Consider the following 102919-nt stretch of genomic DNA (forward strand, 5'->3'; position numbering starts at 1 on the left):
CACGGTCTTGTAGCCCAGGTCGGTCAGGCCGGTCGACATGGCGCCTGTGACGCGGTCGAAGTTGTACCAGCGGCCCTCGACCCTCTGCTCGCCGTAGAGCATGGCGCCGTCACGGTAATAATATGTTCCGCTATCGGTCTTATTCCAGCCGTCGGCCGCCGAAACTTCCGCTAAGTCCTCGTCGGAAGGAGCGGTCGGCGAATCAACGTCGGCATCGGATTCGGTCCGATTACTATCAGACCCCTTGTCTTGACTGGAGGAATGATTGCCTTCTTCCGAATCGTCTGAAGAAAACGTATCTTTAGACTCCGACTGAACCTTATCAGAAGCACCGTCATCAGTGGTACTGTTGCCGTCTTCCAAATCTGATGAGGACGGGGAGGCAAGATTCGCAGATACATCAAGCTCAGGATAATGGCTTGAATCCCACGTTTCATCCGTAACCAAAGAAGAAACAACGAAGCCGCCCTCAGGCTGAGTGGCGTAGGGCGAAGGCTGTGCTTCAGCAGCGAAGGCTTTGCACGGAAACGCAAGGAGAGTGGATATCGCGAGAATACCCAGCCCAGCACGACAAATGGTCTTTCTTTTTGAAAGAGGGCAACTTCGCAATCTATATAAACGATCAGACAATTTAAATCCCTTCTATACGACTTAAGTCATTATATAAACGCATCGCCCACGCATAGTTTATTTCTAAACAGGTTGAAGCCATAAACAGCTCGCCAATTAAGATCTATTTAGTAAACAATTGCAGGATGTTACTAATGAGGTAATGTGAGCGTTCGTTAAAGAGGTCATTCACTAAAACATAGCCGTAAAACCTCTGCTGCGAAATCATTGTGAATTGGCATCCAATCGAGTTCGCACCGAAGCTTGCTCGCATCTATGGCGTAACGTCGATCATGCCCCGGACGATCCTTCACCCAGCCAATGTAATCCTCGCCCTTACCCATTGCTCTAAGAATAGTCTTGAGAACCTCGAGGTTGCTGCGTTCGCAATTAGCACCAATAAGATACGTTTCCCCAACCGTCCCTTTAGTCAAAATAGACCAAACGGCACGGGCGTGATCCTCAACATGAATCCAATCGCGCACATTAAGACCGTCGCCATACAACTTGGGGCGTTCACTATGTTTAATGCATGCAATGGAATGCGGGATGAACTTCTCGGGATGCTGGTGCGGACCGTAGTTATTACAGCAATTTGAAATCGTTGCACGTAGGCCATAAGTACGAATCCAGGCCCTCACGAGCATGTCAGAGGCCGCCTTGGAACTGGAATACGGACTACTCGGCCGATAGGGGGACTCCTCGGTGAACTTACGCGGGTCATCGAGCGCAAGGTCTCCGAACACTTCGTCAGTCGAAATGTGATGGAACCTCACATTGAGCGTACGTGCGGCTTCGAGAAGCCGATATGTACCATCAATGTTCGTTTTTACAAAAGGCTCAGGGTCGGCAATCGAATTGTCGTTGTGAGACTCGGCAGCGTAATGCACGATTGAGTCGTGTCCAGGAACAACTTGATTAAGGAGGTCTGAGTCACAGATGTCGCCAACAACAAGCTTCACTCTGTCCTCAGGAAACCCAGCGATGCTGTCAGGATTCGCGGCATAGGTAAGTTTATCCAGCACTGTTATATGAACATCCGGGATATTGCTCACCACGTAGCGGACAAATGCAGAGCCACAAAACCCACAGCCGCCGGTTACCAAGATATTTCGCGGCTCAAACATTATGTCCCTCCAGAAGTCCTAGCCAATAAGCCCCTCAATCAACCGCACCGTCTTGAGATACGAGTGCGGACGATCAAACTGCTCTTCTGCGATGGCTCGCGCTCGTTCCCCCATTTGCGCTCGGCGAGACGAATCTTCAATAAGGTCAATAAGGACCCTAGCCATACCTTCGGCATCTCCGGGTTTAACGTTTACACCAAACCCATCGGCCTCAACTTTTGCTCTAAACTCCTTGCTGCACGACGTATTGACCATAGGCTTTCCGGCGGCAAGATAGTCACCAATCTTGGTCACGATGCTCTGAGCGGCCTTCTCCACCAGCGAGTTGATCGTAATGTCACTCTTGGACAGCCAAGCAGCCATTTGGTCATACGGCAAATAGCCGTGGAAGGCTACAGAAGCACCGCAAGATTGCGCTGCGGCCTTAAGATTCTCACGTTCCGAGCCATCGCCCAAAATTTGAAGCTTAGCTTCGGGATGAGATTTCTGTACCAACGCCATGGCATTAACCAACGTCTCCAGGTCATAGCACGCGCTTAACGTACCGGCATAGGAAACCCAAATATCACCAGCAGGCTTATCAATCTGCGGAGCATTCACAGAAACGCCGGCATCAAACTCACATAGCTGGTTGCCGACATAAACGGTTTCACTCGGAATGCCAGCTCGTGCATCACGCAGACCACGCTCGCGATACTCATCCGAAGTACCAACAATGGCATGGGCCATCTGATATACGGCTTTGGCCTGTCGATAAAACGGCGCAAACAAGATATCGGAAAGAACGGGGACGTCGAACGCCACACGGAAGGCCTCAGGCCAAAGGTCATTAACATCGACCACAAACGGGATATTAAACTTTTGAGCAGCTTTACCAATTTCCCTGGCAACATCATTGGGTGGAATCTGGCAGTAAATCAAGTCGTAATCATGATGCCAATCGAAATACTCCGATACACGTTTGGCAACGACGTGATGTGCCCAGATACGCTGGGGACACATGTTCTTGGGGTAAAACGGTTCCTCAATAAATCGAATTGTATAGGCGTCAGTCCCGGCATTAAAGTGTTCAACGTCGCGTTGACGTTTTTCCCAATGCTGAAATCCCGAAGTAATAAAATCGACATCATAGCCATGTTCATGCAGCAACGTTGCAAGATATACATAGCGCGTTGCGCCCTTGACCTCATTGCCAAGCTTGGCATCTTGCGTATAGATGGCAATTCGCTTCTTGTCTGTCATATCAATAATCCACTCTCACAGCTTCGTTAGGCACTAGTCTTATCGCGGCGCTCCCCTTTTTCGGCAGCTCGACGATTGCCAAACAAACCGATACGCGAGAAAGCGAACCCAAAGCCATTAATGCGCAACGAATAGACGAACTCCGAGGCAAGATAGGCGACATATGCCACTTTATTGGCCGAAACAACTACACCGGTGAGCTGGGAGTATGTCTGCTTAAATGCACCGCTGATGTGCGACATGCCCGAAACGATTTCAGGATTCATGCGTTTAAACAATGCCGCACAGCGAGCCTTAAGTGCCGGATCCTCAAAGGCCCCCTGCTCAACAAGGCCACCAACATACCTAAAACCAATGGTATAGAAAGACTCAAGAATCCCCTTGTCGGAAATATTAAGTTCATCAACGATATCTGCCATATCATTCCAACGAACAATAGGGAGATCGCTTGCTTTTTTAGCCGAAGACGACGTAGGAAGATCTTCACGATAGCAATAAAACGAATCATCGGAATACACAATCGAGCGAGCCTGAGCAAGTGTTTGAATCAAGAAGGGATTGTCCACCCATCCGGCACCGGGCACCTCTTTAAAGCGAATTCCAAACTCATCCAAAAACGAACGCTTGTAAACTGCACTCCAAATGGAAGGGTGATGCTGGATCAGACGAGGATTATCCCGCAACGTAAACGGCTGCTTCTTTGTATTAATTCGCTTGTAATAGGCGCAGTGACATACGTTCTCCTGTGGAGTACCGGGCATACACACACGCCAATATGCCGACTTCACAACATCGGGCTCTCCGTATGCATGGGCAAGGTCCATCAGTCGTGCATACATACCAGGCTTAAGGTAATCATCGGGCTCGACAATGGCAATATATGCACCTCGAGACTCCTCAATACCACGATTGACCGTAGCACCATATCCCTGGTTCGGCTTATCAATAACGCGAATTCGGGAATCAATTTCCTCGTGGCGCCTCATGATTTCCAGTGAGTTATCAGTCGAGCCATCATTAAGGACAATAACCTCAAGCGATGCAAGGTCATCGGCCTCGATGCTCGTCAGGCACTGATCGAGATACTGTGCCGTATTAAAACACGGAACAATAACTGAGACCTCTATACGCTCATCAGAATGCAAATTGCTCGGCACTTAAACCCCTTTGGGAACGCAAATCAGAACTGTTTAATCCTAGCACAGCGGTATTAACCGCTAAAAAACTGCTCATACGCCCGCCCCTACAGCCGCTGGCATACTACGGACACATGCTGTCCATCAAAGCCAAACCCCCAGCGCATGCGGCCCACGGCAGGACGTGGCACGCGAATGTCGTCGAGACCGCTCCGCTCGATATCGAGCAATGCCTGTACTGACAGAAGCTCTAAGCCCAACGCATCGACATCGGGGTCGTACAGCATGCTGACCGAGATCAGCGGGCGGCTATCCAATATGCCAAGCGTATCCGCCGCATCAAAGGTATTGACGGTCGGAAACACCTGGAAACCCCCAAGCTCCGAACCGTGCGCTCGTTTTGTAACGGGGTCGGCATACCCAGGCAACCCAAAACAAAGACCCTGCAGTGCCAAACGAAAAGCCAGCAGCAAATCCGACTCGTCTCCATCGACGCCCAAGTCATTAATAATTGCGTCCAAAGCTCGCCTAACTGCACGCTCGTCTCCGCGGCAAAGACCCTCTTGGAAATCATCGATAGTCTCGGCACTCTCGGCAGCGCACTCGAACCATTCGATAATCACAAGACGCAGCGCATACCGGAGCTCGTTATTGGGAAGGCGCAGGGCGCGGGGCAGACTGCCGTCCGTCTGGTGATCGGTCGCATCTGTCGTCAGGAGTCCACTCAAATACAAATCGGTCCAAACACCTTCCGCTGTCCCGGCATCAGGCTTCACGGCGTCTATGCGCAGCGGCGCCTCAGCACAGCCATACGGATTAAGCAAATCAAACATTGCCGCAAGCCATCTTAAATCCCAGGCGCCCACAGTCTCGTTCAGACAATCGGCATAGCAACATACGTCAAAGCGCGTTGGCGGCAGGCAGCCCCGAGCCAAGAACTCAACCACACGCGTCGGGTTCGAACAATAGAACCCGCCAAACCGGTAGCCTTCGAACCATTCGCGCGCGCAAGCCAGTCTGTCGCTCTGACCAGTGTAATCTAGCAGCGCCCTGTTTTCGGCATCCGAAAAACCAAACCAGCAATCGCACCAGCTCGACAAGGGCGAAGCCAAACAATACGGGCAGTTGCGATGCGCAAGTGCCGCCCGTGCGGGGCCGGGTCGCTCCCCCATCAAGCAAACCAGCCGCAAAGAATCGGTAGAGGAGACAATGACGTCAAAGAGCAGGCGGTCAAGCAACTCGATAAAGCACGAGCCATAGGCGGCCTGCACCTGCATATGATTCGAAAACGCCGCGTCATACCCATCAACCAGCAGCACAACCTGTTCATTACATGCCATACGGAGGAGCTCGATTAACACGCCAAGAGCCGAATCGATTTCATCAGAACCGGCAACACCGCGCGCTACGCGCTCGATATGGCGCACGTCGCCGCGCGCTAAATCGGGAACATCCAACAGCGGCAACAGACGAGCGCACTCACGAGCGACGACATCGCGCATGGCGGCCTCGGCATCGGCGCCTCGATAGGAGGAAGCAGAAAAATCCAAAGCAATGACCGGATAGCGTGCATACTCATCACGATAGATGCCATCTTCTGCGTCCCATATTTGGCTACCGATGAACAGATTCACGCTCGACGAGCCGGGCACAGGACGCTCCAGATAACATTTGAGCATGGAGAGGTTCATACTCTTGCCAAAACCATGAGGCCGACAACAGAGCGCCACAGTCGATTCGCAATCTAAGATATCGGCAATAAACATGGTCTTATCAACTAAAACACAATGATCGGCGGCGTCGGCAAAATCGTGAATATCAATCGGCAGAACAGCATTTCCGACGGGATTGAGCAACTTCACGCCAAAGGTGTTATCAATATCATACATTGCCTGTTCAGACACCGTTTTATCTCCCCTTTTATAATAACGATGCCATTTTAGCGACCATCTTGATAACAATTTTATTGTTCAACAAATGATTCGGGTAACGGTAGAAATGACTCCATAAGGGGGGCATAACAAAACGATTCGCAACAAATAGGGGTCCGGTGCTATCGCATCGGGCCCCTATTTCAATCCCTAAGGCAAAAAACTCGCTGAGAGCCTACTTTTGGGCGTCTTTCTCCGCAGCGTCTTTGTTTTGCTGGTCAAGTTTATGCTTACCGCTCACAATAGACGTAGCGCCCAATGTGGCCAAGCTCGCGCTGGCAAGGCTCGCCATCAAAATCAAGTCACCCGTCTTGGGCATGCTGCCCTTAGAGGACTCAGTCGTCGTGGCTGAAGCAGTCACAACCTTGGTCTTACCCTGGTTCTGGTCGGCGGCATCATCAACCAGGCCCTTGGACCCATTGTCGTCCGTGTGCTTGCCATCCTTACCAAGGCGGGGATCCTTCGATTCCGCACCGTCTGATTCCGTGCCCTTGTCGGAATCAGACCCCTTAGAACCCTCGTCCTTCGAATCGCCCTTAGCATCCTCGGTCTTTTCCGTAGCGCCCTGGTCGGAGCCATCCTTCTTGGAAGACGAGCTGCTGTTGATGTCAACCATCAGCGAGGAGCCAAACATGGAGCCAAGTTGTTCGCTCGCAGAGGGTTTGCCATTCGTCGACGAGTCGCTCGAACCGGCAGTCGATCCACCGGCGGAAGAACCAGACCCTGCCGCAGCATCTGCGGAATTCGAAGGCGAGGCAGACCCCGCGCTGCCGCCCGATGCGACATCGCCATTTCCGTCGCTTGCTCCGGCATCGTATGAAGGAGCATCGACGGTATCCTCGTCAGCACCATTGGTATCGGCACTAGGCCCAGAGGGAGCAACGGGAGCGGCGGGCGCCTGGCTAGGCGCTGGAGTCACGGGCTTGGGCTCAGGCTCGGGTTCAGGCTCGACCGGCGGCGTCGCCGCGGCCTCGTCCTCGGTAATATAGACCAGGCAATCCTTAAGCTCGTTCTTGTAACGGTTCTTCCAGCCCTCGTGATATTGCGGCTGGCTCGAGTACTTACGGGCAACGTTATTGACCACGCTGCTGGAAAGCGCCGTCACAAATTCACGGTCGGTCATATCGTTTGTAAGATTTGCCCAGCGGAAAAAGTCCTGGCAGCCATAGGTGCCGCACATGTTGGTGATGCTCCACACCATACCCTTGACGCAATCGGCGCGGCCAGAGATATCAATACCAAGCGCGCTCTTGAGCCAGGCCTCGGTCACCGCGTAATAGGAGTTGTATGCATATGAATCTTGCAGCGCCGAGAACTCAGCCGGATCGGCGTTATAGGCGCCCTGGAAGGCCTCCTGTGCAATGCGGCCCAGATCCGTCAGCTGACCGTTCGAATGCATGGGGTTGCTTGCGTTGGAGATATCGCCTCCGCGGTCAATTGCAGACTTAAGCATGCCGTACTTGGCAGGATTGTAGTTATAGACCTGCTTCATAAACGGGACGAGCGACCAGCGTCGATCGAACTGGTAGTAACCGAGAGCGTTGTAACCATCGCCGTACGAAAAGCCCTGGTTATAGTTGCCGTGGCTCTCATACTTGGTAAAGTACTTCATCTCGCTGGTCACATTGACAAACGAGACGCCTTGGACCGACCTCAGCACGCCCGAGAAAGACTGCTGGGTATAAAGACCCTTATCGATATCGGTGGCATCCGAGGCAACGCCCGGCGTGGGCTCATCCGCAGCAGCGGGCGCGGGCGCGGCAACGGCGCCAAACGAAAGAGCCAGCGTCAATCCGGCAACAATCGCAGAATGCTTGGGCTGCATAAGATCCTCCTTGCATTGGTGTAGTTAAAGTGCAGTTTGCAAAGATAGATTTAAGTATCGCAGCAAGACCGATGTCGTACAACAACAACTCGACAAACGGTAACGCCCTCCGCGAAATCTTGAGGAATTGCGCTCGAGTTACAGCTTGATATCGAAGTTAATCTCGGGCACGGCCGCCAAGTCGGCCAACGTCACGCCGTCGACGTACTTTTCAATCACGTCGTCCAGGCCGCGCCAGAACTTCACAGTAGAGCACAGATCGCTGCGAGTGCAGTTGTTATCGATGCCATCGCATGCGACGGGCGCCGTGCTGCCCTCGACAGCACGCAATATATCGCCGGCTCGCACCTCGGCCGGGTCCACGGCCATCATATAGCCGCCGCCTTTACCGCGCACACTCTTGAGCAGGCCCGCCTTCATAAGCGGACGGACCAGCTGCTCCAAATACTTTTGCGAAATATGCTCACGGTCGGCAATCTCGCGCAGGGCGATTTTGCCCTCGGCGTCACCGAGCGCCGCGATATAAATCATCAAACGGAGGGCATAGCGGCCCTTAGAAGAAATGAGCATACCTACCCTCCCGTTGCGCTTAAGACCAAATCATCAGCAGAGTTTGCCCCCGATGCCAAGCGTGTGGGACAGACGATCCCGACTATTATGTCCCACATCTGAAAAGTCGAGTGGATTAGTCGGGTTTTCCCTTGACTAACGCCGAACCCATAGTAACTTTATTCCGAGAAGATTCCTAGGGTTTAGTACACCTATGAGTACACCATAAACAGAGAGGGACAGCATGAGCGCAAATCCGCTGCTTTCCATCGAAGGTCTGACCGCCTCCGTGGACGAGAAGACCATCCTCCACAACGTCAACCTCAACGTCGCCGCCGGCGAGACCCATGTGCTGATGGGGCCCAACGGCGCCGGCAAGTCCACCCTCGGCCACCTGGTCATGGGCGATCCCGTCTACACCGTGCAGAACGGGCGCATCGTCTTTGACGGCCAGGACATCACCGAGCTCACCACCGACAAGCGTTCGCGCGCCGGCCTGTTCCTGAGCTTCCAGGCTCCGGTCGAGATCCCGGGCGTGCCGCTGTCGAGCTTTTTGCGCGCCAGCATCGCCGGCCGCCCCGGCCTGGAGATGAAGGGCAAGGAATTCCGCCGTCGCGTCAAGGAGCTCGCGGCCGAGCTCAACATGGATACCGCTTACCTCAACCGCGAGCTGGGCGTAGGCTTCTCTGGCGGCGAGAAAAAGAAGGTCGAGATGCTCCAGCTTCTGCTGCTGCAGCCCAAACTCGCCATCCTGGACGAGACCGACTCCGGCCTGGACGTCGACGCCCTGTCCACCGTCAGCCACGGCATGGACGCCTACCGCAAGAGTTGCAACGGTTCCATGCTCATCATCACGCACAACACGCGCATCCTGGAGCACCTGGATGTCGACCGCGTCCACGTTATGGTCAAGGGCCACATCGTGCGCGAGGACGACGCCTCGCTGATCCCCTGGATCGACAAGAACGGCTTTGAGACCTTCGAGCGCGAGGCCGCCGAGCAGCGCGCCCAGGCCGAGGCCGTCGCTGCCGAGCAGCAGGCGTAAAGGGGCGACGCAATGACCAAGAACCGCACCGAGGTCGCGGACATCGACCGCAGCCTCTACGACTTTACCTATGGCGAGGAGGGATTCGAGCGCCTCGACGCCGGCATCACGCCCGACATCGTGCGCGAGATCAGCGCCAAAAAGGACGAGCCGCAGTGGATGCTCGACCTGCGCCTCAAGTCCCTCGAGATCTTCAATCGTTTTCCCGACCCGACGTGGGGCCCCTCCATCGAGGGTCTGGACATGGACAACATCGTCACCTACGTCAAGCCCAACACCGACCAAAAGCACGACTGGGAGTCGGTGCCCGACGACATCAAGAACACCTTTGAGCGCCTGGGCATCCCCGAGGCCGAGCGCAGCTACCTGGCGGGTGTCGGCGCGCAGTACGACTCCGAGCTCGTCTACCACAACATGCAGGACACCGCGTCCAAGATGGGCATCGTCTACTCCGGCATCGAGGAGGCCCTGCACGACCCGCGGTGGGAGCCGCTCATCCACGAGAAGTTTATGACGCTCATCCCGCCCACCGACCACAAGTTTGCGGCCCTGCACGGCGCAGTATGGTCGGGCGGCTCGTTTGTCTACGTGCCCAAGGGCACCAAGCTCGATTTTCCGCTGCAGAGCTACTTCCGCCTCAACGCCAAGGGCGCCGGCCAGTTTGAGCACACGCTCATCATTGTCGAGGACGACGCCGACCTGCACTTTATCGAGGGCTGCTCCGCACCCAAGTACAACGTGGCCAACCTCCACGCCGGCGCTGTGGAGCTCTTTGTGGGCAAGCGCGCGCACCTGCGCTATTCGACCATCGAGAACTGGTCCAAGAACATGTACAACCTCAACACCAAGCGTGCGCGCGTGGACGAGGACGGCGACATCGAGTGGATCAGCGGCTCCTTCGGCAGCCATGTGGGCTACCTCTACCCCATGAGCGTGCTCAACGGCCGCCGCGCCCGCTCGAGCTTTACCGGCATCACCTTTGCCGGCGCCGGCCAGAACCTCGATACCGGCTGCAAAGTCGTGCTCAACGCGCCCGATACCTCGGCAACCGTCGAGACCAAGGGCATCTCCAAGAGCGGTGGTATCCAGACTTTCCGCAGCTCCATCGTGGCCACGCCCAAGGCCGAGGGCTCCAAGGCAACCGTGAGCTGCCAGTCGCTCATGCTCGACGACCAAAGCCGCTCCGACACCATCCCCGCCATGGACATCCGCGCCAAGAACGTCGACATCGGCCACGAGGCAACTATCGGCCGCATCGGCGACGACAAGGTGTTCTACCTGATGAGCCGCGGCATCTCGGAGGAAGAGGCCCGCACCATGATCGTCAACGGCTTTGCCAACCCGGTCTCCAAGGAGCTGCCGCTGGAGTACGCCGTCGAGATGAACAACCTGATCAAGCTCGAGATGGAAGGAGCGATCGGATAATGAAACAGACCACCAACACGCCGAACGCATTTACGTCATCCGAGCTTCTGCAGTGCGACGTATCGGGAGCGACGAGCCCGACGACGCGTACTAAAGGTACGCGAGGAGGGTCGGAGCCCCGAGACGGCGTGCTGCAGGAGATCGGGGGCGTCAACGCGATGCCGGCCGCCACATGGGGCTGGCTCAAGATGAACCAGACCAAGCTCGAGCTTTCGGACGAACTTGCCTCCGCTCCCGCCGAGGCCGTTGAGGTCGAGGGCCTGGACGAGCAGATTCATGGCGCGGCCGACGCCTTCGACGCCGCCATGGACGCCATGGCCGAGCGCTTCCCCGAGCGACGCACCTCAGCCCCCGGCGACGCCGCCGACCGCGCCCGCATCACACCCGAGACCGAGCTCGACGTGCCCGCCACTTCCGTCTACCAGGCCGGCGCCATCAAGCTCGAGGAGGAACTCTCCCCCGCCGAGGCCTTCGAGACCGGCATGGGCGAGGCCGCCTACACCTATCTGGCCGACCATGCCACCAAGCGTATCGTCATCGACGTGCCCGCCTACGGCCGTGCCACGGTCACCGTGCGCGTGAGCGGCGTCGATGCCGCGGCTGCCATCGCCGCCATCGATGTCGTCGCCCGCCCGCAGGCAACGCTCGACCTGCAGATCGCCCTGGACTCCCCCGTTACCGGCGAGGGCGTCGTGGGCTCCGTGCTGCGTGTGTGTGCCCACGAGTACGCCACCGTCAACGTTGCCTGTACGCAGACGCTCGACGACAGCTGGATCGCGCTCGACGACACCGGCCTGTTCCTGGACGAGGGCGCGCGCGTCAACGTGCAGCACACCGTACTGGGTGCTGGCGCCAGCGCCACCGGCCTTGCCGGCGACCTGCTGGGCGACACCGCCAAGGTGACGATCGATACCGATTACCTGGGTGCTCGCAAACAAGTGCGCGACTTTAACTACGAGCTGCGCCACCGCGGTCGCAAGACCGAGTGCGAGATCGACGCCAACGGTGTACTGACCGGCACATCCAAGAAGGTCTACCGCGGCACCATCGATCTCGTGCACGGCTGCAAGGGTGCCGTCGGCACCGAGCGCGAGACGGTGCTCTTGGCCAACAAGGGCGTCGACAACAAGACCGTTCCCGTCATCCTCTGCGACGAGGACGACGTTTCCGGCAACCATGGCGCCACCATCGGCCACGTCCGCGACGAGCAGCTGTTCTACCTCGCCTGCCGCGGCCTTGACCAAAATGCCGCCGAGGACCTGTTCATCCGTGCCAAGCTGGAGGACGCCGCACTTTCCGCCGCCGACGAGCGCATCCGAGCCGCCGTCGTCCGCTTGGGCAACAACCTGATCGATAACTTTGAGGAGGAGCTCGCATGATCGACACCGAGCACGTTAAATGCGATACCTGTACTGCCCCCGAGCCCATGGAGTTCGACGCCAGCGATGAGGCCTCGCGCGGCTGGCCTACCATCGACATCGAGACCAATCCCTACAAGGCGCAGTTCCCACTGTTCCAACAACACCCCGAGATTGCCTTCCTCGATAGCGCCGCCACCGCGCAGCGCCCCGCCTGCGTGCTCGACGCCGAGCGCGATTTCTACCAGCGTATGAACGCCAACCCCCTGCGCGGCCTGTACTCGCTGTCCGTCGAGGCCACCGAGGCCATCGCGAAGGTGCGTCAGCAGATCGCCGATCTCATCGGCGCCTCCCAGGCCAACGAGATCGTCTTCACCCGCAACACGAGCGAGTCGCTCAACCTGGTCGCCAAGAGCTTTGCGCCCACGGTGCTCGAACCCGGTGACGAGGTCGTCATCACCATCATGGAGCACCACTCCAACCTGATTCCGTGGCAGCAGGTCTGCCGCGAGACCGGCGCCAAGCTCGTCTACCTCTACCCCACCAAGACCGGTCAGCTCACGACCGAGGAAGTGCTTGCCAAGGTTGGCCCCAAGACCAAGATTCTGGCCGTGGGTCAGATCTCTAACGTGCTGGGCGTCGAGAACCCGGTCAAGAATCTCGGCAAGCTCGTTCACAAGTACGGCGGCTATCTGGTCGTCGACGGCGCGCAGTCGCTGCCGCACATGCCGGTCGATGTGGCCGATCTGGGAGCCGACTTCTTTGCCTTTAGCGCGCACAAGGCCATGGGCCCCATGGGCATCGGTGTGCTGTGGGGCAAGATGGATCTGCTCAACGCCATGCCGCCCATGCTTACCGGTGGCGAGATGATCGATTCGGTCACCGAGCAGGACGCCGCCTGGGCGCCCGTCCCCGAGAAGTTCGAGGCCGGCACGCAGGACGCCGCCGGTATCTTCGCCACGGGCGCGGCGCTTGATTACCTGGTCAATACGGTGGGCTACGAAAACATCCAGGCACGAGAGCAGGCACTCGTCCACTACCTGATGGGCGAGCTCATGCAGCTCGACTTTGTCCAGATCATCGGCTCCATCTATTGGGACAACCACCACGGGGTCGTGAGCTTTAACGTCAAGGGCATCCACCCTCACGACGTCGCGAGCATCATGGACATGGACGGCGTCTGCATCCGTGCCGGCCACCACTGCGCGCAGCCGCTGCTCACCTGGCTGGGCGTCGAGAACCTTGCCTGCTGCCGCGCCAGCGTGGCCTTCTACAACGACAAGGCCGATATCGATAAGTTCATCGCCGGCCTGCATCACGTTTGGAGCACGTTCAATGGGTAATCTGTACACCTCCACCACGTTTATGGAGCACAACTCCCACCCCGACTATAAGTACAAGATGGATGCCCCCACGCACGAGCACGACGGCATCAACCCCAGCTGCGGCGATGAGCTCACCTTGCAGCTGCGTGTCGAGAACGATGTAATCGAGGAGGCCTCGTTTACCGGGCACGGCTGCGCCATCAGCCAGGCCAGCGCCGACATCATGGCCGACCTCATCACGGGCGAAACGGTCGAGGAGGCTCGTCGTCTGGCAGGGCTTTTCCTTGCCATGATCCGCGGCGAGGAGCTCTCCGAGGAAGACTTGGAAGACTTGGACGAGGCTGCTCAGCTCCAGGACATCTCACACATGCCCGCCCGCGTCAAATGCGCCGAGCTCGCCTGGCGCACCCTCGACGGCATGCTCGAGGGTCAGGCTAACCAGTAACGGATGCCCCGAATCCAAGGTTTTTGATTGCCGAGCCGCCCGATACGGGCGGCTCGGCTTTTTCATAACGAGCGCACGCGCAGCCACGCTTCCGGCGCCCAATCTGTCATTTATCGCACGGCCAACTGCAAGCACAAGCGTTTTTCACAGTACAAAAGGCTTGCCACAGGGCCACGGGGCACGCCGAGCAAAGCGCCAGGCACCGTCCTACTAGGCTCCGGCTCGCCTCCTGCCTGCCGCAGACGGGTCCCATAGGGTGCGGCGTGCATTTTTGCGAGTTTTCAGCACGCAAAGCTATGTGCATACAAATCACGAGCATAAATTAGCGCCTTCGGGCGCGTATATATTGCGTTTTAGGACAGGCATTACGGTCTACGGGGACGCAAACGCGTGCTTCGGGGCGTATTGGCAGACAAATAATTGTCTCGGGGCCCGCAAGTTGCAAGGTTATAGTAGTTCCGACAGCACTACGATGCTGAAAACTCCGCTTTTTGCACGGCGTGGACGGGGGTAGGCACGGGCAAAACCGGACTGAGCTATTGTTTTATGCAAGACGGCAATCATTCTATGCATATTTAGAAGTGTAGCTAACGTCCAAGCATTTAGAATGATGGTCCCAGTGGGCAGACAGCCCTATCCCAGGCTGTCATCAGTCCGCACCGCCGTTCGAGCACGGGCGCGCACAATACGAGAAGCGGTACTTTTGCTTATCCCCGTATACCGCTCAATCTGGCGCACCGTAAAACCAGCATCGTGCAAGCCAAGAATAACGATATTGCGCTGCGCCGGCGGCGCCGCTTTAACCCCCTGGAGCGCAACCCCGCATCCCTTCGCCAACTCGTCGGCAAAGGCGCGCCGCTCCAACTCCATCTCTACCAAATCGCGCATCGCCGGATCGCCGCCGTCGGGCGTCGAAAGCGAATAGGCAATAAAGGCCTTGGCAGAACCAAAAAGCTCAAGCACGCAAGAAGGATCGGAAAATCCCCTCGTAGCATCTGCCTCGTCGCCGTCGTAAACGCGCAGATGCTCCGCAAAGCTGCTCCAGGGATAACGCTCAATTAGGTTGATGCCCGCATCCTGCGGATCGGCGTGAACGGAGCGAACAGCCTCCATCACCTGCCGGTCGGTATCGAGCGAACAGCGCTCAAAACGTTCCCGGAACAGGCAGCCCGAACGCCCGGTACGCTTATTGAACCGACGAGCATACGTCAACAGCAGGCGTTGGATGGCTGCACTCATGTTGTCCTCATAATCCAGAAGTACCAGATCAACATGGTCGCCCATGAGGCACCACGCCACAATCGTTACCTGGGCATCGCGGCAGCAGTCGCGCATCAGCTCCAAAAACTCCCACCGGTCCTCGTCGCTCTCAAAGATCAGCTGACTGCCCATACCGCGGGCACAGACATGGTAAAAACCGGTGATCGTTTTCCAAACACGCTGCATGGCGCTCCCTTCGCCGGGACATGCTTACCATCCAATACATCACGATTGAAACGTGCCATCAAAACATTCACGCAAAATGGCACCCGTCGACGGTAAAAGGCGGCAAACCGACGGCGAATGGCATCATAACCACAGGCTAGACACCGCAACACGGGCAAGAACTAACCAATAACTTGACCAGAACTGACCCCCTATAACGTATCGCATAACCGCAACCAAGCTTGTTAAATCGTTTCAATTGAAAGTTCCGCGCTTCTCGTTACGAAAACTGCGCCGTTCGCCGAATATTCCGTGCATTTCGCGGTATTATAGGGGCTGCATGTCATGTCCCTTTCGAAGGGTCGCCCGGCAATCACCAGCCACGACCTCCAGACGGGACGCCAACACGATAGAGAGGAGAGGCATGCAGTACTCACAGGAAGTGGAGAACATGTGCCCCGTTGCCAAGGGTGCATACCACGGCCCCGCACCCATCCCCGAGGAGGGCAAGTGGGTCCAGGCTAAGGAGATTTCCGACATCTCCGGTCTTACGCACGGTGTGGGTTGGTGCGCACCTCAGCAGGGCGCCTGCAAGCTCACGCTGAACGTCAAGGACGGCATCATCGAGGAGGCCCTCGTTGAGACCATCGGCTGCTCGGGCATGACCCACTCTGCTGCCATGGCTTCCGAGATCCTTCCCGGCAAGACCATCCTCGAGGCCCTCAACACCGACCTCGTCTGCGACGCCATCAACGTTGCTATGCGCGAGATCTTCCTGCAGATCGTTTACGGCCGCAGCCAGACCGCGTTCTCCGAGGGCGGCCTGCCCGTGGGCGCCTCCCTCGACGACCTCGGCAAGGGTCTTCGCTCTCAGGTCGGCACCATGTTCGGCACCAAGGCCAAGGGCGCTCGTTACCTCGAGCTCGCTCAGGGCTACGTCACCCGCATGGCTCTCAACGACAAGAACGAGATCATCGCGTTCGAGTTCCTGAACCTCGGCAAGTTCACCGACGCCGTCAAGGCCGGCAAGACTCCCGAGGAGGCCATCGCTGGCGCCATGGGCCACTATGGTCAGTGGGAGAACGCTGCCAAGTACATCGACCCGCGCACCGACGAGGAGACTCACTCCGTCGCCAGCGTGTTCCCGGTTCACGAGTAGAAAGGGAGGGAAATAACTATGACTGTTACGTTCGAAGGTTACGAGCGCCGCGCTGACAAGATCAACAAGTGCCTCGCCGACAACGGCATCGCCTCCCTCGAGGAAGCTCTGCAGATCTGCACCGACAAGGGCTTCAACCCGCGTGAGATCGTCAACAACACCCAGTCCATCGCCTTCCAGAACGCCGAGTGGGCCTACACCCTCGGTTGCGCTCTCGCTGTCAAGCGTGGCGCCAAGAACGCTTCTGAGGCTGCCGCCATCATCGGCGAGGGCATCCAGGCCTTCACCGTTCCCGGCTCCGTCGCCGAGGACCGCAAGGTCGGTCTGGGCCACGGCAACCTGGGCGCCATGCTGCTCTCCGACGACACCGAGTGCTTCGCCTTCCTGGCCGGCCACGAGTCCTTCGCTGCCGCTGAGGGCGCTATCGGCCTGGCTCTGAACGCCAACAAGGCTCGTAAGAAGCCGCTGCGCGTTATCCTCAACGGTCTGGGCAAGGACGCCGCCCAGATCATCGCCCGCATCAACGGCTTCACCTACGTGAAGACCCAGTTCGACTACTACACGGGCGAGCTCAAGGTCGTCGAGACCATCCCCTACTCCGATGGTCCCCGTGCTGCCGTTAACTGCTACGGCTCCGACGACGTCCGTGAGGGCGTTGCCATCATGTGGCACGAGAACGTCGACATCTCGATCACCGGTAACTCCACCAACCCCACGCGCTTCCAGCACCCCGTCGCTGGCACCTACAAGAAGGAGCGCATCGAGGCTGGCAAGAAGTACTTCTCCGTCGCCTCTGGTGGCGGCACTGGCCGTACCCTGCACCCGGACAACATGGGCGCCGGCCCTGCCTCTTACGGCATGACCGACACCATGGGCCGTATGCACTCCGACGCCCAGTTCGCCGGTTCTTCCTCCGTGCCTGCGCACGTCGACATGATGGGTCTCATCGGCATGGGCAACAACCCCATGGTCGGTGCCACCGTCGCCTGCGCTGTCGCCGTCGAGGAGGCCCTCAAGGCCTAATCGCGCCCGCGCGATGCTCATATAGTTGAGCTTTGGAGCCGCTATCCACCCGGGTAGCGGCTCTTTTTGTTTGCACTGCCGCAGGGTTGCTGATGCCGATATATCAGTTGGGACGAAATACGAGATGTGATGAGATGGAGCGTCAGAGCGTCCATAACGTCCACCTGCCATATTCGCCCTTTACCGAATAGCGCGGCCTTTGCATCGCATTAGTCGATCACCCATGCGACAATGCGCCGGACGAGAAAGGAATCCGATGGAATCGACTGATGTACTGGTAATAGGATCTGGCATTGCGGGCCTTTGTGCCGCCATAGAAGCGGCGCGCGCGGGCGCGACCGTTGCCGTCGCAAGCGCCGGCAAGACCATGAGCGGATCGAGCTTTTTCCCGGGCACCTGGGGCCTAGGTCTCATCGGTCCCGTTAACGAAGACGACGAACAGGATCTCATCGACACCATCCAAGCCGTCGGCGGCGGCGTCGCCGACCCTACGCTCGTCCAGACGTTCGTCCACGGCATTCCCCAGGCCATCCAATGGCTCGAGCAGGATCTAGGTGTTGAGCTCCAACGCCCGCAAAGCGCCGAGAGCGCCCTGCAAAAGCAATTTATCCCCTGCTTTGACCATAAGGCACGCAATTGGCGCGGCCTCATCCGCAAGCCCCTTGAGGACGCGTGTACGGCCCAGATCAAGTCTCTCGGCATTCGCCTACTCCCCAGCCACGAGCTAATCGACCTTGTTGAGGACACGACCGGAAAGATTATCGGCACCGTACTCTACGATCGCGCAAACGAGCATCTCGTACCTATGGCAGCCAAGGCCACTATCATCGCTGCGGGCGGCACGGGTGGCCTGTTCGAGCGAAGTCTCACTTCCGCCGACGTGCTCAGCTCCTCGCAGGCCATCGCGCTGGCACACGGCGCAACGCTCACTAATATAGAGTTCATGCAGATGATGCCGGGCTTCGTCGAGCCCAAGCGCAACCTTGTCTTTAACGAGAAGACCTGGCGCTACGTACATGTAGACCAGCCGGTCGATATCGCCGACGACAAGCTGGACGATCTACTTGAGCAACGCTCCGGATATGGTCCCTTCACTTCGCGCTTGGCCTCCCGCGCCATCGATCTTGCCATCGATCAAGCGGGTGCCGAAGGTCTGGCGCTCCACTACGACTTCCCCCGCGAGGACGTCCCCGAGTTTGTGCAGACCTTTGCCACCTGGCTACAAGACGAGCACGGCATCGCGCCGACCGACGAGATGCGTGTGGCGATGTATGCCCACGCCGCCAATGGCGGCATCAAAATCGACAAGACCGCATACACGGGCGTTGAGGGCCTCTATGCCTGCGGCGAGGCGACAGGCGGCATGCACGGGGCCGATCGCATTGGTGGCCTGTCAAGCGCCAACGGCATCGTGTTTGGGCGCATCGCGGGCGCCTCGGCAGCCCAAGCAGCACAGAATGCACCTGAGGTGTTCCCAAAGGCGGATGTCGCCCTCCCCCAGTATGGCATTGCCACAACAGACGCCGAGCGCCTGACCCGCGGCCTTAAGCATACGATGAGTACCTATTGCATGATCAACCGCACCGAAGGGGGCCTATCCAAGGCACTACACGAGCTTGAGGGCTTGAAGACGGAGGCAACGACCTTGAGCACACAGAAAGCTCAGGACAGCGAAATCGCAGCCCTCGCCCGCCTGCAATCGCAGATTCAACTAGCACAGGAAATGGTCAAAGCCATGCGCAAACGGACCGAAAGCCTCGGATCGCACTATCGAGCGGACTAAACTGGACACTCATCTAAAGCAGAACACAACTAATCGATATCTATGGGCCCCGTGAGCTCGAGGTGGCACGGGGTCCATTCGTGTCCGCACGGCAGCGTATCCTTATTCTGAATACAGAGCAGGCAAAGCCCGCACAGACAATAGACCAGCGGGGAGGAGATATGGACAGTCGTGATATCGAGAAGTGGCGTGTCAAACTTGATAGCTCCGCCAATGTGGAAGACGGCGTTGAGTATTGGCTCGCACGCGATTTAATGGAACCCATGGGGTACACTCGATGGGAGAACTTCGCCGAAGTTGTTAAGAGGGCAAAAGTCTCGTGCGAAACAAACAAAACTCCAGTTGATTCCCATTTTCGTGATACCACGAAAATGGTAACAGCCGGTGTCGCCGCTCGCGCGGTTAAAGACTACAAACTTACTCGCTATGCATGCTATTTAATCGCACAGAACGGAGATTCAAACAAGCCAGAGATCGCGCTCGCCCAGGCATACTTTGCCGTGCAGACGCGCCGCCAAGAGCTCATAGAACAGCGCTTCGCAGAGATTCAGCGCTTGCAGGCGCGCCACTCGCTATCCGATTCAGAGAAACAGCTCTCGGGTATTGCGTTCAAACGCGGCGTGGACTCCAAAGGATTCGCGATCATCAAGTCGATGGGCGATGAAGCGTTATTCGGCGGCAGAAGCACGGCGGAAATGAAGCAGGAGCTCGGCGTACCCAAGAGCGCGGCATTAGCGGACAGATTAGCCGATGTCCTCATCAAAGCAAAGGACCTTACGAACTCGATGACGGCCTTCAACGCCGAGGAACACGACCTGTACGGTCTGGACCAGATCAAGCAAGAGCACGTCGAGAATAACACAAGCGTACGTGGTAGCCTCATCGACCGTGGAATTGTCCCCGAGAATCTACCGCCTGCCGAGGATACAAAGAAGCTCGAACGTCGCGTGAAAGCAGACGAGAAAAAACTCAAGGAGGGCACAGACGGATTCACCGACCCCCAGGGCAGGCTCGACTTGTAAAGCATCTGTGCCCTTTCGGGTTCGACCCCATGCGAGGTCAACAAAAAAGACGGCCAACTTTCGCTGACCGTCTTAACATGCTTTGGTGGGCCGTCAGGGGGTCAGCCTGCTGCGCAGGCGGCCGCTGAGGCGCTTCGCGCCTTGCGCGCTGCGCTGGTAAATGCTCACGCATTTCCTCAGCTCCGCGCCCTTTCGGGTTCGACCCCATGCGAGGTCAACAAAAAAGACGGCCAACTTTCGCTGACCGTCTTAACATGCTTTGGTGGGCCGTCAGGGGGTCGAACCCTGGACCTTGGGATTAAGAGTCCCCTGCTCTACCAACTGAGCTAACGACCCAAAGCTAAAGTCCGTAGTGGCGGACTTTAGAGGAGATATCGTGTGGTGGGCCGTCAGGGGGTCGAACCCTGGACCTTGGGATTAAGAGTCCCCTGCTCTACCAACTGAGCTAACGACCCGATATCAACACGAAGCAAGAACTGGGGTGGGTAAAGGGACTCGAACCCTCGACCTACGGGACCACAACCCGTCGCTCTAGCCAACTGAGCTACACCCACCGTGTCCTGTGCGCTTCGCGCTCGACTATTATTGCAAGGAACGCCACGCGACGCAAGCCCCAATTTTCAAGAATTTTGAAAAGAGTTTTTCGGATCCATTTCGAGCAAATCCCACCGGTTCCATAGGAGTAAACTTGCCCCACCCCGATGTTCGAAAGGACAGGCATGAAAGAACTCTCCAATCGCACGGCAACGTTTACCGATTCGGTCATCCGCCGCATGACGCGCATCTCCGATATGTACGGCGCCGTCAACCTCTCGCAGGGCTTCCCCGACTTTGATCCCCCAGTGCAGCTACTCAAGAGCCTGGGCGCCATCGCCACCGATCCCAAACCGCTCTACCACCAGTACTCCATCACCTGGGGCTCCCAGGCCATGCGCGAGGCGCTTGCCGCCAAACAAGAGCACTTTATGGGCATACCGATCGACCCCAACCAGAACATCGTGGTCACTTGCGGCTCCACCGAGGCCATGATGGCTGCCATGATGACGATCACCAATCCCGGCGACAAGGTCGTCATCTTCTCGCCGTTCTACGAGAACTACGGCGCCGACACGATCCTTTCGGGTGCCGAGCCCATCTACGTGCCGCTCAACCCGCCCACATTCGACTTTGATCGCGAGACACTCGAGGCGGCCTTCCGCGACAACGACCCCAAGGCCATCGTCCTGTGCAACCCTTCCAATCCCTGCGGCAAGGTCTTTACGCGCGATGAGCTCACCTTTATCGCCGATCTCTGCAAAAAGTACGACGCCTACTGCATCACCGACGAGGTATACGAGCACATCGTCTACGCGCCCCACGAGCACGTCTATATGGCCACACTGCCCGGCATGTTCGAGCGCACCATCAGCTGCAGTTCGCTGTCCAAGACGTACTCCATCACCGGCTGGCGTCTGGGTTACACCATCGCCCCGGCCCAGATTACCGAGCGCATCAAGAAGGTCCACGACTTCCTCACTGTGGGTGCCGCCGCTCCCCTGCAGGAAGCCGTCGTCACCGCCCTCAACTTCGACGACAGCTATTACCAGGAGGTCCTCGATCTCTACACGGCCAAGCGTGATCTGTTCTGTCAGGGGCTCGATAGCATTGGTCTTGAGCATAACGTGCCACAGGGCGCCTACTACGTCATGATGGACATCTCTGAGTTTGGCTATGACAGCGACCTCGACTTCTGCGAGGACCTCGCGTCTAAGGTGGGCGTGGGCGCCGTGCCCGGCTCGAGCTTCTTCCGTGAGCCCGTCAACCATCTGATTCGCCTCCACTTTGCCAAGCGAGACGAGACGATTAACGCGGCGCTGGAGAACCTCAAGTCGCTACGCGATAAAATCAAGCCGCGCGGGTAAGGACGGCCCGGCAACTAAAGCACCCAAAGAAGCCCCGCACCGCACGCGCGTTGTGGGGCTTCTTTTATAGCGCTTTCTTAATTTGTTTAAAGCGCTATACTTTAGTCATGGAGCAACTCGTCCCAGGGGGAGGAATACTATGGCAGAGCAGCAGCTTATTGGAGCGCTCGAGGCCGGCGGCACCAAGATGGTCTGTGCCACGGGCTATGTAGACGGTACGGTTCTGGAGCGTGAGCAGATCGCAACCACGACCCCGCAGGAGACCGTTGAGGCCGTCAACGCATGGTTTGCAAACAAGGGCATCGCCGCGCTGGGCATCGGCGCCTTTGGCCCCACCGCAGTCAACCCTGCCTCGCCCCAATACGGCAAGATCTTGGAGACGCCCAAGACGGCATGGCGCTACTTTGACCTGCTGGGCACCATCCAAAACGAGCTCAATATTCCCTGTGGCTACGACACCGACGTCAACGTCGCCTGCCTGGGCGAGGTCAGCTTTGGTTGCGCCCAGGGCCTCACCGACGTGGTGTATCTGACCATCGGCACCGGTGTGGGCGCCGGCGTGCTCTCGGGCGGCCAGCTCGTGCACGGCATGATGCATCCCGAGGCAGGGCACATCCTGGTCACACGCGATCCGCGCGACACCATCGGCGAGCACAGCGGCTGCCCTTTCCACGACAACTGCCTCGAGGGCCTCATCGCAGGCCCCGGCATTAAAAAGCGCTGGGATGGCAAAAGCGCCGGAGACATGGCCGATGACCCGGAGGCCATGGACCTGCTCGCAGGCTACCTGGCACAGGCGCTCATGACCTACACGCTGTGCTATGCGCCGCAAAAGATCATCATCGGCGGCGGCGTAGCCGACCACACCCCCATCGTGCCGCTCGCCCGCAAAAAGTGCGCCGAGATGCTCAACGGCTATATCGTCACGCCCGAGGTCAACGACATCGATACCTACATTGTCAACAACAGCCTCGAGGGTAAGCAGGGCATCATGGGCTGTCTGGCCCTTGGCGCACAGGCGCTCCAGTAAAAGGTGCACCAACGACACACGGTATTGCCGGGCCCGTTAACGCGCAGACAACGCTATCGCGTCCTGCAGGGCCCCCAAACGCACAAGGCCGTCTAGGACCAAGCAAAACGTCCTAGGCGGCCTTTCTGGTGCATACAAGCGATCGGAGGAGATATCGGAGCACGACGCCGGTAGCCGCTCCGCAGCAATCAATCATCACGTCGGTGATCATGCCGGCGCGCCCCGGCACAAATAACTGAATCGTCTCGTCGATTGAGGGGACCAGCAACAGAAAAACCACCATGGGAAGCAGTCTGTCAAAAGTGCGTCGACCCTCGATATCAAAGGCATGTGTCACCAAAACACCGAGCACCATATACTCGGTAAAGTGTGCGCACTTGCGGACGACAAAGTTGGTTACCCATTCATACGGCAGGCTCAAGCTATGCAAAAACCCGCGGACGTTCTCCATGATCGCCAAGCTCAGTGAGCCGGACCCCGTGCCGGGAACCAGTGAATTGCCCCAGATCAGCAACACCATGGCGCAGGCCGCAACCGCCCACTTACGATCGATCTTAATCATGCAGAACTAGGCCTCGGCACGAAGTGGCGTAAAACTGGCGGTACCGCCCTCGATAACGCTCAAATAAGCACGACCCGTACGTTTGGCGGTAGAGGACTGCAGGCGCTCGATCTCTTCCTCAAGGATCTGATTGACGCGCTCATGGCGACGGTTTTCCATAACACCGGCGGCGATAGCCTCGGCGCGCTCGATACCCTCGCGCGAGATACGCGCGGTATCCTCGGGAAACACGGAGCTGTGGCGGCCGACATAGACGGGAGCAACCGAGACAGGTGAGGCTGCAGGCGTGGGCATCGGCGCGGGGGCGGGCTCGGCGACCTCGGCCATGATCGCCATAGCGGCGGCCCACATGTCCTCGTGGCCCGAATAATCGGCCATGGGGATATCTTCCTCGAGGGAGGCATCGGGGAGACTGTCGGTATCCACACGATTCTGGGCATCGATAGAAGCAGTGATGGCGGCGGGCTCGTCCAAATCGGCGAGATCCACACCCTTGGCATCGGAAATGATGGGCATGCTGGCGAGCTTGGCGTTGTACGGCACCGCCTCCGCGGCCTGCATTTGGGCCGAAGCGCCCCAAAGCGAGCTTTCGGCAGCACGACGAGCGGCTATGGTCTCCTCGTCGACAACCAGGGGCTCATCGGCAAAGGGGTCGGCGACAGGAGCCGGCTGAGCTGCGCCCTGCTGACCGGTCGAAGCGGCCGCCGCGGCAGAGGCGTACGCAGCCGACGCAGCACCGTTATAGGCGGCATTGTTGGCAGCGTTGGCCACAAGCGCCACGAAAGCTGCAGTGCTGCCCGCAGGAGCGGCATGAGAGCCCGAAACGGCACGTGCGGCAGCAGCGATGTCGTCGCGGTTATAGGAGCCGGTCTTTTCACCGTTTGTGAGCTCGTCAATTGCGACCTGGTAGACATCGCGCGAGCGAGCGGGATCGCAGCTAACCGGCGAATCGTCGTCGAGCATGCTATCGATCATAGCCCAGGCATCGGCCTCGTCCATGGCATTGGCGGCACGGGCGATGGTCGGAACGCCATCATCGGCATGACGGCGCTGAAACGCGCCGGTCAGACCGGAAAGAAGCGAAGAGGATTGACCCTGCTCGTCCAAAGTGACAGGCGCAGCAGCCCGGGGAGCGGCCTCCTCCTGCTGAGCGGGAATCGAGGCGGTCTTGAACTCGTTGTAGGTCCGACTAAACTGAGCGGCGCCGCCCACGGCATCGGGCTCAAACAGGCGGCCATCGTGCTCCGCACGATACTCAGAGATACCCAGCGAGGCGGCATAGATACCCACGCCGGCCACTGCGCCCACGGCAAAGGGAACAGCACCCGCGATAACCGTCTCGTTGATTGACGAAAACGGCAGTGTAGCGGCATACACGACCACGGGTGCGGCAAGGCCGATCCCGCAGGAAAGTCCGGCAAGGACTGCTCGTTGTGTTGCATCAGAAGAAGCCATGAGCTCTCCCCATCTTCCAGCACCCAAATCGCGTCATTCAGTTGGCTGCGCGAGAGAAGATGAAGCGGGGCCTGAGCCCCAAAGCAACGGTATATGGTTCGTTTCATCTGCGTTTTCCGTCGCGAAGCTTAACTGCTATTATGCGAAACCCCCCTGGGGATTGCAAGCGACGAAGCGGAATTGAAACGGGAAAATCGCTGCTTGCCGGTCGTGAGGTCAATAATCGTTGGCGAGCGGCTATACGAAAAGGGCCAGGATCTAAACCCCGGCCCTTCTGGCATGTCTATGGTTGCTGTCGCGTGCAGCGGACGGACTAGAACGTCTGCTCGTAGTCGCTGTGCTTTTTTGCCGAACGCACCAAAAATTCCTGGTTGGTATTAGTGCCCTTAAGGCCCTTGATAAACGACGCTGCCGCGCGCTCGGTATTGTTCATGCCGGCGAGGATGCGGCGCAGGCCAAAGACAAACGGGCGCATCTGCTCGTCGACCAACAGGTCCTCGTTGCGCGTGCCCGAGGCAACGGGGTCGATGGCCGGGAAGATGCGGCGGTCGGCCAGATCGCGATCGAGCTTGAGCTCCATGTTGCCGGTGCCCTTGAACTCCTCAAAGATGACCTCGTCCATCTTGGAGCCGGTATCGATAAGGGCGGAAGCAAGGATGGTGAGTGAGCCGCCGTTTTCGATATTGCGGGCAGCACCCAGGAAGCGTTTAGGCGGATACAGGGCCGCCGAATCGACGCCGCCCGAAAGGATGCGGCCCGAGGCGGGCGCCGCCAGGTTGTACGCACGGGCAAGACGCGTGATGGAGTCGAGAACCACCACGACGTCGCCGCCCAACTCCACGATGCGCTTGGCGCGCTCGATGACGAGCTCGGCCACGCGGGTATGGTTGTCGGCGGGCATATCGAAGGTGGAGGCCACGACCTCGCCCTCAATGGAGCGCTGCATATCGGTGACCTCTTCGGGGCGCTCGTCGACGAGCAGGCAGATGAGGTGCACCTCGGGGTTGTTGATCGAGATAGACTGGCAGATCTTCTTGAGAATCGTGGTCTTACCGGCCTTGGGCGGTGACACGATCAGGCCACGCTGACCCTTGCCGATCGGCGACACGATATCGATGGCGCGACCGGTAATGGAATCCTTGCCATGCTCCATGCGCAGCGGCTCATTGGGGTAGACCGGCGTGAGATCGCCGAACTTGGGGCGGTTACGGGCCTGCTCAGGATCAAGACCGTTGACGGTCGTAATTTTGGCGAGACCGGCACGCTTGTCGCCGCTGCGCGAGGGACGAAGCGAACCCTCGATCACGTCGCCCGTGCGCAGACGCGCGGAGCGGATGAGGTAGGCGGGCACGAAGGCGTCGTCATTGGACTTCATGTAGCCGTGGGCATGGATGATGCCGGAGCTGTCCGGGCGAATCTGCAGGATGCCCTTAATATCGCGGAAGCCCTCGGCCTTCGCGGCGGTCGTGTAGATCTCCTCAACGAGCTCGGCCTTCTTCTTGCCGGTCGTCTCAATCTCGAACTCCTTGGCCTTCTCGCGCAGCTCGGCGACCTTCATGGCCGCGAGCTCCTCGCGCGAAAGCGTTGGCTCGGTCGGAGCTGCGTTGCGCTCCTTATTGCGCTGTTTGCGATCGCGCTGGCGGCTGCGGCGGTCGTTGCCACGATCGTCCTTGCGCTCGCTGCGCTCATCGTTACGCTTGTGCTGACGACGGTTGGGGCGGGAGCCCTCTTCGGCCTCAGCGCTCTCGACGGCAGGCGTCGTGGGCGCATCGGCGGTCGCCGGGGTCTCGCCGTCCGACTTAGCGTCGGACTCGGGCTGTTGCTCAGCATCCCCCTGCTGTTCGGCAGACTTGGTCTTGGAAGATTTCTTGCGCGTGCGCTTGGGCTTCTCGCCTGCCGACCGATCGGCGCCCACCGTCTCGGGAGTCGTGTCGACACTCACCTCGGTAGACTCAGCTACCGCAGATTCGGCGCCGGACTTCGCCTCTGCCTTAGCTGGGCGTTTGGCTGCGGTGTGACGGCTGCGCCCGGGACGAACGTCGGCAGACTCGGCAGCGGCAGAAACAGCGACCTCAGGAACATCAGCGCCCTCGGCCGAAACCACGGCAGCCGTTGTAGGCTCGACGAACGCCGGGGCATCTTGGACAGAAGCCGCGGCAGCGGCCGCCTTCTCCGCCTCGACAAATGCCTTGGGCTTGCGGCCGCGGCGATGCGGGCGCAAAGCAGGATCGACGACAAATGCACCGCCGGCCTCGGCAGGCACGACAGACTCAGCAGAGGAAGCGTCCTCCTCCGCCGCAGAGCGAACCGGGGTCTCGGCGGCATCGGACGAAACCTGCTCGGCAGCCTGCTGGACCTTGGCCGCCGTGCGACGGCGCGTGCGCGGAGCCGGCTTTTCTGCTACCTGCTCGGGAGCCGGAGCCGAAGGCGCCTCGGGGGCGGACGAAGCCGCGAGTTCGGTCAGAGCCGCAGCATCGCGCTCTGCGGCACGACGGCGAGCACGAACAACCTGGGCTTCGCTGATCTGCGCAAGCGCGCGGGCCTGCGCAACCTCATCTGAAAGCGGCGCCGAAACCTCGGCGGAAACCGGACGCTTGGCACGCGTCGTGCGCGTGGTGCGGCGTTTGGGCTTTGCAGCCTCATCGCCATCCGCAGCGGGCTTGGCCACACGACGCGTGCGCTTGGGCTTCACGGGCGCAGCCTCCTCCCCGGTAACAGGTGCGACGGGAACAGGGTTCTCACTCGAAGCCGAGGCAGCGTTCTGGTGTGTCTCGGGGACCGACGCCTGCGACGGTGCGGGTTTCGCGATTTGGTCCAACGCAACCGGTGCAGCGGGAGTGGTTTGTGCCGTGCTTATTTCATTTTCTTGCTGTTGATCAGACACAGTGTTTGCTCAACTTTCTTTTAAAGCCCTGTGATCACATGCTCCCTGCATAAACCTTCAGGGCGGCTAAACAGTCTAGCTCCGTTCAAAACAAAACGGGCATCATTGATCTGTATCGAGATGATTACGTCAAATACGCAGCGTTAGTGTAACACAACCGCCACCACCTGCAACTTAGTCATTGGACGTTCTTATACAACTGGTCAAAAGGGACACTCTCCCTCAAAAGCGCTTCCTCTGTCGCACCAGAGGAGTGAAGCCGTGGCATCCGGAATAGCCGCGCCACGAAACGCGCCTATCTACTACGTTTGACCCGCGACCCCTGACCATCCCCTCGATCTTCCTAAAATCGCAAGCCCGCTACCTGCGGTTTTAATATCGTACTTTTCGGCATGGTTCGGGGTATGCGACTAAACGTAGTAGATAAGCCCGATTCGTGGCGGACGGTTTCGCACCTCTCTCCCACCGGACAAAAATGATCCGTTTTCCTCCGTCCCCAAGGGGTCGTTTTCAAAACGATCGCGGATTACGGTGCAAGAACGGCGTAAGCCAACCATACCCTGCATTTTTAATATTCGGCAAGCCGTCTACCTGCGATTTTATTTTCGCTGCTGTTGCTATGGTCGCCAGGCAGCGATTCAGCCCCGTAAACCGGTATAGTTGCGTTTTTGTAGCATTTTCCAACACGCCAAAAAGCCCCGCCAAACGCAAAAAGCCCGACCTCCGCATGGGAGATCGGGCTTATAGGGCTCAGCAAAGCCAAACCTACACGGTCAAACGACCCGTAGATTACATCTGCTCGGGTGCAGAAACGCCAACCAGAGTGAGCACCAGGGCGAGCGTCACGCGGACGGCGTCGCAAGCGGCCAGACGGGCGCGCGAAAGCTCGGGGTCGACGGGACGGCCCTCGCTCGGAAGCACCTGGCAGGCAGCGTAGAAGCTGTGGAAGTCGCCGGCGAGCTCCTCGGCAAAGTGCGTCAGACGGAACGGGGCGCGGTCGCGAGCGCAGCTGACGATGAGGTCGGTGAGCTCGTTGAGCTTACGCGAAAGGGCAAGCTCGGTGGGGTCGGTCAGCAGCGAGTAATCGACGTTCTCGCCGATGGCCTTGGCGGCGACGGCCTTCATGCCCATCTCGTCAGCCTGCTCGGGCGTAACGTCAGCGGCACGGCGCAGAATGGAGCACACACGAGCGTGAGCGTACTGCACGTAGTAGACCGGGTTGGAGTTATCGCGCTTCTTAACGGCCTCGATGTCGAAGTCGACCATCTGGTTGGAGCTCTTGGAGATGAGCGTGTAACGGGCGGCGTCGGAACCGACCTCGTCGACGAGCTCCTGCAGGGTCACCATGGTGCCCTTGCGCTTGGACATACGGACGGGCTTGCCGTTGCGCAGCAGGTTGACGAGCTGGCCCAGCAGAACCTCGAACTTGCCGGGATAGCCAAGAGCGTCGCAGACACAGCGGACGCGGTCGATGTAGCCATGGTGGTCGGCGCCCCAGATGTCGATGACGTGGTCGACGCGCTGGAACTTATCCCAGTGATAGGCGACGTCGGAGGCGAAGTAGGTGTACTCGCCGTCGGACTTGATCAGAACGCGGTCCTTGTCGTCGCCCAGGTCGGTGGAGCGGAACCACAGAGCGCCGTCCTTGGTGTAGAGGTAGCCCATCTTGTCGAGCTTCTCGAAAGCGCGGTCGACAGCGGAGGTGCCGGCGGTCTCGCCCTCGGTGTCCTTCACGTACAGCGAGCGCTCGGAGAACCAACGATCGAAGTCGCAGTTGACGGCGTGGCAAAGGTCGCGCATGTTGTCGACCATCTTTACGTAGCCGCGCTCGCGGAAGCTCTCCATACGCTCCTGCGGATCGGCGTCGACCCACTTATCACCGTCGGTGCGCCAGAACTCGGCGGCCTCGTCGATGATGTAGTCGCCGCCGTAGGAGTCCTTGCCCAGAGTCTCGGCAAAGTTGTCCTGATACGGATGGGTCTCGGGATGCTCGTCGTTCTCGTCGGCAACAAAGGCATCGCGGTCGGCAATCAGCAGCTTGTGAGCCTCGTCGATATCCACGCCCTGCTTGGCGATGATGTCGGCAAGCTGCATATAGCGCGTGCTGATGGAGTTGCCGAAGGTGTTCATCTGAGAGCCGTGATCGTTGATATAGAACTCACGCTGGATATCGTAACCGGCATGGTCCATAACACGGCAGAGGGAGTCGCCCAGAGCGGCCCAACGGCCATGGCCAATATGCATGGGGCCGACGGGGTTGGCGGAGACAAACTCGACCTGGGTCTTCAGGCCGCCGCCGACGTTGGACTTAGCGAAGTCCATGCCCTTCTCGCGGGCCTCACCGAAGATAGCGTTCTTGACGGCGACGGAGAGGTAGAAGTTGATGAAGCCAGGGCCGGCGATCTCGACCTTCTCGATCGCGGGATCTTCGGGCATATGGGCAACGACGGCCTCGGCGATCTTGCGCGGGGCGCAGTGAGCCAGCTTGGCGGACTTCAGGGCCATGGTGGAGGTCCACTCGCCATGAGAAGTGTCAGCCGGTCGCTCGATAGCGCAATCGTCAAGTTCAAATGCGGAAAGGTCGCCGGCCTCCTGGGCCGCAGCAAGCGCAGCGCGTACCAGCTCTTCAATCTTCTCGGGCATAGATCCTCCTTGTGTTAAAGCCCCCGAGCTCTTGGTCACTCGTAGGGCAAAAGCCAGAGTTTGCAGCACTCTATCACAAGCGGTAACTACTGTCGCAGGGTAAAGTCAATCGATATTGCATATGCACAAAATTGACTACAGTTGTCGCAAGGCCATTCAAAGATGGCGGTCTGCCTGCTGATTGTGCACCCGCCGAAAATGCATAAACATGTGCATGAGCCAGACAGAGTATCGAATACTCTTACCTATCGGATTTGTGTGCTTTTCCTGCATAAAGTAAGGGTTTGCGCACGTCAGCGTGGTATTCTAGACATACGTTAATTCGTATAAGTTGGAGGTAGCATGTTCTCAATCGGTCAACACGTCATTCATCCGGGTCAGGGAGTCTGCACCGTCGTCGGTTTTAGGGAAGACACACCGCAGCCCATGCTGTTGCTCGAGACCAAGCAGGGACATGCGCAGACGATCCTCATGTACCCCGTGGCGCAGGCCGACCGTCTACATGCCGCCATCTCCCAGCAAGATGCCGAGCACCTACTGAGCCATTACGACGAGCTGGAGTGCGACACCTTTACCGAGCGCAACAGCTCGCTCGAGGAGACGCACTTTAAGCAGCAGCTCAAGCTGGGTGCGCCCGAGACGGTCCGCGTGGCAAAAACAATGATGCACCGTATTCGCCAGGCCGAGGAAGCAGATAAAAAGCCCAGCTCCTACTACATGCGCGTACTCAAGGAAGCCAAGCGCCGCTCCATCGAGGAGATTGCCGTGGCCTTGGGCGTCACCGAGGAAGACGCCGAAGCCCGCCTAGCCCAAGCCGCCCTCAACTAACCTGCCAAAAAGGGACAGGTTTATTTTGGCAGGTTTTATCTGGGGAAACGTCAGCAAACAATTGGTAAATGGTCGGGTGCTCCGTTTTGTTTGTAAGCCCCGGCCATTTTTCTATCGCCGCGAAAATGCGTGAAGCCCATTTGTGATGACATCACGCGAGGGCCGTCCAGATCGACGCAAGCAACGCCCGCATCCACAGCAAGCGCGCCCGTCTTGCTCAATTACCATTAAAAAGCATCAATTTGAAAACGCAATAACATTTCGGCAGGTAGCAGCTATAGTCGGTAAACTGAATCTCGACAACCGAAGCCTCCGAATGAGGTATCTTCAGCCCATCCAAGCTAAAGGAGGGGCCATGCCGAGAAAACCTCGTTCAAAGTCACCAACCGGTTATTTCCACGTCACGTTGCGTGGAAACGGAGGGCAATTGCTGTTTGACGATGCCGAGGACCGAATCGCCATGCTTCAGATCCTCGATGCAATCCTCCCCAAACACAATATCGAGCTTATCGCTTGGTGCCTTATGGGAAACCATATTCATTTGGCACGGCAATCGTGCAAAGTGTCGCAGGATGCGCTCCGACGGAACTCAAATCCGTCTCCAAGCCACTTCGCAATGAGGCGATTCTCGCGCTTCGAAAAGAAGGGCTAACCGTTAAGCAGGTTCAGCTGTTGACCGGACTCGGAACATGGATTATCAAGAACGCGTCCTAGCGTCGCGTTTACCGCGTTACGGATACGGCGAAGCGCAGCTGCCTGCCGCGAGGCGCCGCCATTCGCAAGCGCTACCATGTTAAACAGAAAACGCTTCCGCTGAATAACGTCCAACGGAAGCGTCTTCCCAGATAAAACCTACCAAAATAAACCTGTCCCTTTTTGGCAGGTTAGGCCTGGAAGGTGTCGCGGTCGGGCGCGAAGGACTGCATGGCCGCGATGGTGCGGTCGAAAAGCTCGGGGAGCTCCCAGCCCAGCATCTCGGCGCCCTGCGTAATCACGTCGCGCGAGCAGCCGGCGGCAAAGCGCTTGTCCTTGAACTTCTTCTTGAGCGACTTGGTCGTAAAGTCCATGACGCTCTTGCTCGGACGCATGATCACGGCAGCCCCAATCAGGCCGGTAAGTTCGTCGCAGGCAAACAGGATCTTTTCCATCTGCAGCTCGGGCTTGGGCAGCGAGGTGTTGAAGTCCGAGGTATGCGTCTGGATGGCGCGGATGAGCTCGGGCGATGCACCCTCGCCCTCCAGAATCTCGGCCGCATAGATGGTGTGGTTCACGGGGTCGTCCTCATGCTCCTCCCAATCCAAGTCGTGCAGCAGTCCGACGATGCCCCAAAACTCCTCGTTCTCGGGGTCGAACTCGCGCGCAAAGTAGCGCATGGTGCCCTCGACCGTCTCACCGTGGGTGATGTGGAACGGGTCCTTGTTGTGCTCGTTGAGCAATTCGAACGCACGGTCGCGGGTGATTCCGGCGGAAAGCGTCTGAGACATGGCAATACCTCCAGGTGAGTCGGTGCTAAGACACGGTGTCACTATCGTATATCGCCGCGGCTCAAGCCGAAAGGCAGAAAAGGCATACGGAGAAAAAAGCCGGGCGAACGCGTCGCCCGGCAAAACCGCAGATAAAACCTGCCAAAATAAACCTGTCCCTTTTTGGTAGGTTTAGGGGCGGACCTGGCCGGTGCCGCGGAGCTTGTATTTGTAGGTGGTGAGGGCCTCGGCGGCAAAGGGGCCGCGGGCGTGGAGCTTTTGGGTCGAAATGCCGATCTCGGCGCCCAGGCCAAACTCGCCGCCGTCGGTAAAGCGCGTGCTGGCGTTGGCATACACGGCCGAGGCATCGATCTCATCCAAAAAGCGCTCGCAAGCGTCCGCGTCCTCGGCGATGATGGCCTCGGAATGCATAGTGCCATAGCGGTTGATGTGCGCGATGGCCTCGTCCTCGTTCGCCACGACCTTCACGCTCATCTCGAGCGCCAGGTACTCGCGGCCCCAGTCCTCCTCGGTTGCGGCAACAAAGTCCTCGCCCTCGGCAAGACCGGCGGCGGCGCATGCGGCACACATGGCCTCGTCGCCGTGAATCAGCACGCCGTGGTCGTGCAGCACGGCCACGACCGCCGGCAAAAACGAATCTGCCACGGCGCGGTCCACAAGCAGCGACTCGGCGGCGTTGCACACGCCCACGCGCTGGGTCTTGGCATTAACGATAATGTTGAGCGCTTTATCAAAGTCTGCCGACTCATGCACGTAGATGTGGCAGTTTCCCGTGCCCGTCTCGATCACCGGCACAAGCGACTCGCGCACGCAGCGCTGGATCAGGCCCGCACCGCCACGCGGAATAAGCACGTCGACGATGCCGCGAAGCTTCATGAGCTCGCCGGTGGCCTCGCGATCGGTGGACTCGATCATCGAGATAGCCTCGCGCGGGAAACCCTTGGCCTCGAGCGCATCGGCCAGCAGTTCGGCAATCATGGCGCACGAGTGATAGGCCAGCGAACCGCCGCGCAGAATGCAGGCGTTGCCGGTGCGGATGCAGATGCCCGCGGCATCGGCCGTCACGTTGGGGCGCGCCTCATAGACCATGGCGACCAGGCCCAGCGGCACGCTCACGCGGGTGAGGTCCACACCACTTGCAAGTACACAGTGGTCGAGCACGCGGCCGACAGGATCGGGCAGCTCAGCGAGCTTCTCCAAGCCGGCGGCCATGCCCTCGACGCGCTCGGGCGTCAGCAGCAGACGGTCGAGGAGCCCCGCCGAGGTCCCCGCATCGCGCGCAGCGGACATATCGAGCTCGTTGGCGGCGACGATGGAATCGACGCCATCGCGCAGCGCCGCGGCCATGGCGCGCACGGCCTCCTGGCGCTGCTCGTCGCTCGCCGTGGCAAGCGAGGCCGACGCTGCCTTGGCGGCAACGGCAAGATCGTGGACATACGTGGCTATATCGACCGACATGGACGGCCCTTTCTCTTAGTAGTTTGCCAACCATGGTAGCCGATTTGTGCATGCCCTCGCGCATGGCGGTAGAATTGGTCAACCCGAAACACCGCAACGAACGGAAGTACCGCATGGCCCTCATCACTTCGTACCACGTCCCCGGCCTCTATGTCGAGGACCACAGCATCGACGTCCCCTTGGATTGGCGCGGCCTGGAGCCAATGCTTTTGGCCTTCGGCAGCACCATGCGCCGCGGCGCCATGCCGGCGCCCATCGCCGGCGCACCCGAGAGCATCAAGCTTTTCTACCGCGTGGTTTGCGCTCCCGACCGTATCAACGACGACCTGCCACTCCTCCTCTTTTTGCAGGGCGGCCCCGGCGGTGAGAGCCCGCGTCCGCTGTCGCCCACAAGCGACGGCTGGATCGAGGAGGCCGTCAAGCACTTCCGCGTCGTCCTGCCCGACCAGCGCGGTACCGGGCGCAGCAGCTGTGTAGACGGGCGCACGATTGCCGCACTGGGTGAGCGCGCCGAGGCGGCAGGCTCCGATGCGGCCCGCTCGCAGGCGGATTTTCTCAAGCGCCACCTCGCCAGCTCCATCGTGCGCGACTTTGAGTACCTGCGCCTGGTGGGCTTTGGCGGCAAGCCCTGGGTCACACTCGGCCAGAGCTACGGCGGCTTTTTGACGTTGAGCTATCTGTCGCTCTTCCCCGAGGGCGTGGCGGCGAGCTTTACCTGCGGCGGCATTCCGCACGTACCGGCGAGTGCCAGCGAGGTCTACGCGCACACCTTCCCGCGTATGGCGGCCAAGACTCAGCAGTATTACGACCGCTACCCCGCCGACGTCGAGCGCGTGGCGGCCCTGGCAGATGCCCTCGAGGAGCAAAAGCCCGCGCTGCCCGACGGCTCGCCGATGACGGTCGAGCGCCTGCAGCTCATGGGCAGCGACTTTGGCATGAAGCCGAGCTTTGAGCGCATGCACTGGATTATCGACCACGCGTTTGTTAATGGCGACGGTACGCTGAGCTGCGGCTCCTCGGTATCAGACAGCTTTTTGATGCGCGCCTTCGAGCGCACCAACACGCGCACGAATCCGCTGTACTGGACGCTGCAGGAGTTCATCTACGCCGATGGCGACACGATGCCCATTGGCTGGGCAGCCGCCGAGGAAAAGGCCCATCGTGCCGAGTTCGACACCCTCGCGCGCCCACTCATGTTTACCGGCGAGGCCATGTTCCCGTGGATGTTTGAGCAGATGCCCGAGCTCAAGCCCTTCAAGCCCGCCATGGACCTGCTGATGGAAGACACCAGCTGGGACAAGATTTACGACCCGCAGCGCCTGGCCTGCAACGAGGTGCCGCTCCAAGCCGCGGTGTATTTCGACGACATGTACGTGGATTCGGGCCTGCAGCTCGACACGCTCAGCCGCGTGGGCAACTCACACGCCTGGGTGACGAACGAGTTCGAGCACGACGGCCTGCACGGCAGCGTGGTGTTCAAGCACCTCTTCGACGAGGCCCTCAACCGCGGAGACCTGCGCCAGATCTTCTAGCAAAGGAGTGTCCCCACCTGCCGGCACATAAGAAACGCCTCCAAGTGCCGGCACGAGAAAGACAGCGCTGCGGGAAACGATCCGCAGCGCTGTCTTTCTTTATGCAAACACGATCAAGTTGTCTCGGTGGATCGCGGGCTTCTCGGCCAAGTCTGCCAGCAAGCGGTTGCCGGCAATCTGGTCCTGGCGGCGTCCGGCTGCAAGCTCCAGCACGTCCGAATCGGCCTCGGCGATACCGCGGGCGACAACCATGCCGCTCGGGTCGCACACGTCGAGCACATCGCCCTCGGCAAACGTGCCATCGACCTCGCGAATACCCACCGCAAGCAGGGAAGAACCGCGGCTGACCAGCGCCTTCGCGGCGCCGTCATCGACCGTCACCGAGCCATGCGCCTTGTCGCCCAGTGCAATCCACAGCTTGCGGGGCGCAATGTCCAGGCGCTCCGCCGGCGGATCGAACAGCGTACCCACGCTCTCGCCGCGGGCAAGGCGCACGAGCGCATCGGGCTCCTCGCCCGAGCAAATCACGCTCTGAATGCCCGCCGTCATCAGGATGCGGCTCGCGCGGATCTTGGTAATCATGCCGCCTGTGCCAACCGATGTGGAAGAATCGCCCGCCGAGGCGATAATCTTGGCATCGATCTTATGCACGACCGGGACGAACTCGGCCGTGGGGTCCTCGTGCGGATTGGCGGTATAGAGGCCATCGATGTCCGAGAGCGTCACGCACAGGTCGGCAGAAACCAGGCAGCCCACAAGCGCCGCCAGCGTGTCGTTGTCGCCAAACTTGATCTCGTCGACGGTAACGGTGTCGTTCTCGTTGACGACCGGCACCACGCCCAGTTCCACCAGACGCAGCAGCGCGTCGCGCGCGTGCAGATAGGACGTGCGACGGGCCGTGTCGTGACGCGTGAGCAGCACGAGCGAGGTGAGCAGGTCGCGCGCATGGAACTCCTCGTCGTAGGCCGACGAGATGATGCACTGACCGGCCGAGGCGCAGGCCTGCAGGCTCGGCAGGTCACCGACCGGTTTGCGGTCAAAGCCCAGCACGGGATAGCCACAGGCAATGGCGCCCGAACTCACCACGACCAGACGCCAGCCGAGTTTGCGCAGGGCAGCAGCCTGATCGGCAAGCCCGCCGATAAAGGCGCGGTTGACCTTGCCATCGGCGCCCACCACCGTGGACGAACCGATCTTTACCACCATTGTTTTATAAGAAGTCGTCATACGTCAAACCAATCAACTGTTGAGGGTTCGGGCGAGCTGACGGCCGAGGGAACGTAATTCCACCCTACACCCAACAAAATTAGCGAGCCCAGGGGAAGGCAGAAGCCGCGGCCATGTTCTTGCGCACGAGCTCGTCGCGCACCTGCGCCAGGCCCTGCTCCATGCCCACCACATAGGTCTGCGGGTACAGGAAGCGCTTGTAGACCGGATCCAGATGGTCCAGCGCCCAAGCGCAACGCTCGCGTGCGGCCTCGATGCTCTCGCGCGGGGCAACAGCACTGCCATCGCGCACGATCGGCGCCAGCAGCTCGCGATACTCAAGCTCGGACACGTCGGTCACCAGGGCGGCATCGTTCACGGCCACGAGGGTATTGCCGCGCGCGGCGCCCTCCCCCGCCAGATGGTCCTCGTCATAGATCATGTCGCAGACCGGGCCGCCAAAGCCGTCGTAATAGCGGCGCACGCGCTGCACGCCCGGAATCGTGCGCTTGTAGGGCTGCTCGGAGAGCTTGACCACCGGAGTCCACGGGTCCGCCTCGCTCGCACGGCGGGCGGAAAGCTTGTACACGCCGCCCAGCGCCGGTTGGTCGTAGCAGGTCGCGAGCTTAGTGCCCACGCCAAAGCTATCGATGGGCGCGCCCTGGTCGAGCAGCGACTGAATCGTGTATTCATCCAGATCGTTGGAAACCGAGATCCCCACATAGGGCAGGCCCTCGGCATCAAAACGGCCGCGGACATACTTGGACAGCTTGGCGAGGTCGCCGGAATCGATGCGAATGGCCGACAGACGCTCGCCCACCGCCTCCATCTCCTTGGCAACCGTAATGGCATGCTCGCAGCCCTCGCGCACGTCGTAAGTGTCAATGAGCAGCGTGCAGTTCTTAGGGCTCGACTTGGCAAAGGCACGGAAGGCCTCGAGCTCGGAATCGAAGCTCATCACCCAGCTGTGCGCATGCGTGCCAAAGACGGGAATACCGTAGCGGCGACCGGCGAGCACATTGGACGTAGAGGAACAGCCGGCAACGTAGCTCGCGCGCGCGACGGCCAGACCGCCATCGGGACCCTGGGCGCGGCGCAGGCCAAACTCGGCCACGGGACGGCCGTCCGCCGCCAGCACCACGCGCGCCGTCTTGGTGGCGACAAGCGTCTGGAAGCCGACAATGTTGAGCAGCGCCGTCTCGAGCAGCTGGCACTCCAGCGCGGGGCCGGTGACGCGCACCATGGGCTCGCGCGGAAAGACGAGCTCGCCCTCGGGGACGGCGTCGATGTTTACATGCGCACGAAAATCGCGCAGGTAGTCGAGGAATTCAGGCTTGAACATCGCGCCGCCGGCCGGGGCCTGGAGCGATGCGAGGTAGTCGATATCCTCGGGCGTAAAGCGCAGGTTCTCGACCAGCTCGGGCAGCTCGGCGGTGCCGCACATAACGGCGTAGGCGCTGCCAAACGGATGGTCACGGTAAAACGCGGTAAAACAGCCCTGCTCATTGGCCTTGCCGCTCTCCCACAGGCCCTGGGCCATAGTGAGCTCGTACAGATCGGTGAGCATTGCAATGTCGGTGGGATGCGAGATGTCGGTCAAAGCCATGGGGCGACCTTTCGGATGCGTGGTGCAGAACTTAAGAGTTGGACGAGAGCAGAGCATGCGGACATGACGCCCGATGCAAATCGGTTAGAGCAGGCCCATGCTGGTCATGATCGTGTAGCCCATAAAGACGACAAACGCGACCAAGGCGAGCGCGATGATGATCTTTTGAGCCGGGGCCATACCAGGGATCTCGCCCTCGGCCGTGGGCTCCTTGGAAGTGACCATGCGCTGGGCAAACGTCATCTCGTCACGGCTCGGCTTGGAATCGACGGGCTTGGGACGAGCGGCTTTTTTAGGCTGAGGCTTGGGTGCAGCAGGCGCAGGCTTCGCAGCAGCGGGCCTGGGCGCGGGCGCGGGCTTGCGCTCGGATGCGGCGCTCGCGGCAGCCTCCTCGGCCTTCGCATGCTCGGCACGCAGGGCGGCCAGCTCCTCTCGCTCGCGACGAGCCTCTTCCTGGGCCTCGCGGCGGGCCTTCTCGGCGCGGAGCTCTTCCAACTCGGCGCGCTCCTCATCGGACAATGGTTGGGAATCAAGCTCGGCCATAGTGCAGCCCTTTCTTTTTAAAAAAAGCCGCCGACACAATGTCAGCGGCTTATCAAATCCAAGGGTGGAGACGAAGGGAGTCGAACCCTCGGCCTCTGCCATGCGACGGCAGCGCTCTCCCAACTGAGCTACGTCCCCAGGACAAGTTGATATTTTACCTACGGCTCGCCAACTGTCAACGCCCAATACCCAGTCTTTTTGGGACGGGGCTTTTTTGACTACTTTTCGGATGGTAGCTCGACCCCCACCGGGAGCAGTCTTTTTGGGACGGGGCTATTTTAGCTACCCAGGCAGATAGCGAAAACGATTTGGACGATTAACGGCAGGGGCAGCTAAAATAGCCCCGTCCCAAAAAGACTGCTCAAAAGAGCTACTTTGCGCTGGTGAGGACGCCAGTGGTGTCGAACGCTGGGGTAAAGCTCTCGTCTACCGCGCCGCCCTCTTGCCAGAACATCGTCGTAAAGCCCAGGTCGTCGGCATGGTCGAGCACCCGCTCGTACTCCTCGCGCGTCACGGCTCGCGCCAAGTCGCCGCCCTGCTCGCGCATGAGCGCATTGGGCGTGTACTGGTTCATGACCGAGATCGGCACATCACCCACCGTCTGCCACACCAGGTCTAGCACGCGACACGAATCGTCCGCATGCCCCGGCAACACCAGGTGACGCACGATCATGCCGCGCTTCATGAGCCCGTCCTCGTCCACCAGCTCTCCCCCACGGCGCTCAATCTCGCGCGCCATTTGCGCCAAACCCGACACGGCCACACGCGGGTAGTCCTTAATGTGGGAGAGCGACTGCGCAAGCCCCGCATCGGCATATTTAAAGTCGGTTAGCCACACATCGACCAGATCGCCGAGCGCCGCCACGGCACTCGCGCGCTCATAACCGCTTGTGTTGTAGACGATTGGAACAACAAGCCCGCGCGCCCGTGCCGCGGCAATCGCAGCCGGCAGCAGGTGCGCGTAGTGCGTCGCCGTCACCAAGTTAATATTGTTGGCACCCTGGTCCTGCAGCTCCAGCATAATCTCGACCAAACGCTGGGGCATAATCTCAAGCCCAAAATTGCCCGTCGAGATCTCGTGGTTCTGGCAATAGACGCATTTGAGCGAGCAGCCGCTAAAGAAGATCGTGCCCGAACCGGACTCGCCCGAGATAGGCGGCTCCTCCCACATATGGAGCGCCGCACGGGCCACCTTGAGCGTGTCGTTAGCACCGCATACGCCGCGCGCACCCTCATCGCGCGCCGCACCGCAACGGCGCGGACACAAATGGCAGGCGGGCGAAAAAAGTTCGGTCAACGACGTCGGCATAAAAACATGCTCCAAAACAACGATTCAGCAGCTCAAACGCAAAAGGACCAACCGCGCAGACGGCTCGAGCCCAAGGCGCCGTAATCGTCCGACACGATTTTTGTAATGTCAAGACTGGAATCGATAAAGTACAGCTTTATGATGTAGGTATTCCGCCCCCCGCGGAGCAACTGGGTGAACCGTCGCGTTTATTTAGGGAGCCCACACAGTCGTACGTAGTACAGGTATCCTTCGTTGTTAAGGACGCTGGAACGGTCGATGAGGGCACCCACCTGTTTTAGGTGGGTTCATTTTCGTAACGTGGGGGGTGGTTTTCTTTTGCCGAAAATCGCCATTGCAAATCCTGCCAGGATCCTCAAAAGGCACCAGGCAGAACCCCACCATCACTCGAATATCTGGTAAGCGCGTGATTATCGATTGGCGCGATTCCCCGCACCCCCTTTGGTCGAGTATCATGGGTCAGCTATACCCTTTGCGGCATGGCATCCTTTGACCTTTTCCTTCGACGCTTGGCGGTTTTTGATACATGGCTTCATCCACAAGCTACATACCGTTCCTTTGCGTGGCAGCCGCGGCATATATCACGACCTTCCTCACGGTGCCCCTGGTTAAACGTCTGGCAATCAAGCTCGACGCCGTTGACTATCCTTCAAAACGCCGTATCAACACCAAGCCCATCCCGCGCTTGGGAGGTACGGCGGTCTTTTTGGGCCTGGTCGTCGCCTGCATCGTTCAGATTATGGGCACCTGGCATCTGGGCTGGCCGCCCGTCTTGGTCCCGCATCCGCGCCTGCATATTAGCTACCCCATGCTGGCGCTTTCTTTTACCGTCATTTTTGCGACCGGCGCGATCGACGACGTCTTCCAGCTTAGGCCCAAGCAAAAGCTCGCCGGCCAGGTCCTCGCCGCGCTCATCGCCTGCGTGGGTGGCCTAAAAATCGGCGTCATCCTCAACCCGCTTGCCCCCGGCGAGATTATGCTCGGCTGGCTCGCCTATCCCATCACCGTGGTCTACCTGGTGGCGTTCACCAACATTATCAACCTCATCGACGGCCTTGACGGCCTGGCCACAGGCATCTGCGGCATCGCATCGTTCACGATGTTCTCGATGGCCGTTCTCTCGGGCCGCATCGATGCCGCCGCGCTCTCCATCGCGTTGTTTGGCGCCTGCCTGGCCTTCTTGCGCTACAACTTCAACCCCGCGAGCATCTTTCTGGGCGACTCGGGGTCGCTGCTGCTGGGCTTTGCGCTGGGCTCCATTTCGCTGCTTAATGTGAGCCGCACCGCCGCGCTCACCTCGCTTATCATTCCGCTCATCGTTGCCGGTGTGCCCATCATCGACACGTTTAGCGCCATCGTGCGCCGCAAGCGCGCCCACATTAGCATTGGGCAGGCCGACAAAGGCCACATCCACCACCGCCTCATTCAAGAGGGCTATAACCAAAAGCAGGCTGTGCTGCTTATCTATGCCTGGTGTGTCCTGCTTTCGGCCGGTGCGGCCGCCATCAACCAGGTCGAAGTCCCCATGCGCGTGCTCATCTTTACCGTGCTTGGCATTGGCTCGGCAGCCTTCGCCAAGCACCTGCACCTGTTTGAGCCCGTGCTACGCCACCATTACAACAAGCGCACGCACGAAGACGAGCTGATAACCCCCGACGACCCCGCCTTTAAGCAGGAGGAGCAAGCGGCCGAGGAGCGTAAGGAAGAGCGCCACCACAGGCATTGAGGTTTGCTGCAGATGGTCGCTCTGTTTGCTGTCGGCCGCTCGTGACCGCGCCTCGACCGCCACGCATGCCTCGCCTTACCACCCCCTTGCTCGCTTTCGCCCGCCCCTCTCAATAAACGCGTTATCATCTTGACCCATGAACATACGTTAGGAGCAATCATGCCAAACGAGAACAGCTACGAAGTCGCGTTGCAAAAGAGCAACGCCATTCGCGAGGGCCTGGCCAAGACGCCCGAGAAGTTCACCATGCTTACCGGCGACCGCCCCACCGGCCGTCTGCACCTAGGCCACTACTTTGGCACCCTCAAGGGCCGCGTGGAGTTGCAGAATATGGGCGCCAAGACCAACGTGCTCATTGCCGACTACCAGGTCATCACCGACCGCGACACCACCGAGCACATCCAGGACAACGTGTATAACATGGTCATGGACTACCTTGCCTGCGGTATCGACCCCGACAAGACCATGATCTACGCGCACTCCGCCGTGCCCGCCGCCAACCAGCTCATGCTGCCGTTCCTGTCGCTGGTCTCCGAGGCCGAGCTGGCGCGCAACCCCACCGTCAAGGCCGAGATGGAGGCCTCGGGCCACGAGCTCACCGGCCTTCTGCTCACCTATCCGGTACACCAGGCCTGCGACATCCTGTTCTGCAAGGGTAACGTTGTGCCCGTCGGTCGCGACCAGTTGCCGCACATCGAGCTCACCCGTACCATCGCCCGCCGCTTTAACAACCGCTACGGCAAGGTGTTCCCCGAGGTCGACGCGCTGCTGTCCGAGACCCCACTGCTGCCCGGCCTGGACGGCCGCAAGATGAGCAAGAGCTACGGCAACGCCATCAATATCTCGATGACCGCCGAGGAGACGGCCAAGCGCATCAAGAAGAGCCAGACCGACTCCGAGCGCATGATTACGTTCGATCCCGAGAACCGCCCCGGCGTGTCCGGCCTGCTTTCGACCGCCGCCATCTGCACCGGCCGTTCCGAGGTCGAGATTGCCGAAGAGATTGGCATGGGCGGCTCCGGCCAACTCAAGAAGTACGTGACCGAGGCCGTCAACGGGTACTTCGCACCGATCCGCGAGCGTCGCCAGCGCTACGAGAACGACCTGGACTATGTGAAGGATGTTCTGCACGAGGGCAACCGTCGCGCCAACGAGATTGCCGAGCAGACCCTGGCCGAGGTTCAGGACGCCATGGGCATGGTGTACTAGTCGAGAGCAATAAACAACACTCAAACTAAACCGCCGCGATTGGCACAATCCTCGTTGCGGCGGTTTTGTTTTCTTCAGAGGTCGGTCGCCGAGATATTCAGCCGCTTGGCAGAACCCCTAAGTCGCAAGCACCTTGAGGCTATATCCTGTTAAGCAATGACACCCTATTGTTTAACATGCGGCAGCTTTTACGGCAGACCCGACCGACCGGAAGGAGTCCCATGAGCTCAGTTGCGTTTTGTACCTGCAACGACCGGAAATGCCCATTTAACCCTGTCAACCACGAGAAGGGCTGCACACCGTGTATCGCTAAGAATCTGCACGAGCACGAGATTCCAACGTGCCTGTTCAACGCGATTTCTCCCGATCGGCTTGAGGCCGATAAAGACGAGTGGTCGTGGCAAGCGTTCGCGCGGCATGTAGAAGCATATCTGGGAAGCGACAGCCCAAGAATCCCCGCAGGCGAAGAAGCGCCGCAGGGATTTACCAAGATCGGTTGCTGTAAGCGGGACTAACAATCAAAGTTAGTGCCCCCCCTAAAACCAAACGTCAGTACCTCATTATGGGATAACAGACCTGATGGGTTTGCCCCATGCTTACAGGAAAGCGCCCGCCGACCATGGCAGCCGGCGGGCCCGTTCCCGAAGTACACCGTTGAATCGCACAGAGGGGAGGAATGCGAATCAAACTCAACAGGGCAGGCTTTTTCATCGCCTATGGCCTGCTCCGTTGCTGCATACAATATAGTTCACCAATGTTTACTTTATAGTATCAAACCGCGCCGCCACACCTTCTGCATAAGTTAACAAAGGTAAACCTACCAATTAGGGACAGGTTTATTTTGGCAGGTTTTATCTGGGGAAACATCAATGGAGCCAGCGTTCCACCACAAAGAGGACAGGCACCTTTGTGGTGGTTTTGGCCACGGCAGAGCCGCTAGAGCCCTGCTGGCCAACGACAGGCGGCCAAGTCGACGTGCATGGGGTCGACAAACGTCACGCCCTCCCCCAGCAGAAGTTCGCGCTGAGCATCGGGGCCGCCAAACGCAAAGCCCTCGCAAATGCTGCCATCGGCAAACACCACACGATGGCAGGGAATCTCGCCGGGGCGCGGATTGCTGTGCAGCGCATAGCCCACGTACCGCGCACTTCTTGGACGGCCGGCGAGCAGCGCCACCTGGCCGTACGTGGCAACCATCCCCTCAGGGATCTGCTCGACTACCTCGTACACCCGCTCAAAAAAGCCCTCAGACGCCATCGATGCTCCTTTCCGCCCGCAACAGCATAAATCAAATGATCCCTCGGGGACGGCAGGGTTGCGGATCATTTGCGGCCTCCGTGCGGCCGATGGTCCGCAACCCCGTCATCGCCGAGGGATCACATGGCATGGCAGGTAGCGTTTGCCCAGATAAAACCTGCCAAAATAAACCTGTCCCTTTTTGGCAGGTCGGTTAGTTGGCAGGCTGGAAGAAGGCTACGGCTACGGCACCGGGGCCTACATGGGTGCCGATGGTGGCGCCGATGGTGTGAACGGGCAACTCGCCCTCGGTGTGGCCAGCCCACAGCGCGGCGCTGTCCTCGATATACTTCTTGAGCACCGCATCCGAAAGGCCCGTATAGCCGAGCGCCAGCGGCATGGAAAAGTCGACGCCGCCCGCCTGTTCGACCTTTTGGTTCAGCAGGTTGCGACCGTTCTTGGAACCGCGCGCCTTGCCCAGCTGCACGATCAGACCGTCCTCGGCAGCCACCACGGGCTTTACGTTGAGCAGCGTGCCAACGGCGCCGGCCGCAGCAGACAGGCGACCGCCGCGCACCAGGTACTCCAGCGTCTCGAGCAGGCCGATAACCACCACGCGGTCGCGCACGGCCTCGACCGCCGCCGCGATCTGGGCCGCGCTACGGCCCTCGTCCACCAAGCGCAGGGCATACTCGACCAGCACGCGCTCGCCCAGGGTGACGTTGTTGCTGTCTACCACGAACACATCGCCGCCCGGTGCCTCGGCAAGTGCGGTACGGGCACTCTGATTGGTGCCGGAAAGCTTAGCGCCCACGGTAATAATCACGGCCTCATCGCCGGCTTCACGAACCTCGGCGATAGCCTGCGAAAACGCGTACGGGTTGACCTGGCCGGTCTTGGGCAGCTCATCGCGCTCCACGAGCATCTCGTAAAAGCGCTGGTGATCGATGTCGACGCCATCCATGTACACATCGGTGCCAAAGGTAACGGACAGTGGCAAAACAGCCAGTGCCGGGTGCTCCGCCGGCGACATATCGCTTGCGGAATCGGTAATAATGCGGACGGACATAGCGAATCCTTTCTTGCGCAGGTCCCGCGCAGGGAATTTTGACAGCAATGCCCCGGCACGGTATACGCGCTCAAACGGGACGATGCAGTTGTTAGTGGGAAGCAAATGCCTAGGCGGCCCTACAGCTCGCGCAGGGTGTCGAGAATCGTACGCAGCGACGCGTACATCTGCTCGCGCTGCTCCACGCCCATGGCCTTGCCGGTGGCGTCGAGCACCTCGCGAATAATGCGATCGGCCTCGTTCATGCTCTCGCCGCCCAACGTGGTCAGGCGAACCGGGGCGCGATACTTAACGGCGGCATCGCCCGAATCGTCGACCTCGACGTAGCCGCCCTCTTCCAGATGCGCCAGCGTGCGCGAGACGGCAGCGCGGGTCACGCCTGCCATGCGGGCGAGATCGGCACCAGTCAGGCCGTCCTTGCTGCGCTCAAGATAGTACAGGCACATGATATCGGAACCCTTAAGGCCCAGCCTTGCGCCCTCAGATGCCTTAATGCGCTGGATCTCCTTGTAGAGCCCGCTGATCAGTCCGACAAAATCCTCAAAACGTGTCTCGTCGTTCTGCTGCATGGGAGACGACCGCCTTTCGCTTGCATGATGCTAACGGGTAAACATCTTAGCCGCATGCCCGAACCCCCGTACCTAAATATCGCAATTGTTAACCCATCAACATAAAAACCACCACAAAGGGGACAGCACCTTTGTGGTGGTTTGGGGCATCAATAGGTTCTAGGCGCCGCTACAGTTCCACGCGCAGGTTATCGCGGGTCACAAGCATCTTAACGACAACCGTCGCTCCCAGATAGCGCTCAAGCAGCTCGGCTAAGCGATCGATCGCGGCCTGACAGTCCCCCATTCGCTCGGGCTCTACACACTCAATCGCCAGAAACGCATCGGCAGAATCGTCGGACAGAGCCGTTCGAACGCCGTCGCGCCAGTTCCAGCAGCGGCACACGGCGCCCGCATCATCGATGTAGGCGAGCTCGCCGGGCAGCGTCGGATCATCTGCTTCCTCGCCAAGCGGCAAGAACGCATCGCCACCGTCGGTCACCTTCAAGCGAAGGTCTCCCTCAATCGCGTGCAAATCCTCGCCTCCCACGGGCAGCGCGTAGGTCAGCGACACCGTGTTGTAAATATCCACCGCCGGTGTGATATGACCGACCGGCTTGCCCTTGAGCACGCGCTTGAGCAAGTTCTCGATTGAGCAGCGGGCGCCCTTTTTAGTCTTGAACAGGCGATAGGCCTCGCGCCAAGCCTTGACCGGCGCGTTCTCGCTGATGGTATCGCTTGTCAGGTGGCGCTCCGCATCGATACTGGCGCGATCGAGCAGCGCCGCAATCGCGTCCACGTCCTCTTGAGGAATCGTAGCCGCGGGCTTCATGCCCTCCACGACCACAACACCGATCGCCGCCTGTGGAAATAGCTCCCAAAATGAATCCTCGGCAACAAAGCTCTTCATACGTGCTCCTTTCGCAATTCGCGCCAACGCGAGCGCCTAAACAAAAAGCGCCCCTACAACGGCCACCTTCAAAGTCCTACGGTGCCGTCACAAGAGCGCTTACGCTGTCCCCATCCGGAGAAGGGGACGATATGTCAGGCGCATTGTAACCCGAGTCATCCACACGAGCAAAACCACCACAAAGGCGCCTGCCTCTTTGTGGTGGATATGGACTCGAGGCGACGCTAGTGGCGGAGTCCCAGCAGGCCGCGGCCGCGATGACGGGCCTCGGCGGACACCTGAGCGTGCGGGCCGGCGGCCTTGACGGACTCGGGCAGGTGCGAGTACTTCTTCTCGAAGTTCTCCTCGAACATCACCGCCAGGTTGTGCGCAGCCTCGTCGTAGCGCGCTGTGCTCTGCCAGTACTGGCGCGGCACCAGGATGCCGTCGGGCACACCGTGGCACGTGGTGGGAATGTCGACATTAAAGATATCGTCGTGCAAGAACTCGCTGTCCTCGATGGTACCGTCGAGGGCGCGTGCGACCAGGGCGCGCGTGTAGGCAAGCTCGATACGATGGCCCACGCCATAACCGCCGCCAATCCAGCCGGTGTTGAGCAGATAGACGCGGGTGCGACCGTCGGCGATACGCTCGCCGAGCATCTTGGCATAGACCATAGGGTCGAGCGGCATAAACGGCTCTCCGAACAGCGAGGAGAACGTGGGCGTGGGCTCGGTGACGCCGACCTCGGTACCGGGGATCTTTGCGGTGAAGCCCGTCACAAAGTGATACATGGCGGCATCGGCCGTCAGGCGCGAGATAGGCGGCAGCACGCCAAAGGCATCGCAGGTCAAAAACAGCACGACGCTCGGGGTGGTGCCCATGCCCTTGGTCCACGCGTTGGGGATATGCTCGACGGGATAGGCAACGCGCGTGTTGTGCGTGATCGAGACGTCATCGTAGTTGGGCTTGCGGTTCTCGTCGAGCACCACGTTTTCGCAGATCGCGCCAAAGCGAACGGCGTTGAAGATCTCGGGCTCGTGAAACTCGTCCAAGCCCTCGCACTTGGCGTAGCAGCCGCCCTCGATGTTGAAGATGCCCATGTCGGACCAACCGTGCTCGTCGTCGCCGATCAGCAGGCGCGTGGGATTGGCCGAAAGCGTGGTCTTGCCGGTGCCGGACAGGCCAAAGAACACCGCGGTCTCGTGCGTGACGGGATCCATGCTGGCCGAGCAATGCATGGGCAGCACATCGTCCTCGACGGGCAGCAGGTAATTCATGACGCTGAAGATGGACTTTTTAATCTCACCGGAGTAGCCGGTGCCGGCAACCAGAATCACGCGCTCCTGGAAGTTGATGACCACGGCGGCGCTGGAGTTGAGGCCCTTGATGGCGGGGTCGCACTGGTACCCGGGTGCCGCGAGCACGCAAAAGTCCGGCTCGCCGGTGCGCGCAATTTCGCGAGCGAGCGGACGGGCGAGCATCTGCTTAATGAAGAGCGCCTGGCTCGCGCGCTCGCAGGCAACGAGCAGGCGACGCGTGTGGTTGCGGTCGGCACCCGCCATGCCGCGCGTGACGAACACGTCGCGCTCGTTGAGGTAGTCAACGATGCCGGCCTTGATGGCCTCGTAGCTCTCAATCGAAAGCGGGCGGTTGACGGCGCCCCAGGCGATCTTGTCGTGAACATCGGGGGTGTCAACGATAAAGCGGTCGTTGGGAGAACGGCCGGTGCGCTCCCCCGTCTCGATTACCAGCGCGCCGTTGGATGCCATGCGGCCCTCTTCACGGCGGATGGCGTGCTCGACGAGCTCCGCAGCAGGTAGATCGACCAGCAGACGCGGCTGATTCTCGGAGGGATCTTCGACCAGCGTAATACCAAAGTTGGACAGAACTTCTGCAGGGGTAACACCAGGCATGGGGCCTCCTTTAAAAGCGCGTCACGCGGGCGCGGCGCGCACTTTACTCACGTAAAGTTCGTTGTACCCGATATGCAAAAACGTTTTTGTGGCAAGGGGGGGCAAGCCCGCCCAACGGTCAAAAATCGCAGGCAAGCGGCCTAGTCATTGGGTAGTCATTGGGGACGTTCTTAAACGACGAGTCGTTGGGGACACTCTTGAACAGGCAACATTCAAGGAGTGTCCCCGGATGCCGGCACAAAAGGAGCGTCCCTAAGTGCCAACTATAGCGGCAAGCCTTGGCCGAGCATGGCGATGGCGCTCATAAGGATCAGCATGCCGGCGGCGTAGGGCAGGACGGCGCCCAGGAGCTCGGCATCCTTGCCGCGCACGTGCACGGCGGCCAGGCCGATGGCAAGCGTCTGCGGCGAGATCATCTTGCCGGCAGCGACGCCAAGCGCGTTCAGCGCGACCATCCAGTAGTCGCTCACGCCCAGCGCGGTGGCAGCCTGGCTCTGGATGGGACCAAACAGCATGCCAGAAGACGTGCCCGAACCGGTCACGAATGCACCGACCGCGCCGATCCACGGAGCCAGAATCGGGTACAGGCCACCGGCGACCGCAATGCAAAACGCGCTGATCGAAGAGATCATGCCCGCATAGCCCATAACCTTGGCACAGCCCAGAACCGAAAGCATGGTAATGACCGTCGGCATCATCTGCTTGACGGTCGCGGCCAGTACCTCGCCCATCATGCGCGGCGAAGCACCCTGAATGGCGCCGCCGACAAACGCCGCCAGGAAAATCCAGACGCCCGGCGTGTTGATCCACGAAAACGTGAGCGTGCCGGGGTTCTCGCCGCAATACACCTGCACCTGGCTCGCAAACGGTGCGAGCGCAGCATGCACGGCAGGCACCAGGTTAGACGTTCCCAACAGCAGCACAAAGATCAAAATGAAGCACGACCAAGCCGAAAGCGCCGACTTAGCGGTGAGCTGCTCGCCGGCCTCGATATTCATGTGGAAGCGTGCGTCCAGATGCCCCGACTTCTCGGCACGCATGGCAAGCGCAGCTGTCAGCGCGAGCGAAACGATGGAACCGACGACGACGGCAAGCTCGGGACCCACAAACATAGCAACGACAAGAGCCGCACCGGCAAAGGACACGCCGGAGAGCACGGCGATGCCCGCCACGCCGTTCAGGCGCTCGGCAACGCCCGCAACATTACCCTGGTCATCGGCGACACGACCCGCAACCAGCACGATAAACAGCGGCATCATCGCAAAGAAAGGCGCCAACTGCACCATCTGAACGGTCGCCAAATGTAGCGGATCCAGGCCCACCAGACCGGCAACGGACACCGTGGGAATGCCAATGGAGCCGTAGGGCGTGGGCACGCCGTTGGCCAGCAGACAGATGAGCACGGCGGGCACGGCCTCAAAGCCCAGGCCCGCGAGCATGCCGGCGGGAATAGCAACGGCGGTGCCAAAACCGGCCATGCCCTCCATAAAGCCACCAAAGCACCAGGCCACAAGCAGCGCCAGCAGACGGCGATCGCTGCTGATGGAGGTGATCATGCTGCCGATTACGTCCATGGCGCCCGTGCGAACGCACAGGTTATACGTGAACACCGCGGCGATGATTACCAAAACGATGGGCCACAGGGCCATCAAAAAGCCTTCGAGCGAGGCGGTCGCGATCTGCGCTGCCGGCAGGTGCCACCATACGAAGGCAAGCACGCACGAGAGGACAAACGATCCGATGGCGGCTTTCCAAGCTGGCCATTTAAAGCACAGCAGCATCACGACAAGCCAAATGATCGGCACAAGAGCCAGCAAGAATGCGGCGACGTCCATAGGTAGAAGCTCCTTGGTACCGCGCGGGCGGCATCGTGGTATCACATAACTTCAACAGGATACCGCACGCTCACCGACAATTTACTGCCGCCCCCCGAAAATATTGAACAATCCGTTCAAAAACATGAGTGACACCGTCGCGTCTATACTAGAACGCAGCAATAGAAAGGACCCGCCTTGAGCATCTCGCCCCTCGATAGCATCCGCCGCGCCATCGCCCGCCGCAACGGCATCGCCAACCCCACTGTATCGGGCGGGGCGCACGGACAGGGCGGCCGCATCGAGAATGGCCTCTTCCCCGCCTCCCACACGGCCGAAGAGCTCGCGCGTATCCAGGAGCTGAGTCAGCGCAACGCCGGCGGGCCAAATAGCGGCCAAGCCACGCGTCGTCGGCGCGAGCGCGATCGCGAGCCCGGTCCTGTCCGCCGTATGGTCAACGCCTGGTGGAACCGCCTGCTCGGTGCCGTCTACGGCGGCGGTTTCTCCATGCAGGAAGCCGAATACGAGGAGCACGCCACCAGCCGCGACTACCTTTGGAATACCCTCGGCACCGCCGTGTGGGGCATGGCGTTTCCACTGCTCACTATCGTGTCCACGCAACTCGTGGGCGCCGAAGAAGCCGGCAAGTTCTCCATCGCCTTTGTCACCGGCACGCTCATCATGATCGCGTGCAACTACGGCGTGCGCAATTTTCAGGTCTCGGACATCGACGAGAAGACGTCATTTGCCTCCTACCAGCTCAACCGCTGGCTTTGCGGAGCGATCGCGCTGGCCTGCGGCCTCATGTACAGCAGCGCCCGCGGCTACGACGCGCACATGGCGACGATCGGCCTGGGCGTCTACCTCTATAAGGTGATCGACGGCATCGCCGACGTGTACGAGGGCCGCCTGCAGCAGGCCGACAAGCTCTACCTAGCCGGCATGAGCCAAACGCTGCGCTCCGCCGGCGTCATCGCGGTCTTTAGCGCGGCACTGTTCCTCACGCGCAGCATGCCCATCGCGGCCATGGCCATGGGTGTTACAGCGATCGCCTCGCTCGTGCTGGTCACCGCCCCGCTCGCCCTGCTCGAAACCGAAAAATCGCGTCGCGTGAGCATACGCGAAGTCGGCCGCCTTTTTGCGCAGTGTGCCCCGCTCTTTGGCGCGCTCTTTTTGTTCAACCTTATCGAGAGCATGCCCAAGTTTGTGATGGAAGGCACGCTGGCCTACAAATATCAGCTGTATTTTAATGCCCTGTTCTTTCCGGCGCAGGCCATTTTGCTGAGCGTTGGTTTTATCTATAAACCGCAGCTCTTGCGTTTGTCGAGCATTTGGGCTAACCCGCGCAAGCGTCGCCGCTTTGACTTAATTATTGTCGCCGTCATGGCGCTGATCTTGGGTTTCACTGGCGCATGCGCCGCGTTTATGGCAGGCCCCGGCATTCCCCTTATGAGCTTTATGTACGGCCTCAACTTTGAGCGCTACCGCACATTGGCGCTGCTGATGGTCGTCGCCGGCGGCATCACCGCAGCCATCGATTTTATCTACGCCATTATCACAGTGCTGCGCCACGCCGGCGATGTCACCAAGATCTACCTCATTTGCTTTGCCGTGAGCGTGGTGGTGCCGATGATCCTCATCAATCTACTGGGGCTGATGGGTGCCGTCGTGAGCTACCTGGCTATCATGGCCCTACTGCTGGTGCTGTTGATTGTCGAGTACGCCCACATTCGCCAGCGCATAGAACGAGCCCGCAACCCGTACGGTGTCTAATTAGCTGCCTCGGCCACCGGAATTTGCGATGGAATTACCCGGGCTGGGGTCTTGTTGCGGACAATATGCATCACGCAAAACTAAGTGAGTAGACTTTTACCGAATCCCCGACCACACCGACAAAGCACAAGTCTGTGACCTGCGGTTTTATTGAGGTAAACATGTTGGGTGCTCGGCATTTCCAAAAAAGTCTACTCACTTAGCCAGCGGGCAGCCAAATGATTACTTAATCCCCGTCCCAGAAAAATCATTTGATGGGCAGAAGGGCAAAAGTAGTCAAAAAAGCCCCGTCCCAAATTAGCTACCCTTTGCACCGATTACTCGCCAGGGAGAATGTTTGCATAGAACTCGGCCCCGTCGTCCAGGCGCAGAATGCCTACACGGCCGAACTCGGAGCCGGTGGCGGCGGCACAGTCGATGTCGATGCGGTCGGGAACGCCGGCGGTATCCTCGCCGCCCAGGCGCACAATCTGCCCGCGGCCCGACTCCTCATCGAGCCCTGCCAGGCCGCCAACCTCGCAATAGCGCCCCAGCGACACCGTGGGCGTGTGGCCACTCACCACGACCGGACCCTTGCCCTCGGCAGAAAGCAGCCCCGTCGGGGCATCCCAATAGCCATGCCGAATCCACAGCAGGTCATCGGACGACTGCACGGCAAGCATTTGCTGCAGCAACTCGCTATCGGCATCGACCGCTCCTCTGCCGTCACCGCAATCGACACCATGTTCTAGCAAAAACGCACGCGCCGCCTCGGTCTGAATGCCGGCGTGCACCAGCAAATACGGACGCTCAGCAGTCTCTGCCACCGCATAGAGCGGCAGGGCAGCAGCCCAGCGTACCAGCTCCTCGTATGCCTCAAACTCCATTTCGTTGAGCTGTTGGCGCGTGGTCCAACCGCCGTTGATGTCCCAGGTCTCGGCATCGAGCGGGTCCTGGCCGATGATCGCGTCGAGCATAATCTGCTCGTGGTTACCCTTAAGCACGCGAGCGTTGGGCAGCGATCGCACCAAGTTGATGACGCCGACCGGATCGGGCCCGCGATCGATCATGTCGCCCAGCACATACAGCGTGTCGTCGAACGCCAGCGAGATCTTGGAAAGGGCCTCGTCCAGCGCGCGCACGTGCCCGTGGGCATCAGATGTCACATAGATCGCCATGGAACGCCTTTCCCTGCATTACGGCGAAGCCTGGAGCCGCAACTAAAACTTCAAGTTGAACTTAAACGTTACCCATTGTACTCCGTTGCAATAAAGCTGGGAAGTAGATACGAGCCGCCGCCAATAGTCTAGAAAAACGGCTCCGCCTGTGACGATATCACGAACGCCCTCCGTTCAACCCATAAACCCACCATCTTTGGGTACAAATAACCGCAGATAACTGACCGTGCCACGCCAACCACCCAGGAGCGGACACTATCCATGAACCAAATACTTCTTTTTATCGGCCTCGTCATCATTTTGTGCCTGACCATCAAACCCGTCGGCAAAAAGCTCCCCTTCCCCACCCTGCTCATCTTCATCGCGCTGGGCATGCTGCTGGGCGTCAACGGGCCGGCGCACATCGACTTTAGCGACTACGCGCTCACCGAAACCGTCTGCAGCACGGCGCTGCTGTTCATCATGTTCTACGGCGGCTTTAACACCAACATCGACCGCGCCAAGCCCGTCGCCGTACCCGCAGTGCTGCTGAGCACGCTCGGCGTCGTCATTACCGCCGGCATCACGGGCGCCTTTGCACACTTCGCGCTAGGCTTCGACTGGATCGGCGGTCTGCTGCTGGGCTCGGTCGTGGCGTCGACCGACGCAGCGAGCGTCTTTAGCGTGCTGCGCGAGCACAACCTTTCGCTGAGGGACGGCACCGACTCGCTGCTCGAGGTCGAATCGGGCTCCAACGACCCCGTCGCTTACATGCTCACCGCCGTGCTTGCAACCCTTGCGGCCGGCGGCGACATTAACATCCCTGTGCTGCTGGCCAAGCAGATCATCCTGGGTGTGGGCCTGGGCCTTGTCATCGGCTGGGCATCTGGCCGCTTGATCGAGCGCGCACACGCAACGGCCGAGGGCGCGCAGACCATCTTCTTGTTCGCCGTGGCCATCGTCGCCTACGCGCTGCCGAGCTACCTGGGCGGCAACGGCTTTTTAGCCGTGTACCTTGCCGGCATTGTGCTGGGTGCGAGCGACATCACCGGTAAGGTCGAGATGGCGCACTTCTTTGACACCCTCACCGAGATGGCCGAAATGACCATCTTCTTTTTGCTCGGGCTGCTCGTGACGCCCGCGCGCCTGCCGCAAATGCTACTACCGGGCCTGGCACTCATGGCGTTTATGCTCTTTGTGAGCCGCCCCATCGCCGTCGGTCTGCTGTTGGCGCCCTATAAGACAAACCCCCGCCAGGTGGCGCTCGTAAGCTGGGCGGGCCTGCGCGGTGCGGCTTCGGTCGTGTTTAGCCTCTTTGCCGTGGTGGCCGGCGTTCCCGGCGGTCACGACCTGTTTGACCTGGTGTTTGTGATTGCCGTGGCGAGCATTGTGGTGCAGGGCTCGCTGCTGCCTGCGGTGGCAAAGAAGCTCGACATGATCGATGCGGCCGGCGACGTGCGCCGCACCTTTAACGATTACCGCGACGAGGACGGCATGTCGTTCGTCAAGCTCAAGGTGGGCGCGGGCCATCCGTTTGCCGGTCGCTCGCTCGCGGACATCGGCAGTGCCACGGACATGCTCGTAGTCCTGGTGCTGCGCGACGGTGCACACCCGGTGCTGCCCAATGGCGATACCGTCATCGAGGAAGGCGACCTTCTGGTTATGGCCGCGCCGACGTTTGAAGATCGTGCCGAGGTAACGCTACGCGAAGTCACCGTGACTCCCCACGGGCGTCTGGCCGGCCAGCGCCTGCGCGACGTGCCGCAAGGCAAGCACCCCTTTATCGTCGTGATGATCAAACGCGACGGCCAAACGATCATCCCCGACGGCAACACCCTCATATACGCCGGCGACGAAGCCGTCATCGCCACGCTGGCGTCGTAGCGGCCAGGGGCAGCCGTCCCGAATTGGCTACATTTGAGCACCAATCGCCCCGGCTGGGGTCTCGTTGCGGACAATTAGCGTCTCTCAAAACTAAGTGAGTAGACTTTTGCCGAATCGCCGACCACGTCACCAAAGCACAAGTCTGTGACCTGCGGGTTTATTGAAGCAAATTAGTCGTGTGCTCAGGATTTCCAATAAAGCCTACTCACTTAGCCAGCGTGCAGTCATAATAGAACGGTCGCGAGCTCATTAGGCTCCATTGGGACGGCTTATCATGCATGTTCGCGCAGCTGCGGGTGCAGACGCTCCGTCTCAAATTAGCTACCCTAGTCATCGTCGACGGCAAAATCACGGAGGTCGAAGCCTTCGCGTTCGGCTCGGGCTAGGAGCTCTTGGGGCGACTCGTCCTCGATATCCACTACGTCGAGCATGGCAGCCGGAAAGCCCACGCCGGCTGCACTCCCCGCGCGATCGAGCAGGCTCTCGCGCAGCTGGTCTACATCAACGTCGATCTTCATGGTGTAACCTCCTACCGGGCAATCGCGACCAAACAAACCTCACATCCCAAATGATGTGCAATAAACCCCAGATACGGCCATAATAAGACAATGAACATCAGGGAGGTTGAGGACGATGGATAAGCTCGATGCCATGACGGAACAAGTCAGGGACTTTTGTGATGCACGCGACTGGCGCAAATATCACACGCCAAAAGAGCTTGCCATCGGCATGGTAACTGAGTCCTCCGAGCTCCTTCAGCTCTTTCGTTTTATGAGCGACGAGCGCATTGCAGGAATGTTCGAAGACACCGAGCAACGCCAAGCCATCGAAGACGAAATTGCCGACATGCTTCTTTTCCTCCTGCGTTTTGCCGATTTAAATAGAATCGATCTCCCAGCTGCGCTCTCGTCCAAACTCAAACGCAATGGCGAGCGCTACCCCATCAACGCATCATCCAACGAATACAGAAAGGCGGGCCACCGTGAGTAATGAGTTCGCCCTTCGGCAATACACGCTTCCCCTGCCCCAGCCCTTTGAGACAAGCGAATCGCTTCAGGACTTTGGAACGCCAAAGCCTGGAGCCCATCATGACGAGAGTTGGCCCGTCCTTTACATTCTTACCAACAGCAGAAACAAGACGGCATACATCGGCCAAACAACCAACTACCAGCGCCGTATGAAACAACACGCTGCAAACGTGGACAAGGATTTCGATCGAACACTTCTGATCGACAACCCTACATTCAATCAATCAGCGACATTTGAGTTTGAAAACAGGCTCATCGAACTGTTCTGTGCCGACGAAAAATACCAGGTCACCAATGCCAACAACGGCTATGCCCAATTCGATTATTTTGAGCGGCCTCAATATCGCCAGAAGTTCCGAGACCTCTGGACAAAGCTTCGCGAAGAAAACTACGCGATTCATCCGATTGAAGAGCTCGAGAACTCCGATCTGTTCAAGTTCTCGCCTTTCAAGACGCTTACGCCCGACCAATACGAAACGATCGAGACGATTTATAAACGTCTCGAACAGGAGCATGAAGACACAAAACATGGCGGCTCAAAAAGAGAACGTATAACCGTCGTGAATGGCGCGCCGGGAACAGGTAAAACAATCCTCGCCATTAGTCTCATGTTCAAAATCAAAAATGAGCCCAACCTTTCCGGCCTGCGAGTCGGTTTTGTCACCCCGATGGATTCTCTGAAGAAGACCCTCAGGAAACTCACGCACTTCCTTCCAGGGCTAAAGCCTGGCGATATCTTGAGCCCCAGTGACGTAACCAAAAATGATCGTTATGACATCCTACTTGTCGACGAAGCACATCGACTGGGTAATTATCTAAGCATGGGCGCCGGCATTGGGGCTTTTTACAACACCTGCGATCGCCTCGGCCTTCCGCATACGAGCAACCAGGTTGACTGGATATTCAAATGCTGTGACAAGGCGTACCTGTTCTACGACCCCAAACAGCAGGTTCGCGCATCCGGACTCAATCGAGACGGCCTTGAGCAGCGACTCAATCAGCTCGAAGAAGCAGGCATTGAAACTGAAGAGTTCAGCCTAAGCACACAAATGCGCGTACGCGGTGGTGACGAATACCTCGATTTTGTCTATGACTTACTCAACAACAAGGCGTATATGCATACCGGCATGAAGTTCAACGAACTCTTTTCGTCGGAGCCTTACGATTCGCGAGCCGGGGATCCGGACAGCGATATCCCCAGATACCAGTTTGGAATCGTAGACCAATTTGAGGATTTCTGTTCCCTGCAGCAAGCCAAGGAAGAAGAAGTTGGTCTATCCCGCATGACGGCAGGCTTTGCGTGGAAGTGGGAGACGAAGAAACACAAAGACGCGTTCGACATCGTCATTGAGGGCATCCCCAAACGTTGGAACTCGAGTCAAAAGGATTGGGTTAACTCCCCCAACGCCGTCAACGAGATTGGATGCATCCACACGGTGCAGGGCTACGACCTCAATTACGGATTCGTCATTCTGGGGCCAGACATTTACTACGACACCGATAAAGGAGCCGTCTGCGTTAACAAAGCGAACTTCAAAGATGCTGTCGCAAAGAAAAAGGCGAGCGAAGATGAGCTACGGAAGATTATCGTCAACGCCTACTATGTCCTCATGACGCGTGGCATGCTGGGAACGTATCTCTATGTGTGCGACCCCGCACTCAAGGAGTATTTGTCGCGGTATATCCCGGTGATTTAGACGCAGGACAGACGTCGCAAATCTAAGGCGTTACTCAAACGTTAAACACACGAACATATTTTCGTGTTTTATATTTGAGCTAGACAACCACAGCATGGTATAAAAGAGCTGCGTTCCGCTATGGAGGGCAGTCAAGGGCCGGGGGATCCCCCCGGCATTTTCTTTTTTGAAAGGCTGTTTCATGAACGAACTGCCCGCATTCCCCGACAAATCAAGGCGCCGCCCAGAAAAGATCAACTCGAGCGACGAGCGGGCACGAGTCCAGCACTCCATCGCCCGCGGCTACGATGACCTCGTCAACGGCCGCATGCGTCCTTGGAAGCAGGCAAAAGCAGAGGCAGATCGGATGCGAGCCATCAGGTAAGGTCACCCCTCCCCCATGTAACCATCCTGTAAATCATAGCAGCGCGGTCGAGTTTTACCGTGATGCGGTCGCGCCTGGCGCTCCACTGTGCTAAAGTATCCCGAACGTTCAAACGACTACGAGGGGAACTAGAAGATGGCACGTGTGCACAACTTCTCAGCTGGCCCGGCCGCGCTGCCCACAAGCGTGCTCGCCGAGATCGCCGACGAGATGATGGACTACCGCGGTTGCGGCATGTCCGTGCTCGAGATGAGCCATCGATCTAGCATGTACCAGCAGATCATCGATGACGCCGAGGCAACCCTGCGCCGCCTGCTGAGCATCCCCGACAACTACCGTGTCCTGTTTTTGCAGGGCGGCGCCACGCTGCAGTTTGCGGGCATCCCCATGAACCTCATGCGCCGCGGCCGCGCCGGCTACGTCGTGACCGGCAACTTCGCCAACAAGGCGTACAAGGAGGCCGCCAAGTACGGCGAGGCCGTGCTGCTCGCGAGCTCCGAGGACACCAATTTCGACCGCATTCCCGCCATGGCCAATATCAACGCGCGCATTGCCGCCGAGGCCGCGGGCAACGGGATCGACTACGTCTACATCTGCCAGAACAACACCATCTTTGGCACCATGTACCACGAGCTGCCCGCTTGCGGCAATGTGCCGCTGGTCGCCGATGTCTCGAGCTGCTTTCTGTCGCAGCCGCTCGACGTTGAGCGCTACGGGCTCATTTACGCCGGCGCGCAGAAAAACGCCGGTGCCGCGGGCGTGACCGTGGTTATCGTGCGCGACGACCTCATCGCAGATGGCCCCGCCTTTGCGCAGATGCCGCAGTACATGGACCTTAAGGCCCAGGCCGCCAAGGGCTCCATGCTCAACACGCCCAACACCTTTGGCATCTACGTATGCGGCAAGGTATTCCGCTGGGTGGAGCAAACCGGCGGACTTGCCGCCATGGCCAAGCGCAACTGGGCCAAGGCCAACCTGCTCTATGACCTGCTCGAGCACAGCGAGCTGTTCCATGGCACCGCGCAGGCCGACAGCCGCTCCATCGCCAACGTCACTTTCCGCACCGGCGACGCCGAACTCGACGCGGCCTTTGTCGCAGGCGCGGCCGAGCACCAGATTCAAAACGTCAAGGGCCATCGCCTGGTGGGCGGCATGCGCGCCAGCGTCTACAACGCCGTAACCATGGAAGACGTGCAGGCACTGGCCTCGTACATGAAGGACTTCGAAGCGCAGCATAGTTTGAGTCCGCGATCTAACTAGCCCGCAACCCGCGGGCCGACCAGCCACTTCAAACCACTTGTTATAAACAAACCCGCTAAGGAGTTTTTCATGCGCAAGATCAAAACCATCGACGACATAACCAAAGACGGCAAGGTCGAGTTTGGCGAGGGCTACGAGTTTGTGGGCACCGCCGAGGAGGCCGACGCCATCCTGATGCGCTCCACCGACCTGCACGGCTACGAGCTGCCCGAGGGCATCCGCGCCATCGCCCGCTGCGGCGCCGGCGTCAACAACATCCCCATCGAGGAGTACGCCAAGAAGGGCGTCGTCGTCTTTAACTCCCCCGGTGCCAACAGCAACGCCGTCAAGGAGCTCGTCCTGGGCATGCTGGTGCTCTCGAGCCGCGGCGTGGTGCAGTCGATGAACTGGGTGCGCGACAACGCCGACGACCCCGAGATTCAGGTCGATGCCGAGAAGGCCAAGAAGGCCTTTGTGGGCCGTGAGCTCAAGGGCAAGCGCATCGGCGTCATCGGTCTGGGCAACGTGGGCTCCAAGGTCGCCAACGCCTGCGTCGACCTGGGCATGGACGTCTACGGCTACGATCCGTTCATTTCCGTCGAGCACGCGTGGGTGCTGAGCCGCGAGGTGCAGCGCGTGGGCACGCTCGAGGACCTCTGCCGCGGCTGCGACTACCTCACCGTGCACGTGCCCAGCAAGGCCGACACCATCGGCATGATCAGCACCGAGCAGATCGACCTGCTGGCCCCGGGCGCCGTGCTCATCAACTACGCGCGCGAGACCATCATTGACGAGGACGCCGTCGACGCAGCCCTGCGCGCGGGCAAGCTGAGCTGGTTTAGCTGCGACTTTGCCACGCCCAAGACCGTCAAGATGCCCAATACGTTTATCACCACGCACTCGGGCGCCGGCACCGGCGAGGCCGAGGCCAACTGCGCCGATATGGCCATCAGCGAGCTCAAGGACTACCTGGAGAACGGCAACATCGCGCACAGCGTCAACTACCCCGCCTGCAGCATGGGCAAGGCGCGCGCCGCAAGCCGCATTGCCTGCCTGCATGCCAACGTGCCCAACATGATCGGCCAGATCACGGCCATCCTGGCCAAGGACAACGCCAACGTACAGCGTATGACCAACGAGTCCGCCGGCGAGAACGCCTACACCATGTTCGACACCGACGAGCACCTGGACAGCAGCACCATCGAGGCGCTCAAGCAGATTCCGTCGATGTATCGTGTACGCGTGATCAAGTAGCGTCGGCGCCAAGCCTGCCAGACAGGCAATGAAGCTCATTCGGCCCCCGTTTTCGCGAAACGGGGGCCGATTTCGTTGCTCCGGCTGGTTTTGAAAATGCTACCCAGAATAAGTTTTTTCGGATAATCGACAGTCATACCCAAATCACTGAGCGCACCTACTCTGATAAACAGCTTTATCAGGGACTTTAGTAGGTAAAAATCGATCTCTATATGCCAAATTTAAGTTGACTGTCCATTTTCCGAAATAACTTGTTCTGGGTAGCGTTTTTAAAGCCTATTTCAAAGAGCAACTGAAGCCTTTTCGTAACCAAACCCTAGCTCACGCGACCGTTTTCCACCCGCACGGCTACATTCCCGCCCAATCGATAAAAATCTCCTCACGAAGCCGCCGTTCGAGCTCCTGCTGCCGCGGCGTCTTGTCTTTCAACGGCACATCGAGATAGGACATGATGAGTTCCATCACCACGCGGAAGGCATCGGAGTCGACCAGCTGACCATAGGTCATCAGAACGACAGGATATCCCATCGCTTGAAGGGCCGTCGTTCGATCGGAGTCCGAGATCTTGGATTCTATGGATCCGTGAATAGCTTTGCCTTGACATTCAACCAGGCACTCTCTGCTGCCGTCCTTATTTGACAGCAGGATATCGGCGTAGCGCCTATCAAGCCCCGAAATCAGGCGGGCGCTGCGCGTCATGCGAATCTCAACGTTATTGGTAAGGCGCAGCCCTTCGCCGCCGCGCAACCTCGTAAGGCCAAACAGCATCGAAGCCTGGACCTCGAGCGGCGATGCCACAACCCCCGTAATGCATTTCGCGGCACGCGTGAACGATTTAGCACCGCGGAGCCCCTGGATCTTATTGGCGAATTCTGTAAGTTCAGAGAGCTCAATCAAGGGAGGTCGCTTCCACAGGTCCGTTGGATTCCCCGAGGTATCCTTTACGTTTTCCCAGCCCGACCGTGCGTCACCCCACCGGCTCCCATACGCCTGCTCAAGCGCCGACTTTACCTGAGACGCAATCTTGCACACGGCAAAGGTGCCGCACATCTCATACATGCACATGATCAGGCGCTCATTTGAGACCGAGGAAGCCATGGTCAGCAGGGTAAAGAGCGGGGACGCAACATCAAGGCCAAACTCTGTCTGTCGCACGGAGCCAAACGGCCTCTCCCCGTTCCAGACATGCCTGACAATTCGACCGCCCTTGCGCCCGCAGAGGCCCTGCGCCAACACGTGTAGCGGAGTGCCCAGGAAATGCGTGACGAGCGGGTGCTCACAAAGATGCTCCCTGCGCGGATCGTCCGCAGAATCGGGCAGGTCCGGCATTATTGCCAAGACCTGCGGAGGTATCCGGTGATACCGAAAGGCAGATATGTCGCACAGCATGTCGTCCATGAAGGATACGTACCCATTGCGTCGTTTGTGAGCCTGCCCGGACGCCAAACGCGATGGCTCGGCCTGTGAACGGTTAATACTGCTACGCACACGTCGCGAATCTTCCAGGTGGCTTACAATCGGTTTTGGAAACAAACTGATTGTGAGGTTGCATATGGTTGATGAGAACTTTGCCTGGCGGCTTACGCAGGAGCTCGTGAAGATTGATAGCTCGGACCCGGGCGCCTACGAAGGCGAGATCGAACACTTCATTAAGAGGCTCATTGAACACCAGCTGGCGCAGCTTGATAGTCCTGCGCTCGATGCCGTGCAGGTTGCAGAGCTCGAAGTACTCCCCGGGCGCCGCAACCTTATGGTCACCGTGCCGGGTGTGAGCGACGAGCCGCGGTTGGTCTATATCTGCCATATGGATACCGTTACCTTGGGCGATGGCTGGGACGGGGACACACCGCCACTCGGGGCGACCGTGCGCAACGACAAACTCTATGGCCGCGGTGCCTGTGACATGAAGGGCGGCCTGGCTTGCGCCATTACCGCGCTTGTCCACGCACTCGAGCGCGTGGCGTCAGAGGGCGAGCTGCCCCACCGCGGCTTCTCGCTTATTTGCTCGGTCGACGAAGAGGACTTTATGCGCGGCTCCGAGGCCGCCATCGATGCCGGCTGGGTCGGCTCGCGCGAATGGGTGCTGGACACCGAGCCCACCGACGGACAGATTCAGGTGGCGCACAAAGGTCGCACATGGTTCGAGATCGAGATGACCGGCGTCACGGCGCATGCGAGCCAGCCCTGGAAGGGCGCGGATGCCGTCGCCGCCATGGCCGAGGCCGTCTGTGCGCTGCGCCATGCGTTCGCGGCGTTGCCCGCACATGAGGAGCCGGGGGCTTCGACCATCACGTTTGGACAAATCGAGGGCGGCTATCGCCCCTATGTCGTGCCCGACCACGCCAAGGTCTGGGTCGATATGCGCCTGACGCCGCCGACCGATACGGCCGCCGCGACGCGCATGGTAGAGCAGGCCATCGCCGGCGCCGAAGCCACAGTCCCCGGTTGCCATGGAAGCTATACCGTGACAGGCGACCGCCCCGCCATCGAGCGCGATCCGGTCTCTCCCCTTCTAGCCGCGCTCAAGCGTGCCGCCGATGACGTGACAGGCGCGAACGCGACCGTCGGCTTCTTTACCGGCTACACCGACACTGCCGTCATTGCCGGCAAGACGGGTAACCGCAACTGCATGAGCTATGGCCCAGGCTCGCTCGCGCTCGCCCATAAGCCCAACGAATATGTGCCCCACGCCGATATCGTTCGCTGCCAGCGGGTGCTCATCGCGCTCGCCGACAACACGCTCTGGGGCGCGAATAGCCAAGTTGGGGCATAATAAGCCGCGAACAAACCGACTCGCGCGTTAGGACCGTCCATGAAAGCTCTTCCGTTTCCCTGCATCCGCCCAGCTCAGGATCGCGTGCTCGAAGCGCTGCCTGCGATGGACAGCATTCTGAGTGACAACGAAGCCCTGCGCGGTGCGATTGCCGATGGGCTCATGCTCAAGGATCCGGGCGCGGCGTATTACGTGTACGAATGCTCCGGAGAGCCAGGGCGCGTGACGGGCGTTGTGGCAATTTGCCCGGTCGGCGTACTGACGGGCGACGACGCAGCTTCCGCAGATGCGGCCGCAGCCGCCCGTACAATCGCCGAGCTCAAGGTGCAGCCGCGCCCCGTGTCACTCGCCTACGAGGCGTCGCCCGTCATGGATATCATCCTGGGCGCCGCCAAAGAGGGTGCATCGCTCTACGCCGTCACCGACCCCGCCGGTATTACGCATCGCGTATGGGAAGTCAAGCGCGAGGACGCCGTTGCCGCCATCCGAGCCATGCTCGATCAGGCACCGGAGCCGGCACTGGCCGACGACCCCGCCTACGCTGCCGCGCTGGCAGGGGCGGCGCAGCTCCTGGCAGACGAGGCCCGCGCAGCCGGCACCTACACGGGCAAAGAGCCGTTCAACTTTACCGTGGCCGTGCTGTTCCCCGCCGCGCAGGTCGCCGGTGGCGCACCGCAGGTTCCGACGGGTCTGCTCACTCACCAGATCTCACGGTTCTAACGGGGCCTAAACGCCCAGCACAAAGACTCGGCAGCTCAACAAGCAAGGGGCGGGGATACATGCGCATGCATCCCCGCCCCCTTCGCATCGAGCAATTATGTCGGCGATCCGAATCGCCGCGCCCGCGCTACCCACGCCGCGGGCCCGCCGCCGCCACGAGCGGCTCTAGCCCCAGCTCACGCGCGTAATCCTCCTGCGTAAAGACTTCGACCAGTTCAAACGTATCGGTTGCATCGTCAAACGCAAAATGCAGAACCGAGCAGTTGCCCGGCACGCGCTCGCGCTCGTCGGCCGCCGCGCCCCTAGAGTGGTCCAAAAACTCCTTGATGGCCGAGGCATGGCTCACCGCGAGCACGCACGAATGGTCCGGGCGTCGCATAAGATCGGTCAACGTCGTCACCATGCGCTCGCGTACCTGCATCTGGCCCTCACCGCCAAACTGACGATAAAATTCACGCCACGGACGCTCGGGCATCAGCATCACGCGCTCGGCCTCAAAGTCGCCAAAGAACCACTCGCGCAGACCATCCAGACGCTCGTAGGCAAGGCCCGGCCACAGGCTGGCGATAGTCTGCTCGGTGCGGTGCAGCGTCGAGGTGTAGGCGTGATCGGGCTCAACGCCACGCGCACGCAAGAACATACCGGCACGCGCCGCCTGCTCGCAGCCCAACTGCGTGAGCGGCGAATCGCTCCATCCCTGAATAATGCGTTTAAGGTTGAATATCGTCTGTCCATGACGGACCAGATACAGATCTTTGTTCATAGGGGTCCTTTCGTTCGTTACCAATCAAGGAGCGAAAACGCCCCGTCGCAATAGCCAAAATGAAGCACGGCACCGTTGTCGGGCTGCTCTCCCCCGCCGGTCACGCATCTAAGAAACTCCTGGCAGGCAGAGCCATGAGAGACCGCAAGCACACGATCGTGCTGCGGTCGGGCCATAATACGGGACAGCGCCGCGACCATGCGCGCCCGAAGCTCGCCTTCCGACTCGCCACCAAAGGCCACCGGATAATCGCCCCAGGGCTGCAGCGGCATATCGCGATTTGATGTGCCCTCCAGCGTGCCCAGGCACCACTCGCGCAAATCATCGACCGGCTCTATGGGAAGATCCTCGCCAACGATCAGCTCGGCCGTGTGGCGCGCCCGACCCAACGGAGACGTATACGCGTGGTCAAAGGAGATGCCGCGCGCCTCAAACGCCGCGCGCGTCGCCAGTGCCTGCTCGCGCCCGCGCTCCGTGAGCGGCGAGTCTTGCCAGCCCTGCAAAATGTTCTGCACGTTAAGCTCGGTCTGCCCATGCCGAACCAAATACAGATCGGACACACGCCCTCCCCTCGCACCACCACAAAGGGTCAGGCACCTTTGTGGTGGTTTGCCGCCGGATCGCGCCGCAACGACGCGACTACACCAGCACGTCGGCAAGCGGACGCTTGGGCACGTGATGCACCTGCGCCTCGTCGCGCCAGTAATTAATAGAACCGTCGGGGTTGGAATCGATCGCGTCGATAACCTGGGTCTCGGCCGGCACGCCAAAAGCCATGATCAGCTTGAGCTCGTACTTGTCGTTATCGAGCCCCATCACATCGATCGCGCGGGGCGTAAAGGCCTTGAACATGCAAGCCGCCACCTCGGGCGTTGCGCTGCGCGCGGCGAGCATCATCGTCTGAGCCGCGATGCCCGTGTCGACCTCGGTGATAGGCGCGGCGGGTTTGCCGGGAACGGTGCGCTCGGCAAGAATTGCAATGTAGCCGGTCGGACGCTCGCCCTCGACAGGACCCGGCCAGTCCTTGAGCGCCCCGGCCCATGCGAGCTCGTCAAACACGCGAGCGCAGTCCTCGGCACCGCTCACCACATGAAAACGCAAGCGCTGAGCATTGGCGCCACAGGGGACCAGGTGCGCCAGCTCTGCCAGCTCGAGCAAAAACTCGCGCGGCACGCGCATGGACTCGTCAAAACGGCGGCATGTGCGGGCGCGGCGAACCAGCGCATCAAACGCATCCAGGCCAAGCTTTTCGCAACCCTGCTTTGCCATCGACTCAGCGCTCGAAGGCGCCGCGGGAACAGCTTCGTTCATAGGGACCCCCAATAAAAGCCAATTGTTCTTAGGAAAATCTAACCTAAAACGCAGGCAATAACGAACAGAGCTGCAATGTTCTACACCTGTTGAATAGAAAATCGCGACGTGGGGAACAACGGAAACAAATCGGGGCCTTTGGGTTACGTTTCGCCCTCCCCGACCCATACGCCAGCTCCTTTAGGCGATACTGGTTGTAACGATCGCGGCTTACGTCGCACAGAAAGGAGGCCTCATGGGCATCTTTAAGAATGACGACCAGCAATCGAGTCTGTTTGGATTTGACGAGAAAAGCATGGCAGGCAAGGCTATTAAAGCCGTGCGCTGGATCTACACCGCCACGGGTGTCATCGCGCTCATCGCCGGCATCGCGCTGCTGTTTGCACCCGCTAAGACCCTCGTCTTTTTGACGACCGTACTGGGCTTCTACTTTGTGATCACGGCTGGCGTCAGACTGTTCACCGCCATTTTTGAGCCGCTGCTGCCCGCCGGCTGGCGCGTCACGAGCATCCTCGCCAACCTGCTCATCATCTTGGGCGGCGTGGTGATCCTGCGCAACCAGGCGCTTTCGACCGCGACGCTCAGCACGCTTGTGGTGGTCGTGGCCGGCTTTGGCTGGATTGTCGAGGGCATCATGTCGATTCTGGAGTCCGAGCTTTCTTCCAACCGCGCCCTCGCCATCCTGAGCGGCGCGCTCTCCATCATCGCCGGCGTGTTCGTGTTCATCTATCCGCTGTGGTCGGCAAAGATGCTCGTCATCTTTACCGGCGCTGCGCTCCTGGTGTTTGGCGTGACGCTGGTTATTCGCGCTATCCACTTTGGCAAGCTGGTGCACTAGATGCCGCGAACGCTGTTTATTGATGCCGACGCCTGCCCGGTCACGCGTGAGTCAATCGACTGCGCGCGACGGGCGGGTGTTGCCGTGGTTGTCGCCGGCAACAGCACGCAAAACCTGGAGCGGCACATTCGCCGTGACGACCCGCGCGATGCCGAGCACGCGCGACGTGGCTTTTGGGTCACAACGCTCGACGTGAGCGTAGGCGCCGATAGCGCCGACTTTGCCATTATCGAGCGTCTGCAGGCGGGCGACGTGGTCGTGACGCAGGACATTGGCCTGGCCAGCATGGTGCTCGGTCGCGATGCCGCCGCTATCGGCGTGCGCGGGCGCGTGTACGACAAAGCCACCATCGATATGCAGCTGTTTATTCGTCACGAGGAAAAGAAGGTGCGCCGCGCCGGCGGTCGCACCCGTGGACCGGCAGCCTTCACCAGCGAAGACCGCGCCCGCTTTAAGCGCAACCTCACCGACCTGCTGCGCTAACCAAGGTAGATTTTTGGGACATACCTAAAAATCTACCTTTTTGTTTTGGCGATTGGCGCGCATCCAACGCCGGTCATGGCGGTAGATGTTTGAGGCATGCCCCAGTTTTTACGGGATACCTCAAACATCTACTTAGAGGCCAAAGGCGGAAAGGATAAGGCCCCAGCCGGCGCCGATGACGTACATCATGACCAGGAACACGGCGTTTTCGCGGGCGCTGCGGTTGGTGCGGAACAGTACCAGGTAACCCACGCCGGCAGAAATGAGCGTGCCGGCGAGCATCGGTGCCAGCTGCAGCGCGCCTTCCAGATACAGCTGCGTAATGACCACGCTCGCCGAGCAGTTGGGAATGAGGCCGACAAGCGCCGAACCCAGGACAGCGAGCGTCTCGTTGCCGCGCAGGAACTGCTCGATCGCGGACTCGCCGAAGGTCTCGAGCACGGCGACCAGAATCAGCGTCACCAGGAAAATGAATACCGAAACCTGCACGGTGTGCGAAATAGCGCTGCGGATAATCGACAGGACGGGCGCGCCTTTGTGTGAGTGGGAGTGACCGTGGTGGTGTTCGTGCTCGCCCTCGTGTCCGTGGTCGTGGCCATGTCCGTGGTCGCGGTCGGCCTCGTCTTCATCACAACCGCAATGGTCGCGCTCGCACAGCTCATGGATGTGGTCGGCGCTCACGCCCGCCTCGGCCACCTCGTCGATGATGTCACCGCCGCTGTGATCGTCATGCGCGCAGTTAACGTGCGCCGGATTGGCAGCGGTTCCCAACACGGTACGGCGGATCGCCGCATGAGCACGGGCGTTGCGACGCAGACCGCGAATGGCGGCATCTACGATAAAGCCCGTGACCAGCGCGATCAGCGCCTTCGAAGCCAAAAGCATCGCCATAGTCTGCACGGGAACCTGCTCGGCAAGCAGCAGTGGCAGCATCTCGTCGGAGGTCGAGAGAAACACCGCCACCAGCGTGCCCAACGTCACGACGCGACCGGCGTACAGCGTTGCCGCCATCGCCGAAAAGCCACACTGCGGCACCATGCCCAGCAACGAGCCAACCACGGGGCCAGCGGCGCCGGCACGCTTGATGGCGCCGTTGACGCGATCGCCTGCCACATGCTCCAGCGTCTCGAGGGCCAGATATGTCACCAACAAGAACGGCACCAGCGAGAGCGTGTCCTTGCCGGCGTCGAGCAAAATATCAATCAGCAAATCCATGACGGATGGAACCTTTCGTGTCTTTCGGCAGCATTGTAAAAGTCCTAGCGGTCAACTAGGGTATTGTAGTTGTCCTAGGCGTGATGCCAATAGTTGCCTGTGGTAAACTATCATCTCGCCACATCTCAATGACCCCGAGCCGCACGACGCGGCCCGTCCAAGGAGCAGTATATGAACGTTTCGCAAGCACTCGAATACGAGCGCCAGCCGTTTATCCCCATGTTCATCTATGGCGATCACGCCGCCATGGAGTCCGAGCGTCAAAAAGGCGAAGAGGCCCTCAAGGTGCTCGAGACCGAGTACTTTACCGCCGAGGGCGACCCTGGCTTCGACTTTGCCACCGTGCGCGACCTGGCCGACCGCAACCGCGACCTATGCGACCAGATTGGCGAGGCGCGCCTGCGCAACGTGACGCCCGTGACGCTTTCGCGCGGCCTGTCCGACGCCGATACCTGCGCCGCCATCGGCAAGATGCAAAAGCGCACCGCCGCGTCCGTCATGCGCGAGATCCGCGGCGACCGCGATGCGCTCGGCGTGGCGTACGCCCGCAAGCCCATCCAGGGCACGGTGCTCGGCATCGACATCGAGACCACCGGCCGTGCACCCGAGCGCGGCTACATCATCAACGTGGGCTGGGAGATCATGGAGCTCACCAGCGACGCCGTCCCGCACGACGCCGAGGCACACTACTGCGGCCTGCCCGATATCTACCGCGGCGAAGATGTGCCGCTGTCGAATATCCACCACATCACCTGGGACGACATCGACGGCAAAACGCCCTTCCGCGAGAACAAGGAGCTGCAAAAGCAGCTGCTCAAGCTCATGAAGAAATACCCGTACATGGCGCACAACGCCGCCTTTGAGGACAGCTGGTTCAAGATCCATCTGGACGGCTATGCCGAGGCGCGCCGAGCCGGCAAGATTATCGTCATCGACTCGCGCCAGATCTGCCGCAGCCTGGACGCCGACGTGCGCTCGCTCCCCCGCGAGTCCGCACCCGCCGCACTCGAGAACTGGGCACGCCGTCGCGGCACCCTCGCGCCCGACGCCAACGAGCAGCACCTGGGCCTCGACGACACCGACCTCATGCTCCGGACGGTGCAGGCCGAGTTCAACCTCAAGAACCTGTTTGCCAAGTAGATTGCCAAGCAGAGGCGCCATTCGCGAGCAATACTTGCCGGACCATAGCGCCCCGCGCAAAAGCGACACGCCGAGGCGCCCCTCTCAAGCGGCGCAAAAACAGGCCGATGTCCAAGCGGATATCGGCCTGTTTTTCGCGCCGTACAACGCGGCCCTCCAGCCCCCGATGTCTAGCCGCCGCATAACCAAGAACTTCATCTGCGCATGTTCAAGCCAAATTGCACATTTTTGTTGACGCCGTCTTTGCATCAAAACGATGCTGACCAGCATCAGTTGTGGAGGTCTGCGTAGCCAGCGAGCTGCGACAATGCTCCAAATAGCATCTTTCTCCATCATTGACGTCAAGCGCTTGGACAGCTTTTGTTATGCCGCGCCATTTTGCCTTGGCGTTCATTGCGAACCCCGCCGCCTGGTCTGCCATGCTATCTGTATGAGTATCGTGCTTTCACATAACACGGCAAAAGCGGTCTACCAAGCCGCATACTCGGTATCCGCAATTGGCACCGAGCCCTGCAGCCCTGCCAAGATCTACGGGGCGCGCCCCAGCAAGGAGCTGCTCGACTCTGCCGCCGACTGGCTCGCCAGGCACAACGTCGCTCTGGATAACGATGCCCCGCTCGATACAACGGTGTTCGAGCGCGCAAACGTGCGCAGCATGACGGGCTGCAAGTGCCACGTATCATCCAAGCGATTCGCGGGCTCGCGCTTTATCAAGCTTGCCGACGACATCTATATTGTCGGCGTCGAACTCTGCGCGCTTCAGGCCGCAACCTATCTTCCCTTTCGAGAACTTGTGGAGTACTACTTCGAACTGTGTGGAGCCTATTCCCTTGGGCACGATGCCTCGACATCCTATACCGAGCGCTTCGCGCTCACCTCGACTTCGAGCCTTAAACATTTCTTTAACTCCCTCATCGACTGCAAGGGCCTCGAACTTGCCCGAAAAGCCATCCAATGCGTGCGGGACGGATGCCGATCGCCGATGGAAACGGCGTTTGTCATGATGCTCACGCTACCCAGGCGCGAGGGCGGTCTTGGCATTAGCGAGATCGAGACCGACTACGAAGTAAAGGTCACAGCTGCTGCAAAGAATCTCACGCGGCGCGAAAAGTTCTATATGGATGCATATCTCAAGCGGTCCCGAACCGACATCGAATACAACGGATTTCAGCACGATGCCGAAGAAGACCGCGCCATTGACGAAGAACGCAAGAACGCGCTGGCGTCCATGGGCTACGGAATCATTACCGTCAGTCGCTATTCCTTTATGCACGCCAGCGCCTTCACCAGGGTTATGGAGGCAATCCAGCGAAAGGAGGGCATTCGCCCATCGCGCCTGCCCAAAGATTTCGCAACCAAGCAAGAAGAGCTGCGACAATTTGTTCTCAGGAGATTTATCGAGGAAAAGAAGCGTATTGAGGAGCTCCTCCGTCAAGACGCAGCGCAGGGTAATGCACTTGAGCTCGAGCGCGCAGTGCTCGAGGGCATCTCGCTGGACGACCCGACGATCAACAATGTCCCGGCCATCGACGACATGCAAGTCATCGAGCTGGATTGCCCGGAGTTCGCCCAAACAAGCACCTCCACACCCGAAGGCAGGGTGTACGGGGCCAGAACAGAGGCGGACTGACAGGGTGGGTACCCCGGCGACGTGCAAAAACGGGAGTTTTCAGCAGAGCCGAGTATCCGAGGGCGGCCGAATTGCCCCATTTTGCACCGAAGCCGCTGTTTTCGATGTAAGTTAGGCAACAGCTGGGGAATATCTATTGCCATTTGCACTCCAGTAAAGCCCTGTGGCGGCAAACGACGCCGTATCATGCAATAAATAACCCCTCGTCGATGCTGAAAACTCCCCTTTTTGCACGTCGCTAGGGTACCCACGTTGGCATCGGCGGCCTTATCAGCACCAACCAATGCCCTTAGCCGCCTCTAGAGCCATCCGATAGCAAAAAATTTCGCAAATTATATTGACATATGAACATGCGCTCATATACTCGGAAGTAAGTTATATGAGCACATGTTCATATGAAAGGATATTGCAATGAGCGAACACGCCGATGAAATAAGGACCGACATCGACACCACCATCGTGCCCGACATCCCCACCACTTGCTCGCCCGAGGACCTTCCCGACGAGGAGCTGCTGTACGACCTTGCCGACTTGTTCAAGGTTTTCAGCGACACCACGCGTATCAAGATCCTCTACGCCCTCATGGGCCGCGAACTCTGCGTGGCCGACATCGCCGAGGCGACTGCGACCTCGCAGTCCGCGGTGTCGCACCAGCTGCGCACGCTCAAACAGTCGCACCTGGTTAAATTCCGGCGCGACGGGCGCAACATCCTCTACTCGCTCGCCGACGATCATGTCTACACCATGCTCAACCAAGGCATGAGCCACATCTGCGAATAGCGACCAACCACGGTACCAGCGCGGTCTGCACCCAAGCCGCAAATACAGGGAAAGGAACCCATCATGAAAAAGCAGTTCAAGCTCGACGAGATCGACTGCGCCAACTGCGCGCGTAAGCTTCAGGACGAACTCGCCAAGCTCGAGGGCGTCAAATCCGTTTCGGTCAACTTTATGACCCAGAAGCTGACGCTTGAGGCCGACGACGCTGAGTTCGACGAGGTCCTTGATCGCGTCGTGGAGTTCACCGCCGACGCTGAGCCGGACTGCGAGATCATTCTCTAGCCCAGGTTTACGCCAACCTGCAAGGCCGCGCTTGCCGCGGCCTTTGCTCGCGAAATTACATGAGCGAGTGTTCATACATTCAAATGGGAGGATACGAGTCATGGCCACCGCCGACCCCAAGAAGAAAAATAAGAAGCGCAAGAAAAAAGAGTCACTCGAGCATAAACGCAACCGCATCCTGGTAGCGCTGGGTATTTTTGTCGTGGTGTACGCCCTCGATGAGCTCGGCGCCCTCACCGCCGCATTCGGCACCCCAGGCAACATCTACGCCAGCTTTGTGCTGTTCCTCGTGCCGTTTTTGATTGCCGGCTACGACGTGCTCCAAAAGGCATTCAGTAACATCCGCCGCGGCAAGGCGTTCGACGAGAGCTTTCTCATGGCCGTCGCGACCATCGGCGCGTTTGCCACGGTGCTCTTCCCCGATACCGACCCGCACATGGCCGAAGGCGCCGCCGTTATGATGTTCTACCAGGTCGGCGAGCTGTTCCAAGCCTACGCCGTGGGCAAGAGCCGCAAATCGATCAGCGCCATGATGGACATCGCGCCCGATTACGCCAACGTTGAGCAGGCTGACGGCACGCTCGAGCAGGTCTTTCCCGATGACATCGCCGTCGGCACCGTCATTGTCATCAAGCCCGGCGAGCGCGTGCCCATCGACGGCGTTATCGTCGAGGGCGTAACCCAGCTCGACACCGCCGCCCTCACCGGCGAGTCAGTCCCCCGTACCGCCAAGACCGGCGACGATATCATCAGCGGCTGCATCAACATGACGGGTCTTATCCGCGTGCGCACCACCAAACCCTTTGGCGAGTCCACCGTCGCGCGCGTCCTGGAGCTCGTGGAGAATGCCAGCGAAAAGAAGGCGCGCACCGAAAACTTCATCACACGGTTCGCCCGCGTCTACACGCCCGCCGTCACCGGCGCGGCAGCGGTGCTCGCGCTCGGCGGCGGCCTGGTGACCGGTGCTTGGTCCGATTGGATCCTGCGCGGCCTGACCTTCCTCGTCGTCAGCTGCCCGTGCGCACTCGTAATTAGCGTGCCGCTGAGCTTCTTTGGCGGCATCGGCGGCGCGTCCAAGCTGGGAGTTCTCATCAAAGGCTCCAACTACCTCGAGGCGCTCGCCGATGTGGATACCGTCGTCTTCGACAAAACCGGCACGCTCACCAACGGCACGTTCTCGGTCGTCGCGGTGCACCCCGAGGGCGGCTATACCGAGCAATCGCTGCTTGAAGTCGCAGCCCTCGCCGAGTCGTTCTCCGACCACCCCATCGCGCAGTCGGTGCGCGCCGCCTTCCAGGGCGAACTCGACCCCAAGCGTGTATGCGACTCCGCCAACGACGCGGGCCATGGCGTGACGGCGAACATCGACGGCAAGCACGTCGTCGTCGGCAACGCCAAGATGCTCGCCGCGTCCGGCGTTGAAACACCGGACTGTGAGGTCGTCGGCACTATCCTCCATGTGCTGGTCGATGACGTCTATGCCGGTCACATCGTAATTGCCGACACCGTCAAAGCCGATGCCGAGCAAACGATTCGCGAGCTGCACGCCGCCGGCGTCAAGCGCACCGTCATGCTCACGGGAGACCGCGAGGAAGTGGCCACGTCCGTTGCCGAACAGTTGGGGCTCGACGAGTTCCACGCGCAGCTTCTGCCAGGTGACAAGGTCGAGCGCGTCGAGGCATTGCTGGCGACCGAATCGGGCAAGGGCAAGCTCGCCTTTGTGGGCGACGGTATCAACGATGCGCCCGTGCTCACCCGTGCCGATGTGGGCATTGCCATGGGCGCCATGGGCTCCGACGCCGCAATCGAGGCAGCGGACGTTGTGCTGATGGACGACAAGCCGTCCAACATTTCCCGTGCAATCCGCGTGGCTCGCAAGACCATGACGATTGTTTGGCAGAACATCATCTTTGCACTGGGCATTAAGTTGCTGATTCTGGTGCTCGCGGCGCTTGGCATCGCCAACATGTGGCTCGCCGTCTTTGGCGACGTGGGCGTGGCGATCATCGCCATCCTGAACGCCATGCGCGCGATGGGTGTCAAGAACCTGTAGCATGCGTGGCTGTCCGGCCGTGCGACGCGGCACACCACGCGCAAGGGGCGTCCCCAACTGCCGGCAGAAAAGGAACGTCCCCAAGTGCCGAGCCGCAGCTATAGCAGCCCAAAGTGCTTTGCGGCGTTGTAAATTCCGTCGTCGTCCACGGCGGTCGTCACGTAGCTCGCCGCAGCCTTTACCGTGTCTTGCGCGTTGCCCATGGCCACGCTCGTACCCACGGCGGCAAACATCGACAGGTCGTTCTCGCCGTCGCCAAAGGCAATCGCCTCGCTCGCGTCGATACCCAGGCGCTCCAGCGTCGCCGCCACGCCCAGGTCCTTGCCGCCGTTGGCCGGAATAATGTCGCAGAACAGGTCGCACCAGCGCGTGGTGAGCGAATGCGACACGGCATCGGTCACGATATGCTCGTCGGCCGGATCCACAAAGGCGCAAAACTGGTAAACCGGCGCATCGAAGGCGTGCTCAAACGGCTCCTCGTGGTAAACGATTCCCGCGTTGTTACCGGCCGTCACCACGCGCTCGGACAGGCGGTTCACAAACGAGTTCTCGCCCTGCATGCACAGTGAGTCATAGCGCCCCTCGGCCACCTGGTCCACAATCACCGCAACGTCCTCCGGATCAATCGGGCAGCTGCGGTAGACGCCCTCGGCATCAAAGCAGTGCTGGCCCGAAAGCGTAATGTACGCATCCCAACCAAGATCGAACAGCCAATCCGGCATCTGGTAGGTCGGGCGGCCCGTGGCGATCACGCACGCAATCCCCTGCTCGTGAAAGCTGTCGAGCACTTGCTGCGCCGACGCCGGAATCCGGTGCGTCTTAAAGCTCAGTAGCGTGCCGTCGATATCGAAAAACGCGGCTTTGATCATCCTCGTCTACTCCTCGCCCTCGAGCTTCTCGCTCGCCTCGAGCCACGCCATCTCCAGCTCGTCCATAGCGGCGTGAGCCTCGTCGATCTTTGCCTGCTGCTCGCCCAGCGCCGTGTAGTTGGTGGGATCGACCTGAGCCATCGCGGCCTCGGCCTCCTCCACGCGAGCGCGCTGCGTCTCTATCTTGCGCTCGAGCGAGCTCACCTCGCGGCGGAGCTTCTGGCGCTCGGCGTTGGAAAGGCCATTGGGCTGACCGCTCGCCTTGGGCTTTTCGGCCGCAGCTGCCGCGGCACCGGTGTCGAACGTGCCGGTCTTGGCGCTCGGTGCACCCACGGGCTCGCCCTCGGCGGTGGCATTGCACAGGCGCAGGTACTGGTCGACGCCGCCGGGCATGTGCGTCAGGTGGCCGTCGAGCAGCGCCCACTGCTGGTCGGTCACGCGCTCCATCAAAAAGCGGTCATGCGTTACCAGAATCAACGTGCCGGGCCAACCATCGAGCAGGTCCTCGACAATCGCCAGCATGTCGGTATCCAGGTCGTTGCCGGGCTCGTCCAGGATGAGCACATTGGGCTCGTCCAGGATCGTCAGCAGCAGCGACAGGCGACGGCGCTGTCCGCCCGAAAGATCGCCGATACGACTCCAGAGCTGCTGCGTCGTAAAGCCCAGACGCTCGCAGAGCTTCTCGGGCGAGGTCTCCTTGCCATCGATAACGTAGTACTTCTTGTAGTTGCTGAGCACCTCGCGGATCGTGTCGCCCATGTAGGGCTCGAGCTCCTCGAGCTGCTGCGACAGCACGCCAAAGCGCACCGTCTGGCCAATCTTCACGCGGCCGCGCAGGGGCGCGATCTTGCCCTGAATCACATCGAGCAGTGTGGACTTGCCGGCGCCGTTCTCGCCCAAAAGACCATAGCGGTCGCCCGCACCAATGAGCCAGGTCACATCGGTGAGCACTTGCTTGGACGCGCCGTCGGTATCGGCATAGCCGGCGTCCACGTCGACCACGTCGATAACCTGCTTGCCCAGGCGACTCACCGCCAGGCGCTTGAGCTCCAGCTCGTCGCGCACGGGCGGCACGTCGGCGATGAGCTCGCGAGCGGCCTCCACACGAAACTTGGGCTTGGTGGAGCGCGCCTGTGCGCCGCGGCTCAGCCACGCGAGCTCCTTGCGCGCCATGTTGCGACGGCGCTCCTCGGTAACGGCGGCCATGCGGTCGCGCTCTACGCGCTGTAGGATATATGCGGAGTAGCCGCCCTCGAAGGGGTCGACCTGGCCATCGTGGACCTCCCACATGCTGGTGCAGACCTCGTCCAAGAACCAACGGTCGTGCGTGACCACGAGCATGGCGCCCTGGCCGCGCTGCCAGCGGGCCTTTAAGTGGCGCGCGAGCCAGTTGATGGTGCGCATGTCCAGATGGTTGGTGGGCTCGTCGAGCATGAGCACATCGTAGTCGCCGATCAGCAGGCGCGCGAGGTCCACGCGGCGGCGCTGACCGCCCGAAAGCTCGCCCACCGTGCCCTCCCAGGGCACATCGCTAATAAGGCCGGCCAGGATCTGGCGCGTACGCGGGCTCGACGCCCATTCGTACTCGGGCGTGTCGCCGACGACGGCATGATGCACGGTGTCGGTATCGACCAGGTTGTCCTTTTGGCCGAGCAAACCAATCGTCGTGTCGCGTCGATGCGTCACGCGGCCGTCGTCGGGCTCCAGCGTACCGGCGAGCACACTCAGCAGCGTCGACTTGCCGTCGCCGTTTTTACCGACGATGCCGATGCGGTCACCCTCGTCCACGCCGAGCGTCACGCTATCGAAAATATGCTTGGTGGGAAACTCTAGGCTGACAGAATCGCATCCCAAAAGAATCGCCATATGCCCTGCTCCTTCGTAGAAATTCAACGTTGTCCATGATAGCAGCGAGCCCCACCCCAAAACCTACCAAAAAGGGACAGGTTTATTTTGGCAGGTTTTATCTGGGCAAACGTCAGAGCAGTCCAAGGGCACTCCGTGGTAAAACGTTAAACCTGCCAAAATAAACCTGTCCCTTTTTGGTAGGTTGACGGCCGCACACGACACAAAAAGGCGGGCCATCTCCCGTAAGAGATGACCCGCCTCTCCAATCAGTCCCGCGGCAACCATGGCCGCCGCGGGCCTCAAGCATGTCCCGGACTAGGAGAACATGCCGGTGAGGTAATCATTCAGCCGCTTATCCTTGGGCCGTTGGAAAATCTCGTCGGTCTCGTCGTACTCGACCATATCGCCCATGTAGAAAAACGCCGTGCGGTTGGACACGCGCGCCGCCTGCTCCATGTTGTGCGTCACGATGACGATGGCGCGATCGGCAACAATCGATGACATCAGGTCCTCGATTGCCAGCGTCGAGATGGGGTCGAGCGCCGAGCAGGGCTCGTCAAACAGAATCACATCGGGATTGAGCGCCAGCGTGCGCGCAATGCACAGGCGTTGCTGCTGGCCGCCCGAAAGCGCGTAGGCGCTCTTGTCGAGCTTGTCCTTGACCTCGTCCCACAGCGCCGCGCCGCGCAGGCTTTCCTCGACCATGCGATCGAGCTCGTCGCGGTCAGTAATGCCGTGGCGTTTGGGCGCAAACGTGATGTTGTCACGAATGGACTTGCGGAAAGGGTTGGGCTGCTGAAACACCATGCCAATGGAGCGACGCAGCTCGTAGGTGTTCTCGGTCTTGGTGTTCACGTTGCGCCCGCGATAGTTGATCTCGCCCTCCACGCGGCAGCCGCGAATCTCGCGATTCATAAGGTTGAGGCTGCGCAAAAAGGTCGACTTACCGCAGCCCGAAGGCCCGATGAGCGCCGTGATCTCGCCCTTGTGAAAGTCGAGCGACGTATCGTGCAGCGCATGGTGGTCGCCATAGTACACGTTGACGTCCTTGGTGGAAAGCACGACCTCGTCGCTCACGGCTTTGCCGCTTACGCGCACGCGCTTCTCGCTCTCCCCCACGCTCGACAAAAAGTCCTGGGTCTCGGACGCGGCCGCCTCGGTTGCGGGCGTTGCATTTATCTCGCTCATTCGGCCGTCATCCTCCTTGCCAGTTGCTTGCCCACGATACGGGCGACTACGTTAAACAGCAGCACGCAGATCATCAGCAGTGCCGCGGTGCCCCAAACAATCTGCTGTGCCTCGGGGCTGCCCTCGCCGTAGATCTTATAGATGTGCACGGCGAGCGACTCACCGGGGCGGAACACGTTCCAGGCGCAAGTGGGGCTCGACAGGTTAAAGCTCAAGAAGTTCAGGCGAACCGGCGAGCTCATGCCCGAGGTAAAGAGCAGCGCCGCGGCCTCGCCAAACACACGGCCGGCCGAAAGCACGATACCGGTCACGATAGCGGGCATGGCCTCGGGGATCAGGATGTGCAGCGTGGCCTCCCAGCGGGTGAGGCCCATAGCCAGGCACGCATCGCGCTGGGCCTGCGGCACGTCCTCGAGCGCCTGCTGGATCACGCGCACCAGGATGGGGATGTTGAACATGGTGAGCGCGACGGCACCGGAGATGATGGAGTACTTCCAGCCCAGCTGCACCGAGAACACCAGAAAGCCGAACATGCCGACGACGATGGAAGGCAGCGAGGACAGCGTCTCGATGGCGGTGGAGGCGATGTCACGGATGGGGCCGTCCGGCGCGTACTCAACCAGGAAAACCGCGCCGCCCAAGCTGATGGGCACCGAGATACCTAGGGTGATCAGCAGCAGATAGAACGAGTCGAACAGCTGGTAGAGCACGCCGCCCTGGGTTCCGTTGGCGCGCGCGGGCTGCGTGAGAAATCCCGGCTGGAACAGCGTCGAGATGCCCTCGAACAGAATATAGGCCACCATGGAGACGACGATGAGCATGACGATGGCGACGATTGCCGTCAGCACGCCCGTGGCGATGCGGTCCTGTTTTTGGACGCGCCTGAGTCTCGTCTCGTCGATATGAATGCGCGTGCTAGCCACGAGCCTTCGCCCCCTTGCGGCCGATAAGGTGGATGATCAGGATAAAGATGAGGCTCATGCCCATCAGCAGCAGACCGAGCGCCCACAGGACATCGTCTTGGGCAGAGCCCTCGGCATAGACCGCCATGGACGTGGTGAGCGTGGTGGTGATGGTGGAGGCCGGCGACAGCAGCGACGTCGGCATGGCCTCGATACCGCCGATAACCATGCGCACGGCGAGCGTCTCGCCAAAGGCGCGGGTCATGCCAAGGATGACCGCGGTCATGAGCGACGGCATGGCGGATTTGAGTACCACGTGCCAGATGGTCTGCCAGCGGGTGTAGCCCAGCGCGAGCGAACCCTGACGGTAGCTATCGGGCACGGCACGCAGGCCATCGACCGAAAGGGTGGTCATCGTCGGCAAGATCATGACGGCCAGCACAATGGCGCCGGGCAAGATGCCCAGGCCCGTGCTCACGTGGAAAACGCTCTTCATAAGACCGACGACCACGTGAAAGCCGACCAGGCCAAAGACGACCGAGGGAATGCCGGTCAAAAGCTCAATAAGCGGCTGAAACACCTTGGAGCCAAACTTAGGGCTAATCTCGACCGCAAAGATGGCAGAGCCGATGGCGATGGGCAGCGCGATAAGCGTGGAGAGCACCATGACCGCAAACGAGGTGACGATCAGGGGCAGGGCGCCGGTATAGGGCAGGCCGTTTTCGGCCGTGTTGGCCAGGTCCCACTTGGTGCCGGTAAAGAACTCGACGACCGAAACGCCGTCCTTGAGAAAAGCCGAGAGGCCCTTTTGGGCGACCATAAAGATGAGCGCGGCAACGACAAGCGTCACGAGCGCTACGCACGCGCCCGTGACGCCCAGGCCCACGTTCTCAAGGTCGCGCTTTGGCAGCTGTTTTGCCATTGCAAACCTTTCCGGGGCGATTACTTATTTAGCGGAGACCTTGCCGCTGGCGTCCTTGACGACCTTCATGGCAGAGACAGGGATAAAGCCCTGCTCCTCGACAAGTTTGCCCTGGACGTCGTCGGAAAGCATGAACTCCAGGAAGGCCTTGGTGGCATCGTCGGCGTCCTTCGCGCAGTACATGTGCTCGGTCGCCCAGATCTTAAAAGAGTCGTCGGTGACGTTTGCGCTCTTGGGCTCCACGCCCTCGACCTTGATGGCGTTGAACTTGGAGTCGTCGAAGTGCGAGAAGTCGAGGTAGGAGATGGCGTTGTCGGTGCTGGCCATCTGAGTCTGGACGTCGCCGGACTTGTCGAGCTCGGCGTCGCCCTTAAAGTCGACGACCTCGTCGCCAAAGACGGCGGCCTCGAAGGTGGCGCGGGTGCCGGAGCCGGCCTTGCGGTTGAGAACGACGATGGTGGCGTCGTCGCCGCCGACCTCCTTCCAGTTGGTGATCTGGCCGGAGAAGATGCCCTTGAGCTGCTCGAGGGACAAGTCGTCGACCTTCACGTTCTTGGAGACGACGGGACCCATGCCCACGACGGCGACCTCGTGGTCGACGAGGTTCTTGACCTGGTCGGCCTCGAGCTTGGTCTCGGCGAAGACGTCGGAGTTACCGATGGTGACGGTACCGGCGGCAACGGCGGTCAGGCCCTTGCCCGAACCGTTGCCCGAGCCAGAGACGGAGACGTCCGGGTTGGCGTCCATGAACTTCTCGGCAGCGGCCTCGACGAGAGCCTGGAACGAGGAGGCGCCGTCGTAGGTCACCTCGCCGGAGACGGACTCGGCAGCGGCGCTGCCCTTGTCGGCGGCGTTGGAAGCGCCTGCGCCGCCGCAACCAACGAGGCCGAGGCCCACGAAGCTGGCAAGACCACCAGCGAGGCCGAGGAACTGACGACGAGAATAAGCCTGATCGAGCATGATCTTCCTTTCATACATGCGACTCGCGGGCACCCTGCCCGCTTTGCTGTTTGGAAAGATACGGCCTCGATCGGGCGGTGCCCGCGCCAACTGCGGATTCTTACGGGCATTTGATAGACCCTTACCGCGAGCGCGACTCGGCTTTACAAACGAATAACAAACCCGCCCCCAAGCATGGCCCGCCTTTTACACCAATAAAAACAAAGTTGCGGTGAAATAGTTCCTGCTTGGCCATCAAATGGCCCATTCTAGGAACTATTCCATCGCAACTTAGATTAGGAAACCGTGTAACCTTAAAGCTCTAATTCATTCAAACGGAGGATCGCAACAATATAGATCTTGAGCGCCTGCTTGAGCTGTTCCTCGTTGGCGCACTCGTTGGGGCCGTGCATCTGGCCGCCCCATGCGGGCAGCTCCAGGCCGGTTTCCTCGGGGCCAAACGACACGGCGCGGGCAAAGTTGCGCGCGTATGTGCCGCCGCCCATGGCAAAGGGCTCGGCATGCTTGCCCGTAAACTCGTTATAGGTATCAATAAGCGCCTTCACGGCCGGATCGTCGGCGGACACCGAGAACGGCACCTTTGCACGACCCACACGGCACGTCACGCCAAAGCGGCCCACGAGCGGCTCGAGCTGCTCGCAGATGGTATCGGCGCTCGTGCTGTCGGGGAAACGTACGTCGATGACCTGCTCAATATGGCCATCCATCACACGGATAACACCGGGGTTGCACGTGAGCGGGCCAAACGCCGGGCTCGTCGCGTCGATACCCAGGCCGTGGCCATAGGCATCCGCATGTACAAAGGTCAGAAACTTGACAAACTCGTGCTCGGCGGGCGTCAGCAGGCGCTCGTCGCGTGCACCAAACGCGTCCTCGGCCTCGCGCAGATACGCCACGATGAGGCCGACGGCATTGATTGTTCCCTCGGGCATCGAAGCGTGACCGCCAATACCGTGGGCGAAAATCTGCGCATGCCCGTTATCGAGCGCCGTGATCTCCAGGCGGTCGGCGTTCTCAACGGGCGCCGGCAGCTCATCGGCGGCAATCGCGAGCTCGCAGATAGACTGCGACGGAATGGCGTTGCTCGCCTCGGCACCGCTCCACGATACGATGCGCCCGCCGTCGATCTTGGAGCTCACAAACGTCGCCCCAAACTGGCCCTTCTCGGCATTGCAGACCGGGAACTCGGCATCGGGCGTAAACAAAAAGTCGGGGTCTGCGTGGTTCTCCAGATAATGGTGAACGTCGGACATGCCCACTTCCTCATCGCAGCCCAGCAGCGCGCGGAAGGTATAGCGCGGCACAATGCCGTGCTTGATCAGGTAGGCACCGGCGTAGAGCGACAACACGGCCGGGCCCTTGTCGTCGATCACGCCACGACCGAGCAGCCAGCCCTCGCGGCGCTCCATCGCAAACGGGTCGGTGTTCCAACCGGGACCGGCGGGCACCACATCCACATGGCAGATGGTCGCAAGCTGCTTATCGCCGCGGCCGGGAATGTCGGCGATGCCCACATAGCCCTCGTCGTCGCTCGTCTGGTAGCCGAGCTTTTGCGCAATGCCGAGCGCACAATCGAGCGCATCACGGACCGGGCGGCCAAACGGCGCACCGGGCTCCGCATGGGCAGCAACGGCCACGGACGGATAGCTCACCAGCTGCTCGATATCGGCAACGACATCTTCCCAGATCTCGTCGACATACTCGGTAACGCTCTGTTCCACCTGATTCATGGACGACCTCCTTACCAATGAGCGACGGTCACACCCGCCCCTCGCATAACGTCATTAGATGGCGAAAAGTTTAGCAAGCTCGGCCACCGAGTGCACCACCGCATCGGCACCCGCCGCCTCGTGCTCGCCCGGCACCGCCGCGCCCGAATAGATGCCAATGCACGGCACGCCCCTTGCGTGCGCGCCCTCCACATCGTTAAAGCGATCGCCAATCATCACGGCATCGTCCGCCGTCGCGCCGAGCGCCGCCAGGGCATCGCGAACCGAATCGGCCTTGGTCTCGCGCCCCTGCGGCGGATTCATACCGACCACCGCCTCAAACTGCGAAAGCCCCAGCTCGCCCACCATGTCGATGCACTTTGCCTCCATGCGCGACGTCGCCACGGCCAAGTGATGCCCCTGGGCGGCCAGGCCATCGAGCAGTTCGGGAATTCCATCGAACACGGGGTACTCTTCCGGTCCCAGCTCATCAAAAAAGGCACGGTACTCGTCGGCCACCACAAGCGACTCCTCGCGCGAGAAGCCGTAAAAGTCGTGGAAACTCTTCCACAACGGAGGCCCGATCATGCGGCGCAGGTCACCCATCTGCGCCTCAGAAAACCCGCGCGCAGCCAGCGCTTTACGCGTCGAGGTCATCACCGCCCGGCCCGTATCGGCCACCGTGCCGTCAAAATCAAACAGCACGACCGGCCGCTTGCATATCTCCAGCGCCTCCATCGACATCCCTCTTTCCCCCAGTTGACGATTTCCACATCGACACTTCAAACTGTTGACTATTCAACAATTGAACCTAGCAATGTGGAGCGACTCTACTATACTTTCGCACTTTGCTCTCAGAAGGCGGCGCGCAAGCGCCCCTACGAAAGGTGCAATTATGTCTTTTGCCATCATAACCGACTCCACGTCGGACATCTCCCCCGCCCGCGCCCAAGAGCTCGGCATTTACGTGATTCCGCTTCATGTGATTATCGAAGGCGAAGACCTGCTCGACCAGGTGCAGATTACCGCCGAGGAATACGTCGCCCGCATGGCCGGATCCAAGCAGCTGCCGCACACCTCGCAGCCAAGCGCCGGCGAGTTCAAGGCACTCTTTGACCGCGTGCGCGCCGACGGCCACGATAGCGCCATCTTTATCTCACTGTGCAGTGAGTGGTCCGCCTGCTATGCCAACGCCAGCCTGACGGCCGAAGCGCACGAGCTCGACGTGCGCTGCATCGATTCGCGCACCGGCTCGGGTGCCGAGGGCCTGCTGGTGGAGTACGCGCTGGCCATGCGTGAGGACGGCCGCAGCCTGGACGAGACCGAAGCGCAGATCCGCGCGACGCTGCCCGACGCCCATCTGCTGCTGATTCCCCGCACGCTCGAGAACCTCGTTAAGAACGGCCGCGCGCCCAAGCTCGCCGGCCAGCTCACGCAGATGCTCAATATTCGCCTGGCCGTTTCGCCGGAGTGGAAATCGGGCGAGATCAAGGCGATCAAAAAGGGTCGTGGCGCCAAGCGCATCGTCACCAACACCATGGCAGATTGCCTCGCATTTTTGGCCGAGCACCCGGGCTCCAGCGTACGTGTGCTCACGACCGGCGCCGCCGAGGAGCAGGAGCTCGTCAACCAAGCGCTCGCAGGCCAGAACTACGTAGACGCCGGCACCGGCCCCATCGGCTGCACCATCGCCACCCACGTAGGCGTCGACGCCATCGCCATCAGCTACTGTCCCCGCTACCAGCCCATCCACTAGGGGCACCTTTACCACTTGCGGTGGAATAGGGACTGTTTTTGGCTTATCAACCGCAAATCAATCCCTATTCCACCGCAACTTGGAAGCAGTTCATTTGGGACGGGGCCAAAAAGACTGATATCAAACGTTTCAGACCAGTCTTTTTAGCCCCGTCCCATTTTACCTACCCTACATCAGCCCGCTCAGGACAATATCGACGGCCTCGTTGAGGTCATCGGTGATGTGGACGAGGTCTGGATCGAGTGGGCTGATCATGCCGGCATCCATCACCGGGCCGTTGAGCCAGTCGAACAGGCCCTGCCAGTATTCGCTGCCCACCAAAACAAGCGGCATGCGCTTGACCTTGTGCGTCTGCACCAGCGTGAGCACCTCAAACATCTCGTCGAGCGTACCAAAACCACCGGGAAACACGATGGCGCCCGAGCTGTATTTGACAAACATGGTCTTGCGCACAAAGAAGTAACGGAAGTCCATGCCGAGGTTCACGTATTTGTTGAGCCCATGCTCGTGCGGAAGCTCAATACCCAAGCCGACTGACTTGCCGTTGGCGCTCGCCGCTCCCCTGTTGGCCGCCTCCATAATGCCAGGACCACCGCCGGTGATAACCGCCACGCCGCGCTGCGCGATCTTGCGGCCGACCGTGCGCGCCGCCTTGTAGAGCGGATCGGTCTTGGGCGTGCGGGCACTGCCGAAGATGGTCACCGCGGGCCCGAGCTCGGCAAGCGCGCCGAAGCCATCGACAAACTCGGCCTGAATGCGCAGCACACGCCACGGGTCGGCGTGCAACCAGTCAGTCGAGTCCTCGGGCGCCAGCAGGTTGGCGTAGGTGTTGTCCTTAGGAATCATAGGGCCGCGCATAACCACGGGGCCGCGTCGGTACGTCTCGTCGTAGGCCGGCTCGCCCTCGACGTTCTCATTCTTAATCATGGGATACTCCTATCGAAAATAGAAACGGGCGGGGTCGACGCCATGCGTCAAACACCCGCCCGAACATCAACCATTCGGTATGGTACCCACGATGCATCAAGCGCTTGCAAAGGCATCGGTCAGAGGTCGTGCAACCGATGCCGACGCATGCGATGCCCGGCACCGGCTACGCACGGTCGATTGGCACGTAGCCTCGACACCGCGCGAGCGCCCCCGTAAGCGCACCCGCAGCTCTTAGTAATCCACTGCCGCGGGGCTGTTCATCCAGTCGCTCACAAACGCACCGTAGTGGCCCTCGATAATGGCCTGGCGGGCACGCTGCATAAGGTTGAGCAGGTAGTAGATGTTGTGCATCGAAAGCAAAATGCCGCCGAGCATCTCCTTCTGCGTGACCATGTGGCGAATGAGCGCACGGCTGTAGCCGCCCGTGCACACCGGGCAGGTGCAGGTGGGATCGATGGGGCCGTCGTCGTGCGCAAAGCGGGCATTGCGGAAGTTAAGGCGACCCTCGCTCGAGAACGCCGTCCCCATGCGGCCGGTGCGCGTCGGCAGCACGCAGTCGAACATGTCGATGCCCACGCCTACACCACGCACGAGCGTCGTTGGGTTGCCGACGCCCATCAGGTAGCGCGGCTTATGTTTGGGCATGTACTCGCTCGCGAGCGGTGCCAGCGTCTCAAACATGGTCTCGTGGTCCTCGCCCACCGAGTAGCCGCCAATGCCGTAACCGGGGAAGTCACCGCACTCCTCCAGATGGCGCAGCGAACGCAGGCGCAGGTCCAGATGCATGCCACCCTGAACGATGCCAAAGAGCGCCTGGTCGTCGCGGGTATGCGCCTTATAGCAACGCTCGGCCCACATGCTCGACAGCTCAACGGCGCGCTCAACGTAGGCGCGCGTGGCGGGATAGCCCGGGCACTGGTCGAGCTGCATGCAGATGTCGGAGCCGAGCTTCATGGCGATTTCCATGTTGTCCTCGGGCGTCCAGAACACGTGGCGGCCGTCGTAGTCGTTGACGATAAAGCGCACGCCCTCGTCGGTGAGCTTGACGGCGTCGTTGTGGCTGAACACCTGGAAACCGCCGGAATCAGTGAGGATGGGGCCATGCCAGTTCATAAACTTGTGCAGGCCACCCAACTCGGCGATGGTGTCCTCGCCGGGGCGCATGGACAGGTGATAGGTATTGGCAAGCACGATCTGGGCGCCGAGCTGCTTGACGGTCTCGGTAGGGATGCCCTTGACGTTTGCCTTGGTGCCCACGGGCATAAAGATCGGCGTCTCGATGTCGCCGTGCGGAGTGTGCAGCACGCCGGCACGCGCATGCGTCGTCGGATCCTCGGCGATCAGGTCGAATTTAAATAGGCTCTGGTCCATAAACTGGAACTCCTTGGTTGCGGTTCATACGCAAACCATTATAAAGACCGCGGCAGGTGAACGGCATAACGTCTTTCGGAGAAGGAAATGTCAAGCGCAAACTGAATATAGCGGCCAAATTTTTGCTATCCAAGCGAGCCATCGAACACGTTTTGAAACTTTGCTGCGGCGCGCGGGATGCCGGCGCGAGACTTTATCATAGGGTGACAATCAACGATGAGGAGCACATGCCTATGACAGACGAGCTGGACCCCCAGACTCAGCAGCATATTGATCATTCCGCAGACGCCGTCGACGACTGCAGCACTCCTACCTGCGTCGCCGCTTCCGTCGATGCATCCGCCGATGATGCGCACGCCGGTGCGGATAAGGCAACAGACACAGGCGATACTGTCGAGCATGACGAAGGCGAGCAACCGGAGTCGAACGACGCCGAGCCCGACGCGGACCCCGCGTCACAGGCGGCAGGCCCCATCGAGGTATCTTCGGAAGAAGAGCTCGATGCCGTCATGGACTCCATGATGGATGCCGTCAAAGCGATGAAAGACGCCGTGGCCGACGCCGATGTGGACGCCGAAGAAGAGAAGGCCGCCGAGGCCGCATCGACCTTCGTGCCTGGCGAGACCCCCGTTGCCGACCAAGGCAGCACCGTACCTTCGTTCTTACAGCTCGAGCACCCTACAATTGGCACAGATGCAGTTGACCCGCACACTGCCGGCTTTTCCGTGATCGAGGGTGGCACCGGCAATATCGCCACGTCGCAGGCGCCCGATGTGGGTACGGCCGACGCCGGTCACCCGACCGCTCCACACGCCCCTGCAGCCAGCCGCGATCTGGGAACCGCCGTCTCAAATACAGCAAACGCCGTAGGCACTTTTATCGCCCAGGGCGCCTCTGCCATGCGCGAGATGAACGCCGCAAAGAAGGCGCTCGCGGACGCTCGTGCCCACCTGGCCGAACTTGATCAGCGCATCGCCGATCAAGGCGAGGAGCTCGAGACGCGCCAGGATATCGCAGGCCGCTACGACCAAATCGTCGCCGACCAGCGCCAGGCAATCGCCACGGCACAAAAGGCCGCCGCGGCGGCAGAAATCGGCCGCGATACCCATGCCGCCAAGACAACAGAGCTCAAAGCGCAGCTCGAACAAATAAAAGAAGAGGACGACGCCACCGAGCGGCGTCTCAAAGCCGCACTCGATGCCGTCGAAGCGCGCGAAGCCAGCTCGCGCGAGACCGGTAACCGCCTCGTACGACGTCTCGAGGATTCCAAGCGCATCCGCGACAAGGTGAAGGCCGAGCGAGACGCCGGCGTTGCCGCAGCGCAGCAAACCGTCAACGCCACGCGCGCCCAGCTCGAGACGCTGCGTCATGAGTATGCCGAGCTGCAGCGCAATCCCTCGGCAAATCCCGCCAACTATACGGTGCGCACCAGCGAGCTTTCGATGCAGATCTCCGACACGGCTGATGCCCTGCGTAAAGCCGAGGAAGATGTCCCGCGCATCACCGCCGATCTTGAGCACTCGCTCGCAGCCGCCGAGCACGCCGTCGAGCAGGCGCAAGCCCCCATCGCCGACGCCAAGCGCGCCCATCAGGCCGTGACGGCCGAGGCCGATGCCGCGCGCGACGAGCTGCAGACCGCAAAGGCGGCCGCTGCAACGCGCCAGCGCGAATTACGCGAGAAGATCGTCACCGAGGACAAAGCGCGTCAAGAGCAAGAGCAGGCTATCGCCAATGCCCAGGCGGACGTCGCGCATGCGCAGTCGATCATCGAGCAGGCGACCGAGGTGCACAACCATCCCGAGATCACCGAATCGCTCGCGGGCTCCCTGGCTCGCGATAAGGACGAGCGCGCCGAAACCGAGCGCGAAGTGGCTCAGCTCGAAGCCGCCGAGAACGACGTGCGCGAGCGCACCCGCGACTCACGCGTTAAATTCACCGGCGCAATCGTCTGCATTGTCACCGTAATCCTCGTGATCGTCCTGATCTGGCTGTTCGCGAGCAAGTAAACCAGCTGCCAAAAAACACTCACCGCAACGTTTTGATTGGTGCAAAGGGGCCAGGCAACTTTGCACCAACTTGGTGCATATAAAGCAGTCCCCATTGCACCAACAACGTTTGCCCAGATAAAACCTGCCAAAATAAACCTGTCCCTTTTTGGCAGGTTGAACCACGGCAACGCCAATGTTTTGGCGAAGTCAGCGAAAACCCGCCAGAACGGCAATCTCTTGACAACCAAAGAAATGCCGATGTTTTGGCAGCGACAGCGAGCGGGTCGCATTTGAGGCAAGGTGACGTGAAACGAAAGGGCGCTGACCTTCTGGTCGCGCCCTTGAAGTTGAACGTCAGATTGTCCAAATGCGGCCCGCGCAGCGTCGAGCCGTTACGCGGTTCGTAGAACTGCGTAACTAACAAATGAGCATGGCGTCGCCAAAGCTGAAGAAGCGGTAGCGCTGCTCGATAGCGGCGGCATAGGCATCCATGATCTGATCGCGGGTGGCAAGTGCGCTCACGAGCATCATGAGTGTGGAGCGCGGAACATGGAAGTTGGTGATCAGCGAGTCGACCACGTGATAGGTCGAGCCGGGCATGAGGTAGAGCTGCGTCGTCGCGTTCTCGCGCGCCACGATGTCACCACGGCCGAGCGTGTCGGCCCCGTCCTTACGGCCCTCAAAATAGCGCGCCGTCACAGCCGGATCGGACACCGGCGCGTCCGCGTCAAACGCACTCTCGAGCGAGCGGACTGCGGTGGTACCGACAGCAATCACGCGATGCCCCTCGGCCTTAGCCTTATGCACGGCGTCGACAACCTCCTGCGACACGTGATAGCGCTCGGTGTGCATCACGTGCTGCGTGGGGTCGTCCTCCTCCACCAGACGGAAGGTATCGATGCCCACCTCGAGCTCGACAGCGGCAAACTTCGCACCCTTGGCCTCGATAGCGGCCATGAGCTCGGGAGTAAAGTGCAGGCCCGCCGTGGGAGCGGCAGCTGAGTGCTCCTCCTTCATGGCGTAGACGGTCTGGTACTTCTCGGGATCGCCCTCGTAATCGGTAATGTAGGGCGGCAGCGGCACGTGGCCGGCAGCATGGATGGCCTCATCGAGCGTGCGCGGGTCGCCGGCGGCATTGCAACCGGCTGGCTCAAAACGCACCAGGCGGCCGCCGCGGCTATCGGTGACAAAGTCGACGACCTCGGCCGTCAGCACCACGGGAGCACCCTCGGGCGCATGGGCACCACCCGCGCGATACTCAATCTGAGCGCTGGGCTTTAGACGCTTGCCCGGCTTGACCAAGCACTCCCAAACGTGACCCAGCGGATCCACGTCCTCGCGGCGCTTGAGCAGCAGCGTTTCGACCACGCCGCCCGAGCCGGCCTTGCGACCGATAAGGCGGGCCGGCATCACGCGCGTCTGGTTGATGACGAGCACGTCACCCGGCTCGATATAGTCGATGATGTCGCGGAAGATGCGGTGCTCGACGGTGCCGCCATGCTCCAGTGGCGTTCCCGCCTGGGAGCCCTTGCGATCCACCACCAGCAGGCGGCAGGAGTCGCGCGGCTCGGCAGGAGCCTGGGCAATCAGTTCCTCAGGAAGGTTGTAGTCAAAATCATCGGTACGCATAGACACGTCGAATACTCCTTATATAGCTAAAATCCGCTCTACATCCTAGCAGGCTGCCAGCCCAAAAGGACTACTTTTTGGACGCTTTGCGCTCGTCGCGGATGCGGGCGCGGTCCATGGCCGCCTCGACGGCCGAGAATCGGCAGCCGCAATAGTTCTGCCGATACATGCCCAGCTCGCGCGAACGGCGTGTCGCCTCGGGATAATACGGGCGAAAATCGCGAATCACCGGGGTGAGACCGCGGGAGGCAGCCAGACGCTCCAACACATCGTTGCAGGTTTCGAACAACTGATACGGCGAGACGGCGAGCGTCGTACCCACAAACTCAAACCCGCGCTCCTGGGCCACACGGCATGCCTCGGCCAGGCGCAGGGCATAGCACGCACGACAGCGACGGGGTCGATCGGCGCCCAGCGGGGCCACGCCGGCCTCCCAGCGCTCGCGGTCCTCCCCCGCCTCGATGAGCTCGATGTCGCCATCGGCACACCACCGGCGAAGCTCATCCAAGCGGCGCTGCCATTCATCGCGCGGCTGAATATTGGGGTTGGTCCAGCAAATCGTGGGCTCAAACCCCTCCTCACGCAGCAGACGAACCGGCTCCAGCGAGCACGGCGCACAGCACGCATGCAGCAGCAGCGGCTTCATGGACATCTCCTCCCAATCTTTGCCCAGGGTAGTCTTTTTGGGACGGGGCTATTTTGACTACTTTTAAACGTCAAGCAGTTCCAAATACCTGCATCAACAGGAAAGTAGTCAAAATAGCCCCGTCCCAAAAAGACTACTGACCAAAAAAGCGCACGCCAAAGGACGTGTCCTCGCAGGCGACAATGCGGCGGTCGCGCAAAATGGTCCGCACGTAATACCAGTCGCCCACACAGCCCGACAAATGCAAGCCGGCTGCCAGGTAGCACAGCAGCGGATAGCCCGAAAACGCAAACCCCAGGGTAAACGCTGTCGTCACGACAACCGTCGGCGCCAGACAAACTGCCATGTACCGCCGGCGCGAATACACCACGCCCTCGGCGCAGGCGTAAATCATGCACGTCTCGAGATTCGCCCCAAAGGTCACGTGCGCACCGGCGGGCGCAAACAGCTTAAAGAACACGCCGTGCACCAACTCGTGCACGGCAAATGACGCCGCCGAAACCGCAGCCAAGCCGACTATCCAGCCCAAGACAGCCGTCCAGCCACCCGCGTCAGCCGCATCCAAGTCCGCGGGCCCACCCAGCAGCATAAACACCGGCACCAGGCACACGGCAAATGCGCCAAGCACGGCCATCCCCCACACAAAGCAAGCGTGCAGGAAATCCTCGTCTTCAAACGCATGTATGTTGGAAATCTCATTCATAGCATCTTAGGATAGCGCCCCTGCCACGTACCCGTCCGCATGTGCGATAATGTCGAACGATATGCACGAATTGACCACCGCGTCGCCGAGCCCCGCGCCCGGCCACGCTCTCACCATATGCGAAGGAGTCCCATGGCATCCAAATACTCCATGAACGACCGTCCCAGCTGGCCCCGCCGCGCCATCGTCACCGCCGGCGAGCCCTATGGCAACAAGGGTCTTCACTTTGGCCACGTTGGCGGCGTCTTTGTCCCGGCCGACTTCTTCGCCCGCTTCCTGCGCGACCGCCTGGGCCGCGAGAACGTCATCTTCACCTCGGGCACCGACTGCTACGGCTCGCCCATCATGGAGAGCTACCGCAAGCTCAAGGAAAACGAGGGCTACGACAAGTCCATCGGCGAGTATGTCGAGTCCAATCACTCCCGCCAGGCCGCGACCCTCAACAACTACAACATCAGCTGCGATATCTACGGCGGCTCGGGCCTTGAGCCGGCGGCCCAGATTCACAACAAGGTGACCGCCGAGATTATCGAGCGCCTGCACGAGCAGGGCACCATCTCCAAGCGCTCTACCCTTCAGTTCTACGACGCCAAGGCCGGCACGTTCCTCAACGGTCGCCAGGTCATCGGCCGCTGCCCCATCCAAGGCTGCAAGTCCGAGAAGGCTTATGCCGACGAGTGCGACCTGGGCCACCAGTTTGAGCCCGAGGAGCTCATCGCGCCCAAGAGCCAGCTCACCGGCGAGGTGCCCGAGCTGCGCCCGGTCGACAACCTCTACTTCGACCTGCCGGCCTACCTCGACTTTATGAAGACCTACACCGCCAAGCTCGCCCAGAACCCGCAGGTTCGCTCCGTGGTCTCCAAGACCATGGAGGAGTGGCTGCTGCCGGCACAGCTCTACATCCAGAACAAGTTCCGCGAGGCCTTCGACGCCGTCGAGGACCAGCTTCCCGAGCACACCGTGCTGGAGCCCGAGGGCAACAAGAGCAGCTTTACCGTCACCTTCCCCAGCTGGAAGGAGCGCGACGATGCCCACGCGGTGCTCGCCAACGGCGGCGTGCGCTTCCGTAGCGGCAAGGCGCTCGTGCCCTTCCGCATCACCGGCAACATCGACTGGGGCGTTCCGGTGCCCCAGGTCGATGGCGTGACCGATGTCACCTGCTGGTGCTGGCCCGAGAGCCTGTGGGCGCCCATCAGCTACACCCGCACCGTGCTCGCCCGCGATGCCCGCGCCGCCGGCGTGACCGAGGGCGTCGCCGCCCAGGATGCCGCCCTCATGGGCGAGCCCGCCGCCGATTCCACGCAGGTCCCCGCGCCCACCTACCAGCACAGCTCGCTCGACTGGCGCGACTGGTGGTGCTCGGACGACGCACAGATCTACCAGTTTATCGGTCAGGACAACATCTACTTCTACTGCATCGCGCAGACCGCCATGTGGGAGGCCCTGGGTTGGAACCTCACGCAGAGCACCGTCAGCGCCTGCTATCACCTGCTCTACATGGGCAAAAAGGCCAGCTCGTCCTCGCAGACGCCTCCCCCGCCGGCAGACGACCTGCTCAACCACTACACCTGCGAGCAGATGCGTGCGCATTGGCTGTCGCTCGGCCTGTCCGAGAAGCCGGTGAGCTTTAGCCCCAAGGCATATGACACGCGCGTGACCGGCAAGGACAAGGACGGCAACGAGGTGCGCGCCTGCGACGACAAGCGCGTAATCGACCCGGCCCTTAAGGAGAGCGCGCTTTTGACCGGCGTGTTCAACCGCCTGGCCCGCAGCTGCTTCTACGGCGTCGCCGTCAAGGAGGGCGACGAGAGCCCCTACCGCAACGGCTGCATCCCCGCCGGTGCCGCCTCCGCCACCGTGGTCGAAGCCGCCCAGCAGGCAGCTCTCGCCTTTGAGCAGGCCATGTACAAGTTCGAGACGCACCGCGCGCTCGCCGTGTGCGACGACTACCTGCGTGCCGCCAACAAGCGCTGGAGCGACGCCTCCAAGGCTGCCAACAAGCTCGAGGGTAGCGAGGCAAACGCCGCAATGACGCAGGTACTGGTCGACGCCTTTACCGAGCTGCGCGTGGCGACCGTGCTCATGCACGGTATTGTGCCGGCCGGCTGCGAGCTCATCTGCGAGTACTTCGACGTCGATCCGGTCGCCTTCTTTAGCTGGGACAACATCTTTGCCTCCACGGACGAGTTTGTGGAGAGCCTGGGCGAGAAGCCCGGCGAGCACCGCGTAAAGCCGCTGCCCCCGCGCTTCGACTTCTTCAGCAAGCACGAGAGCCAGTACTAGACAAACGCCAAGGCAGAGTAGTCAATTTGGGACGGGGCTATTTTAGCTACCCCGTCCCAAATTTAACTGCAACGCCTGCCGAAACGGACGGGCAGCTAAAATAGCCCCGTCCCAAATTGACTACTTTTAATGGAATGGGAAGGAAAGACGGATGTCCAAGCCACGTCGTCGTAAGCAGAAAAAGCAGGTTAAGCCCGAGCTCAAGCTTAGGCAGTTTGCCGCTACCGAGCTTTCCGACCAGCTTGCCGCCCAACACTCCGCCGCCGACCTGCCGCGCTTTCTGGTCGACACGGTCGCCGGCGCCTATGCTCCTGCCGATGCCGAGCTCATAATCGAAGGCTTTGGCGCCGCCGCCACGCGACCGGTCACGCTGCGCGCCAACACGCTCAAGGCGACCGCCGAGGACATCGCCGCCGCGCTCGACGCAGCCGGCATCGCCCACCAAACCGTTGCCTGGTACCCGGACGCTTTCATCCTGCCCGAGGCCCAGGTATCCGATCTGTGGGATCTCGACATCTACCGCAACGGCAAAATCTATCTGCAGAGCCTGTCGTCCATGATGCCTCCTTTGGTGCTGGGCGCTCAGGCCGGCGAGGATATCCTGGACATGTGCGCGGCCCCCGGCGGCAAGACGACGCAGATCGCCGCCCTCACCCAGGGACAGGCACACCTCACCGCCTGCGAGATGAGCATTCCCCGCGCCGAAAAGCTCGAGGCCAACTTGGGCCGCCAGGGCGCCAAAAACGTGCCCGTCATGCGCACCGACGCACGCGAGCTTGACGAGTTCTTCCGCTTTGACCGCATCCTGCTCGACGCCCCCTGCACCGGCACGGGCACCGTCATCAGCGGCAACGAGAAAAGCCTGCGCGGCCTGACCGAGCAGCTGCTCTGCAAGTGCGCCCGCTCGCAGCGCGCGCTTCTGGACCGCGCCATGGGCGCCCTCAAGCCAGGCGGCACGCTCGTCTATTCCACTTGTTCGATCATGCCGCAGGAAAACGAGGACGCCCTGCAAGAGGCCCTCGACAAACACATGGACTGCGAGCTCATCCCCCTCGACGGCACGCCGAGCGAAAGCGAAACGCGCCGTGCTCAGGAAGCTGGCGAAGAGCCACGCGTCGAGAGCAACGCCCTCACCGAGGCCATCGCCACCGGCCACGTCTCGACCGTCGCCAACGGCATGCCTGGCACGCTGACCATCCCGCCCAGCCGCGACTTTGAGGGCTTCTACATCGCTCTGATCCGAAAACGCAGTTAGCGCACGGACCAACTCAACAAGCTATCTCCGTACGCGCTTGTCCTGCTGGTCACGGTGCTGCTTAAGTGCCTCGCGTTCCTTGCGCTCGGCTCTTTTGCCCTTAATGGCCGTAACCACAAAGTAGATGACCGCGGCGGCTACGATTGCGCCCACGCATAGGCCAATCGAGCCCAATAATGTCGAGATTTCCATACCGCGTCACCTCTCTTTTGTATACGGGACATCCAAGATAGCACCTCAAAACCTGCCACCACAGCTCCTTCACGTTCGCGGCCCTTCAGTCTAACGGATAGCGCGGCGGGGAAAAATCAACTCGTCAAACGTTTTAGCAACGTAGCGCCGGTCGCACGCTGCCGACCGCACATTATAGAAACGGACCGCAATGGATTCTCTCAACGATTTGAACGAGCGTGTTGACGCTTTTGTCGCCACCAGCTCCTTCGACACGCCCGCCGCGACGAACGACCAAGCCCCCATCGATGTTCCCGCCGAGGTTCACGAGGACATCGTCGCCTCGGTCGATTTCTCAGAGGTTGAGCTTGCGGACGAATTTACCGAGCCCCAGGTGGCCGTAACCCCCAGCGGCCTTTTGCCCATGGAGCCGCTGCCCATCGATGGGCGCCTGCGCAAGGCGGCCCTCCGCATGCCCGATGAGATCGAGGAGGCCAGCGGCTTTACGCTCTTTGGACGCCGCATCAAATCGCTCATCTACACCACCGACGTGGCGGTCATCCGCAACTCCAATGCCGACGCCGTGTTTGCCGTCTACCCCTTTACGCCGCAGCCCGCCATTACGCAGGCGCTGCTGACTGTTGCCGAGTGCCCGGTCTTTGTGGGCGTTGGCGGCGGTACCACCACCGGTAAGCGCTCCGTGCAGATGGCGGCCGTCTCCGAGATGCAAGGCGCGGCGGGCTGCGTGGTCAACTCCCCCGCTACCGCCGAGATGGTCGAGCACATCACCAACATCGCCGACATCCCCGTCATCGCCACGGTCGTTCGCTGCGATGACGATGCCCACGCCAAGGTGCGCGCCGGGGCCAAGATCCTCAACATCGCCGCCGGCAAAAACACACCCCAGGTCCTGCGCGAGCTGCGAGAGCACTATCCCAGCCTGCCGCTCATCGCACCGGGTGGCAAGACGCCCGAGAGCATCCGCGAAACCATCGCCGCCGGCGCCAACGCTATCATCTGGACGCCGCCTTCGGCCCAGCAGCTGCAAACCGACATGATGGAGCGCTACCGCAAGATGAAGGAAGACGCCACGCCTGTCATCTCGCGCGACGATGTGCCCATTATCGACCAGGTCGCCGCCGCCGAGGTCAGCCAGGTCGAGAACATGAATCCCGACGTGCCGATTCCCGACGAGGTCATCGAACGCGTCGCCTCGATCCACGATCATATCGAGGAGCGTCGTGCCAACCGCGGACTCAAGCCCTCGCTACACGGCTTTTTCTTCCGCGGAAAGAAACGCTAGCCGCAACAGCAAGGCCCGCCCCGCAAACAACGGGACGGGCCTTTTTCTGTTATCAAATGTCAGGAGGATAGGCGTAGCCGTTAAAACCGTCAGCCAGCCCACAAACGTTAGTCCACGCGCTTGTCGCCCATAAAGAAGAGCGCCACCGTACCAGGTCCGGTATGCGAGCCAATCAGAGTACCGATGTCATTAATCTCAATCTTGCCTTTAAGCTGCGGAACCTGTTCCTCGATCAGCGCCGCAACTGCCTCGGCATCCTCGCGACACGCCGAGTGCGACATGATGCACTTACCCGAATAATCCGCACCGCCCTGCACGTGTGCCATCATGGTCTTAGCCATCTCGGAAATCGCACGCTTCTTGGTGTGAATCTTCTCACGCGGCGCCAGCTCACCTTCGCAATCGACCGTCATAAGCGGGCAAATCTTGAGCGCCGTGCCGATAATCGCGCTCGCAGCCGAAATGCGACCGCCGCGCAGGTAGCTCGACAGATCGGTCGAGAAGAACCAGTGGTGCAGGTTGAGTTTATGCTCCTCAATCCAAGCGGCCGTCTCGTCGAGCGAAGCGCCGCCATCGCGAACGTCGGCGGCACATTCCGCCAGCAGGCCAAGGCCCGAAGACGCCGCCAGCGAATCGATGACGCGCACCTTGCCGCCCTGGGGATAGCGATCCGCGAGCATCTGCGCCGCAACGCAGGCCGATCCATACGTGCCCGAAATACCCGACGACAACGTCAGGTGCAGCACGTCTTTACCCTCGGCAACAAACGGCTCCCAAAACTCCTCGTACTCACCCACGCTCACCTGAGACGTCTTGGGCATGGCGCCCGCGGCAATCTGGGCAAAAAACTCGTCCGGCGTAATCGACTGATACAGATCGTCCGTATAGACAACATCGTCGATCTCGTAATGAAAGCACACGACAGGAATATTGCGCGACGCAAAGAACTCACGGGTTCGATCGGCAGCGGATTCACAGGTCAGGACAAAATCACTCATATGAGGCTCCTTACTCATTGTTGCGCAAATTATCGCACAGCATGCGTGAATACGGTACAAATGTCCGTTATTTACCAAATTGAACCAAAGGTAGTGAACATCTTTACCGTCATCATCTCTAGCGATCCCGGAGGTATGCGCCTGCAAAAACGACCCTACGTCTCCACTCAACCGCCATATCTACCTCAACTAAATCGATTTAGCAAACCGTTCGGCCAACAATTCAATCTCCTAACCCCAATCGAAACAAAAGCAGCGCATACTGATAAACGTTTGACGCTGTTTATCAGTTTTACCAACCACATCGGAAGGTGTTTCATGGTCGCATTCGATCGCAATCCGCAAGACTTCAAGTATCTGCGCCTGCTGTCGAGACAGTTCCCCACCGAGCAATCCGCATTCACCGAGATCATCAACCTCTCGGCCATCCTCAACCTGCCCAAGGGCACCGAGCATTTTATGAGCGATGTGCATGGCGAGTACGAAGCCTTTATGCACATCCTCAACAACTGCTCGGGCGTCGTGCGCGAGCATGTCGACGAAATCTTTGGCGACACGCTCTCCTTTAACGAAAAGGGCGAGCTGTGCACGCTCATCTACTACCCGCGCGAGAAGATCGATCTGGTCCGCAGCCGGCACGAGGACTCGCCCACCTGGTACAAGACCATGCTCAACCAGCTCATTGTGGTTGCCCGCTCGCTTTCGAGCCGCTACACCCGCTCCAAGGTACGTAAGGCCATCCCGCGCGATTACGCCTACATCATCGACGAGCTGCTGCACACGCATCCGGACGAGAACAACTACCGCGTGCGTTATCACGAGCGCATTATCGAATCCATCTTGGAGACCGCCAGCGCCGACGACTTTATCGAGTCGCTCGCCTCGCTCATCAAGCGCCTCGCCGTCGACCACCTGCACTTGGTGGGCGACATCTTCGATCGCGGCGGCGGCGCGGCCAAGATTATGGACCGCCTGCTCACCTATCATTCGCTCGATATTCAGTGGGGCAATCACGACCTGTTGTGGATGGGCGCCGCTGCCGGCGAGCCTGCCTGCATCGCCACGGTGCTACGCAACAACCTGCGCTACGACAACTACGAGATTCTCGAGAACGACTACGGCATCTCGCTGCGCGAGCTTGTCGCCTTTGCCAACGCTACCTATACCGCCGGCGAGCCCATCAGCCCGCTCATCAAAGCCATCAACGTTCTGCTCTTTAAGCTCGAGGGCCAGATTATCCAGCGCCACCCCGAGTTCGACATGGCCGACCGCCTACTGCTCGACAAGGTCGATCACGACACCGGCACGGTCACCCTCGCCGACGGCAGTGTGTGGCCGCTCACGACCAACGACTTCCCCACCGTCGATCCGGCAGACCCCTACACGCTCACGCCCGAGGAGCAGCACATCATCGACAAGCTCGTGTCCGAGTTTGTCACCGCCGATCATCTGCATCGCCACATCGATTTCCTCTATACCCACGGCTCCATGTATAAGGTCGCCAACGGCAATCTGCTGTTCCACGGCTGCGTACCGCTCAACGAAGACGGCACCTTTAGCAGCATGAACTGCCTGGGTACCTGGCACGCCGGCCGCGATTATTTTGATTTTTGCGACTATATCGCCCGTCGCGCCTGGCGCGTCGGCGACCGCGATGCCCTCGACTGGATGTGGTACCTGTGGATCGGCTTTAACTCACCCGCCAGCGGACGCGTGGTGCGCACCTTCGAGCGCGCCTACATTGCCGACAAGAGCACGTGGGTCGAGCCGATGGACCCGTACTACACGCTCACCACGTCCTCGTCCGTTTGCGACGACATCATGCGGGAGTTTGGCGTCGCCCCCATGGCTTGCTCGCCGACGGGCCATATCATCAACGGCCATACGCCCGTCAAGACCACCAAGGGCGAGCAGCCCATCCGCGCCAACGGAAAGTTGCTGGTCATCGACGGCGGTTTCTGTCGCGCCTACCACCCCAAAACGGGCATCGCCGGTTACACGCTCATCTCGAGCTCGCGCGGATGCCGCCTCAAGTCGCACCAGGCCTTTACCAGCGTTGCCGAGGCGCTCACCCGCAACATCGATATCGAAAGCGAGACCAACCGCTTTGACGAGGCCGACCGGCGCCGCATGGTGAGCGACACCGATACCGGCGTCAGGATTCGCAGTCAGATCCAAGACCTGCGCCAGCTCCTCGATGCATATAGAAACGGTGCTATCGAGGAGCGAGCCTAGCCCCGCCTGCGGGGATTGGTTAAACTTGCTGGGTTTGTCATCCCCGCGGCGCCCCGGCGCCACCCTAAGGCAGGTACCATGCAAAAGCTCCTTGCGCAGATCATAAAGTTTGGCGTCGTCGGCGTCGTTGCCACCGTCATCGACTTTGGCATCATGAATCTGCTCCACTACGGCCTGGGCCTCAACATCTTGATCGCCAACACCAGCGGTTTTATCGTCTCGCTCATCTTTAACTACGTCGCGAGCATGAAGTACGTGTTTGCACACAAGGAGGGCATGAGCCGCCGCCGCGAGTTCATCATCTTTGTCGTGCTATCCGTTATTGGCCTGGCGCTCAACGACGGCATCGTGCTTGCCCTCAACGCCGGCCTGGGCCTCGAGGCCAATATCGCCAAGATTTGCGCTACCGCACTCGTCATGGTCTACAACTTTGTAACGCGAAAAATCTTCCTAGAGGGCGAGCAGGCCAAATAGGTCGGCCTCCTCGTTGCACCACGGAGACCTGCGGATGACGCGCGTCAAGCGCAGCGTTGCCTGAGCCTTGCTCGTTTACGGGAAGATTTGCAGCGTTTGCGGATTACCTCTTGAATATTTGGCGAGTTCGTATAGTTCTTGCCAAAGACCTTACGTTTGCCATGCAAAAGCTCTAAAGTATCTCGTTGCTCGATTCATCAACGCATTGGATGTGATTACGTGCGCAACGCGCTGGCACAACCTCATACCAAGCAGTTCCTCAAGTTCGCTGTCGTGGGCCTTATCTCCTTTGGCGTCGACTGGGGCATGCTTATTGCGCTCGTCGAGCTATTCCACCTCGACTTTTTGATGAGCACGACGGTCTCGTTTACCACGTCCGTCGTGGTCAACTACTGGCTCAGCATGAAGTACGTGTTCGACCATCGCGAGGGCATGAGCCGTAAGCGCGAGTTCACGATTTTTACCATCCTGTCGGTGATCGGTCTGGGCCTCAACGACCTGTACATGTTTGTGGGCGTCACGTTTTTGAGCATCGGCTACCAGGCCATGAAGGCCATCGCCACGTTCCTGGTCACCTGGTACAACTACTTTAGCCGTCGCTTTTTCCTCGAAGGCGCACGGTCGTAGTCAGCCAAACATACCCTTGCATTCGCAACCGGTTGGAATTCCCATTCCAGCCGGTTTTTGTTTACAGAGTTTGCCGAGGAAGGCGGGCTACGGTGCATGAATGGGACGCAGTTTCCCCATGAGCGCTGTTCCGGAAATTGCATCCCAGATTGCAGCCTCAGAATGGGATGCAGCTTCCGCAACGCCGTCCTAGCGGAAACTGTGTCCCGGAATCAGTCAACAGCACGGGACGCAGTTTCCAGATGAGCCCCATGCGGAAAGCCCATCCCGGAATGAGCCCCCAGAGCGGGACACGCTTTCCGAAACCCGCCCCATCGGGAAACTGTATCCCGGTCTGAGCGTGGATTCCGGGACGCAGTTTCCCGCGGACGCCGAAACGGAAGGCGCATCCCGTTATCGATGGGGACTGCGGACAAAAAGTTGGACCGTTGAGGTCCGGAACGGAGTCCGCATGGCATACAGTAGGAGAATGGTGGAGAGGGCCAGGGCGCTTCGCGGCGCCGGGCTCACCG

General features: G+C 60.1%; 87 protein-coding genes and 4 tRNA genes. 41 read left to right on the forward strand and 50 right to left on the reverse strand.

What is annotated here, in order from left to right; translation table 11 throughout:
- The 7 genes from ACTQXO_RS04155 to ACTQXO_RS04185 all read right to left on the reverse strand — a co-directional run.
- A partial coding sequence (locus ACTQXO_RS04155; protein WP_441545468.1) for a hypothetical protein occupies positions 1-630 on the reverse strand: 630 nt, incomplete at its 3' end.
- Between the two features lie 164 nt (positions 631-794).
- Positions 795-1736 carry a dTDP-glucose 4,6-dehydratase gene (gene rfbB, locus ACTQXO_RS04160; protein WP_441545469.1) on the reverse strand — a complete coding sequence of 314 codons (942 nt, stop codon included), beginning with the start codon at positions 1734-1736 and terminating at the stop codon, positions 795-797.
- Between the two features lie 18 nt (positions 1737-1754).
- Positions 1755-2978: a glycosyltransferase family 4 protein gene (locus ACTQXO_RS04165; protein WP_441545470.1), complete on the reverse strand. Its 1224-nt coding sequence runs from the start codon at positions 2976-2978 to the stop codon at positions 1755-1757.
- Positions 2979-3004: 26 nt separating this feature from the next.
- Positions 3005-4135, reverse strand: coding sequence for a glycosyltransferase (locus tag ACTQXO_RS04170; RefSeq protein ID WP_441545471.1), 1131 nt, complete (start codon positions 4133-4135; stop codon positions 3005-3007).
- A gap of 86 nt (positions 4136-4221) precedes the next feature.
- On the reverse strand, positions 4222-6018 hold the full coding sequence (locus tag ACTQXO_RS04175) for an AAA family ATPase (RefSeq protein WP_441545472.1): 1797 nt from the start codon (positions 6016-6018) through the stop codon (positions 4222-4224).
- A 202-nt stretch (positions 6019-6220) separates the two neighbouring features.
- Entirely contained in the window at positions 6221-7870 is a 1650-nt protein-coding gene (locus ACTQXO_RS04180) for a hypothetical protein (RefSeq protein WP_441545473.1), read from the reverse strand.
- Between the two features lie 138 nt (positions 7871-8008).
- A complete protein-coding gene (locus ACTQXO_RS04185) occupies positions 8009-8440 on the reverse strand; it encodes an RrF2 family transcriptional regulator (RefSeq protein ID WP_154518293.1) in 432 nt (143 codons plus the stop codon).
- 223 nt (positions 8441-8663) lie between these two features.
- Here ACTQXO_RS04185 and sufC point away from each other — a divergent pair, with 223 nt between their 5' ends.
- The 5 genes from sufC to sufU are packed head-to-tail and all read left to right on the forward strand — an operon-like array spanning position 8664 to position 14017.
- Positions 8664-9464: a Fe-S cluster assembly ATPase SufC gene (gene sufC, locus ACTQXO_RS04190; RefSeq protein ID WP_441033050.1), complete on the forward strand. Its 801-nt coding sequence runs from the start codon at positions 8664-8666 to the stop codon at positions 9462-9464.
- A gap of 12 nt (positions 9465-9476) precedes the next feature.
- Positions 9477-10889 carry a Fe-S cluster assembly protein SufB gene (gene sufB / locus ACTQXO_RS04195; protein WP_154518287.1) on the forward strand — a complete coding sequence of 471 codons (1413 nt, stop codon included), beginning with the start codon at positions 9477-9479 and terminating at the stop codon, positions 10887-10889.
- Positions 10889-12268 carry a SufB/SufD family protein gene (locus tag ACTQXO_RS04200; protein ID WP_441033046.1) on the forward strand — a complete coding sequence of 460 codons (1380 nt, stop codon included), beginning with the start codon at positions 10889-10891 and terminating at the stop codon, positions 12266-12268. The genes sufB and ACTQXO_RS04200 overlap by 1 nt, the downstream gene beginning before the upstream one ends.
- Positions 12265-13590, forward strand: a complete 1326-nt coding sequence (locus ACTQXO_RS04205; RefSeq protein ID WP_441033044.1) for an aminotransferase class V-fold PLP-dependent enzyme — start codon at positions 12265-12267, stop codon at positions 13588-13590. Before ACTQXO_RS04200 ends, ACTQXO_RS04205 begins: the two co-directional genes overlap by 4 nt.
- Positions 13583-14017 carry a Fe-S cluster assembly sulfur transfer protein SufU gene (gene sufU, locus ACTQXO_RS04210; protein WP_441033041.1) on the forward strand — a complete coding sequence of 145 codons (435 nt, stop codon included), beginning with the start codon at positions 13583-13585 and terminating at the stop codon, positions 14015-14017. The genes ACTQXO_RS04205 and sufU overlap by 8 nt, the downstream gene beginning before the upstream one ends.
- 633 nt (positions 14018-14650) lie before the next feature.
- On the opposite strand, the gene ACTQXO_RS04215 is transcribed toward sufU, so the two are convergent.
- Complete coding sequence (locus tag ACTQXO_RS04215) at positions 14651-15463, reverse strand: transposase (protein WP_441033038.1); 813 nt, start codon at positions 15461-15463, stop codon at positions 14651-14653.
- Between the two features lie 403 nt (positions 15464-15866).
- On the opposite strand from ACTQXO_RS04215, the gene ACTQXO_RS04220 reads away from it, so the two are divergent.
- From ACTQXO_RS04220 to dinD, 4 genes are all read left to right on the forward strand, one after another.
- Positions 15867-16601: an iron-sulfur cluster assembly scaffold protein gene (locus ACTQXO_RS04220; protein WP_006235554.1), complete on the forward strand. Its 735-nt coding sequence runs from the start codon at positions 15867-15869 to the stop codon at positions 16599-16601.
- Positions 16602-16619: 18 nt separating this feature from the next.
- Positions 16620-17624, forward strand: coding sequence for a GGGtGRT protein (locus ACTQXO_RS04225; protein WP_154518278.1), 1005 nt, complete (start codon positions 16620-16622; stop codon positions 17622-17624).
- Between the two features lie 256 nt (positions 17625-17880).
- Entirely contained in the window at positions 17881-19407 is a 1527-nt protein-coding gene (locus ACTQXO_RS04230; RefSeq protein ID WP_441545474.1) for an FAD-dependent oxidoreductase, read from the forward strand.
- Between the two features lie 161 nt (positions 19408-19568).
- A complete protein-coding gene (gene dinD / locus ACTQXO_RS04235; RefSeq protein ID WP_441545475.1) occupies positions 19569-20429 on the forward strand; it encodes a DNA damage-inducible protein D in 861 nt (286 codons plus the stop codon).
- A 260-nt stretch (positions 20430-20689) separates the two neighbouring features.
- Here the strand turns inward: dinD and ACTQXO_RS04240 are convergent.
- The 3 genes from ACTQXO_RS04240 to ACTQXO_RS04250 all read right to left on the reverse strand — a co-directional run bounded on the left by ACTQXO_RS04240 (position 20690) and on the right by ACTQXO_RS04250 (position 20983).
- Positions 20690-20765 (reverse strand) — tRNA-Lys (locus ACTQXO_RS04240).
- A gap of 43 nt (positions 20766-20808) precedes the next feature.
- Positions 20809-20884, reverse strand: a tRNA-Lys gene (locus tag ACTQXO_RS04245).
- 22 nt (positions 20885-20906) lie between these two features.
- A tRNA-His gene (locus tag ACTQXO_RS04250) sits at positions 20907-20983 on the reverse strand.
- Positions 20984-21148: 165 nt separating this feature from the next.
- Here ACTQXO_RS04250 and ACTQXO_RS04255 point away from each other — a divergent pair.
- Entirely contained in the window at positions 21149-22330 is a 1182-nt protein-coding gene (locus tag ACTQXO_RS04255) for a pyridoxal phosphate-dependent aminotransferase (protein WP_441545476.1), read from the forward strand.
- Positions 22331-22469: 139 nt separating this feature from the next.
- Positions 22470-23360 (forward strand): ROK family protein, encoded by an 891-nt coding sequence (locus ACTQXO_RS04260; RefSeq protein ID WP_427796042.1) that lies wholly within the window; start codon positions 22470-22472, stop codon positions 23358-23360.
- 112 nt (positions 23361-23472) lie between these two features.
- Here ACTQXO_RS04260 and ACTQXO_RS04265 read toward each other — a convergent pair whose 3' ends face one another.
- The 4 genes from ACTQXO_RS04265 to argS all read right to left on the reverse strand — a co-directional run bounded on the left by ACTQXO_RS04265 (position 23473) and on the right by argS (position 30904).
- Positions 23473-23922, reverse strand: a complete 450-nt coding sequence (locus tag ACTQXO_RS04265; protein WP_441033024.1) for a VanZ family protein — start codon at positions 23920-23922, stop codon at positions 23473-23475.
- Positions 23923-23928: 6 nt separating this feature from the next.
- A complete protein-coding gene (locus tag ACTQXO_RS04270; RefSeq protein WP_441033022.1) occupies positions 23929-25377 on the reverse strand; it encodes a hypothetical protein in 1449 nt (482 codons plus the stop codon).
- 313 nt (positions 25378-25690) lie between these two features.
- A complete protein-coding gene (rho, locus tag ACTQXO_RS04275) occupies positions 25691-28069 on the reverse strand; it encodes a transcription termination factor Rho (RefSeq protein WP_441033019.1) in 2379 nt (792 codons plus the stop codon).
- A 981-nt stretch (positions 28070-29050) separates the two neighbouring features.
- Complete coding sequence (argS, locus tag ACTQXO_RS04280) at positions 29051-30904, reverse strand: arginine--tRNA ligase (RefSeq protein ID WP_441033016.1); 1854 nt, start codon at positions 30902-30904, stop codon at positions 29051-29053.
- A gap of 342 nt (positions 30905-31246) precedes the next feature.
- Here argS and ACTQXO_RS04285 point away from each other — a divergent pair, with 342 nt between their 5' ends.
- A complete protein-coding gene (locus tag ACTQXO_RS04285; protein ID WP_154518254.1) occupies positions 31247-31732 on the forward strand; it encodes a CarD family transcriptional regulator in 486 nt (161 codons plus the stop codon).
- A gap of 355 nt (positions 31733-32087) precedes the next feature.
- Entirely contained in the window at positions 32088-32384 is a 297-nt protein-coding gene (locus ACTQXO_RS04290; RefSeq protein WP_441033012.1) for a transposase, read from the forward strand.
- 232 nt (positions 32385-32616) lie between these two features.
- Here the strand turns inward: ACTQXO_RS04290 and ACTQXO_RS04295 are convergent, their stop codons facing one another.
- A complete protein-coding gene (locus ACTQXO_RS04295; RefSeq protein WP_427747469.1) occupies positions 32617-33216 on the reverse strand; it encodes an HD domain-containing protein in 600 nt (199 codons plus the stop codon).
- 171 nt (positions 33217-33387) lie between these two features.
- Complete coding sequence (locus ACTQXO_RS04300) at positions 33388-34674, reverse strand: glutamate-5-semialdehyde dehydrogenase (RefSeq protein WP_441033009.1); 1287 nt, start codon at positions 34672-34674, stop codon at positions 33388-33390.
- 113 nt (positions 34675-34787) lie between these two features.
- On the opposite strand from ACTQXO_RS04300, the gene ACTQXO_RS04305 reads away from it, so the two are divergent.
- A complete protein-coding gene (locus ACTQXO_RS04305; RefSeq protein WP_441033006.1) occupies positions 34788-36206 on the forward strand; it encodes an alpha/beta fold hydrolase in 1419 nt (472 codons plus the stop codon).
- Positions 36207-36305: 99 nt separating this feature from the next.
- On the opposite strand, the gene proB is transcribed toward ACTQXO_RS04305, so the two are convergent.
- The 5 genes from proB to ACTQXO_RS04330 all read right to left on the reverse strand — a co-directional run bounded on the left by proB (position 36306) and on the right by ACTQXO_RS04330 (position 40870).
- On the reverse strand, positions 36306-37433 hold the full coding sequence (proB, locus tag ACTQXO_RS04310) for a glutamate 5-kinase (RefSeq protein WP_154518242.1): 1128 nt from the start codon (positions 37431-37433) through the stop codon (positions 36306-36308).
- A 79-nt stretch (positions 37434-37512) separates the two neighbouring features.
- Entirely contained in the window at positions 37513-39018 is a 1506-nt protein-coding gene (locus ACTQXO_RS04315; RefSeq protein WP_427794587.1) for a nicotinate phosphoribosyltransferase, read from the reverse strand.
- 84 nt (positions 39019-39102) lie between these two features.
- Complete coding sequence (locus tag ACTQXO_RS04320) at positions 39103-39561, reverse strand: hypothetical protein (RefSeq protein WP_427718842.1); 459 nt, start codon at positions 39559-39561, stop codon at positions 39103-39105.
- A 65-nt stretch (positions 39562-39626) separates the two neighbouring features.
- A tRNA-Ala gene (locus ACTQXO_RS04325) sits at positions 39627-39699 on the reverse strand.
- 232 nt (positions 39700-39931) lie between these two features.
- The gene (locus ACTQXO_RS04330; RefSeq protein ID WP_441033001.1) at positions 39932-40870 is read right to left on the reverse strand and encodes a radical SAM protein; all 939 of its coding nucleotides are present in this window, start codon (positions 40868-40870) and stop codon (positions 39932-39934) included.
- A gap of 526 nt (positions 40871-41396) precedes the next feature.
- Here ACTQXO_RS04330 and ACTQXO_RS04335 point away from each other — a divergent pair.
- From ACTQXO_RS04335 to ACTQXO_RS04345, 3 genes are all read left to right on the forward strand, one after another.
- Positions 41397-42596: an MraY family glycosyltransferase gene (locus tag ACTQXO_RS04335; protein ID WP_441032998.1), complete on the forward strand. Its 1200-nt coding sequence runs from the start codon at positions 41397-41399 to the stop codon at positions 42594-42596.
- 159 nt (positions 42597-42755) lie between these two features.
- Complete coding sequence (gene trpS / locus ACTQXO_RS04340; RefSeq protein ID WP_441032995.1) at positions 42756-43805, forward strand: tryptophan--tRNA ligase; 1050 nt, start codon at positions 42756-42758, stop codon at positions 43803-43805.
- Between the two features lie 221 nt (positions 43806-44026).
- Positions 44027-44320: a DUF6485 family protein gene (locus ACTQXO_RS04345; RefSeq protein ID WP_195838532.1), complete on the forward strand. Its 294-nt coding sequence runs from the start codon at positions 44027-44029 to the stop codon at positions 44318-44320.
- Positions 44321-44741: 421 nt separating this feature from the next.
- Here the strand turns inward: ACTQXO_RS04345 and ACTQXO_RS04350 are convergent, their stop codons facing one another.
- From ACTQXO_RS04350 to ACTQXO_RS04375, 6 genes are all read right to left on the reverse strand, one after another.
- Entirely contained in the window at positions 44742-45062 is a 321-nt protein-coding gene (locus tag ACTQXO_RS04350; protein WP_441014804.1) for an MGMT family protein, read from the reverse strand.
- Positions 45063-45255: 193 nt separating this feature from the next.
- Positions 45256-46110, reverse strand: coding sequence for a DegV family protein (locus tag ACTQXO_RS04355; RefSeq protein ID WP_441031532.1), 855 nt, complete (start codon positions 46108-46110; stop codon positions 45256-45258).
- Positions 46111-46229: 119 nt separating this feature from the next.
- Positions 46230-46679 carry a MarR family winged helix-turn-helix transcriptional regulator gene (locus tag ACTQXO_RS04360; protein WP_154515655.1) on the reverse strand — a complete coding sequence of 150 codons (450 nt, stop codon included), beginning with the start codon at positions 46677-46679 and terminating at the stop codon, positions 46230-46232.
- 169 nt (positions 46680-46848) lie between these two features.
- The gene (locus ACTQXO_RS04365) at positions 46849-47568 is read right to left on the reverse strand and encodes a B3/B4 domain-containing protein (protein WP_441031529.1); all 720 of its coding nucleotides are present in this window, start codon (positions 47566-47568) and stop codon (positions 46849-46851) included.
- A gap of 224 nt (positions 47569-47792) precedes the next feature.
- Entirely contained in the window at positions 47793-49463 is a 1671-nt protein-coding gene (pckA, locus tag ACTQXO_RS04370) for a phosphoenolpyruvate carboxykinase (ATP) (protein WP_195838533.1), read from the reverse strand.
- A 263-nt stretch (positions 49464-49726) separates the two neighbouring features.
- Entirely contained in the window at positions 49727-51298 is a 1572-nt protein-coding gene (locus tag ACTQXO_RS04375) for an L-lactate permease (RefSeq protein WP_441031527.1), read from the reverse strand.
- Positions 51299-51475: 177 nt separating this feature from the next.
- On the opposite strand from ACTQXO_RS04375, the gene ACTQXO_RS04380 reads away from it, so the two are divergent.
- Positions 51476-53050, forward strand: coding sequence for a lipopolysaccharide biosynthesis protein (locus tag ACTQXO_RS04380; RefSeq protein ID WP_441031526.1), 1575 nt, complete (start codon positions 51476-51478; stop codon positions 53048-53050).
- Between the two features lie 317 nt (positions 53051-53367).
- Here the strand turns inward: ACTQXO_RS04380 and ACTQXO_RS04385 are convergent, their stop codons facing one another.
- Positions 53368-54207, reverse strand: coding sequence for a metallophosphoesterase (locus tag ACTQXO_RS04385; protein ID WP_441041866.1), 840 nt, complete (start codon positions 54205-54207; stop codon positions 53368-53370).
- Positions 54208-54468: 261 nt separating this feature from the next.
- Between ACTQXO_RS04385 and ACTQXO_RS04390 the strand changes: the two genes are divergently transcribed.
- A complete protein-coding gene (locus ACTQXO_RS04390) occupies positions 54469-56070 on the forward strand; it encodes a potassium/proton antiporter (RefSeq protein ID WP_441041864.1) in 1602 nt (533 codons plus the stop codon).
- A 326-nt stretch (positions 56071-56396) separates the two neighbouring features.
- Here the strand turns inward: ACTQXO_RS04390 and ACTQXO_RS04395 are convergent, their stop codons facing one another.
- A complete protein-coding gene (locus ACTQXO_RS04395; protein WP_441545477.1) occupies positions 56397-56588 on the reverse strand; it encodes a hypothetical protein in 192 nt (63 codons plus the stop codon).
- 115 nt (positions 56589-56703) lie between these two features.
- On the opposite strand from ACTQXO_RS04395, the gene ACTQXO_RS04400 reads away from it, so the two are divergent.
- From ACTQXO_RS04400 to ACTQXO_RS04420, 5 genes are all read left to right on the forward strand, one after another.
- Positions 56704-57060: a nucleotide pyrophosphohydrolase gene (locus tag ACTQXO_RS04400; protein WP_441056274.1), complete on the forward strand. Its 357-nt coding sequence runs from the start codon at positions 56704-56706 to the stop codon at positions 57058-57060.
- Positions 57053-58795, forward strand: coding sequence for a DNA/RNA helicase domain-containing protein (locus tag ACTQXO_RS04405; RefSeq protein ID WP_441545478.1), 1743 nt, complete (start codon positions 57053-57055; stop codon positions 58793-58795). The genes ACTQXO_RS04400 and ACTQXO_RS04405 overlap by 8 nt, the downstream gene beginning before the upstream one ends.
- Positions 58796-58976: 181 nt before the next feature.
- On the forward strand, positions 58977-59159 hold the full coding sequence (locus ACTQXO_RS04410; protein WP_441014824.1) for a hypothetical protein: 183 nt from the start codon (positions 58977-58979) through the stop codon (positions 59157-59159).
- 135 nt (positions 59160-59294) lie between these two features.
- Positions 59295-60419, forward strand: coding sequence for a 3-phosphoserine/phosphohydroxythreonine transaminase (gene serC, locus ACTQXO_RS04415; RefSeq protein ID WP_441545479.1), 1125 nt, complete (start codon positions 59295-59297; stop codon positions 60417-60419).
- A 69-nt stretch (positions 60420-60488) separates the two neighbouring features.
- On the forward strand, positions 60489-61652 hold the full coding sequence (locus ACTQXO_RS04420) for a phosphoglycerate dehydrogenase (protein ID WP_154515718.1): 1164 nt from the start codon (positions 60489-60491) through the stop codon (positions 61650-61652).
- Between the two features lie 348 nt (positions 61653-62000).
- Here ACTQXO_RS04420 and ACTQXO_RS04425 read toward each other — a convergent pair whose 3' ends face one another.
- On the reverse strand, positions 62001-63050 hold the full coding sequence (locus ACTQXO_RS04425) for a hypothetical protein (protein ID WP_441545480.1): 1050 nt from the start codon (positions 63048-63050) through the stop codon (positions 62001-62003).
- Positions 63051-63204: 154 nt separating this feature from the next.
- Here ACTQXO_RS04425 and ACTQXO_RS04430 point away from each other — a divergent pair, with 154 nt between their 5' ends.
- Together ACTQXO_RS04430 and ACTQXO_RS04435 are read left to right on the forward strand one after the other, a co-directional pair.
- Positions 63205-64425 carry a M20 family metallopeptidase gene (locus ACTQXO_RS04430; protein WP_441545481.1) on the forward strand — a complete coding sequence of 407 codons (1221 nt, stop codon included), beginning with the start codon at positions 63205-63207 and terminating at the stop codon, positions 64423-64425.
- A 39-nt stretch (positions 64426-64464) separates the two neighbouring features.
- The gene (locus ACTQXO_RS04435; RefSeq protein WP_441545482.1) at positions 64465-65145 is read left to right on the forward strand and encodes a DUF1015 family protein; all 681 of its coding nucleotides are present in this window, start codon (positions 64465-64467) and stop codon (positions 65143-65145) included.
- 127 nt (positions 65146-65272) lie between these two features.
- Here ACTQXO_RS04435 and ACTQXO_RS04440 read toward each other — a convergent pair whose 3' ends face one another.
- The 3 genes from ACTQXO_RS04440 to ACTQXO_RS04450 all read right to left on the reverse strand — a co-directional run bounded on the left by ACTQXO_RS04440 (position 65273) and on the right by ACTQXO_RS04450 (position 67219).
- Positions 65273-65908, reverse strand: a complete 636-nt coding sequence (locus ACTQXO_RS04440; protein WP_427728002.1) for a histidine phosphatase family protein — start codon at positions 65906-65908, stop codon at positions 65273-65275.
- A gap of 17 nt (positions 65909-65925) precedes the next feature.
- Positions 65926-66468: a histidine phosphatase family protein gene (locus ACTQXO_RS04445; RefSeq protein WP_441545483.1), complete on the reverse strand. Its 543-nt coding sequence runs from the start codon at positions 66466-66468 to the stop codon at positions 65926-65928.
- A 79-nt stretch (positions 66469-66547) separates the two neighbouring features.
- Positions 66548-67219: a nitroreductase family protein gene (locus ACTQXO_RS04450; RefSeq protein ID WP_441545484.1), complete on the reverse strand. Its 672-nt coding sequence runs from the start codon at positions 67217-67219 to the stop codon at positions 66548-66550.
- Between the two features lie 235 nt (positions 67220-67454).
- Here ACTQXO_RS04450 and ACTQXO_RS04455 point away from each other — a divergent pair, with 235 nt between their 5' ends.
- Positions 67455-68057 (forward strand): HdeD family acid-resistance protein, encoded by a 603-nt coding sequence (locus ACTQXO_RS04455; RefSeq protein ID WP_441545485.1) that lies wholly within the window; start codon positions 67455-67457, stop codon positions 68055-68057.
- On the forward strand, positions 68058-68540 hold the full coding sequence (locus ACTQXO_RS04460) for a YaiI/YqxD family protein (RefSeq protein WP_154515742.1): 483 nt from the start codon (positions 68058-68060) through the stop codon (positions 68538-68540). It abuts the gene before it with no gap.
- Between the two features lie 132 nt (positions 68541-68672).
- Here the strand turns inward: ACTQXO_RS04460 and ACTQXO_RS04465 are convergent, their stop codons facing one another.
- Positions 68673-69755, reverse strand: a complete 1083-nt coding sequence (locus ACTQXO_RS04465; protein WP_441056283.1) for a putative manganese transporter — start codon at positions 69753-69755, stop codon at positions 68673-68675.
- Between the two features lie 171 nt (positions 69756-69926).
- On the opposite strand from ACTQXO_RS04465, the gene ACTQXO_RS04470 reads away from it, so the two are divergent.
- From ACTQXO_RS04470 to ACTQXO_RS04490, 5 genes are all read left to right on the forward strand, one after another.
- Positions 69927-70895: a 3'-5' exonuclease gene (locus ACTQXO_RS04470; protein WP_427719557.1), complete on the forward strand. Its 969-nt coding sequence runs from the start codon at positions 69927-69929 to the stop codon at positions 70893-70895.
- 439 nt (positions 70896-71334) lie between these two features.
- The gene (locus ACTQXO_RS04475; protein ID WP_441537781.1) at positions 71335-72525 is read left to right on the forward strand and encodes a hypothetical protein; all 1191 of its coding nucleotides are present in this window, start codon (positions 71335-71337) and stop codon (positions 72523-72525) included.
- A gap of 411 nt (positions 72526-72936) precedes the next feature.
- Positions 72937-73305, forward strand: a complete 369-nt coding sequence (locus tag ACTQXO_RS04480; RefSeq protein ID WP_117794534.1) for an ArsR/SmtB family transcription factor — start codon at positions 72937-72939, stop codon at positions 73303-73305.
- A 63-nt stretch (positions 73306-73368) separates the two neighbouring features.
- A complete protein-coding gene (locus ACTQXO_RS04485; RefSeq protein ID WP_195363207.1) occupies positions 73369-73587 on the forward strand; it encodes a cation transporter in 219 nt (72 codons plus the stop codon).
- Positions 73588-73687: 100 nt separating this feature from the next.
- Positions 73688-75640, forward strand: a complete 1953-nt coding sequence (locus ACTQXO_RS04490) for a heavy metal translocating P-type ATPase (protein WP_441545486.1) — start codon at positions 73688-73690, stop codon at positions 75638-75640.
- Positions 75641-75738: 98 nt separating this feature from the next.
- Here the strand turns inward: ACTQXO_RS04490 and ACTQXO_RS04495 are convergent, their stop codons facing one another.
- From ACTQXO_RS04495 to ACTQXO_RS04530, 8 genes are all read right to left on the reverse strand, one after another.
- The gene (locus tag ACTQXO_RS04495) at positions 75739-76509 is read right to left on the reverse strand and encodes a Cof-type HAD-IIB family hydrolase (RefSeq protein ID WP_441063030.1); all 771 of its coding nucleotides are present in this window, start codon (positions 76507-76509) and stop codon (positions 75739-75741) included.
- A 6-nt stretch (positions 76510-76515) separates the two neighbouring features.
- Positions 76516-78375, reverse strand: coding sequence for an ABC-F family ATP-binding cassette domain-containing protein (locus ACTQXO_RS04500; protein ID WP_441545487.1), 1860 nt, complete (start codon positions 78373-78375; stop codon positions 76516-76518).
- 297 nt (positions 78376-78672) lie between these two features.
- Positions 78673-79545: a phosphate ABC transporter ATP-binding protein PstB gene (gene pstB / locus ACTQXO_RS04505; RefSeq protein WP_441540545.1), complete on the reverse strand. Its 873-nt coding sequence runs from the start codon at positions 79543-79545 to the stop codon at positions 78673-78675.
- Positions 79542-80468, reverse strand: coding sequence for a phosphate ABC transporter permease PstA (pstA, locus tag ACTQXO_RS04510; protein WP_441031457.1), 927 nt, complete (start codon positions 80466-80468; stop codon positions 79542-79544). Before pstA ends, pstB begins: the two co-directional genes overlap by 4 nt.
- Positions 80461-81369: a phosphate ABC transporter permease subunit PstC gene (pstC, locus tag ACTQXO_RS04515; RefSeq protein WP_427719566.1), complete on the reverse strand. Its 909-nt coding sequence runs from the start codon at positions 81367-81369 to the stop codon at positions 80461-80463. The genes pstA and pstC overlap by 8 nt, the downstream gene beginning before the upstream one ends.
- 24 nt (positions 81370-81393) lie before the next feature.
- A complete protein-coding gene (locus tag ACTQXO_RS04520; protein ID WP_441545488.1) occupies positions 81394-82329 on the reverse strand; it encodes a phosphate ABC transporter substrate-binding protein in 936 nt (311 codons plus the stop codon).
- Between the two features lie 293 nt (positions 82330-82622).
- Positions 82623-84059: a M20 family metallopeptidase gene (locus ACTQXO_RS04525; protein WP_427719569.1), complete on the reverse strand. Its 1437-nt coding sequence runs from the start codon at positions 84057-84059 to the stop codon at positions 82623-82625.
- Between the two features lie 54 nt (positions 84060-84113).
- Positions 84114-84782, reverse strand: coding sequence for an HAD hydrolase-like protein (locus ACTQXO_RS04530; protein WP_441545489.1), 669 nt, complete (start codon positions 84780-84782; stop codon positions 84114-84116).
- A gap of 151 nt (positions 84783-84933) precedes the next feature.
- On the opposite strand from ACTQXO_RS04530, the gene ACTQXO_RS04535 reads away from it, so the two are divergent.
- Positions 84934-85794: a DegV family protein gene (locus ACTQXO_RS04535; protein WP_441545490.1), complete on the forward strand. Its 861-nt coding sequence runs from the start codon at positions 84934-84936 to the stop codon at positions 85792-85794.
- A gap of 168 nt (positions 85795-85962) precedes the next feature.
- On the opposite strand, the gene ACTQXO_RS04540 is transcribed toward ACTQXO_RS04535, so the two are convergent.
- Entirely contained in the window at positions 85963-86721 is a 759-nt protein-coding gene (locus ACTQXO_RS04540; RefSeq protein WP_154515782.1) for a TIGR00730 family Rossman fold protein, read from the reverse strand.
- A 234-nt stretch (positions 86722-86955) separates the two neighbouring features.
- Positions 86956-88095: a tRNA guanosine(34) transglycosylase Tgt gene (gene tgt, locus ACTQXO_RS04545; RefSeq protein ID WP_441041950.1), complete on the reverse strand. Its 1140-nt coding sequence runs from the start codon at positions 88093-88095 to the stop codon at positions 86956-86958.
- Positions 88096-88328: 233 nt separating this feature from the next.
- Between tgt and ACTQXO_RS04550 the strand changes: the two genes are divergently transcribed.
- A complete protein-coding gene (locus ACTQXO_RS04550; RefSeq protein WP_441545491.1) occupies positions 88329-90101 on the forward strand; it encodes a hypothetical protein in 1773 nt (590 codons plus the stop codon).
- A gap of 399 nt (positions 90102-90500) precedes the next feature.
- Here ACTQXO_RS04550 and queA read toward each other — a convergent pair whose 3' ends face one another.
- From queA to ACTQXO_RS04565, 3 genes are all read right to left on the reverse strand, one after another.
- Complete coding sequence (gene queA / locus ACTQXO_RS04555; protein ID WP_441545498.1) at positions 90501-91712, reverse strand: tRNA preQ1(34) S-adenosylmethionine ribosyltransferase-isomerase QueA; 1212 nt, start codon at positions 91710-91712, stop codon at positions 90501-90503.
- 70 nt (positions 91713-91782) lie between these two features.
- Positions 91783-92358 carry an epoxyqueuosine reductase QueH gene (locus ACTQXO_RS04560; protein WP_441545492.1) on the reverse strand — a complete coding sequence of 192 codons (576 nt, stop codon included), beginning with the start codon at positions 92356-92358 and terminating at the stop codon, positions 91783-91785.
- A 133-nt stretch (positions 92359-92491) separates the two neighbouring features.
- Positions 92492-93061, reverse strand: coding sequence for a DUF3267 domain-containing protein (locus ACTQXO_RS04565; protein WP_441545493.1), 570 nt, complete (start codon positions 93059-93061; stop codon positions 92492-92494).
- Positions 93062-93193: 132 nt separating this feature from the next.
- Between ACTQXO_RS04565 and ACTQXO_RS04570 the strand changes: the two genes are divergently transcribed.
- Both ACTQXO_RS04570 and ACTQXO_RS04575 read left to right on the forward strand, forming a co-directional pair.
- The gene (locus tag ACTQXO_RS04570; protein ID WP_441545494.1) at positions 93194-95344 is read left to right on the forward strand and encodes a methionine--tRNA ligase; all 2151 of its coding nucleotides are present in this window, start codon (positions 93194-93196) and stop codon (positions 95342-95344) included.
- Between the two features lie 151 nt (positions 95345-95495).
- Positions 95496-96599, forward strand: a complete 1104-nt coding sequence (locus tag ACTQXO_RS04575; RefSeq protein ID WP_441545495.1) for an RsmB/NOP family class I SAM-dependent RNA methyltransferase — start codon at positions 95496-95498, stop codon at positions 96597-96599.
- A 21-nt stretch (positions 96600-96620) separates the two neighbouring features.
- On the opposite strand, the gene ACTQXO_RS04580 is transcribed toward ACTQXO_RS04575, so the two are convergent.
- The gene (locus tag ACTQXO_RS04580; protein WP_441014875.1) at positions 96621-96791 is read right to left on the reverse strand and encodes a hypothetical protein; all 171 of its coding nucleotides are present in this window, start codon (positions 96789-96791) and stop codon (positions 96621-96623) included.
- Positions 96792-96981: 190 nt separating this feature from the next.
- Here ACTQXO_RS04580 and ACTQXO_RS04585 point away from each other — a divergent pair, with 190 nt between their 5' ends.
- Positions 96982-98073 (forward strand): hypothetical protein, encoded by a 1092-nt coding sequence (locus ACTQXO_RS04585; RefSeq protein WP_427728970.1) that lies wholly within the window; start codon positions 96982-96984, stop codon positions 98071-98073.
- A gap of 107 nt (positions 98074-98180) precedes the next feature.
- Here the strand turns inward: ACTQXO_RS04585 and ACTQXO_RS04590 are convergent, their stop codons facing one another.
- Positions 98181-99071, reverse strand: coding sequence for a DegV family protein (locus ACTQXO_RS04590; RefSeq protein ID WP_441545496.1), 891 nt, complete (start codon positions 99069-99071; stop codon positions 98181-98183).
- A gap of 318 nt (positions 99072-99389) precedes the next feature.
- Between ACTQXO_RS04590 and ACTQXO_RS04595 the strand changes: the two genes are divergently transcribed.
- From ACTQXO_RS04595 to ACTQXO_RS04605, 3 genes are all read left to right on the forward strand, one after another.
- Positions 99390-101306: a fructose-1,6-bisphosphatase gene (locus ACTQXO_RS04595; protein ID WP_441545497.1), complete on the forward strand. Its 1917-nt coding sequence runs from the start codon at positions 99390-99392 to the stop codon at positions 101304-101306.
- A gap of 78 nt (positions 101307-101384) precedes the next feature.
- A complete protein-coding gene (locus ACTQXO_RS04600) occupies positions 101385-101780 on the forward strand; it encodes a GtrA family protein (protein WP_427719820.1) in 396 nt (131 codons plus the stop codon).
- Between the two features lie 219 nt (positions 101781-101999).
- Positions 102000-102407: a GtrA family protein gene (locus ACTQXO_RS04605; protein WP_370450581.1), complete on the forward strand. Its 408-nt coding sequence runs from the start codon at positions 102000-102002 to the stop codon at positions 102405-102407.
- The last annotated feature ends 512 nt before the right edge of the window (positions 102408-102919 follow it).

Source organism: Collinsella sp. LCP19S3_D5, from assembly GCF_052121415.1.
Classification (GTDB): Bacteria; Actinomycetota; Coriobacteriia; order Coriobacteriales; family Coriobacteriaceae; genus Collinsella.

Bases quoted from the DNA above. Each gene is read 5' to 3' on its own strand.
- ACTQXO_RS04330 (WP_441033001.1), bottom strand. From the start codon at position 40,870: ATGCCGACGTCGTTGACCGAACTTTTTTCGCCCGCCTGCCATTTGTGT.
- ACTQXO_RS04575 (WP_441545495.1), top strand. From the start codon at position 95,496: ATGTCCAAGCCACGTCGTCGTAAGCAGAAAAAGCAGGTTAAGCCCGAG.
- ACTQXO_RS04385 (WP_441041866.1), bottom strand. From the start codon at position 54,207: ATGGCGATCTATGTGACATCTGATGCCCACGGGCACGTGCGCGCGCTG.
- ACTQXO_RS04180 (WP_441545473.1), bottom strand. From the start codon at position 7,870: ATGCAGCCCAAGCATTCTGCGATTGTTGCCGGATTGACGCTGGCTCTT.
- sufU (WP_441033041.1), top strand. From the start codon at position 13,583: ATGGGTAATCTGTACACCTCCACCACGTTTATGGAGCACAACTCCCAC.
- ACTQXO_RS04165 (WP_441545470.1), bottom strand. From the start codon at position 2,978: ATGACAGACAAGAAGCGAATTGCCATCTATACGCAAGATGCCAAGCTT.
- serC (WP_441545479.1), top strand. From the start codon at position 59,295: ATGGCACGTGTGCACAACTTCTCAGCTGGCCCGGCCGCGCTGCCCACA.
- ACTQXO_RS04320 (WP_427718842.1), bottom strand. From the start codon at position 39,561: ATGGCCGAGCTTGATTCCCAACCATTGTCCGATGAGGAGCGCGCCGAG.
- ACTQXO_RS04460 (WP_154515742.1), top strand. From the start codon at position 68,058: ATGCCGCGAACGCTGTTTATTGATGCCGACGCCTGCCCGGTCACGCGT.
- ACTQXO_RS04375 (WP_441031527.1), bottom strand. From the start codon at position 51,298: ATGGACGTCGCCGCATTCTTGCTGGCTCTTGTGCCGATCATTTGGCTT.
- ACTQXO_RS04300 (WP_441033009.1), bottom strand. From the start codon at position 34,674: ATGTCGGTCGATATAGCCACGTATGTCCACGATCTTGCCGTTGCCGCC.
- dinD (WP_441545475.1), top strand. From the start codon at position 19,569: ATGGACAGTCGTGATATCGAGAAGTGGCGTGTCAAACTTGATAGCTCC.
- ACTQXO_RS04305 (WP_441033006.1), top strand. From the start codon at position 34,788: ATGGCCCTCATCACTTCGTACCACGTCCCCGGCCTCTATGTCGAGGAC.
- ACTQXO_RS04535 (WP_441545490.1), top strand. From the start codon at position 84,934: ATGTCTTTTGCCATCATAACCGACTCCACGTCGGACATCTCCCCCGCC.
- ACTQXO_RS04570 (WP_441545494.1), top strand. From the start codon at position 93,194: ATGGCATCCAAATACTCCATGAACGACCGTCCCAGCTGGCCCCGCCGC.
- ACTQXO_RS04585 (WP_427728970.1), top strand. From the start codon at position 96,982: ATGGATTCTCTCAACGATTTGAACGAGCGTGTTGACGCTTTTGTCGCC.
- ACTQXO_RS04600 (WP_427719820.1), top strand. From the start codon at position 101,385: ATGCAAAAGCTCCTTGCGCAGATCATAAAGTTTGGCGTCGTCGGCGTC.
- rfbB (WP_441545469.1), bottom strand. From the start codon at position 1,736: ATGTTTGAGCCGCGAAATATCTTGGTAACCGGCGGCTGTGGGTTTTGT.
- ACTQXO_RS04315 (WP_427794587.1), bottom strand. From the start codon at position 39,018: ATGGCTTTGACCGACATCTCGCATCCCACCGACATTGCAATGCTCACC.
- trpS (WP_441032995.1), top strand. From the start codon at position 42,756: ATGCCAAACGAGAACAGCTACGAAGTCGCGTTGCAAAAGAGCAACGCC.
- tgt (WP_441041950.1), bottom strand. From the start codon at position 88,095: ATGGACCAGAGCCTATTTAAATTCGACCTGATCGCCGAGGATCCGACG.
- queA (WP_441545498.1), bottom strand. From the start codon at position 91,712: ATGCGTACCGATGATTTTGACTACAACCTTCCTGAGGAACTGATTGCC.
- ACTQXO_RS04565 (WP_441545493.1), bottom strand. From the start codon at position 93,061: ATGAATGAGATTTCCAACATACATGCGTTTGAAGACGAGGATTTCCTG.
- ACTQXO_RS04435 (WP_441545482.1), top strand. From the start codon at position 64,465: ATGAAAGCTCTTCCGTTTCCCTGCATCCGCCCAGCTCAGGATCGCGTG.
- ACTQXO_RS04590 (WP_441545496.1), bottom strand. From the start codon at position 99,071: ATGAGTGATTTTGTCCTGACCTGTGAATCCGCTGCCGATCGAACCCGT.
- ACTQXO_RS04270 (WP_441033022.1), bottom strand. From the start codon at position 25,377: ATGGCTTCTTCTGATGCAACACAACGAGCAGTCCTTGCCGGACTTTCC.
- ACTQXO_RS04360 (WP_154515655.1), bottom strand. From the start codon at position 46,679: ATGCAGCAGAACGACGAGACACGTTTTGAGGATTTTGTCGGACTGATC.
- ACTQXO_RS04400 (WP_441056274.1), top strand. From the start codon at position 56,704: ATGGATAAGCTCGATGCCATGACGGAACAAGTCAGGGACTTTTGTGAT.
- ACTQXO_RS04490 (WP_441545486.1), top strand. From the start codon at position 73,688: ATGGCCACCGCCGACCCCAAGAAGAAAAATAAGAAGCGCAAGAAAAAA.
- ACTQXO_RS04465 (WP_441056283.1), bottom strand. From the start codon at position 69,755: ATGGATTTGCTGATTGATATTTTGCTCGACGCCGGCAAGGACACGCTC.
- ACTQXO_RS04185 (WP_154518293.1), bottom strand. From the start codon at position 8,440: ATGCTCATTTCTTCTAAGGGCCGCTATGCCCTCCGTTTGATGATTTAT.
- ACTQXO_RS04220 (WP_006235554.1), top strand. From the start codon at position 15,867: ATGCAGTACTCACAGGAAGTGGAGAACATGTGCCCCGTTGCCAAGGGT.
- ACTQXO_RS04550 (WP_441545491.1), top strand. From the start codon at position 88,329: ATGACAGACGAGCTGGACCCCCAGACTCAGCAGCATATTGATCATTCC.
- ACTQXO_RS04200 (WP_441033046.1), top strand. From the start codon at position 10,889: ATGAAACAGACCACCAACACGCCGAACGCATTTACGTCATCCGAGCTT.
- ACTQXO_RS04335 (WP_441032998.1), top strand. From the start codon at position 41,397: ATGGCTTCATCCACAAGCTACATACCGTTCCTTTGCGTGGCAGCCGCG.
- ACTQXO_RS04525 (WP_427719569.1), bottom strand. From the start codon at position 84,059: ATGAATCAGGTGGAACAGAGCGTTACCGAGTATGTCGACGAGATCTGG.
- ACTQXO_RS04225 (WP_154518278.1), top strand. From the start codon at position 16,620: ATGACTGTTACGTTCGAAGGTTACGAGCGCCGCGCTGACAAGATCAAC.
- ACTQXO_RS04215 (WP_441033038.1), bottom strand. From the start codon at position 15,463: ATGCAGCGTGTTTGGAAAACGATCACCGGTTTTTACCATGTCTGTGCC.
- ACTQXO_RS04230 (WP_441545474.1), top strand. From the start codon at position 17,881: ATGGAATCGACTGATGTACTGGTAATAGGATCTGGCATTGCGGGCCTT.
- ACTQXO_RS04430 (WP_441545481.1), top strand. From the start codon at position 63,205: ATGGTTGATGAGAACTTTGCCTGGCGGCTTACGCAGGAGCTCGTGAAG.
- ACTQXO_RS04410 (WP_441014824.1), top strand. From the start codon at position 58,977: ATGAACGAACTGCCCGCATTCCCCGACAAATCAAGGCGCCGCCCAGAA.
- ACTQXO_RS04290 (WP_441033012.1), top strand. From the start codon at position 32,088: ATGCCGAGAAAACCTCGTTCAAAGTCACCAACCGGTTATTTCCACGTC.
- ACTQXO_RS04260 (WP_427796042.1), top strand. From the start codon at position 22,470: ATGGCAGAGCAGCAGCTTATTGGAGCGCTCGAGGCCGGCGGCACCAAG.
- ACTQXO_RS04255 (WP_441545476.1), top strand. From the start codon at position 21,149: ATGAAAGAACTCTCCAATCGCACGGCAACGTTTACCGATTCGGTCATC.
- ACTQXO_RS04295 (WP_427747469.1), bottom strand. From the start codon at position 33,216: ATGTCTCAGACGCTTTCCGCCGGAATCACCCGCGACCGTGCGTTCGAA.
- ACTQXO_RS04395 (WP_441545477.1), bottom strand. From the start codon at position 56,588: ATGAAGATCGACGTTGATGTAGACCAGCTGCGCGAGAGCCTGCTCGAT.
- ACTQXO_RS04350 (WP_441014804.1), bottom strand. From the start codon at position 45,062: ATGGCGTCTGAGGGCTTTTTTGAGCGGGTGTACGAGGTAGTCGAGCAG.
- ACTQXO_RS04520 (WP_441545488.1), bottom strand. From the start codon at position 82,329: ATGCTCGATCAGGCTTATTCTCGTCGTCAGTTCCTCGGCCTCGCTGGT.
- ACTQXO_RS04470 (WP_427719557.1), top strand. From the start codon at position 69,927: ATGAACGTTTCGCAAGCACTCGAATACGAGCGCCAGCCGTTTATCCCC.
- ACTQXO_RS04495 (WP_441063030.1), bottom strand. From the start codon at position 76,509: ATGATCAAAGCCGCGTTTTTCGATATCGACGGCACGCTACTGAGCTTT.
- ACTQXO_RS04530 (WP_441545489.1), bottom strand. From the start codon at position 84,782: ATGTCGATGGAGGCGCTGGAGATATGCAAGCGGCCGGTCGTGCTGTTT.
- ACTQXO_RS04480 (WP_117794534.1), top strand. From the start codon at position 72,937: ATGAGCGAACACGCCGATGAAATAAGGACCGACATCGACACCACCATC.
- ACTQXO_RS04580 (WP_441014875.1), bottom strand. From the start codon at position 96,791: ATGGAAATCTCGACATTATTGGGCTCGATTGGCCTATGCGTGGGCGCA.
- ACTQXO_RS04345 (WP_195838532.1), top strand. From the start codon at position 44,027: ATGAGCTCAGTTGCGTTTTGTACCTGCAACGACCGGAAATGCCCATTT.
- ACTQXO_RS04595 (WP_441545497.1), top strand. From the start codon at position 99,390: ATGGTCGCATTCGATCGCAATCCGCAAGACTTCAAGTATCTGCGCCTG.
- ACTQXO_RS04425 (WP_441545480.1), bottom strand. From the start codon at position 63,050: ATGGACGACATGCTGTGCGACATATCTGCCTTTCGGTATCACCGGATA.
- ACTQXO_RS04450 (WP_441545484.1), bottom strand. From the start codon at position 67,219: ATGAACGAAGCTGTTCCCGCGGCGCCTTCGAGCGCTGAGTCGATGGCA.
- ACTQXO_RS04265 (WP_441033024.1), bottom strand. From the start codon at position 23,922: ATGATTAAGATCGATCGTAAGTGGGCGGTTGCGGCCTGCGCCATGGTG.
- proB (WP_154518242.1), bottom strand. From the start codon at position 37,433: ATGACGACTTCTTATAAAACAATGGTGGTAAAGATCGGTTCGTCCACG.
- ACTQXO_RS04205 (WP_441033044.1), top strand. From the start codon at position 12,265: ATGATCGACACCGAGCACGTTAAATGCGATACCTGTACTGCCCCCGAG.
- sufB (WP_154518287.1), top strand. From the start codon at position 9,477: ATGACCAAGAACCGCACCGAGGTCGCGGACATCGACCGCAGCCTCTAC.
- pstB (WP_441540545.1), bottom strand. From the start codon at position 79,545: ATGAGCGAGATAAATGCAACGCCCGCAACCGAGGCGGCCGCGTCCGAG.
- ACTQXO_RS04285 (WP_154518254.1), top strand. From the start codon at position 31,247: ATGTTCTCAATCGGTCAACACGTCATTCATCCGGGTCAGGGAGTCTGC.
- ACTQXO_RS04420 (WP_154515718.1), top strand. From the start codon at position 60,489: ATGCGCAAGATCAAAACCATCGACGACATAACCAAAGACGGCAAGGTC.
- pstC (WP_427719566.1), bottom strand. From the start codon at position 81,369: ATGGCAAAACAGCTGCCAAAGCGCGACCTTGAGAACGTGGGCCTGGGC.
- ACTQXO_RS04365 (WP_441031529.1), bottom strand. From the start codon at position 47,568: ATGAAGAGCTTTGTTGCCGAGGATTCATTTTGGGAGCTATTTCCACAG.
- argS (WP_441033016.1), bottom strand. From the start codon at position 30,904: ATGCCCGAGAAGATTGAAGAGCTGGTACGCGCTGCGCTTGCTGCGGCC.
- ACTQXO_RS04355 (WP_441031532.1), bottom strand. From the start codon at position 46,110: ATGTCCGTCCGCATTATTACCGATTCCGCAAGCGATATGTCGCCGGCG.
- ACTQXO_RS04540 (WP_154515782.1), bottom strand. From the start codon at position 86,721: ATGATTAAGAATGAGAACGTCGAGGGCGAGCCGGCCTACGACGAGACG.
- ACTQXO_RS04390 (WP_441041864.1), top strand. From the start codon at position 54,469: ATGAACCAAATACTTCTTTTTATCGGCCTCGTCATCATTTTGTGCCTG.
- ACTQXO_RS04455 (WP_441545485.1), top strand. From the start codon at position 67,455: ATGGGCATCTTTAAGAATGACGACCAGCAATCGAGTCTGTTTGGATTT.
- ACTQXO_RS04560 (WP_441545492.1), bottom strand. From the start codon at position 92,358: ATGAAGCCGCTGCTGCTGCATGCGTGCTGTGCGCCGTGCTCGCTGGAG.
- ACTQXO_RS04500 (WP_441545487.1), bottom strand. From the start codon at position 78,375: ATGGCGATTCTTTTGGGATGCGATTCTGTCAGCCTAGAGTTTCCCACC.
- ACTQXO_RS04440 (WP_427728002.1), bottom strand. From the start codon at position 65,908: ATGAACAAAGATCTGTATCTGGTCCGTCATGGACAGACGATATTCAAC.
- pckA (WP_195838533.1), bottom strand. From the start codon at position 49,463: ATGCCTGGTGTTACCCCTGCAGAAGTTCTGTCCAACTTTGGTATTACG.
- sufC (WP_441033050.1), top strand. From the start codon at position 8,664: ATGAGCGCAAATCCGCTGCTTTCCATCGAAGGTCTGACCGCCTCCGTG.
- ACTQXO_RS04485 (WP_195363207.1), top strand. From the start codon at position 73,369: ATGAAAAAGCAGTTCAAGCTCGACGAGATCGACTGCGCCAACTGCGCG.